Raw genomic sequence first — 111,789 nt, forward strand, 5'->3', positions numbered from 1 at the left:
CCTTCAGCATTTTCGCCAACATGGCCGTACGCACTCCTGCTCACTCGAAGTGATCATCGCTCACCAGGTTTCCGGTTTGGTTAATGAGGGCTTTGGGACTATGCGTTCCCACGCCGCGGCGTCGCCTTCGCGCCTGCGCCTTGTTCTTGAAGCGAGCCCCTTGAAACTCTTCCTCTATCAGACCCGTTCGGGCGTCTTCGCCCTGGCGACCCTGTGTTGCATCCTTTGGGGCAGCGCCTATCCGGCGATCAAGAACGGCTATGCCCTGCTGCATATCGCGCCGAGCGACATCGCCAGCCAGATGCTGTTCGCGGGCTGGCGCTTCGCCCTGGCGGGTCTGATCCTGCTGCTGGTCGCCGCGGCGATGAAAAGGCCGCTCCTGGCGCTGAGCGATCGGCAGGTGGGCCAGGTCGCTCTGCTGGGCCTGACCCAGACCGCAATCCAATATGTCTTCTTCTATATCGGCCTGGCCCACGCCAGCGGCGTGAAGTCGTCGATCATGAACGCCACCGGCGTCTTCTTCAGCGTGGTTCTGGCCCACTTCATCTATGCGAATGATCGGCTCAGCACGCGCAAGGCGCTGGGCTGCCTGATCGGGTTCATGGGCGTGGTGGTGGTCAACCTCGGCGGCGGCGCCCTGGGTTTCGACTTCAGCCTGCTGGGCGAAGGCTTCGTCATCATCGCCGCCTTCGTCCTGGCGGCGGCCTCCATCTACGGCAAGCGCCTCTCGGCGGACATGGATCCCATGGTCATGACCGGTTGGCAGCTCTCTGTCGGCGGCGTGATCCTGATCGCGATTGGCATGGTTGGCGGGGGTCAGATGGAGGGGCTGGACCTCCGCTCCGGCGGCCTGCTGCTCTATATGGCCTTGCTCTCCTCGGTAGCCTTCTCCGTCTGGAGTCTGCTGCTGAAGCATAATCCCGTGGGAATGATCGCAGCCTTCAACTTCCTCATCCCGGTCTTCGGGGTCGCGTTGTCGGCCATCTTCCTGGGCGAATCCCTGCTGCGCTGGAGCTATCTCGCGGCCTTGGCTCTGGTCTGTGCGGGGATCTGGCTCGTGACGCGGCCATCGGCTCCTGGCAAGGCCTGATGCCCAGGCTAGACTCGCCTGCGCTTTATGCTTGGGCGATGGCGAACTTGCCGCTATGCACGCCTCCGCGCGTTGTCTCGACTCGCGCCAAATGAGGAAGTGTGGCCGAGTGGTTTAAGGCACTGGTCTTGAAAACCAGCGACGGTGAGAGCCGTCCGTGGGTTCGAATCCCACCGCTTCCGCCACCGCCGTCCTTACGTTCTGCCGGCGAGATACGGCGCTTGAGGATCGCACGGTCCGCCGAGACCTAGAGGAATCCTGCAAGTTTCCGCAGACCCGCGTTCAGCCGGGGTTCATGGCGCGGACATCAGATTGGCGCTCAAGCCGCCAGTCTTGGCGTGCGAGGAAGAAGACCATGAAACGTTCCCTGATGGTGTTCACGGCCATCGCCAGCTTCGCTCTCCCCGCGCTCGCCCCAGTCGCCACATTGGCCCAGGAGCGGCAGGTTCAGGCTGAAGATTCGTCGCGCGCCCAGCGTCGTGCCGAGCGTCCCCAGTCCCGGTCGGACAATCCGCGCCCCGAACGTCCTCAGCGGTCCGGAGAGGAAGGTCGCACCGGCGGTCAGGCGCGCCCGGATAGGCCCAATCGTCCGGATCGCCCGAGCGATCAGGGAAGACCTGATACGCGCCCGGACCGCCCGAACCGCCCCGACCGAACCAACGATCAATGGCCGAACCGTCCGGATCAAAGGGGGCCCGACCGTCCTGGAACGCCGGATCGCCCAAACCGACCGGATCGTCCCGAACAACCCAACCGCCCCGACCGTCCGGATTGGAACCGACCTGATCGCCCTGGCTCGCAACAGCCGGGTCGTCCCAACCGCCCGGACTGGAACAGGCCGGATCGGCCCAACCGTCCCGATCAGCCCAATCGCCCTAACAGGCCCGACCGGCCGAACTGGAACAACGATCGGGACTATCGCGACTTCCACAACCGTTGGAACCGCGACCAGTGGCGGCGTGACTGGAACAGGAACCATCGCAGCGACTGGTGGCGCAACGACAACCGCTTCCGGGGCTGGAACGGCGTGCGGCTCGGCTTCTATTTCGCGCCGGGCTACGGCTACTACAGCGTGCCGCGCAGCTATTGGAACCGGCAGTACTATGTCGGCCAATACCTGCCGGACATCTTCTGGCGCTATCAGGTCAATGACTGGCGGACCTACGGCCTCGGCTACCCGCCTCCCGGGACGCGCTGGGTCTATGTCGACAACTCGATCTACCTGATCGACGAGTACGACGGCTACATCATCGAAGTCGTCCGCGACGCCTGGAACTGGTAGCCTCGCTCGAAACGAAAAAGGCCCCGGAGAGCGATCTCCGGGGCCTTCCTTTAGAGCATCTGACTTTCAATCAGAGGGTCTTACAACCCGAGCTTGGCCTTCAAGATATCATTCACAGCGGCGGGGTTGGCCTTGCCGCCGGTGGCCTTCATGACCTGACCGACGAACCAGCCGAGGGCTTGCGGCTTCTCGGCCACGGCAGCGGCCTTGTCCGGGTTGGCGGCGATGATGTCATCGACGGCCTTTTCGATGGCGCCGGTATCGGTCACCTGCTTCAGGCCGTGTTTCTCGACCACCTCGGCGGGGCTGCCTTCACCGTTCCAGACGTAGTCGAAGACCTCCTTGGCGATCTTGGACGAGATGACGTTGGTCTCGATCAGTTCGACCAACTGGGCGACGTGCGCCGCCGGCAGCGGGTTCTCGCTGAAGTCCTTGCCGTCCGCAGCCAGACGCGCCGAGACCTCGTTGGTGACCCAGTTGGACACCAGCTTGGCGTCACGGCCCTTGGCGGCGGCCTCGAAATAGTCGGCCTTGGCCTGTTCCGAGATCAGCACCACTGCGTCGTATTGCGACAGACCGTAGTCAGCCATCAGGCGACGACGCTTCTCGTCCGGCAGTTCCGGCAGGTTGGCCTTGATCTCGTCGATCCAGGCCTGCTCGATTTCCAGCGGCAGCAGGTCGGGGTCGGGGAAGTAGCGATAGTCCATCGCCTCTTCCTTGGAACGCATCGAACGCGTCTCGCCCGCCGTCGGATCATACAGGCGGGTTTCCTGAACGATCGAACCGCCGTCCTCGAGAATCTCGATCTGGCGGCGCGCTTCGTAATTGATAGCCTGGCTGATGAAGCGGAAGCTGTTGACGTTCTTGATCTCGCAGCGCGTTCCCAGGAAGCCGAAATCGCCGGTCTCCTTGAACTTGGCGTAGTTGCCGGCGCGGCAGACCGAGACGTTTACGTCAGCGCGCAGGTTGCCCTTCTCCATGTCGCCGTCGCAGGTGCCCAGATAGATCAGGATGGTCCGGATCTTCTTGACGTAGGCGACCGCCTGTTCCGGCGAGCGGATGTCGGGGCGCGAGACGATCTCCATCAGCGCCGTGCCGGCCCGGTTCAGGTCGACGTAGGATTCCGTCGGCGACAGGTCATGGATCAGCTTGCCCGCGTCCTGTTCCAAGTGCAGGCGCTCGATGCCGACGTTGAAGAAGCTGCCGTCCTCGGCCTCAACCTCGACCACGCCCTCGCCCACGATCGGGTGATACAGCTGGCTAATCTGATAACCGGTCGGCAGGTCGGGATAGAAGTAGTTCTTTCGGTCGAACTGGCTCTTCAGATTGATCTGCGCCTTCAGCCCCAGGCCCGACTTCACCGCCTGCTCGACGCAGTGCTTGTTCAGGGTCGGCAGCATGCCGGGGAAGCCGGCGTCGACCAGCGACACCTGCTCGTTCGGACCGGCGCCGAAGCCCACGGCCGCGCCCGAGAACAGCTTGGCGTTCGACGCCACCTGGGCGTGGATTTCCAGCCCCATGACGATTTCCCAGTCGCCCGTGCGACCTTTGATCACTGTTTTGTTCTCAGACATGCTCACCACCACTTGGCCGGTTTGGCGACGAAACCGGCGGAGTCTTCCAGTGCGGCCGCGACCTGGAAGACGGTCGCTTCATCAAGCGCCTTGCCGATGACCTGAAGGCCCAGCGGCAGACCGTCGGTGCTCAGACCTGCGGGCACCGAGATGCCCGGCAGACCGGCCAGGTTGGTCGTCACCGTGAAGACGTCGTTCAAATACATAGTCAGCGGGTCGATCTGCTTGTCGCCCAGCTTGAACGCCGCCGTCGGGGTCGACGGGGTCAGAATGGCGTCCACCTTGCCCCAGACGTTGTCGAAGTCCTCGGCGATGCGACGACGCACCTTCAGCGCCTTGACGTAGTAGGCGTCGTAGAAGCCGGCCGACAGCACATAGGTGCCGATGGTCAGGCGGCGCTGAACCTCCTTGCCGAAGCCCTCGGCGCGCGAGGCGGCGTAGAGGTCGTCCAGCGACGAGAAGTCTTCGGCGCGGTGGCCGAAGCGCATGCCGTCATAGCGGGCCAGGTTCGACGAGGCCTCAGCCGGGGCCACGATATAGTAGGCCGGCAGGGCGTATTTAGTGTGCGGCAGGCTGATCTCGACGATCTCGCAGCCCGCGGCCTTGAGCCAGGCCACGCCCTGCTCCCACAGCGCCTTGATCTCTTCGGACATGCCGTCGATCAGGTATTCCGCCGGAACGCCGATGCGCAGACCCTTGACGGACTGGCCCACCGACTGGGTCCAGTCCGGCGTCGGGATGTCGAGGCTGGTCGAGTCCTTGGCGTCGAACGAGCACATGGACTTCAGCAGGATGGCGGCGTCCGTCACCGTCTTGGTGATCGGGCCGGCCTGATCCAGCGAGGAGGCGAAGGCCACCATGCCGAAGCGGCTGGCGCGGCCATAGGTGGGCTTGATGCCGACCGTGCCGGTGAAGGCGGCGGGCTGACGGATCGAACCGCCGGTATCCGAGGCCGTCGCGGCCAGACACAGATCAGAGGCCACAGCCGAGGCCGAACCGCCCGACGAGCCGCCCGGCGTCAGCTCAGCGTCCGAACCCTTGGCCTTCCACGGATTCTTCACCGGGCCGAATGCCGAGGTCTCGTTGGCCGAGCCCATGGCGAACTCATCCATGTTGAGCTTGCCCAGCATGACCGCGCCTTCGCGCCACAGATTGGCGGTGACGGTGGATTCATAGGGCGGCACGAAGCCGCGCAGCATGTTGGAGCCCGCCGTCGTCTGCACGCCCTCGGTGCAGAACAGGTCCTTGATGCCCAGCGGCGCGCCTTCCAGGTCGCCGCCCTCGCCCCTTGCCAGCCTGGCGTCAGAGGCGCGCGCCTGTTCCAGCGCCTTGTCCGCCGTCACTTCGACATAGGCGTTCAGGCTCGGGTTGGAGGCCTCGATGTTGGTCAGGAAGGCGCGGGTCAGTTCTTCCGACGAGAAGGTCTTGGCCTTCAGGCCATCGACGGCGTCTTTAAGGGTAAGTTTGGTCAGATCGCTCATGACTTAATCCACGACCTTGGGCACGACGAAGAAGCCGTCGGCCGACTTCGGGGCGTTCGACAGGACCGCATCCACCTTGGCGCCGTCGGTGACGACGTCCTCGCGCAGGCGCAGGGGCTGGGCGACGTTCGAGGTCATCGGCTCGAAACCCTGCACGTCGACCTCGTTCAGCTGCTCGATCCAGTTCAGGATGCCGTTCAGCTCCTGGGCCAGCGGCTCCAGGCGGTCCTCGGGGGTCTTGATGCGGGCGAGGTGGGCGACACGCCTCACCGTCGCGGCGTCGATAGCCATGGAAATCTCCGAAATTCATCCAGTCGGGGCGCAAGGGAGTCGCCCAGACTGACTCCTGTCGTGGGTTAACCGCCCGATGCGGCTTCGACAAGCGTTCCGCATTGCAATATGGGACGTGCGTGCCCGTATTCGACCTTACAGACCTGCCCGCCGCCTGCCCGCCTGACACCGCCTGGCTAGGGCTGGATCTGGGCGAGAACACCATCGGTGTGGCCGTGTCCGACACCAGCCGCATGATCGCCAGCCCTTTGCAGCTGATCCGCAAGACCAAATTCACCCAGGACGCCGAGCAGCTGATCAAGCTGATGAACGGTCGAAACGTCTCGGCCCTGATCATCGGCCTGCCGCTGAACATGGACGGGACCGAGGGTCCGCGCGCCCAGTCCTGCCGCGCCTTCGCCCGCAATCTGGAGCGCATCCGCCCGGTCAACGTCGCCTTCCAGGACGAGCGCCTGTCGACCACGGCGGTCGAACGCTTCCTGATCGACGAACTGGACCTGACGCGCAAGCGCCGCGCCGATGTCGTGGACCGCACCGCCGCCGCCTGGATTCTGCAGGGCGCGCTGGACCGTCTGCGCGGCTGACCTTCCCCTCGCGAAGAGTCGGGCTTATAGCGGCGTCTCGATGACCCATGCCGCTTCCGTCACCGAAACCATCGAGGAACGGCTGTCGCCCTTCCCCCGTGATCACTTCCTCGCCGCCGGCGATCTGAACCCGCCCGCCGCCCTGGCGCTGTTGGATCTCGCCGACGCCTTCGTCGACTTCAATCGACAGTCGGCGAAGGGGATCGACCTCATGCGCGGCCAGACGGTCGTGAACCTCTTCTTCGAGAACTCGACCCGCACCAGCTCGTCGTTCGAGATCGCCGCCAAGCGTCTGGGCGCCGACGTGGTGACCATGCCGGTCTCGGCCTCCTCGGTCGCCAAGGGCGAGACCCTGATCGACACGGCGGTGACGCTGAACGCGATGAAGCCGGAAATCCTGGTGGTCCGCCATTCGTCCTCGGGCGCCGTGGACCTGCTGTCGCAAAAGGTCGGCTGCGCGGTCGTCAACGCCGGCGATGGTCGTCATGAACACCCGACGCAAGCCCTTCTGGACCTGCTGAGCCTGCGCCGCGCCTTCGGCGACGTCGGCGGGCTGATCGTGGCCATCTGTGGCGACATAGCCCACAGCCGCGTGGCCCGCTCCAACGTCGCCCTGCTGTCGATGATGGGGGCGCGCGTGCGCTTGATCGGCCCGCCGACTCTGGTGCCCGGCGACGCCGACCGCTGGGGCTGCGAGGTCTTCCACGACATGAAGGAAGGTCTGGCGGGCTGTGACGTCGTCATGATGCTGCGTCTTCAGCTGGAGCGCATGACGGGCGCCCTGATCCCCTCGACCCGCGAGTATTTCCGCTTCTGGGGGCTGGACCGCGAGAAGCTGGCATGGGCCGCGCCGAACGCGAAAGTCATGCACCCAGGCCCGATGAACCGCGGCGTGGAAATCGATTCCGACGTGGCCGACGACCTCAGAGTCTCCCTGATCCAGGATCAGGTCGAGATGGGCGTCGCCGCCCGCATGGCCGTTCTGGCCGCCCTCGCCCATCGCCGCGCCGGAGCCGCCGCATGACCGCCGCTCCCAATACGCTGGCCATCGTCAACGCCCGCCTGCTGGACCCGGCCAGCGACTACGACGGCCCCGGCGCGGTCCTGATCCAGGACGGTCGCATCGTCGAGGTCGTTCACGGCCAGGCCACCCAGCGCCCCGAAGGCGTGACCGTCATCGACGCGCAAGGCCGCTGCCTCGCGCCCGGTCTGATCGACATCCGGGTCAAGACCGGCGAACCCGGCAACGAGCCCAAGGAAACCCTGAAGTCCGCCAGCCTGTCGGCGGCGGCGGGCGGCGTCACCACCATCGTGGTCCAGCCCGACACCGACCCCGCGATCGACGATCCCGCCCTGATCGACCACATCCAGCGGCGCGGGGCGGCGCTTGATCTGGTCAACGTCCGGGCTGCGGGCGCGGCGACGCAAGGGCGCGACGGGCAGCGCATGGCTGAGATCGGCCTGATGCACGAAGCGGGCGCCCTCTATTTCACCGACGGCGACCGGGTCATCGTCAACACCCGCACCCTGCAACGGGTGATGAGCTACGCCGCCGCCTTCAACGCCCTGATCGCCTGCCGTCCGGCCGAGCCCTGGCTGTCGGAAGGCGCCGTCGCCACCTCAGGCGAACTGGCGACGCGCCTCGGCCTGTCCGGCGCGCCCGCCATCGCCGAGCGCATCCAGTTGGAGCGCGATCTGGCCCTGGTTGAACAGACCGGCGCCCGCTTCCTGGTCGATCAGATTTCGACCGAAGGCGCGCTGCAGACCCTGGCCCGCGCCCGCGCTCGGGGGCTTGAGGTTTCGGCCTCGGTGTCGATCAACCACCTCTGCTTCAACGAGATCGACATCGGCGACTACCGGACCTTCTACCGGCTGGACCCGCCGCTGCGGGCCGAGAACGACCGACAAGCCTTGGTCGAGGCGGTCCGCGAGGGCCTGATCGACGCCATAACCTCGGCCCATGCGCCCGAGCCCGCCGAGAACAAACGTCGCCCCTTCGCCGAGGCCGCGCCCGGCGCCGTGGGGCTGGAGACCCTGCTGCCCGCCGCCCTGATGCTGCACCACGAACACGGCCTGGACCTGCTGGACGTTCTGCGCCCGCTGACCCAAGGCCCCGCCGGTCTGCTGGGTCTGGACGCCGGTGTGCTGGCGCAAGGCGCGCCCGCCGACCTCGTCCTGTTCGACGCCGGCGCTCCGGTCGTGGTCGATGCGGCCACACTGCGTTCGAAATCGAAGAATTCGCCCTTCGACGGTCGTCGCCTGCAAGGGAAGGTCTTGCTCACGGTTGTCGGTGGACGCATCGTCCACGACGCACGCTAAACGGGAGCGAATCACTTTGCAGGATCTGGCGGGGCCGGCGCTCCTTACGCTCGGGCTTGTAGCTATCGGCGGATACCTGCTCGGTTCAATTCCGTTCGGGGTCATCCTGACCCGCGCCGCAGGCGCCGGAGACGTGCGCAACATCGGCTCGGGCAATATCGGCGCGACCAATGTTCTGCGCACCGGCCGCAAGGATCTGGCCATCGCCACGCTTGTGCTGGACGCAGGCAAGGGCGCGGTCGCCCTGCTGATCGCCCGCTATCTGTTCGGTGAAGCCGCGGGCGCAATCGCCGGCGGCGCGGCCTTCATGGGCCACCTCTTCCCCGTTTGGCTGGGCTTCAAGGGCGGCAAGGGGGTCGCGACCTTCTTCGGCCTGATCCTGGCCGCCTGCTGGCCTCTGGGCCTGCTGGCGGCGGCGACCTGGCTGATCGTGGCCTTCGCCCTGCGCTATTCCTCGCTGGCGGCCTTGGTTGCGGCGGCGCTGACACCCCTCTACGCCCTGCTGCCTCTGACGATGCTGGGCCTGCCTGCCCCCGCGCCCATCCTGATCCTGGCGATCTTCACCGCCGTGCTCATCTATATCCGCCACCATGAGAACATCGCCCGGCTGCTGAAAGGTGCCGAGCCCAAGATCGGAGCCAAGAAGGCTTGACCCCGCTGTCCGACGCCGAGCGTTTCGCCCGGCTTCGGCTGGCCCGCACCGACCGCGTCGGTCCCGTGGCCTTTTCCCAACTGCTGCAGAGGTTCGGCTCGGCCGTCCGCGCGGTCGAGGCCCTGCCGGATCTGGTGCGGCGCAGCGGCCGCGACGGCTACGCACTGCCCTCTATCGAGCGTGTCGAGGCCGAGCTGGCGGCCGGTGACCGTGCCGGCGCGCGACTGATCCTGTTGGGCGATGCCGACTATCCCGACATGCTGGCTGCGGTCGATCCGCCCCCGCCCCTGTTGTGGACGCGCGGCGACGTCGGCCTGTTGTCGCGCCCCAGCGTCGGGGTCGTCGGCGCCCGTATCGCCTCGGCGGGCGGCCAGCGCATCGCGCGCGGCCTGTCACAGCAACTGGGCGAAGCCGGCCATGTCGTCGTGTCGGGTCTGGCGCGCGGCATCGACGCGGCGGCGCATCTGGGCGCACTGCCGACCGGTACGGTAGCGGTCCTCGGCGGCGGCGTGGACGACATCTACCCGTCCGAGAACGCCGACCTTTATCGCCAGATTGTTGAGCAAGGCTGCATCGTCTCGGAAAGCCCCGTCGGGGCCCGCGCCCAGGCCCGCGACTTTCCCCGCCGCAACCGCATCATATCGGGCCTGTCGCGCGGGGTGATCGTGGTCGAGGCTGAAATCCGCTCTGGCTCGCTGATCACCGCCCGCCTCGCCAATGAACAGGGACGCGACGTCTTCGCCGTTCCGGGATCGCCGCTGGACCCGCGCTCAAAAGGCCCAAACGAACTGCTGCGTCAGGGCGCCATCATCTGCGAGGGGCTGGAGGATGTCGAACGCGCCTTCACCACCCTGCGGACCCTGCGCGAGCCCCCAGTCGATTCGCCCTTCGACGGCGCGCCGGACGTTCTGGACGACGCCCTGATCGAACAGGTCGCCGCCCTTCTGTCTCCTACGCCGACCCCACGCGACGAACTGGCGCGGGCGCTGAACCTGCCGATCGGACTTGTCGCCGCCGCCCTGCTGGAATTGAACCTGGCCGGTCGAGCAACGCTTCTACCCAGCGGGCTAGCCTCCAACTGATCGAGCTACTTGGTCGGGCTGGACGCCATGGTCGATGCGGCTTCCAGCGCGCCGGCCAAGGCCTCATCGCCGTCCCATCGGGCCATTCTGGCCAGTTCCCGCGCCATGGAGGTGACGTATTCCCGCACGGGATAGTCGGCAAGGTCGGGCGTCGGACCCATGGTCCTCGAAGCATCTTGCTGCAGCGGCACCCCAACACCTTGGCTCGACATCGTCTCGCTCCCGATTGCAGACAAAGGCAATAAACAACTTTGGGTAGATGAACAAGCTGCACTAAACGCCTTCAGGTAGTTCCTGAAATCCATGCGATTGACTTCCCTCGCGACGCCAACCACGTTCGCGCCCCGATTTCCCCGATAGAGCGCCATGAATCTCGTCATCGTCGAGAGCCCCGCCAAGGCCAAGACCATCAATAAATACCTGGGCTCCGGCTACGAGGTGCTGGCTTCCTACGGCCATATCCGCGACCTGCCGTCCAAGGACGGCTCCGTCCTGCCTGACGAAGATTTCGCCATGCAGTGGGAGGTCGACGCCAAGGCCTCCAAGCGCCTGTCCGAGATCGCCGAGGCCGCCAAGCGCGCCGACCGCGTCATTCTCGCGACCGACCCCGACCGTGAGGGAGAGGCGATCAGCTGGCACGTTCTGGAGGTCCTGAACAAGAAGAAGGCGCTGAAGGACACCGAGGTCCAGCGCGTCACCTTCAACGCCATCACCAAGGCCGCCGTGCTGGAAGCCATGGCCAATCCGCGTCAGCTGGATATGGAGCTGGTCGAGGCTTATCTGGCCCGCCGCGCGCTGGATTATCTGGTGGGCTTCAATCTGTCGCCCGTCCTGTGGCGCAAGCTGCCGGGCGCCCGTTCGGCCGGTCGAGTGCAGTCGGTAGCCCTGCGCATCGTCGTCGATCGCGAGATGGAGATCGAAAAGTTCAAGGCTCAGGAATACTGGTCGGTCGAGGCCGATCTGGTCGCCGACAGCCCGCCCTTCACCACCCGCCTGGTCAAACACGCAGGCAAGCGCATTCAGCGCCTCGACATCCCGACCGAGGAAATGGCCTTCGCCGCTCGCGACGCCATCAAGGCCGGCGACTTCACCATCAAGTCAGTCGAGAAGAAGCCCGCCAAGCGTTCGCCCGCCCCGCCCTTCACCACCTCGACCCTGCAGCAGGAGGCCGCGCGCAAGCTGGGCTTCACCGCCCAGCGCACCATGCAGGCGGCGCAGAAGCTGTATGAGGGCATCGACGACACCGGCGGCCTGATCACCTACATGCGTACCGACGGCCTCTATGTGACGCCGGAGGGCATAGCCCAGGCGCGCGAGGTCATCGGCGACCGCTTTGGCCCCGCCTATGTCCCGGCCGAGCCGCGCTACTACAAGACCAAGGCCAAGAACGCCCAGGAAGCGCACGAAGCCATCCGGCCGACCAACATCGCGCGCCACCCGGAATCCCTGCGCCTCGAAGGCGACCTGCAGCGCCTCTACGAGCTGATCTGGAAGCGCATGGTCGCCTCGCAGATGGAGAGCGCGCGTCTGGACCGCACCACGGTTGAGATCGAGACGCCCGACGGCCAGACCGGCCTCCGCGCCACCGGCCAGGTCGTGGTCTTCGACGGCTTCATCGCCGCCTACGAAGAAGGCCGCGACGAGAAGCAGAAGGGGGCTGAGGACGAAGACGACGACGGCGGTCGCCTGCCCGCGCTGAAGGAAGGCGCCAAGGCCAAGGTTGAAGCCGTCCGCACCGACCAGCATTTCACCGAGCCGCCGCCGCGCTTCTCGGAAGCCACCCTGGTCAAGAAGCTGGAAGAGCTGGGCATCGGCCGCCCCTCGACCTACGCCTCGATCCTCACGACCCTGCGCGACCGCGAATACGTCCGCATGGACAAAAACCGCTTCTATCCCGAGGACAAAGGACGGCTGGTCACGGCCTTCCTGGAGCAGTTCTTCACGCGCTGGGTCGAGTACGACTTCACCGCGGCGCTGGAGACCCAACTGGACGAGGTCTCGGCCGGCGATCTGGACTGGAAGGCGCTGCTGCGCAGCTTCTGGACCGACTTCCACGCCGCAACGCAAGCCGCCGGCGAACTGCGCACCACGGCCATTCTGGATCACCTGAACGACGCCCTCGGCGCCCACATCTTCCCGGACAAGGGGGATGGCTCGGATCCGCGCGAATGCCCCCTGTGCCATCAAGGCCAGCTCAGCCTGAAGACCAGCCGCTTCGGCGCCTTCATCGGCTGCTCGCGCTATCCCGACTGCAAGTACACCCGCCCCGTGGCGTCGCCTGATGGCGCCGAAGGCGGCGCGGACGGCGGCGACCGCGAACTGGGCGTCGATCCGGCGACCGGCCAGCCGGTGCAGCTCAAGATCGGCCGCTTCGGCCCCTACGTTGAAACCACGCCGCCGGGCGAGGAGAAGCCCAAGCGCTCGTCCCTGCCCAAGGGCTGGAGCCCCGCGTCCCTGACGCTGGATCAGGCCCTGCGTCTGCTGGCCCTGCCGCGGGAAGTCGGTCCTCACCCCGAGGACGGCAAGATGATCACGGCGGGTCTGGGTCGTTATGGCCCGTTCGTCCTGCACGCCGGCACCTACGCTAATGTGTCTGACATCGATGAGGTGTTCGAGGTCGGCATCAACCGCGCCGTCGCCCTGCTGGCTGAAAAGCGCGCCGGTCGTCCTGGTCGCGGCTCAGCCACGGCGCCGCTCAAGGAACTGGGCGCTCATCCGGACGATGAAGCCCCCGTTCAGGTCATGGCCGGCCGCTTCGGTCCCTACGTCAAATGGGGCAAGGTCAACGCCACGCTGCCCAAGGGCATGACGCCCGAAGATGTGACGCTGGAAGCCGCCCTGCCTCTGCTGGCCGCCAAGGCCGGCGCAGCGCCGAAGAAGAAGGCGGCTGCGGCCAAGAAGCCCGCCGCCAAAAAGGCCCCGGCCAAGGCCGCCGGCGAGAAGAAACCCGCGGCGGCGAAAAAGCCTGCGGCCAAGAAGCCGGCCGCCAAGAAAGCCGCCGCTAAAAAGACCGCTCCGGCCGAGTAAGGTCGCCATGTCCTCCCGGTTCGCTCAGCGGATCGGGAGGGTTTAGCGCCCCGCCACCAGTTCGTTGCGAACCCTGCGGCCCAGCGGATCACGTCCGGGCCAGGTCTGCCCCACAGACGCCTCGACCATGGCCGTACAGAACCGCGAAAGCAGCATCCGCGGTCGGATGCCGTTCAGGCAGACTCGTTCGCCTTCGACAGCCCAGCGCGCGGTCAGGCGCCGACCGTCGGAAAACACGGCCCTGTAGCTGCCGTCGCGGTCAAACCAGTGCTTTACCCAACTTCCATCCGGATAGTGGGAGATCACGGTGTTTCCAAAAGCTGATTCCATCTCCGCCTGAGCCGGCAGCGCCGTCGCGCAACAAGCGGCCAAGGCGAACGCAAGCGTTTTCATACGCATACGACAGAGCCTCCCTTCCCCTTGGCGACATTACAGGGCTGTAAGACTTTGCCAACCGCCCGGTTCCCGAACGGAAATACTTGACTGAGGCGTAGGGGTTTCCATATACCGCCGCAGGCTCGGAATTGGACTGGCGATGCGCGCCGCCCACTCGCCCACGAGGGGCGGTTCCGTAAGTCGAAGACGTTACGACGTTTCCTCCGTCCTCAAGGTTTCATGACAGAATTCACCAAGCTGGGCCTCTCGGCCACGACCCTGCAAGCGGTCGCTGATACGGGCTACACCGAAGCGACCCCAATTCAGGCCTCCGCCATCCCGGTGGCCCTGGCCGGCCGCGACGTCCTGGGCATCGCCCAGACCGGCACCGGCAAGACCGCCGCCTTCACCCTGCCGATGATCGACCGCCTCGGCTCGGGCCGCGCCCGCGCCCGCATGCCGCGCGCCCTGGTCCTTGCCCCGACCCGCGAACTGGCCGATCAGGTCGCCGAGAACTTCGCCAAATACGCCAAGGGCACCAAGCTGAGTTGGGCCCTGCTGATCGGCGGCGTGTCCATGGGCGACCAGGTCGCCCTGCTGAACAAGGGCGTCGACGTCCTGATCGCGACGCCGGGCCGTCTGCTGGACCTGTTCGAACGCGGCAAGATCCTGCTGACCGGCGTCGAGATGATGGTCATCGACGAAGCTGACCGCATGCTCGACATGGGCTTTATCCCCGACATCGAGCGCATCTTCAAGCTGACGCCGCCGCGTCGCCAGACCCTGTTCTTCTCGGCCACCATGCCGCCCGAGATCACGCGCCTGACCACGCAGTTCCTCAAGGATCCGACCCGGATCGAGGCCTCGCGTCCGGCCATGACCGCCGATACCATCACCCAGTATCTGGTCCGCATCCCGACCAGCGACCCCAAGGCCAAGCGCACCGCTCTGCGCGCCCTGATCGAACGGTCAGAGGTCAAGAACGGCATCGTCTTCTGCAACCGCAAGTCGGAAGTCGATATCGTCGCCAAATCGCTGAAGACTCATGGCTTCGACGCCGCGCCGATCCACGGCGACCTGGATCAGTCGCTGCGGATGAAGACTCTGGCCGACTTCCGCGCCGGCGACCTGAAGATCCTGGTGGCCTCGGACGTCGCCGCGCGCGGTCTGGATATCCCGGACGTCAGCCACGTCTTCAACTACGACGTCTCGCACCACGCCGACGACTATGTGCACCGCATCGGCCGCACCGGTCGTGCGGGCCGCAAGGGCGAAGCCTTCATGATCGTCACGCCCTCCGACGACAAGTCGTTGGACAAGGTGCTGAAGCTCATCAAGAAAGCCCCGGAAGAGATGTCGCTGGACGACATCGACTTCGCCTCTATCAAGGACCGCCCGCGCAGCGACGACTCCAAGGGCCGTGGCCGTGGCCGCAGTGACCGCCCGCGCCCGATCCCCAAGAGCGACAACGTCGCGTCGATGGAGCCCATCGCCCGCGCCGCTCCCAAGGCAGAAGAAACCCTCGAGGAAGCCCCCCGTCGTTCGCGCAGCCGCCGCTCCGCCAAGCCCGTCACGACTTCGGAAGCTGCGGACGCCGTCGTCGACACGACAGCGCAAGCGACGCCTGCAACCAAGCCCGCCTCTCAACGCCGTGATCGCGCTCCTGAACCGCGCGAACCGCGTAAGTCCGAGCAGGCCAAGGAACAGCCGCTTCGCGCCGCCAGCGGCGGTTTCGGCGACGACATCCCTGCATTCCTGCGTCGTCCGGTCGTCTTTCAGGATTAAAGCAGAGGCATTCTGGCCCTCGGTTTAACTGGTCATTACGGATCGGCGTTCTAGTGTCCGCCAACTAAGAATTGGGGCGCGAGAATCAGAATGACGGCGCAGGTCGAAACCGCCCTTCGGGGACCGGAGGCATATGAGCTGGCGCACCGCATCGTCGACGCCATGCAACAGGCCTCCGTCTGGCCGACGCCGCTGAATTTCGAGCTCTGGCTGCACTATGTCAGCGACCCCGAAGGTCCATTGGGCCGGGAACTCGACCGCCTGCTGGCCGGTGACGCGCCGTTCACCGACGCGACGGCTGAAATGCTGGCTGCGGAATTCCTTCCGCGCGGCCGCCTCTCCGAGGAAATCCGCGATGTCGGGGCTGTCCTGAACCGCGAACTCGCTGCGGTGGCCGAGGCCATCGACAACGCCCGCAAGACCCAGACTGCCTATGGCGAGACGCTCAGTTCTGCGTCGGCGAAGATGCAGGACGCGGGCGGAGCGACGGATCTCTCCGCCATCGTCAGCACCCTTTCCAGCGCGACGCGCAAGGTCCAACGCCACACCTCCGCGCTTGAGAAGCGGCTGGAATCGTCGAACCGCGAAGTGGTTCGTTTGCGCGAACACCTGGAGCAGGTCCGTCGCGACGCCATGACCGACGCCCTGACCAATCTGGCCAACCGCAAGACGTTCGATGAACAGTTGGCGCGCCTCTGCGATGAGGCCGAGGCCGAAGGCAAGGGCTTGACGCTGGCGATCGTCGATATCGACCACTTCAAGCGCTTCAACGACACCTGGGGTCACCAGACCGGCGATCAGGTGCTGCGTTACGTCGCCAGTGTCCTGGGCCGGATCGCACGCAATCCTCGTATCGCCGCCCGATACGGTGGCGAGGAATTCGCGGTCATCTTCCCCGGCGAGACGCCCGGCGCCGTGGAAGCCGCCCTCAACGCGGTTCGCGAAGAAATCGGTTCGCGTTCTTTGCGCCGCCGATCAACCAACGACGACCTCGGCGCCGTGACCATCTCCGTCGGTTTCGCCGAGCGTGGTTCCGGCGAGACGGCTCTGGGTCTGCTTGAGCGCGCCGATGCCGCGCTCTACGCCTCCAAGCGCGGCGGTCGGAACTGCGTCACCAACGCCGAGCTCATGGAGAAGGCCGCCGCTTAAACGGTTGCCGAACCGCCCCGGGCCCGTGTCATATCGACCGGATGAGAAGCTTCACCTTCAATCTCGCCTATTGGGCCCTCTCGATCGGCTATGGTCTGACCGCAGCCTTCGCAGCCTTGGCGCCAGGTCGGCGTGCGACCACCTGGGTCATCCGCCGCTATGTGCGTCGCATGGTGCAGGCCATGGCCCTGTTCGCCGGCATTCACCTGAAGGTTCGCGGCAAGGAGCGTCTGCCGCAAGGCGCCTTCATCATCGCCTCCAAGCACCAGAGCTGGGGCGACGGCTTCGCCACCTATGATCAGTTCGACGACTTGGCCTTCGTCACCGGCGACCACCTCGAGAAATTTCCGCTGCTGGGTACGGTGCTGAGAAAACTCGGCGCCATCGTCGTCAACAGCTGCGGCGGCCACACTGCCCGCGCCGCACTCAAGGAACGCGCCGCCGACGCCCATCGTGAAGGCCGCAAGATCCTGATCTATCCTGAAGGCCACCTGGCCAAGGTCGGCGAGAAGTATCGCTACCGTTCGGGTGTCTGGCACATGTATCGCGACTTCGACATGCCGGTCGTGCCGCTGGCGACCAACCTCGGCCTGTTCTGGCCCCAGGAAGAAGCACGCAAGACACCGGGTACCGCCACGCTGGAATTCCTGGCGCCCATTCCAACCGGCCTGCCCAAGGATGAGTTCCTGGCCAGGCTGGAAGCGGCGATTGAAGGCAAGACCGCTGAACTGATCGCCGAGGCCACCGGCCAGCCGATCACCGCGGCGGTTCAGGTCGCCACGCCCAGCGAAGCCGCCACGCTCGCGACACCTGCGGCGGCCTAAGCCGCCGGGATCACCGCCCCGTCGTACTTCTTGGCGATGAAGTCCTTGACCGCCTGGCTGCGCAGCGCCGTCGCCAGGGCCTGAACGCGCGGGTCGTTCTGGTTGTCCGGGCGGGCCACCAGATAGTTCACATAGGGGCTGTCGGCCCCCTCCAGCGACAGGGCGTCGGTCTTGGGCTTCAATCCGGCGTCCAGGGCGTAGTTGGTGTTGATCACCGCCGCATCGACCTGGGGCAGGATGCGCGGGATGGTGGCGGCCTCGACCTCCTGGAACTTCAGCCCCTTGGGATTGGTCGCGATGTCACGAACGGTCTGCAGCGGATTGGTCGGATCGCGCAGGGTGATCAGGCCGGCGCCCTGCAACAGCAGCAGCGAGCGCCCGGTGTTCGAGGCGTCGTTCGGCAGCACCACCTGCGCCCCGTTCGGGATCGCCGCCAGCGTCGCATGCTTCTTGGAATAGATGCCCAGAGGCTCGACGTGGACGCCGACCACAGTGACTAGATCGGCGCCGCGCGCGATGTTGAACTCGTCCAGATAGGGCTTGGTCTGGAAGTAGTTCACATCCAACCGCTTTTCAGACAGTTGCACGTTCGGCTGAACGTAGTCGTTGAAGACCTTGATCTCGATCGGCACGCCCTCGGCGGCCAGGATCGGCTTCACGACCTCAAGGATTTCAGCGTGCGGCACGGCGGTCGCGCCGACCAGCAGAGGCGCGCCCTCACCTCCCGCCTTCTTGTCCGCGCCCTGACCGCAGGCGGTGAGCGTCAGGACAGCGACGGCGGACAGCAGCAGTGAACGGCGGATCATGGGGTAGGCTTTCGAAAAATCAGCGGTGCGAGACCTTAGCGACCAGACGGTCGCCGATCATCTGCAGAATTTGTACGAGGATCAGCAGCAGAACTACGGTCACCACCATGACGTCGGTCTGGAACCGCTGATAGCCGAAGCGCACGGCCAGATCGCCCAGTCCGCCCGCCCCCACCACGCCCGCCATGGCGGTGTAGCTGACCAGGGCGATGGCCGTGACCGTGGCCCCGGCGATGATGCCCGGCATGGCCTCGGGCAGCAGGGCCCGCGTAACGATCTGGAAGGTCGAACCGCCCATGGCCTGGGTCGCCTCGACCACGCCCTTGTCCACTTCGCGCAAGGCCGTCTCGACCAGTCGCGCATAGAAGGGCGCGGCGCCCACGACCAGCGGCGGAATGGCCCCGGCCACGCCCAGCGAGGTGCCGACCAGCAGCACTGTCACCGGCAGCATGACGATCAGCAGGATGATGAAGGGCACCGAGCGCAGCACGTTGACGATCAGCGACAGCCCGGCGTTCAGCACAGGATTGGCCGCCAGCCGACCCTTGCCCGACAGATAGAGCAGCACGCCCAGCGGCACGCCCAAAATGACGGTCAGCACCAGCGACCCGCCCAGCATCAGCAGGGTGTCGATGGTCGCGCGGCCGATCTCGGTCCAGTCTACGTTCTCGAACATCAGGCTGCCTCTACCGTAACGCCGCGCGCGGTCAGTTGCGCTACGGCCGCCTCGGCGTCGCCGCCGGTAAAGGCCACAACCAGCTGGCCATAGGGCTCGCCCCGGATACGGCTGATCCGCCCCGACAGAATGGAATAGTCCACGCCCACGGTCCGCGCGACGCGGCTCAGCTCGGGCTCATAGGTCGAGCCGCCGCGGAAGGTCAGCTTGGCCATCCGCGCGCCGACCGGCACGACCGAGGCGTCGAACGCCTCCTCGCCCTCGGCCAGCATGGCGCGGGTCACGGCGTGCTGCGGGTGCAGGAAGACGTCGGCCGTCGCGCCCTGCTCCACGATCCTGCCGTCCTTCAACACCGCCACCCGGTCGCAGACGCGGCGTACCACCTCCATCTGGTGGGTGATCAGGACGATGGTCAGGCCGAGGTCGCGGTTCAGCCCGTCCAGCAGGGTCAGGATGTCCTCGGTCGTTTCCGGGTCCAGGGCACTGGTCGCTTCGTCGCACAGCAGGACGCTGGGACCGCAGGCCAGGGCGCGGGCGATGCCGACGCGCTGCTTTTGACCGCCTGACAGCTGGGCCGGATGCTTCTTCGCGTGCTCCGCCAGACCCAGTTGCTCCAGCAACTGCGCCGTCAGCGCCTTCACCTCGGCCGCGGGCCGTCCTTCCAGCCGCAGGGGGAAGGCGACATTGTCCTCAATGGTCTTGGCGTTCAGCAGGTTGAAATGCTGGAAGATCATGCCGATGCGACGCCGCGCGGCGCGCAGCTCGGCGGGCTTCAGTGCGGTGATTTCCTGATCATCGACAAAGATGCGGCCCTCGTCGGGCGTCTCCAGCCGGTTGATGGCGCGGATCAGGGTCGACTTGCCGGCGCCCGAACGCCCGACCACGCCGAACACCTCGCCGCGCCCGATGGTCAGGTCGACGGCATCCAGCGCCGTGCGCTCGCCCGCCGCGCTGCGATAGCGCCGGGTCACCCCTTCCAGTCGGATCATGTCAGTCGGCGTCCAGAGCGGCGGCGGGGATGATGGTCACGCTCTCGCCGCAGCCGCAGGCGTCGGTCTCGTTCGGATTGCGGAAAACGAACTTGGACGCCAGCTTGGTCGTCTCGTAATCGATCTCGGAGCCGATCAGGAACAGCACGGCCTTGGGCTCGATCAGGATGGTGACGCCCTTGTCCTCGACCACCTCGTCCAGCGGTTCGATCTGCTCGGCATAGGCGAAGGTATATTCCTGCCCCGCGCAGCCGCCGTTCTTCACGCCGACGCGCAGGCCGACGTAGTCCTTTTCCGCATTGGCCATGATTTCGCGCACGCGCGTGGCGGCGGCGTCGGTCAGGATCACGGCCTTGGGCCGGGGGCGGCGCGGTCGGGCGGCGGTCTGAAGCTCGGTCATCGCTGCGTCCTCAGAACATGTTCAGGGCCAGCTTGGCCTCGTCGCTCATCTTGGAGGAGTCCCACGGCGGGTCGAACACCAGATTGGCGCGGGCGCTGCGTACCCCCTCGACCTTCATCACCGCCGCCTCGACCCAGCCCGGCATCTCGCCGGCCACGGGGCAACCCGGCGCCGTCAGCGTCATCTCGACCAGAACGTCGCGATCGTCGGACACGTCGACCTTGTAGATCAGGCCCAGCTCATAGATGTCGACCGGGATTTCCGGGTCGTACACCGTCTTCAGCGCCTCGATCAGGTCGTCGGTCAGCTTGTCCAACTCGGCCTGCGGCAGGGCGCTTTTCTGCGGCTCGTTCCAGCTGGCGGCGAAGGCGTCGCTATCGCTGATGGCGGTTTCGGTCCTGGTGTCGTCCATACTCGTCACACGAAGAAGTTCCGCGCCTTGATCAGCGCATCCACGAAGGCGTCTGTATCCTCCACGGTGTTATATAGGGCGAAGGAGGCGCGCGTGCTCGAGGTCACGCCCAGTCTTTTCGCCAGCGGTTCGGCGCAGTGCAGACCGGCCCGCACGGCGACGCCGTATCGGTCCATGATCTGGGCCACGTCATGGGCGTGCGCGCCTTCGACCGAGAAGGTTAGCAGCGCGCCCTTCCCTTCGGCCTCGCCCAGCACCCGTAGCCAGCCGGCGTCGGCCAGCCGTGCGCGGGCGTGATCATAGAGCGCCATCTCGTGCGCGGCCACGGCCTGGCGATCAAAGCCCGACAGCCATTCCAGCGCCGCGCCCAGACCAATGGCCTCCAGGATCGGCGGCGTGCCGGCTTCGAAGCGATGCGGCGGCGCCGCATAGGTGATGCGGTCCTTCTCGACCGTCTGGATCATCTCGCCCCCGCCCTGATAGGGGGGCAGGCTCTCCAGAGCCTCGGTCGTGCCATAGAGGGCGCCGACACCGGTCGGGCCATACAGCTTGTGGCCGGTGATGACGTACCAGTCGCAGCCGACGGCCTGAACGTCCGGCGTGGCGTGGACCGCGCCCTGACAGCCGTCGATCAGCACCCGTGCGCCTGCCGCATGGGCCAGGCGGGTGATCTCGGTGATCGGGTTGATGGTCCCCAGGACGTTCGACATGTGGGTGACGGCCACGACCTTGGTCCGCGGCCCCAGCAGTGCGGCGAAGGCTTCCATGTCCAGCGAGCCGTCGTTCTTGATCGGCGCCCATTTCAGCACCGCGCCCTTGCGCTCGCGCAGCAGGTGCCATGGCACGATGTTGGAGTGGTGCTCCATCTCGCTGACGATGATCTCGTCGCCGGGTTCAATGCTCAGGCCGACGCCGTTGGCGACCAGATTGATCGCCTCGGTCCCGCCCTTGGTCCAGACGATGTTCTCGCCCGAGGGCGCGTTCAGGAAGCGGGCGACGATCTCGCGCGCCGCCTCGAACGCCTCGGTCGCCTCGTTCGACAGGGTGTGCAGGCCGCGATGAACGTTGGCATAGCTGCCCTCCATCGACGCCACCAGGGCGTCGATCACCGCGCGCGGCTTCTGCGCCGAAGCGGCGTTGTCCAGATAGACCAGAGGCTTGCCGTTCACCTGTCGCGACAGGATCGGGAACTGCGCCCGCGCGGCGTAGGGATCAAAACTGTTCACAGGCGAGCCGTCAGCCATGCGCGCACAACCTCCTTGGCGGCCTCGTCCTCGATCCGATCCACGACCTCGAACAGGAAGGCCTGGACCAGCAGGGCGCGGGCCTCGTCGGCCGGAATGCCGCGCTGCTGCATGTAGAAGAGCGCGCTCTCGTCCAGCGTCCCGACCGTATTGCCGTGCGCGCACTGCACGTCGTCGGCATAGATGATGAGCTCGGGCTTGGCGTCGATCTCGCCGCGCTCGGATGCGATCAGGGCGTTGTGGGCCATGCGGGCGTCGGTGCCGTCGGCCCCGCGCTCGACGATGATCTTGCCCTGAAACACACCGCGCGCCGTGTCGTGGACGACGCCCTTGGTCAGTTGGCTGGTCGTGCCGTTCGCGGCCAGATGATCGACCACGCTTGTCAGGTCGGCGTGGCGCGAACCCTTGAGCAAATAGAGACCGTCCAGACGCGCATCGGCGCCGTCGGCCCCGTGGCTCAGTTGCGTCTCGATGCGCTGCAGCTTGGCGCCGGTCGTGACGATGGTCTGGCGATAGCGACCGCCGGCCTCCAGCCGCACCTCGGCGTTGGTCACCGAAATGGCGTCCTCGGGCTCCTCGATCAGGACGACGCGCGTGACCTCGGCGTCGCGGGCGACGTCGATCTCGACCTTGTTGTGGGCGACATAGGCCGAGCCCTTGCCCTCGTGCGTCTCCAGCAGCAGCAACCGCGCGCCGGTCCGGGCCGCGATGCGCGCCCCCGCCGTGTGGCCGGTGCCGACCGCGTCCGACAGGAAGCGCAGACGCAGGGTCTGCACGCCCGAGGCGATGAAGTCGGTGACGCCGACCGGACGGCCATTGGCGAAGACGATGGCCTCGCCGCCCAGGTCGTAAAACGGCCCAGGCGCGCCGACCAGCGCCGTGCCCGACGGTTCAGGTGCTTCGCGAAGCCAACGCTTCAGGTCGCTGTATTTCCACGCTTCCGTGCGCCGCGAGGGAAAGGTCTCGGCGTTCGTCAGGTCGATTTGCGGCGCCGCGCTCATGCCGCGGTCGGCAGGAACTTGTCGTATCCTTCCGCCTCTAGCTTCAGCGCCAGTTCAGGCCCGCCCGAGGCGACGATGCGGCCGGCGGCCAGCACGTGCACCTTGTCCGGTTTGATGTAATCCAGCAGGCGCTGATAATGGGTGATGACCAGCATGGACCGGTCGGCGCGACGCAGGGCGTTCACCCCTTCCGACACGATGCGCAGGGCGTCGATGTCGAGGCCGGAGTCCGTCTCGTCCAAGATCAGCAGCGACGGCTCCAGCAGGGCCATCTGCAGGATCTCCATCCGCTTCTTCTCGCCGCCGGAGAAGCCGACGTTCAGCGGCCGCTTCAGCATGTCGAAGTCCATCTTCAACGCCTGCGACGCCGCCTTGACCTGCTTCAGGAAGGCGGGGGCTGAGACCTCTTCCTCGCCGCGCGCGCGCTTCTGGGCGTTCAGCGCCGTGCGGATGAAGGTCATGGCCGGCACGCCGGGGATCTCCATCGGATACTGGAAGGACAGGAAGACGCCCGCCGCCGCGCGCTCGGCCGGGTCCAGGCCCAGCAGGTCCTGACCATTCCACGAGGCGGAACCGTCCGTGACCTCATAGCCGGGACGCCCCGACAGGCTGTAGCCCAGGGTCGACTTGCCGGCCCCGTTCGGCCCCATGACGGCATGGACTTCGCCCGCCGGCACTTCGAGCGTCAGGCCCTTGAGGATCGGCTTGTCAGCGACCGAGACGTGGAGGTTGTTGATGGAAAGCATGATCAGTGGGAAGCCTTCATGTGCGGGGCATCACCAGCCTCGCAAAGATAACGGATTTGATGCGGTGCCAGAACTACATTGGCGTTCATCCACCTATGACCGGGATGGTCTATCTCAAGCCAGAGAAGCTCCGGATCGCCGTCAGCGGCCCCAACGATCACAAGCTTGGTTCCCGGTTGAAGCGAGATGGGTTCGAGTTGATCGTCGAAATGCTGGAGCACCAACTCGACCGGCGTGACCACGGAGTACATGCGAACCGGCTTGCCATCCGCATCTTCGCTGGCCCCGTCAAACCACATCGGCTTGAAAACGCGCCGGGCGAAGTCTTCTATGGTGCTCACCCCACGCTCCCCTCAAGGCTGATCGCCACCAGCTTCTGCGCCTCGACGGCGAATTCCATCGGCAGCTTCTGCATGACGTCGCGGACAAAGCCGTTGACCAGCAGGGCCACCGCCTCTTCCTCCGAAAGGCCGCGCTGCTGGGCGTAGAAGAGCTGGTCTGCCGACAGGCGGGTCGTCGTCGCCTCGTGCTCCAACTGGGCCGAGCCGTTGCGAGCCTCGATATAGGGAATGGTGTGCGAGCCGCACTCCTTGCCGATCAACAGGCTGTCGCACTGGGTGAAGTTACGCACGCCCGTGGCCTTGGGATGCACCGAGACCAGACCGCGATAGGTCGAGTCCGACTTGCCCGCCGACACCGCCTTGGCGATGATCCGCGACTTCGAGTTCTTGCCCAGGTGGATCATCTTGGTGCCGGTGTCGGCCTGCTGATGTCCATTGGTGATGGCGATGGAATAGAATTCGCCCGAGCTTTCCTCGCCCTTCAGGATGCAGGACGGGTATTTCCAGGTGACGGCCGAGCCGGTCTCGACCTGGGTCCAGCTGACCTTCGAGCGGTCGCCGCGGCAGTCGGCGCGCTTGGTCACGAAGTTGTAGATGCCGCCCTTACCCTCGGCGTCGCCGGGGTACCAATTCTGAACCGTCGAGTATTTCACTTCGGCGTCGTCCAGGGCCACAATCTCCACGACCGCCGCGTGCAACTGGTTCTCGTCGCGCATCGGCGCGGTGCAGCCTTCCAGATAGGAAACGTAGCTGCCCTTGTCGGCGATGATCAGGGTCCGCTCGAACTGGCCGGTCTGGCTGGCGTTGATGCGGAAATAGGTCGACAGCTCCATCGGGCATTTCACGCCCGGCGGGATGTAGACGAACGACCCATCCGAAAAGACCGCGCTGTTCAGGGCTGCAAAGTAGTTGTCCGACACCGGCACGACCGATCCCAGATATTGCCGAACCAGATCAGGATATTCGCGCAAGGCCTCGGAAATCGGCATGAAAATCACGCCGACCTTGGCCAGTTCCTCCTTGAAGGTGGTCACGACCGAGACGCTGTCAAACACGGCGTCCACGGCGACCTTGGGTGCGCCCTGCACGCCCGCCAGGACCTCCTGCTCCTTCAGCGGGATGCCCAGCTTCTTGTAGACCTCCAGAATCTCGGGATCGACCTCGTCCAGCGACTTCGGTCCCTCCTTCTGTTTCGGCGCGGCGTAGTAGTAGAGGTCCTGATAGTCGACGGGCTCGTATTTCACCGCCGCCCAGGTCGGCTCATCCATCGCCAGCCAGCGCTCATAGGCGGCCAGACGCCATTCCAGCATCCATTCCGGCTCGCCCTTCTTCTCGGAGATGAACCGGACGATGTCGGCGCTCAGGCCCTTCGGCGCGAACTCCTGCTCGATGTCCGAAGTGAAGCCGTGCGCATACTTCTCCAGCGCGGCGACAGCTTCGACGGTTTCCTTAACAGCAGCCATGACTTACGCGACTTCCTTCACGCGCTCAGACAGGCGCGCTTGATGCTTGTTCCAGGCCGTGACCCAGGCCTCGGCGAACCGGTCCCAGTCGCCCTGCGTCGTGCCCCAGCCGCCGGAGACGCGCACGCCCCCAGTCGCCAGAGAATCCAGGCCCATGGCGCTGATCGTCTTGGACGGCTTGACCTTGCCCGACGAACAGGCCGAGCCGGCCGAGACCATGACCCCGACCAGATCGAGCGTGATCAACTGCTGCGGGCTGTCCCAGCCCTCGACCGCCATGAAGAGGGTGTTGGGCAGGCGGGGAACCGCGCCGCCGATGATGGTGGCGCCCGCCGCCTTGACCTTGGCTTCCGCCGTATCGCGCCAAACCACATGCGCCATCGCTTGGTCCAGATCGCGGGCCGCGCAATCGGCGGCGGCGCCGAAGCCGGTGATGCCCGGCACGTTCTCGGTCCCGGCGCGCAGGCCGCGCTCCTGACCCGCGCCATGCAGGATACGCACGGCGGCGACGCCTTCCTTGAGCACCAGAGCGCCCACGCCCTGCGGCCCGCCCAGCTTGTGCGCCGACAGGGTCAGGCTGTCCGCGTCCAGCGTCCGCATATCGACCGGAATCTTGCCCGCCGACTGGATGGCGTCGACGTGCAGCCAGGCTCCCGCCACGCGGACCAGAGCCGCCGCCTCGGCGATGGGCTGGATCACGCCGCTTTCATTGTTCGCGTGATGGATGGCGACCACGGCGCGGCCCGGACGCGCCAGCGCCCCGGCCAGCCAGGCCAGATCGACCACGCCGTTTTCGTCGATCGGCAGGACCTCGACCGGTGCGCCTGTCGCCGTCGCCGCCTCGGCCACGCAAGGATGTTCGGTCGCGCCGACGATCAACCGCTCGCAGCCCGCCGCCAGAGCGCTGACAATGGCCTGGGCGTTGGATTCCGTGCCGCCGGACGAGAAAACCACGGCGGTCGGATCAGCCCCCACCAGCTCCGCCACCTGCGCCCGCGCTGTCTCGACGCGCGCCCGCGCCCGGCGTCCGGCGGCGTGAACTGCCGACGGATTGCCGTTGTCGGCCAGGGCCTTGGCCATGATTTCCAGCACTTCGGGACGGACCAGACCCGAAGCGTTGTAGTCCAGATAGACGCTCATGCCGCCACCTCCATGCCGGCGCCGGCCGGCACGCCCAGGCGCGCTGGACCCGTGCGGTGCTGTATGACGTCCTCCAGACTGACGCTGGCGAGATAGCGATGAATTTCCTGGCCCAGGTCTTCCCACAGGTGGTGGGTGATGCAGCGCTCGCCCTTGATCATGCAGCCCTTGGGCGACCCGGCGCCGACGCAGCGCGTGGCGCGAATGGGCTCGTCGACGGCCAGAACGATCTCGGCCACGGCGGTCTCGCAGGCCTCGCGCGCCAGGCGATAGCCGCCGCCGGGACCGCGCACGCTCTTGACCAGCCCGCTTTTGCGCAGGCGTGCGAACAACTGCTCCAGATAGCTGAGAGAGATTTCCTGGCGCGTCGCGATCTCGGCCAGGGACACCGCGCGATCCGCGCCGTTCTTAGCCAGATCAGCCATCGCCATTACGGCGTATCGTCCCTTTGTCGACAGTCGCATGGAATGCCCTCAAAAATTTCACGCTTTTCGGGGCTCATGTGCTAGAACCCGCGCCCTCGCAGACAAGTGCGCCACGCCGAGCGGACTTAGAAAGTCCTACTGCGTTGGTCAAGTATTGTCCGCCCGCGAAACGACAGTTGAAGACAGGATTCCGCTGATCCATGCCTGAAGTCATTCTTCCCGGCGCCTCGGGCCGTATCGAAGGCCGCTATTCGCCCGGCAAGCGCCCCAATGCGCCGATCGCCCTCATCCTGCACCCGCACCCCAAGGCGGGCGGGCATATGAACAACCCGGTGGCGGTGACCCTGCACCAGTTGTTCGTGCAGCGCGGCTTCGCCACCCTACGCTACAACTCGCGCGGCGTCGGCAAGTCGCAGGGTGAGTTCGACAGCGGCATCGGCGAACTGGCCGACGCGGCCACGGCCCTGGACTGGCTGCAGGCCAACAACCCCGCCGCAACGCAAACCTGGGTCGCCGGCTATCAGTTCGGCGCCTACATCGGCATGCAACTGCTGATGCGCCGGCCCGAGACGGACGGCTTCATCTCGGTGTCGCCACCCTCGAACATGTACGACTTCAGCTTCCTGGCCCCCTGCCCGGCGTCGGGCCTGTTCCTGCACGGCACCGCCGACACCGTGGTGCCGCCGGTCGAGGTCGAGCGCGTGGTCAACAAGCTGCGCACCCAGAAGGGCATCGTCATCGACTACGAACTGGAAGAAGGCGCGAGCCACTTCTGGCAGGACCATATCGACGCCGTCGATCGCCGCGTCGGCGCCTATCTGGACAAGCGACTGGCCGAGAACCCGGCCTGATCGGACTTCATGTGTCGACCCGGGTTTCGGCCCGGGTCTTCCACATCGACCACAGGATACCCGCGGCCAGGATGGCGGCCGTCACGCCGAGCGAGATCGCCGGCGGAAATTTCTCCAGTCCCATCAGCGGCGCGGCGATGACCTTCCCCCCGATGAAGACCAGCAGGATCGCCAGCGCCTGCTTGAGGTAGGCGAAGCGGTGGATCACCGCCGCCAGCGCGAAGTACAACGCCCTCAGCCCCAGAATGGCGAAGATGTTGGACGTGTAGACGATGTAGGGGTCCGTCGTGATGGCGAAGATCGCCGGCACCGAGTCCACAGCGAAGATCACGTCCGCAAACTCGATGGTCACCAGGGCCAGGAACAGCGGCGTGGCGTGCCAGATCATCCGCCCGGCGGAGTTCTTCTCATGTACGAAGAACCGCGAGCCGTGCAGCTGATCCGTCACTGGCATGTGACGCCTCAGCCAATTTACCAGACCTTGCCCGGTGGCTGCTTCCTCGGTGGGGCTGGTGGCCATCATCCTCCCGCCGGTGAAGATCAGGAAGCCGGCGAAAACAAAGAGCACCCACTCGTAGCGACTGATCAGAGCCGCCCCTGCCGCGATCATCACCGCTCTCAGCACGATGACGCCCAGCACGCCCCAGAACAGGACGCGGTGCTGATGCAGGCGCGGGATGCCGAAGGCGCTGAAAATCATGGCGATGACAAAGACATTGTCCATCGCCAGGCTCTTTTCGATGGCGTAGCCGGTCAGATAGTCCAGCCCGCTGTCCGTCCCCAGCCGCACCCAGACCCAGATCCCGAACAGCAGGGCGACCGCAATATAGAAAGCCGAGAGCAACAGGCTCTCCCGCACGCCGATCTCGTGCGCCTTGCGATGCAGGACGCCCAGATCGAAGGCCAGCAGGGCGACCACGACCACCAGAAAGCCCGCCCACATCCAGGCGGGCTTGCCCATCCATTCGACCGTCAGGAACTCCATCACCACCTCTGGACCGTTCACACCGCCGACGCCCCGAACAGACGACCGGCGCGGCCCGACATCACGACCATCATCTCCCACAGGGTCGCCAGAGGGGCCCGGTCCGCTGACAAGGCAACGCGGAAATGGCGAGGTCGTTCAGCCGCCCGGCTGCGACCTAGTGTTCCCCTTCCGCCGCAGCGACCGCCGCCGGACGGTGAGCGCGCACGCACCAAACGACGCTTATCGCCATCAGGATCATGGCCACGATCTCGATAATGGTCGGTCCACGCCCCTCCCACAGGAAGCCGTAGAGGAAGGCGAACAGGGTCTCGGACACGATCATCTGGCCCAGCATGGTCAGCGGCAGAAGACGGCTGGCCTGATTCCAGAAGGCGTTGCCGATGATGGAGGCGAAGACGGCGACGCTCAAGCTGACGCCGAGGAAGCGCACCCAGGCCTCGCCGGACCAGACGCCCATGGTCAGAACCGCCGGAACGGCCAGCAGCAGGGCGAACCCGCCCGTCACCACCCCGGTCAGCAGCGACCAGTCATGCGGCGAGACTTCCGGCAGTCGCCCCATCCAGCGGCTATTGCCGACCGCAAAGGCCGACCAGGACAGCAGGGCGGCTAGAGCACAGACCAGACCGATCAGTGTCTGAACCCCGTCATGGCCCGCGTTGCCGGTCTGGCTCAGAGATTCCCAGCCGATCAGACCGACCGCCAGCGCCGCGACCGCGATGGGCGGCGCCACACGCGCCAGCGGCGGCGAATCCTTGTCATTCAGCCCCCACAAAGCGACCACGACCGGCACCATGCCGACGATCAGGGCTGAGGCCCCGACGCCTGTGAAATGGACGCTGACCACCAGGAAGACGAAATAGATGATGTTGCCGGCTAGGCTCAGCCAGGCCAGCGCCCGCCACGCCTTCCAGTCCAGCGCGGCGGTCACCCGCCGCCAGCGCGGCGCGATCAGCAGGGCCGCGATCAGGCCATAGGCGAGATAGCGCCCCGCCGTCAGCATCATGGGCGAGGCTTGGGGCGCCACCTTGGGCGCCAGGAAGACCAGCCCCCACAGGGCGCCGGCCGCCATGCCGCTGGCGACGCCCCAGACGCGCCGGGACTGCATCAGGCTCACTGGTCGCCCGGCTCCACGATGCGGCCGCCGGTCATCGGTTCAGCCACGCCGGTTGTGCCGGGGAAGCTGATCGGCAGGCGCAGCAGGCAGCGAGCGGCGAGGAAGGCGAAGGCTTCGGCCTCGATCGAGTCCCCACGCCAACCCTCGTCCTCGGCGGTCGTGACCGGCACGCCCGCCCGTTCGCGGATCGCCGCCAGCAGGACTGGATTATGCCGCCCGCCGCCGCAGGCCACGACCTTGGTCGGCCGTTCAGAGCAGCGCGCCACGCCGAGCGCCGCGGCCTCTGCGGCAAAGGCCGTCAGCGTCGCCGCCGCGTCTTCCAGCGACAGGCCTGCGACGGGGTCCAGCGAGAAATCGAACCGGTCCAGCGACTTCGGCCCCGTCGCCGCGAAATAGGGATGGGCCAGATAGGCGTCCAGCACAGCTTGATCGACCGTTCCCGCCGCCGCCAGCCTGCCGCCTTCATCCATGCGCTTCTTGCCGCGCGACTGGACCAGCAGATCTACCATGCCGTTGGCCGGGCCGGTGTCGAAGGCTTCCAGCTCGCCGTCGGCGCGGACCAGGGTGATGTTGCCGACCCCGCCCAGGTTCAGCACGGCGACCGGCCCGCTCAGACCCGCCTTCTTCACCAGGGCCGCGTGATAGACCGGGGCCAGCGGCGCCCCCTGCCCGCCCGCCGCCACATCGGCGCTGCGGAAATCATAGGCGGTGCGCACGCCCAGGCCCTCGGCCACGCTGAGGGCGTCGATCAACTGCACCGTGCGGCCCGGCAGTTCCGGCGTCGGCGCCTCGTGCAGAACCGTCTGGCCATGCACACCGACCAGGTCCAGCGAACTAGCCTTGACCCCGTTCACCGCCATGAAGCCGAGCGCCGCCGCCAGATGGGCGTCGGCCACCGCCATGCGGGCGTCTTCAAAGCTGTCGGGCTCTTCTTCGTCACGCTCCCAGTCCAGGGCGTCCTCGATGGCGTCCTCGACGATGGCGCGCGTTTCCGTGTCCAGCTTCATCTCGCCGGCCGGGCCGAAGCTGATGATGTTTTCGCCGTCGGTTTCGATCACCGCCATGTCCACGGCGTCGAGCGAGGTGCCGGTCATGAAACCGAGCACGCGGAGGGTCTTTGTCGAGGAGGAGGTCGTCATGGCGGGTTGACTGCCACGTCACGCACGCCGTAGCTAGCGCCCATGATCGCCGTCCGCGCCATTTCCGGCCTGTATTACCGTTCGCTGAGCTAGCGAGCGGCCGCGATCTCGTGCCGCCTTCGCTGGCGGTGCGACTTCCCGAAAGGAAGACGGCCGCCGGCATCCCTGCTACGGAGCCGTCCATGACCGACCAAGCCTTCAAGTCCGACTTCCTCAAGACCCTGCAATCGCGCGGCTACATCCACCAGGTGACCCACCCGGTGGAGCTGGACGAGGCCGCCTCGAACGGGATCGTGACGGCCTATATCGGCTTCGACGCCACGGCGCCGTCGCTGCACGTCGGCAGCCTGATCCAGATCATGATGCTGCGCCGCCTGCAGCAGGCCGGACACAAGCCCGTCGTCCTGATGGGCGGCGGCACCACCAAGGTCGGCGACCCGACCGGCAAGGACGCCTCGCGCCCGCAACTGACCGACGAGACGATCCAGGCCAACATCGCCTCGATCAAGACCGTGTTCGAGAAGTTCCTGACCTTTGGCGACGGCCCGTCCGACGCCGTCATGGTCGACAACGACGAATGGCTGTCGAAGTTCGGCTACGTCGAGTTCCTGCGCGACTACGGCACGCATTTCACGGTCAACCGGATGCTGAGCTTCGACTCAGTCAAGCTTCGCCTTGAGCGCGAGCAGCCGATGACCTTCCTCGAGTTCAACTACATGCTGATGCAGTCGGTGGACTTCCTGGAGCTGAATCGCTCGCTGAACGTGACGCTGCAGATGGGCGGCTCGGACCAGTGGGGCAACATCACCTCGGGCGTCGATCTGGTGCGTCGCGTGGACCAGAAATCCTCCTTCGGCCTGACCACGCCGCTGCTGACCACGGCCTCGGGCGGCAAGATGGGCAAGACGGCCCAGGGCGCCATCTGGCTGAACGCCGAGCAACTCGGCCCCTACGACTACTGGCAGTTCTGGCGCAACGCCGAGGACGCCGACGTCGGTCGCTTCATGCGCCTGTTCACCGACCTGCCGCTGGACCAGATCGCGCTTTACGAGGCCATGGAAGGCGCCGGCATCAACGAGGCCAAGAAGGCCCTGGCCGACGCCGCCACCTCCATGCTGCACGGCTCGGAAGCCGCCCAGGCCGCCCGCGCCGCTGCTGAGGCCGCCTTCGAGAAGGGCCAGCTCTCGGCCGACCTGCCGACGGTCGAACTGCCGAAGGATGAGGTGATCGGCGCCATGATCGCCGCCGTCGTGACCAAGGCCGGTCTGACCGCGTCCAACGGCGAGGCGCGTCGCCTGGCCCAGGGCGGCGGCTTGCGGCTGAACGATGAAGCCATCGCCGATGGCGCGCGGCTGATCGAAGACGCCGACGTCAACGCCGATGGCGTGCTGAAGCTGGCAGCCGGCAAGAAGAAGATCGTGCTGGTCAAGCCGGTCTAAGGAGCAAAGAGGATGACCGACATAACCGAAGGCCAGGCCGCCCCCGCGTTCGATCTCGCCACCGATGGCTGCGGCCGCGTCACGCTGGACGGGCTGAAAGGCCAGTCGGTCGTCCTCTACTTCTATCCCAAGGCCGACACACCCGGCTGCACGACGGAAGGCCTGGACTTCTCGGCTCTGGCCGAACAATTCGCGGCGGTGAACGCCGTTGTCATCGGCGTCTCGCGGGATGCGGTGAAGAAGCTGGACCGCTTCAAGGCCAAGCATGACCTCAAGGTTGCGCTGGCCTCCGACGAGGACGGCGTGGTCTGCGAGGCCTATGGCACGTGGATCATGAAGAAGCTCTATGGCCGGGAATACATGGGCGTCGAACGCGCCACCTTCCTGATCGACGGCGCGGGCGTGGTTCGCCGCGTCTGGCGCAGCGTCAAGGTCAAGGGCCACGCGGAGCAGGTGCTGGAAGCGGCCCAGAAACTCTGATCGACGGAATGCGCTGAGGCCAAGCTTGCCTCTCTCGCCGACCTGATCCTAACTGCCCGCCAAGGGGCTACAGTAGGATTAGGCCGGCCTTGCTGGCGAGATGCGGAGCGCACCATGTTCAACAAGAGCAAACCCTTCGACAACGGCCCGTCCAGCGGCTTGGGCATCCCGCCCGCGCCTGAGCCGACGCCCGCCGCCACGCCCTCGCCAGCCGCTGCGCCGCGCGCGCCTGAGCCTTCGCGCCCAGCGGCTTCGCGCTCGTCCAGCCTGTCGACCCTGTCGGCTGGCGTGAAATACGAGGGCAATATCTCGGGCGCCGGCGAGCTTCAGGTCGACGGCTCGCTGAAGGGCGACATCCGCGTCGTGCGCGTGACCATCGGCGAAGGCGGCTCGGTCGAGGGCACTGTCCACGCTGATATTCTGGAAGTGCGCGGTCGCGTCTCGGGCGCCATTGTCGCCAAGCAGGTCAAGCTGTTCGCTACCGCTCGCATCGAGGGCGACATCACCCAGGAGCAGCTTTCGATCGAGCAAGGCGCCTGGTTCCAGGGTCGCTGCACCCAGGCCAAGCGCGACACGCCGGGCGCCAATATGCTGGATGCGCCGACGCCGGTTGAAAAGCCCGCCGCCGCCAACGCCAAGACGGACAAGGTCGAGGCCAAGCCCGCCGCCTGATCCGGCGCTACGCGCAAGTGAAAAGGGGCGGCCTGCCGGCCGCCCCTTTTTAGTTCCCGTCGCGGGTCTCGCCGACTCGGGCCGCCAGGGCTGCGCCCATGAACTGGTCCAGATCGCCGTCCAGAACCCCCTGCGTGTCCGAGGTCTCGACCTCGGTGCGCAGGTCCTTGACCATCTGATAGGGCTGTAGGACGTAGGATCGGATCTGGTGACCCCAGCCGATGTCGGTCTTGGCGTCAGCCAGGGCCTGGGCGGCCGCCTCACGCTTCTGCAGTTCCAGCTCGTACAGGCGGGCGCGCAGCATCTTCCACGCCATGTCGCGGTTCTGGTGCTGAGAACGTCCGGCCTGACAAGCCACGACGGTATTGGTCGGAACGTGGGTCAGGCGAACGGCCGAGTCCGTCTTGTTGATGTGCTGACCGCCGGCGCCGGACGCGCGATAGGTATCGGTGCGCACGTCGGACGGGTTGATGTCGATCTCGATGGTGTCGTCCACGACCGGCGACACGCCGATCGAGGCGAAGCTGGTGTGCCGCTTGGCTGCCGCGTCATAGGGGCTGATGCGGACCAGACGGTGCACGCCCGACTCCGACTTCAGCCAGCCATAGGCGTTGGGGCCCTCGATCAGGACGGTGGCCGACTTGACCCCGGCCTGTTCGCCCTCTTCATGGGCCTCGATCGTGACCTCATAGCCGTGGGCCTTGGCCCAGCGCGTGTACATGCGCAGCAGCATGCCCGCCCAGTCGTTGGACTCCGTGCCGCCGGCGCCGGAGTTCACTTCCAGATAGGCGTCGTTGCCGTCGGCCTCGCCGGACAGCAGGGCTTCCAGCTCGGCGCGGGCGGCGCGATCCTTGACGCCGCGCAGTTGTTCACGGGCGTCTTCGAGGGTGGCTTCATCGCCTTCCTCATCGGCCATATCGGCCAGCATGACGCCTTCTTCCAGATCAGTCTCCAGCGCACGGACGCTGTTGATCTGGGCTTCCAGACGCGAGCGATCGCGGCTGACAGCCTGAGCCTGTTCCGGGTTGTCCCACAGGGTCGGATCCTCGACCCGTGCATTCAGCTCATCGAGCTTTCTTAGAGCGACATCCCAGTCAAAGTCGCCTCCTGAGCAGAGCGACGCTCTGCTCGATGTCGGCCTTCATGGCCTCGACATCCGGTCTCATCGCAAACTCCTGCGAACGAACGCCTTCCCTCAAGCAGGGCCGCATCGCGTGCGGACCGATGGGGAAAGCAACGAAATAAACGGCGCGCCTGCGGACAGGCGCGCCGGTTGGTGGGTCTAACTAGAGCCTCAGTAGAGTCCGCTCAAGTCCTCTGCCGGCTGCTTCTTCGGCGGCGGGGGCGCGACGGCTGCGGGCGGCGGCGTCGCCGGGGCTTGCGCAGCCTCCTGTTCGCGGCGGATCACGTCGTAATAGTTCTGCGGTCCGACCGGCTGAACGGGGCGCGGCGCCTCTTCGCGAATCTGACGCTCGGTGCCGGGACGGAAGGCTTCCTCAATGCCGTTGACCGTGCGGAAGACGGCGTTCTTGGGTCGGACGAAGGGCCGCGCCGGCCGTTCCTTCAGGGCGACCTGCATGAAGTCGGTGAAGATCGGCACGGCGGTCGCCGCCCCGGCCTCGCCGCCGCCCAGCGAGCGGTTGTCGTCGAAGCCGACGAAGACGCCGACCACGATGTCGCTGGAGAAGCCGACGAACCAGGCCGAACGATATTCGTTGGTGGTGCCGGTCTTGCCGCCGACCCAGGGACCCAGTCCGCGCGCGCTGGCGCCAGTACCGCGCTGGATGACGCCTTCCAGCATGGAGCTGACCTGATAGGCGGTGATCGGGTCGATGACCTGCGTCCCGCGATCAGGCAGGCGCGGCGATTCCTGGCCGCTAAAGCCGCGGCTGCAGTCGCGGCACTGACGACGGTCGGCCCGGTGAATGGTCTGACCGTTCCGATCCTGCACCATTTCGATCAGATAGGGATCGACCCGGCGACCGCCATTGACGAAGGCGGCGTAGGCGGCGGTGATGCGATAGGGCGTCGTCTCCCCCGCCCCCAGCGACATCGCCAGGTTCGGCGACATATCATCGACCACGCCCATCTTCTTGGACAGGTCGACGATGTTCTTCATGCCGACCGCCTGGGCCAGGCGCACGGTCATCACGTTGCGCGACAGCTCCAGACCGCGACGCAGGGTCTGCGGGCCATAATACTGACGGCTATAGTTCTCGGGCGTCCAGCGGCCGCCGTTGGCGCCGCCGGGGAAGCTGATCGGCGCATCCAGGACGATCGAGGCCGGCGTGAAGTCCCCCTCCAGCGCCGCCGCATAGACAAAGGGCTTGTAGGCCGATCCCGGCTGACGACGGGCCTGGGTCGCGCGGTTGAAGCTGGACAATGCGTAGGAATAGCCCCCGACCATAGCCAGGACGCGACCGGACTGGGGCTCGATGGCCACCAGGGCGCCGTTCACCGCCGGCACCTGCTTCAGGGCGAACTGGCCGCCGCGCGGTTCGACGAAGATCAGATCGCCGCGCTTTAACGGTCTATTGGCGTTGGCCCAGGCGGCGTCGGAAACGATCAGCGAGCCCGTTCGGTCGTCCTTCGCCGTGCGGACGCGAACATTGTTGCCGACGACGTTTTCGACAGCGGCGGCCTGCCAAGTGCGGCGCTCGGGCGGCGTGTTCTTCTTCAGCGCCTCGGCCTGCCAGCCTTCGGCGAAGTCGGTCGTGCCCCAAGCGCCGCGCCAGCCATGACGACGGTCATAATTCTCGAGCCCATTCATCAAGGCTTCGCGTGCGGCGGACTGCAGCTGCGGGTCCAGCGTCGTGCGCATGTAGTAGCCGCCGCGGTTGACCTCTTCCTGCCCGAACAGACCGATGGCGCGGCGGCGGGCTTCCTCGACGAAGAAGTCTGCGTCGGCGTATTCGGCGCGGCGTGGTGCGGCGCGGGTATTCAGCGGACGGGCCAGGGCGGCGACCAGCTCCTCCTGGGTCAGCCACCTGTTGTCGGCCATCTCGCCCAGAACCCAGTCGCGCCGGCCCTTGGCGGCCTCAGGGTGGCGTTTCGGATTATAGTTGTTCGGACCTTTGGGCAGGGCCGCAAGGAAGGCCGCCTCGTCCGGCGTCAGCTGATTCAGCGACTTGCCGAAATAGTTATAGGCGGCCGAAGCCACACCATAGGAGCGATAACCGAGATAGATTTCGTTCAGGTACAGTTCGAGGATCTGTTCCTTGGTCAGCGTCGCTTCCAGGCGGCTGGAGAGGATGGCTTCTTTCAGCTTGCGGTTCAGGCTGGATTCGTTGGTCAGCAGGACGTTCTTGGCCACCTGCTGGGTGATGGTCGAACCGCCTTCAAGCCGCCGCCCAGACAGGACGTTGAAGACATTCTTGAACATGGCCCGGCCGATGCCGGACACGTCGATGCCGCCGTGCTGGAAGAAGTGGCTGTCTTCGGCCGCCAGGAAGGCATGGATCACCTGTTCCGGCACCTGTTCATAGGTGACGTAGATGCGCCGCTCGTCCGAGAACTCGCCGATCAGGGTGCCGTCGCCGGCGAAGACGCGCGTCGCTGTCGCCGGACGGTAATCCGCCAGTTCCGACGCATCGGGCATGTCGTGAAGGACCCAGGCCGCATAGATGGCCACGACCAGCCCGGCCACGGCTATGCCCGCCAGCAAGGCGACGCCCGCCATCACGAACCAGCGTTCGGCTATCTTCACCGTGAACTCCGCAAGACGCGCCCCAGGAATTGTCGTTTATCGCGCGTCGGCCGCGCCGCAAAGCGGAACCGCAAACTCAGCCCTTGTCGCGCAGCAGGCGAGCCTTGTCGCGCTGCCAGTCGCGTTCGGCCGAGGCTTCGCGCTTGTCATGCAGCTTCTTGCCCTTGGCCAGGGCGATCTCGAGCTTGGCCTTGCCCTTTTCGTTCAGATACAGGCGCACCGGAATGATGGTCCGCCCATCGCGCTGAACGGCGCCAATCAGCTTGTCGATCTGCTTGCGGTGCAGCAGCAGCTTCCGGTGGCGGCGCGGCTCGTGGTTGAACCGGTTGGCTTGCTTGTAGGGCGGAATGTCCGAGTTGATCAGAACGATCTCGCGCCCCTCCACCGCTGCATAGCTTTCAGCGATATTGGCCCGACCGTCGCGCAGCGCCTTGATCTCGGTGCCCAGCAGCTGGATCCCGGCCTCGATGTAATCCTCAAGGAAGTAGTCGAAGCGCGCGCGCCGGTTCTCGGCGATCACCTTCTTGGGCGCATCAGCAGCCATCAGGCGACTCCGGCCTCCGCCATGGCTCGATCAATGACGGGCTTCACGGCGTCACGGGTCAGGGACAGCGGCAGGCGGACCTCTTCGCTGCACAGGCCCAGCTTGGCCAGGGCGTACTTGGCCGGGGACGGCGAATTATCGAGGAACAACCCTTTGTGCAGGTCGATCAGACGGTCCTGCCAGGCCCGCGCCATGGCGAAGTCGCCGGCCGCGACCGCGTCATACATGGCCACCATGGCTTCCGGCGCGACGTTGGACGTAACCGAGATCACGCCCACGCCGCCGCTCGCGGCATAGCCCAGCCACGTGGTGTCATCGCCGCTGATCAGGTCGAACGGCCCATCGATATGGCGGCGCATCCAGCTGACCCGCGATATGTCGCCTGTGGCGTCCTTGATGCCGACGATGTTCGGATTTTTCGCCAGATGAGCGACCGCCTCGTTGGACAGATCGACGCCACAACGGCTGGGCACGTTGTACAGGACCATGGGGATCTGCACGGCGTCGGAGATCGCCTCGAAGTGGGCGATCATGCCTTCCTGTGAAGGCTTGTTGTAATAGGGCGTCACCACCAGGGTCGCGTCAGCGCCGACCTCCTTGGCGCAAGCCGACAGCTCGATGGCCTCATGGGTGGCGTTCGATCCAGCGCCGGCGATCACGCGCACGCGACCGGCCGCGATCTGGACGCACTGCTCGATGACACGCTTGTGCTCGTCCATCCTCAGGGTAGCGCTCTCGCCGGTCGTTCCGACCGGGACGACGCCGTGGACGCCAGCGGCGATCTGACGTTCCAGGAGTTTTTCAAAAGCCCCTTCGTCCACGTTTCCGTCACGAAGAGGTGTGATCAAGGCGGTGATCACGCCCTTGAACAAGGGGGCGGTCATTGAAACAAGTTACCTGCGCGGTGTTTCGGGCGGCGGCGTGCCGCCCTTTTGAAGAGGCAGGGAGCGTAGGTTGCTCGCCGCTCGGCCGCAACCAGTGATGAATGAGGATCAGACATCTGATGATCGCGACGACCGTGGCCGCCGCTTTGGCGATTCTGACTCCGCCAACCCAGGACGTGCTGAACAGCACGCCAGCGCCTTACGCCTCCAGCCAGAATGGCGTCATCAGCGGCCAGGACATGGCCTTGTTCCAGCAAGGCCTGGCCTCGGCTCGCGCCCGCGACGTGATCGGCACGCAGTCGATCATGAGCCGCATTTCCGATCCCACGGCGAAGAAGCTGGTCGAATGGGCTCTGGTCGACACCTCGGATAAGCAGCTTTCCTACACCGACCTGGCCCGGGCCCAGACCGACCTCGCCAACTGGCCGCGGGGTGATTCGCGGCGGGCCGCGGGCGAACGCGCGCTGAACCTGGCCAACGCCTCGCCCGACGCGGTCATCGCCTTCTTCAACGGCTCCGAGCCCACGACCGCCGAGGGCGCCATCGCCCTGGCTGGCGCACTGGAGCAAAAGGGGCAGCGCCGAGAAGCCCAGGCCTTGATCCGCGACTGGTGGCGCAATCGCTCCTTCGAGGAAGCGCAACAATCCGTCATCGCCAACCGCTGGGGCGGATGGTTCAATACCGACGACCACGTCGCGCGCCTGAACATGCTGTTGCTTGGCCCGCACGGGCCGGCGACCCGCGCCATGACCGCCATGGTGCCCTCCGACCGCCAGGCCGTCGCCAGCGCCGCCATGGCCTTGCGCACCGCCTATTCGCCCGACGCCCTCGTCGCGGGCCTCAGCCCCGCCGTCGCCAACGACCCGGCCGTGGTGCTGGAGCGCGTCCGCCTGCTGCGCTCGGCTGGTCGTCAGTCCGAGGCCTTCCCACTCCTGTCCGCCCTGCCGGCCGCGCCCTCGCACAAGGAAGGCCAGGACACGCTGTGGAGCGAGCGCCGCAACTACTTCCTGGACGCTCTTCAACAGGGCAATGCCCGCGCCGCTTACGCCGCCATGAACGGCCACGGCTTCCCGTCAGGCGAGCGCAAGGTGGACGCCGAGTTCTTCGCCGGCTGGGTCGCCCTGACCAAGCTGAACGATCCGGCCGCCGCCGCCCAGCATTTCGAGATTCTGCGCAACAGTTCCTCAACCCCGATCACCCAGGGCCGCGCGCTCTACTGGCTGGGCCGCGCCGCCGAGGCCCGCGGCGACCGCGCGGGCGCGCAAGCCTGGTACAAGGCGGGCGCCGAGCACTGGCAGACCTTCTACGGCCAACTCGCCGCTGAAAAGGCGGGGATCACCACCCTGACCCTGCCGGGCGAGCCCGCCCCGACGCCCGAGGACGTCAACCGCTTCGAGGGCAATGAGGTCGTGCGCGCCACCCGCATCCTGGGCGCGGCGGGCGAAAAGACCCTGCTGCGGGTCTTCGCCTATCACCTCGACGACACCCTTCCCTCGCCCTACGACCTGACCCAGTTGTTCGACCTGATGCAGGGTTACGGCGACCAGTTCGGCTCCATGATGGTCGGTCGCGCCGCCAGCCAGCGCGGCTTCGTCATGCCCGAGCGCATGTATCCCGTTCGAATGCCGCCCCAGACCTCGGGCGCCGCGCCGCTGGAGTTTACCCTGGCCATCACCCGTCAGGAATCCAGCTTCGACCCCCTGGCCCGCTCGCACGCCGACGCGCGCGGCATGATGCAGCTTCTGCCGGCCACCGGTCAGGGCGTCGCCCGTCGTATGGGCATCGGCTACTCGGCGGAACAACTGTGGGACCCCGACGCCAACATGCGCCTAGGCAGCTATCACCTCGGCGAGCTGATCAACAACTTCGGCGGTTCGCCGCTTCTGGCCACGGTCGGCTACAACGCCGGTCCCGCCCGCCCACCGCAGTGGGTGGCCCGTTGCGGCGACCCGCGCAGCAATCAGGTCGACCCCATCGACTTCATCGAATGCGCTCCCTTCACCGAGACGCGCAACTACATGATGCGGGTGATGGAGAACATGCAGGTCTATCGCGCCCGCCTGAACGGCGGTTCCGCCCCGCTGACGCCCTCCGCCGACCTGGCGCGCGGCACGCCGCCCAATAGCGGCCCGCGCGCTTACCAGCCTTAAGCCAAGCGACGGGCCGCCAGCAGCGGCCCGTCCGGCGCCCCGATCCAGACCCCGTCCAGATGGAAGGCCGCACGCAGCACCGCTGGCGACAGCGCCTCGACCGGCGCCGCATCCGCGACCACCCGTCCCGCCTCCAGCACCACCACGCGATCCGCGATCCGCGCCGCCAGCGTCAGGTCGTGCAGGCTGACCAGCACCCCTCCGCCCGCATCGGCCCGCGCCCGCAGACGCTCCAGCACCAGAAGCTGAGCATCGGGATCCAGCCCGGCGATCGGCTCGTCGGCCAGCAGCAGCGGCGCCTGAACCACCAGGGCCCGAGCCAGCAGGACTTGCGCCCGCTCGCCGCCCGACATCTCAGCCACTCCGCGTTCGGCCAGATGCCCAGCCCCGATTTCGTCCAGCGCCGCGCGCGCCCGTTCGAGCGCCGCATCCCCCGACAGGAAAGGCGCGCCCAGCGCCGCCACCTCAAGGGCCGGCAGATTCCAGGCGATATGCCGTTCCTGCGGCAGATAGGCCGCCCGCGCCGCGCGCTCCCGCTCGGATAGCCGGCGCACATCTTCACCGCCCAGCTTGGCCACGCCGGCTTGCAAGGGCGTCAGGCCCAGGCCCGCCCGAATGGCGCTGGACTTGCCCGCCCCGTTCGGGCCGCACAGGGCCACCAGTTCGCCTGCCGCCACCGACAGGCTGACCCCGTTCAGCACCGTCGCCGCACCCATGCGCGCAACAACGCCGTCCAGTTCCAGCAAGGCGCTCACAGCCGCCACTCCCGCGCCGCGCGCCATGCGATCAGGGCGAACAGCGGGGCCCCGACCAGGGCCGTGAACACGCCCAGCTTCAGTTCCTGATCCGTCGGCGTCAGCCGCGCCGCCAGATCAGCCAGCACCAGCATCAGTCCGCCCGTCAGAGCCGAGGGCAGCAGCAGCCGTCCCGGATCGCCGCGCACGGCCGCCCGCACCAGATGCGGCGCCGCGAGACCGACGAAACCGATCACCCCGGCGACGGCCACCGCCGCCCCCGCCGCGACCGCCGAGGCGATCAGGGCCAGAACCCGCATTCGCCCCATCGACAGGCCCGACGCCCGCGCCGCCTCCTCGCCGAGCGTCAGCATCCGCAGCCCCGGCAAGGCCCCCGCCGCAAAGACGGCGGCCACAGCCAGCGCCGGCGCCACCCAGGCCACGTCGATCCAGCTGCGGTTCTGCACCGAGCCCAGCAGCCAGTTCATCACCTCGGCCGAGGCGATCGGCGACGGCGACAGGTTGAAGATCAGAGCCGTCAGGGCGCCCGCAAAACTCGACAGCGCCACCCCGAACAGGATCAGCGCCTCAGGCGCTCGCACCCTGGCGGCGATGGCGACCAGCAGCAGCCCCGCCAGCGCCGCGCCGATCAGGGCCGCGCCCTCGACCAGTCCGGGAATGGCCGCCGCCCCCAGCACGATGGCCCCCGCCGCGCCCAGCGCCGCCGTGGCCGACACGCCCAGCACGCCCGGGTCCGCCAACGGGTTCCGCAGCAGGCCTTGCAGCACCGCCCCCGCCAGTCCCAGCGCCGCCCCGACCATCAGGGCGCAGACCGCGCGCGGGGCCCGCACCTGCCACAGCACCTCGCCCGGCCCCGACGCAGGGTCGGCCAGGGCCTGCCCATACTGAGCGGCCGACAGCGTCGTCTCTCCCAGCAACACCGCCCCGACCAATGCCAGCAGGGCGGCCGCCGACAATCCTAGGTTCAGGCCCAAATGTCTGTTCATCGCGCGGCCTCCGCCAGCAAAGCCGCCGCGTCAGCCGCGAACCAGGCGGGGCAGCTCAGCGTCGCGGCCGGCAAATCAGCCACCGTTCGTCCCTTGGCCGCGCGCGCCACCACTGGATGCCGTCCCGGTCCACGCCAGTCCGCCCGCCATTGCTGGAAGAAGCCCCGCACGAACAGGACCGGCGGGCTCAGGGCGATCTTCTCGATCCCCAGCGGCTGATAGCCCGATCCGGTCACGCCGTTGCGGAACCCCGCCGCCTTCAAGATGGCGTCGATCAGCGACCCCGATCCGGTGGTATAGCCGCCGGGCGTGACATAGACGGCCTCTCGGCCCCGCCCCGCGCCCGCCGCCTGGACCAGTCGCCGATCCATTTGGGCGATCAGGGCCGCACCGCGCGCTTCCTGTCCCAAGCCGTGCGAGACAACCTTCAGGTTTTCGCGAACGCCGTCCATGTCGGTCGCGTCATTGATGGCCAGCACACGCGTCCCGCGCTTTTCCAGAGCCGCCAGAAGGCGCGGCTCGCCGCCCCAGTAGCGGACCACCGCGTCGGGCTGAAAGCCTATGGCCGCCTCCAGCGTCGGGCGAACCCGAGGCCGCCCGCGCGCCGCCTGCCGCATCCATGAATCCGGGTCATCCGCCCGCGACGACAGGGCCAGCTCAGCCTCGGGCGCCAGGGCCAGAACATACTGATCCGCGCACTGGTCCAGCGACAGCACCCGCAACGGCCGCGCCTCCGCGACACCGGGCAGCAACATCACCAGTCCCATGAGGACGGCGCGCGTCTGAATCACGATTGGAGCAGCCCCGCGAACAGAGCGTCCATCTGGACGCGGACCAGTTCATCGCGATCCACCCAATCAAAATAGGGCTTGGTGATCATAAGGGAAACAATGCCGTGCCCGCTGGCCCAGATCACCTGGGCGATGGCGCGGGGATCGCCCTTCATTCGCCCGGTGGCCACCGCCTCCTCCACCACAGACGTAAAGGACCGAAACAGTTCGAAGCCCGTCTCCTGCGCCACCGTCTCGGCGCCCTCGCGCGCCTCAACCGGCCGAGTGAGATAGGTCAGGCGGTAGGCGTTCGGGTTGTCGAAGCCGAAGCGCACATATCCTTCGATCATCCTCCGTAACCGAACATCGGCAGGCGCCGGTTCCGCCGTGATCCCTTCATGGGTCGCGATCAGAGTCTCGAAGGCGCCGCGACAAATTTCGTGCAGGATCGCGGCCTTGTCAGGGAAGTGCATGTAGAGCGCCGTCGATGACAAACCGACCTCATCCGCGATCTTGCGGATAGTCGCCCCCTCATAACCATGCTCGACAAAAATGCGCTCCGCCGCAGCCAGGATTTCCGCGCGTCGCGCATAGCCTTCACCCTTGGGCTTGCGCGCTGATCGGGGCGTGGGGAGCAATGAACCGGGCAATCCAGACTCCATGGCTAGGATCCCCGCTTGAATAGCTGGAATGGCTGAGTCCGCCAATCGCTTGCACTCAAAGAACAATGATCTTAACAAATTCGCATTTGCAGCGGGTCGGGGGACTTCGCCCATGCGCAACAGACAAGTTCAAGGAAAAGCCAACCATACGGCATGCGCCGCGCGGACCACAGTAACGCGCGCTCAACTCATTGTTTTTTCGGGGTCGATCGCAGGGTTAGTCGCCAGCTTATTCCTGTCACCCTACATCGCGCCCCTGATCCTGACCGCCATACAACTCGGCTTTCTGAGCGTCGCCGGATGGCGGCTCATGACATTGCTGACACGGCTTCCCTCGAGCCCCCAGCATCCTGCTCCTGCCATTTGGCCTCGGTATACAATCATCGCGGCTCTCTATGACGAAGCGGCCGTCTTGCCCCAACTGGTCGAGCGTCTTGGCCGGATAGACTACCCCGAAGACCGTCTTGAGGGTTTCCTTGCTCTGGAGGCCGACGACAGCGTCACTATCGCCGCTGCCTTGGCGACCGAGCGCCCAGATTGGTTGAAGGTGCTGATCGTTCCGCCAGGCTCGCCGAACACAAAGCCCCGCGCGTTGAACTTCGCCCTGTCAGTCGCAAGCGGCGATCTGGTGACAATCTATGACGCCGAGGACGACCCGGACCCTCTCCAGCTTCGAGAGGCCGCCGCTCGTTTCGCGGTCGAAGAAAAGGACCTGGTATGTCTTCAGGCGCCGCTACGCATTCAGCGACGCGACAAACGTAACAGCGCATCGCCCTTCCTGGATGTACAGTTCGCAGCGGAGTACGCCGCGCTTTTTGAGGTGACCCTGCCAGCCATGGCGGCCTTGGGCCTGCCGTTTCCGCTTGGAGGGACCAGCAATCATTTCCGCGCCTCAGCTCTTCGCGCTCTCGGCGGTTGGGATGCCTGGAACGTGACGGAAGACGCCGACCTCGGTTTCCGTATCTGGCGTTCCGGAGGACGCATGGGGATGCTGGAGCGTCCGACATATGAAACGCCGCCCGGCGCCTTGCGGCTCTGGTTGCCCCAACGTACGCGCTGGCTAAAGGGACATCTGCAGACACTGGCGGTTCATACTCGCAGCCTGGGCGGAATGGGATGGCGTGGCTGGTCCGCCCTGGGCCTGACCCTTGGCGCAGGCTGCGCCTCTGCCGCCATCCATGCCGCTTCTTTCGCATGGATCGGCGTCGTGGCGCTGGCGTCGATTGTCAGCGGCCAGCTTCCGCCTGCACCTCCATTGGGAATGAGCGTGCTGATAGCCGGTGTGGCGACAGCATGGCTGGCCAAGCTGACGGGAGCGCGCCGCGCCGGCGTTCGCTACGGATTAAGGGAAATGGCCGCGTCGCCTGCCTACTGGTGCCTGCTCAGTCTGGCGTTCGTTCATGCAGCCTTTCGGCTCGTTACTGAACCTCACCGATGGGACAAAACTCCCCACTCTCCCGACGTCGCGCCCCTCGAAGACATCAATGACGCCGTGGGTGCTGGACGAGCAGCCGCCTGAGCGCCTATCAGCCGCACATGGCTCCCGTTCTCTCCTCCACGCCCGAAACCCTCGTCACGCGAGGCTGGTCGGACTACGCCCTGATCGACAGCGGCGACGGTCGCAAGCTGGAGCGGTATGGCCGCTACACCGTCGTTCGCCCCGAGCCTCAGTGTTTCTGGAAGGCCCACCACGAAACCGCCTTCGAGCAGGCCAACGCCATGTTCGACCCGCAGCAGGAGGAAGAGGATTCCGGCCGCTGGCGCTTCGACCAGCACGGCCCGATCGACGCCTTTCCCCTGAAATGGCGCGACGTGCGTTTCATGGGGCGCTTCACCCCCTTCCGCCACCTGGCCTTCTTCCCCGAGCAGGCAGCCAACTGGGATTGGCTGGACGCGCGCGTTCGCACCCTGCAGCAACCCAGGATCCTGAACCTGTTCGGCTACACCGGCGTGGCCAGCCTGGCCTGTTCGGCGGCGGGCGCCCACGTCACGCACGTCGATGCTTCCAAGAAGTCGGTCGCCTATGCCCGTGAGAACGCCGAGCTGTCGGGTCTGTCCGACCGACCGATCCGCTGGATCGTCGAGGACGCCCGCAAGTTCGTGGCGCGCGAGGTCCGTCGCGGTTCGAAGTACGACGGCATCATCTTGGACCCGCCGAAATACGGACGCGGCGCCAATGGCGAGGTCTGGCGCCTGTTCGAGGACATGCCGGATCTGCTGAAGGACTGCGCGGCCCTGCTATCCGACGACGCCTCTTTCCTGCTGCTGAACGCCTATGCGGCGCGGATTTCCGGCCTGTCGCTGGCCCACATTATGGCTGAGGCGACCCATGATCGCGGCGGGCGCATCGACTGGGGTGAACTAGCCCTGTCCGAGGACGGCAAGGACGCCCGCGCCATCGGCCTCAGCTTCTTCGCGCGCTGGAGCGCCTGACATGGTCGAGCGCGTCATCACCTCCCTGACCAACGACACCATCAAGTCGGTCCGCGCCCTGCACATGCGCAAGGAACGCGACCTGAGCGGCCGCTTCCTGGCCGAGGGCCTGAAATTCATCGGCGAAGCCCTGGATCAGGGCCGCGCTCCGGTCATGCTGCTGGTCGGCGACGAAGCTCGCCCTCACCCCCTGCTGGATCGCGCCAAGGCCGAGACGGTCAGGGCCGGCGGTCAGATCATAGTCGTCACCCACGCCATCCTCGAAAAGATCAGCCGTCGCGACAATCCTCAGACCGTGCTGGGCGTGTTCGAGCAGGTCTATACGCCGCTGGACGCCATCCAGCCCGAGGCCAAACCCTGCTGGGTGGCGCTGGAGCAGGTGCGCGATCCGGGCAACCTCGGCACCATCATCCGCACGGCGGATTCCGCCGGCTGCGGCGGGGTCATCCTGATCGGCGACTGTGTCGACCCCTTCTCGGTCGAGGCCGTGCGCGCCACCATGGGCTCGGTCTTCGCCGTCTCCATCAGCAAGGCGACGCGTGGGGAATTCCTGGCCTGGCGCGCCAAGTGGCCGGGCAGCGTCATCGGCACCCGTCTGGACGCGAAGCATGGCTACCGCGACAGCCCCGTGCGGCATCCGGCCCTGATCATGATGGGCAACGAACAGGCCGGGCTGACCGATGAACTGGCCGCCGCCTGTGACCTGAACGTCAAGATCCCCATGCGAGGCCGGGCGGACAGCCTGAACCTGGCCATCGCCACCGGCATCATGGTCTATGCCGTGACCGACGCGGCCTACGGCACAGACATCTAGTCTCTGGCTACGCCTCGCCGTCCGTCTTGATCTGATTCATGCCCAGCAGGGCCAAGATGGTCAGGACGGCGGCGACAGCCAGATAGGCGCCCACAGCCTGCAAGCCGTAATGTCCGGCCAGCCAGGTCGCCGCGAACGGCGCCAGCGAGGCGCCGAGAATCCCTGCCAGATTGAAGGTCATCGACGCCCCGGTATAACGCACCGCCGTCGGGAAGGGCCGCGCCAAGGCCGCGCCCAGCGGGCCATAGGTGCAGCCCATCAGGCTGAAGCCGATGATGAAGAAGGCCACCACTCCGGCCAGCCCGCCGCTGCCGAACAGCGGCGCCAGCACCAGGCCGAACAGGGCGATGGCGATGGACGTCGCCAGCAGGGTCCGCCCCTGCCCCCAGCGATCCGCCGCCAGCGCCGCCAGCGGGATGAAAAGACCGAAGAAGCAAACGCCCAGCAACTGGATCGGCAGGAACTGCTCGCGGGTATAGCCCATGGCCGTCGTGCCCCAGCCCAGGGCGAAGACGGTCATCAGGTAAAACAGGACAAAGGTCGCCATCCCCGCCAGCGTTCCGGTCAGCAGGGCGAACTTGTGCCGCGCCAGCAGGGTCAGGATCGGCGTCTCGACCCGCTCGGCCTTGTCGATGGTCTTCTTGAACTCGGGCGTTTCGGTGATGCGCAGCCGAACCCACAGGCCGACGAAGACCAGCAGTGAGCTGGCGATGAAGGGAATGCGCCAGCCCCAGCTCAGGAATTGCTCATTCGGCAGAGTCGCCGTCAGGATGATGAAGCTCAGGGTCGACAGAATAAAGCCGATCGGCGCGCCCAGCTGCGGGAACATGCCGTACCAGGCCTTCTTGCCCGGCGGCGCGTTCTCGGTGGCCAGCAGCACCGCGCCGCCCCACTCGCCGCCCAGACCCAGGCCCTGACCGAACCGGCACAGGGCCAGCAGCAGGGGGGCGACCACGCCGACCGAATGCCAGGTCGGCAGCAGGCCGATCGCCACCGTCGACAGCCCCATCGTCATCAGGGCCGCGACCAGCGTCGCCTTGCGCCCCACCTTGTCGCCGAAATGGCCAAAGACGACCGCCCCGACCGGCCGCGCGAAGAAGGCGATGGAGAAGGTGGCGAAGGACGACAGCATGGCCGTCGTCGCGTCCTCCCCGGGGAAGAAGAGGGCCGGAAACACCAGCACCGCCGCCGTCGCGTAGATGTAGAAGTCAAAGAACTCGATCGTGGTGCCGATGAGGCTGGCGAACAGAATTCTCCGTTTGGAGGCGGTAGGCGGTGAGAGTGCAGCGTCGGCCACGCGAAATCCTTGCATTGCTGCAAGGTCATTGCGCCGCGCCGCAACACCCCGTCAAGCCAGTCAGGTTCCGCGCGGCTTGGCTCGGCTGGTCGCCTCGGCGTTGGCGGGGTCTTCCGGCCAGGGGTGGCGCGGATAGCGACCGCGCATCTCGCTGCGCACCGCCGCCCATGAGCCGCTCCAGAAGCCCGGCAGGTCCTTGGTCACCTGCACCGGCCGCCGCGCCGGGGACAGCAAGGATAGCGTCAGCGGCACGCGCCCGCCGCCGACCGTGGGATGCGCCTTCACTCCGAACAGTTCCTGAACCCGGATTTCGACGCGCGGCCCGCCCTCGGCGGCGTAGTCGATGCTGGCCGACCCCAGCGGCGTGGTCAGGCGCGGCGGGGCCAGGTCGTCCAGCTTGCGCTGCAAGTCCCAGGGGATCAGCCCCCGCAGGGCCTCGGCCAGCTTGCCGTCGCCGATGTCGCCCAGCGACCGCGCCCCGTCCAGCAGCGGCCACAGCCAGTCTTCGCGCTGGGCCAGCAGGCCCTCGGCCGACATATCCGGCCAGGTCGAATCCAGCCCATGCAGGAAGGCCAGTCGCGCCCGCAGCGCCGCGGCCTGCTCGCCCCAGTTCAGCGCCGACAACCCGCCCGCCTCGACCTCGGACTTCAGCGCCGCCGTCATGGTCGCCCGGTCCGGCGCGCCGATGACCTTTTCGTCCAGCACCAGGGCGCCGATCCGGCGAATCCGCCGGATCACCGGCTTACCCGAAGGCTCACGCGCCAAGCGGTCCTCGACCTCGATCCGGTGCGCCAGATCGGCCTCCAGCGTCGCCGCATCCAGCGCCGCCGCCAGACGGATACGGTCGCGTGCGTCGCCGCCGCCCAGTTCCGCCGCCGCCAGCCAAGGCTCGCGCGCCATATGCTCGGTCGGATCAAGGAAGGCCCCGCGCCCGGAGGCCAGCAGCACCTCGCCCGGCTTGCCCCGCGCCCGCGCGATCCGCTCGGGGAAGGCCTCGGCCAACAGCAGGCCCGCGTCCGCCTGGCCGCCTGCACCGCCGCCCGCCGCCCGGGCCCAGCGTTCAGCCAGCTTCATCGCGTCACGGGCGCGCGGCGAGCGATCCCGCTCCAGCCCCTTCAAGCGATCGTGCAGATCAACGGCGTTGCCGCCCAGACCCGGCTCGCTCAGCACCGCCGCGATCTTGGCCCCGCTCAGGGCGTCGTCCTGATCCGAGGCCACAGCCACCATGTGCGCCAGTCGCGGCGGCAGGGGGATGCGCGTCAGCCGCCGCCCATGCGCCGTCAGATCGCCCCTGGCGTCCAGCGCCCCCAGCCGGGTCAGCACCTTCCGCGCCTCGGCCAGCGCCCCGGCGGGCGGCGGGTCCAGCAGGGCCAATCCCTCGACCGACTTCGCGCCCCAACGCGCCAGGTCCAATGCAAAGGCGGTCAGGTCGGCTTCCTGAATCTCGGGCCGCTGATGCGGGATCAGACCCCGCGTCTGTTCCTCGTCCCACAGGCGATAGCAGACGCCCGGCTCGACACGGCCGGCTCGACCGCGCCTCTGCTCCGCCGACGACCGACTGACCTTGACCGTCGCCAATCTGGTCAGGCCGCTGGACGGCTCAAACCGCGGCACGCGCGACAGGCCGCCGTCGATCACCACCCGCACGCCTTCGATGGTCAGGCTGGTCTCGGCCACCGAGGTCGCCAGCACTACCTTCCGCCGTCCGGGCGGCGCCGGCTCGATGGCGCGGTCCTGCTCGCCCTTGTCCAGTGCGCCATAGAGGGCGACCACATCCACCGACGGATCGCGCAGCCGCTCATTCAAACGCTGAACCGTGCGGTGGATCTCGCCCTGCCCCGGCAGGAAGACCAACACCGACCCGCTCTGATCGCCCAGCGCCTGTATGACCGCCCGCGCCACGGCGTCCTCGAATCGGTCGGCGGCGTTTCGGCCCAGATAGAGGGTCTCGACCGGGAACATCCGCCCCTCGGCCTCAATCACCGGCGCGCCGTCGAGCAGTTTCGACACCCCCGCGATATCCAGCGTGGCCGACATGACCAGCAGCCGCAGGTCGTCGCGCAGCACCGACTGGCTCTCGCGCGCCAGGGCCAGTCCCAGATCGGCGTCCAGACTCCGTTCGTGGAATTCGTCGAACAGGACGGCGCCGACGCCTTCCAGCGCCGGGTCGTCGAGAATCATCCGCGTGAAGACGCCCTCGGTGATGACCTCGATCCGCGTTTCGGGGCCGACGCGGCTCTGCAGCCGGGTGCGGTAGCCGACGGTTTCGCCCGCCTTCTGACCCAGGCTCGCCGCCATCCGGTCGGCCGCCGCCCGCGCCGCCAGACGACGCGGTTCCAGAACCAGCACCTTGCCCTCGCCAAGCCATGCCTGATCCAGCAAGGCCAAGGGCACGACCGTAGTCTTGCCCGCCCCAGGCGGGGCGGCCAGGACGACCGCATTGGTCGCGGCCAAGGCCGCTTTCAGCGGCTCCAGTACGGCGTGAATCGGCAGCATCAGATGGGCTCTAGCCGCAACAGCACTGTTCACGAAAGCGTCGTCGTCGCTTCATCCAACCGAAACCGCGTTGCGCGCGGCTCTTCGGATGGTTAGCGTCCGCCCCCAAGAAGACGACCCGGGAGGGGTCGTTGCGTAATTGGGGGCGCGACTTCATGTCCGCAGACGGCGTAAAGCCAGCCGGCAACCGGCTATTTCTTAAAAAATCCATTGCCCAGATCCAGAAGGAAGCCGCCAAGAGCGAGCTGAAACGGACCCTGGGTCCGTTGAATCTGATGAGCCTGGGCATCGGCGCCATCATCGGCGCCGGCATCTTCGTGCTGACGGGTCAGGTGGCCTCGGCCAACGCCGGCCCGGCCATCATGCTGTCCTTCGTGGTCGCCGGCTTCGCCTGCGCCCTGGCGGGCCTTTGCTATGCCGAACTGGCTTCGACCATGCCGGTGTCCGGCTCGGCCTATACCTATGCCTACGGCACTCTGGGCGAGGTCTTCGCCTGGATCATGGGCTGGCTGCTGGTGCTGGAATACGGCGTCGCGGCCTCGACCGTCGCGGTCGGCTGGTCCGGCTATGTCGTGTCGATCATGAACGACTTCGGCCTCAGCGCCAGTCTGTTCCCGACAATCCAATATGCGGGCGGCGAAGGGCCCCAGTGGGCCACCCCCCTGGTCCAACTGGTCCAGAACGCCGGCGCGACCTCCTTCCCGATGACCGGCACCTTCAACCTGGTGGCGGCTGTCGGCATCGCCGCCGTGTGCGGCCTGCTGGTGCTGGGCGTGTCGGAATCGGCGAACATCAACAACGCCATCGTGGTCATCAAGATCATCGTCCTGCTGACCTTCATCGCCGTCGGCATCCAGTACATCAACCCGGACAACTGGGTCCCCTTCATCCCCGAGCCCACCGGCCAGGCCGGTCAGTTCGGCGTCGGCGGCATCTTCCGCGGCGCGGCCATCATCTTCTTCGCCTATGTGGGCTTTGAGGCGGTTTCGACCGCCGCCGCCGAAGCCAAGAACCCGTCCAAGGACGTGCCGATCGGGATCCTGGGCGCTCTGTTCGTCTGCACCCTGATCTACATGGCGGTGGCCGCCGTCATGACCGGCGTGGTGCCCTATCTGGAGCTGGCGTCGCCGGCTCCGATCGCCGTCGCCATCGACCGCATGGGTCTGGAGTGGGCCAATGTTCCGCTGGCGGCCTCGCCCAGCGGTCAGCTGAACCTGATCGCCTTCCTGATCAAGATCGGCGCCATCACCGGTCTGTCCTCGGTCATGCTGGTGCTCTGCTACGGCCAGACGCGCGTCTTCTACACCATGGCCCGCGACGGCCTGCTGCCGAAGTCCTTCGCCAAGGTCCATCCCAAGTTCCGCACGCCGTGGATCGGCACGATCGTCCTGGGCATCCTGATCGCCATCGCGGCGGCCTTCCTGCCCATCTCGATCCTGGGCGACCTGGTGTCGCTGGGCACCGCGACGGCCTTCGCCATCGTCTGCCTGTCGGTGATCGTCCTGCGCGTGAAGCACCCCGAGATGGAGCGTCCGTTCAAGGTGCCGGGCGGCATCTTCACCGCGGTTCTGGGCATCCTGGCCTGCCTCTTCCTGGCCAGCCAGAACCTGATCCCGATGTTCCAGCACGCCGCCGAGGACAACCCTCTGCCGCTGATGCTGCTCGGCGGTTACGCCGTCATCGGTGCGGTCATCTACGCCGCCTACGGCTTCTGGCACTCCAAGCTGGCCAAGGGCATCGACATCACCGAGGACGCCACGCTGGAAACGGCTGTGGAGGCCCTCGGCCACGGCGTCGACAACAAGAAGGACTGATCCCTTCGGGACAACCTTCATGGCCTCAAGCTGCGTAAGCGTGATAGGCTCAAAAAGAGAAAGGCCCCGGAGAAATCCGGGGCCTTTTTCCTATCCGGACTAACCTTGTCAGTTGCCCAATCCGCTGCCCTCGCCTACAGGCATTCGCCTACCTATGCGGATGTGGCGGAACTGGTAGACGCACCAGATTTAGGTTCTGGCGCCGAGAGGCGTGGAGGTTCGAGTCCTCTCATCCGCACCACGGGCTTCAGCCGGGATAGAGCTCGGCCAGCACCGGCGGGATCAGGTCCGGCAAGTCCTCGGCGATCAGCCCCGGCCCGAAACGATGCGCTGCATCCGCGTGCATCCAGACCGCCGCACAGGCCGCGTCGAAGCTGTCCATATGCTGGGCCAGCAGCCCGCCGATCATTCCGGCCAGAACGTCGCCGCTCCCCGCCGTCGCCAGCCAGGGAGCCCCGTTGCCGTTGACCACGCAGCGTCCGTCCGGCGCGGCGATCACGGTGGCGCTTCCCTTAAGCACCAGGACGCATCCCGCCCGCCTGGCGGCCTCCTGCGCGGCCGACGCGCGTCCCTCGGCCAACAGTTCCGGAAACAGACGCTCGAACTCGCCCTCGTGCGGGGTCAGGACGTCATCGCGATCCAGACTGGCGAACAGATCGCCCGGCCGGTCACGGAACAGGGTCAGGGCGTCGGCGTCGATCACCAGGGCCGCTCCCGTCCGCGCCAGCGCCGCCACATTGGCCGCCGTCGCCTCGGTCAGTCCCGCCGCCGGGCCGATCACCACGGCGTCCATCGGCTCGGCCAGCGCCGCCAGTTGATCGCCCGACACGAAGCTGGCCAGCATGACCGCCTCCAGCGCAGGCGCCAGCACCGGCGCAGCCTCGGGCGGACAGAAGACCTTCACCAGTCCCGCTCCGATTCTCAGCCCCGCGCGCGCCGCCAGCCTTGCAGCGCCCGTCGAATAAGCCCCGCCGGACACCACGCCGAGGCGCCCGCGCGCATGCTTGTGCGCCTCGGCGCCGGGCCAGGGCAGTCGGCTTTGCCATGTCGTGGGGTCGTTGATCGGGTTCATGATCGAATTCCGTTCACGGATGGCCTCTACGCACGAAAATTGCTTGCCTTATTGTGCGATGCAATGTCCCTTTACCCCCCGAGCGTCGGACCAACCAAGGGAGCCGGCTCGGGACTCGCCATGAAGAAGATTGAAGCCGTCATCAAGCCATTCAAGCTGGATGAAGTGAAAGACGCTCTCCAGGATATCGGAGTGCAGGGCATGACCGTGCTGGAGGCCAAGGGATATGGCCGCCAGAAAGGCCATTCCGAGCTTTATCGCGGCGCCGAGTACGTCATCGACTTCCTGCCCAAGATCAAGATCGAGGTCGTCGTGGCCGATGATCTGGCTCCGGCCGTGATTGACGCCATCCAGACCGCAGCCCGCACCGGCAAGATCGGCGACGGAAAGATCTTTGTTTCCTCGCTCGAGGACGTGATCCGCATCCGCACCGGCGAAACCGGCGCCCAGGCTATCTGACCCACCACCACGGCCGTCCCGCAAGGGCGGCCGCTTTTCGTTTCTCCTCCCCGAACTGACAGGACTTCGAGAATGAGCGCCGCCCAAAAGATCCTTCAAGAGATCAAGGAAAAAGACGTCCAGTACGTCGACATCCGTTTCACCGATACGCGCGGCCGCCTGCAGCACGTGACCTTCGATATCGACATGGTCGACGAAGATTTCCTGGAAGAAGGCACCATGTTCGACGGCTCGTCGATCGCGGGCTGGAAGGCCATCAACGAGTCCGACATGCTGCTCAAGCCGGACCTGTCGCGCGCCTACATCGACCCCTTCTACCAGCAGACGACGCTGTTCCTGTTCTGCGATGTCCTGAGCCCCGACACGGGCGAGCCCTACAACCGCGACAGCCGCTCGATGGCCAAGAAGGCCCTGGCCTATGTCCAGTCGTCGGGCGTGGGCGACGTGGTCTATTTCGGCCCGGAAGCCGAGTTCTTCATCTTCGACGACGTGCGCTGGAACACCGCCCCGCACAACACCGGCTACAGCTTCGACTCGATCGAACTGCCGTCCAACACCGGCGCTGAATACGCCGAGGGCAACCTGGGCCACCGTCCCGGTCACAAGGGCGGATACTTCCCGGTCAACCCGGTCGACTCCGCCCAGGACCTGCGCGGCGAGATGCTGGGCGTGATGAAGGACCTGGGCATGGACCCGGAGAAGCATCACCACGAGGTCGCCCCGGCGCAGCACGAACTGGGCCTGAAGTTCAGCGACCTGCTGACCATGGCCGACCGTCTGCAGCTCTACAAATACGTGATCCACAACGTGGCCGCGGCCTACGGCAAGTCGGCGACCTTCATGGCCAAGCCCATGTTCGCCGACAACGGCTCGGGCATGCACGTCCACATGTCGATCTGGAAGGACGGCAAGCCCCAGTTCGCCGGCGACAAGTACGCCGGGCTGTCGCAGGAATGTCTGTGGTACATCGGCGGCATCATCAAGCACGCCAAGGCCATCAACGCCTTCGCCAACTCGACCACCAACTCCTACAAGCGTCTGGTGCCCGGCTATGAAGCCCCGGTGAAACTGGCCTATTCGGCCAGCAACCGTTCGGCCTCGATCCGCATCCCGCACGTCTCCTCGCCCAAGGCCAAGCGTCTGGAAGCCCGCTTCCCCGACCCGATGGGCAACCCCTACCTGACCTTCGTGGCCCTGCTGATGGCGGGCCTGGACGGCATCGAGAACCGCATCGATCCGGGCGCGGCCGCCGACAAGAACCTCTACGACCTGCCGCCGGAAGAGCGCGGCTCGATCCCCGAGGTCGCCGGTTCGCTGAAGGAAGCTCTGGAAGCCCTCGACGCCGACCGCGCCTTCCTCAAGAAGGGCGGCGTCATGGATGACGACTTCATCGACAGCTACATCGCGCTGAAGTCGGAAGAAGTCGCCCGTCTGCAGCTGCACCCGCACCCGGTCGAGTTCGACATGTACTACAGCTGCTGATCTCCGGATCAGTCTGACGGTCAAGGCGCCGGACGGAAACGTTCGGCGCCTTTTTCATGGGCCGGAACGGCCGGGAACATCCTTCGCTGTGCGTGGTTGCCTCTCCCGAAGGAGAAGCCCGCCATGCCCGACAAACACGCCGACACCGACCGCTGGGGCGGCCCTGGCGCCAGCCATGAGAACCGGAACAAGGCTCGCCCCGATCCCTTGGTGAAAGACGCCGACGCCCCCGACCATCTGTCTCCGCGTAGCCAGATCTCAGGCGGAGGAGGCGAAGGCGACGTCCACAAGGGCCATTCCGCCAAGGCCAAGCACGAGAAGCGATCGACGTCACAAGAAAAGCGGCACGAACGGGACGGTCGACACTAGCCGATCTCGGCATCTCAATCGTGAAAACGGTCGGGCTACGTCGGCCAGAACGAACCAGCCAGCAGACCAGCCCAGATCAACGTCTTCTAGCAGATGGTCAGGCGGCGGCTTCGTCCGCGTCCGCCTTCTTGCGGCGCAGTTCAATGATGCGGACGCACCAGATCGAGACCTCGTAGAGGAGCACCATGGGCACGGCCAGCATCAGCTGGCTGATAGGGTCCGGCGGCGTGACCACGGCTGCGACCACGACCACGGCCACGATGGCGTAGCGACGGCCCTTGGCCATGACATGCGAACTGATGAGGCCCGCCAGTCCCAGCAGGGTCATGACGACCGGCAACTGGAAGCAAAGGCCGAAGGCCAGGATCAGAGCCGTCACCAGGTTCAGATAGTCCGACACCTTGGGCAACAGCTCGGCCGCAACGCCGTCGCCGATGATCTGCTGGCTCAGCGAGAACCACATGACGAACGGCAGCATGACATAATAGACCAGCGCCGCTCCCAGCAGAAACAGCACCGGCGCCGCGATCAGGAAGGGCAGGAAGGCGCCCTTCTCATTGCGATAAAGCCCCGGTGCGACGAAGCGGTACAATTGCCAGGCCAGAACCGGGAAGGCCACGATGACGGCGCCCAGACCGGCCAGCTTCATCTTGGTGAACAGGATTTCCAGCGGCGCCGTGTAAATCAGCTTGACGCTCTGGTGGTCCACATCGGGCACCGGGATCAGCCGCGCCGTCCCGAGGATCAGGTCGAACGGCGACACATGGCCGTGCGCCCCCACCGTCTGGTGAAAGGCGGCGGACACCACATAGGGCTGGACCAGAAAGAGGTAGAGCTTCTCGGAGAAGGCGAAGCAGCCGATGAAGGCGATCGCAAAGGCGACGACGCAGATCAACAGCCGCCCGCGCAGCTCGATCAGGTGATCCATCAGGGGCGCGCGCGAGGCCTCGATCTCGGCCTCGTCCCGGTCGAACGACGTCATTGATCGACCTTCTTCTTACGCACCGACTTGGGCTTGGATGCAACAGCCTCAGCCGCGACCGGCTTGGCCTTTGCAGTCTTGGCGGCGGTCTTGGCCGGGGCGCGCGCCGCCTTCGGCTTTGCAGCCGCCTTTATCTTGGGTTCAGCGACGATGGCCTCCGCAACCGGCTCAACCGCAGGCTGGAACTCGTCCGGCCACTCATCCACGCCGGTGGCGACAGGCGTCGCCAAAGCGGGCGCTGCCAGAGCCGGCGTATCGAGCGGCGCCTCCAGATCCTTGCGGATATCCTTGAAGGCCGCCTCGGCCTCGGCGCCGAGCGGGTGCATGCCCTGCCCCGACCGCAGCGCCTCGACCTCCTTGCGCAGGTCATCCAGCTCGGACTGGCGAGCCATTTCGTCGAAACTGGCGCGGAATTCGTTGGCCATGCCGCGCGCCTTGGCGACGAACTGACCGACCTTGCGCATCAGCATCGGCAAATCCTTGGGCCCCACGACAAGCAGGGCCACCAGACCGATGACAAGGATTTCGAACCCGCCGATTCCGGGGCCAAGACCACCCATGATTCAGCGTCTTTCTGCGACCGGCTTAGCGGTTCAGTTCTTCTTTTTCAGCCTCGGTGCGCGGCAGCGAGCTGACGCCTTCCTTCGGGCCCTTGGAATCAGTGTCGTCCTTCAGGCCGTCCTTGAAGGCGCGAATGCCCTTGGCGGCGTCGCCCATGATGCCGGACAGCTTGCCGCGTCCGCCGAAAAGGACCAGCACGACAACAACGACGATGGCCCAGTGCCAGATGCTCATGGAGCCCATGGCGTTACCTCCTCAAAGGGACCACGAACGCGGTCCCGTCCGACTGATTGTTGTGTGTCATATAGGCTGACTGATGGCGGCGCGCCAAGGGACGCTGTAGGCATCCCGCCATGAGTTTCGTCGATCACGTCATCATTCACACCGACGGCGCCTGCAAGGGCAATCCCGGTCCCGGCGGCTGGGGCGCCATTTTGCAGACCGGCGGCGGTCACGAGAAGGAATTGTGGGGCGGCGAGCCCAACACGACGAACAACCGCATGGAGTTGATGGCCGCCATCGCCGCGCTCGAGGCCCTGAAACGCCCCTGCCGCGTCGACCTGCACACCGACAGCAAATACGTCATGCAGGGCATCACCGAGTGGATCCGGGGCTGGAAGGCCCGCGGCTGGAAGACCGCTGACAAGAAGCCGGTCAAGAACGACGACCTGTGGCGCCGCCTGGACGAGGCCCGCAGCCGCCACGAGGTCAAATGGCACTGGGTCAAGGGTCACGCCGGCCACGTCCTGAATGAACGGGCCGACGCCCTGGCGAATCGCGGCGTCGACGAGATGCGACGCCGCTAAGCCTCAGACGGGGCGCACCCGCAGGCGCGGACCATCGACCGATTCGACCACCACGCTTTCGCCGGCCAGGGGCGCCGCGCCCTCGATTTCGGCCGGCCATTCGGCCCCCGAGACGAAGACCCGGCCGCGCCCCTCGACAAAGGCCTCGACGACCCGCGCCCGTTCACCGACCAAACGCAGGTCCCGGTCGTTGATGTCGGGCTCGTCGACGGGGTTCACCCGCTTGATCAGACGGCGCGACAGGACCGTCGAGGCCACGGTCAGGGCGGCGAATATCCCGATCTCGACCGGCAGGCCCAGATTGGGCGCCAGGGCTGAGATCAGCGCCACGATCCCGGCAGAGACCGCAGGCCACAGCAGCCACTCGGTCGAGGCCGCCGCCTCGATGGCCAGCAGGACCACGCCCACCGCCAACCACAGCCAGAAAGGCTGGGCGGCGTAGAGGTTCAGAATCCAGTCCATGCCCTACTCCGTGGTCGGCACGGCGCCGCCGGGGCGTCGCGGCGCGGGGCGCGCCGGCGCAGCGGGCGCCGGGGCAGGACGAGCGACCGCACGCGTCTCCGTGCGGACATGTTGCTGTTCCTTGGCCAGACCGACCAGTTCGCCCAGACCGGCGATAGTGCCGACCAGACCACCCATCTCGGCGGGGACGATGACCGTCTTCTGCTGCGGACTGCGAGCCAGTTCGGCGAAGGCTTCGACGTACTTCTGGGCCACGAAGTAGTTGATGGCGTTGACGTCGCCACGTGCGATGGCTTCCGACACCATGGCCGTCGCCTTGGCCTCGGCCTCGGCTTCACGCTCGCGGGCCTCGGCGTCGCGGAAGGCGGCTTCGCGGCGGCCCTCGGCCTCCAGGATCGCCGCCTGCTTGGCGCCCTCGGCGCGGGCGATGGCGGCCTGCTTCTCGCCGTCCGCCTCGGTGATGACGGCGCGGCGTTCGCGTTCGGCCTTCATCTGACGCGCCATGGCGTTGGTGATGTCGGTCGGCGGGGTCAGGTCCTTGATCTCGATGCGGTTGGCCTTGACGCCCCACGGCTCGGTCGCGGCGTCGATGACGTGCAGCAGGCGGGTGTTGATGGCGTCGCGCTGTGACAGCACCTCATCCAGCTCCATCGAGCCGACCACGGTCCGCAGATTGGTCATGCAGAGCTGGGCGATAGCGTAAGGCAGATCATCGACGCGATAGGCGGCGCGGGCTGCGTCCATCACCTGGATGAAGACGATGCCGTCCACCTTCACCATGGCGTTGTCCTTGGTGATGACCTCCTGGGTCGGGACGTCCAGCACCTGCTCCATCATGTTCATCCGCTTGCCGATGCGCTCGACGAACGGGGTCAGGATGCTGATGCCCGGCTTCAGCGTCTTGGTGTATTTGCCGAAGCGTTCCACCGTGAATTCACGGCCTTGCGGCACGATCTTGATGACGCTGAACAGGAAGATGATCGCGAAGGCCGCGAACATCACAAAGAAGATAATCGAGAAATCCATAAGCCCCTCCGGTTAGGAGACGAGCTTAACGGTCGCCCGGGCCCGACGCCACAGAATCCGGTTCAGCCAGGATGACAAGGCCGTCAGCGCGACGATCCGTCGCCATGGCGTGGGCCTCACGAAGGATGCGTCGCGTCTCGGACCAGTCGACACGCTGCAGCGCCTCCTCCAGCGGGAAGAAGGCCGCCTCGGCCGCGTCATCGCCCGCCACCGGCTGGCCGCAGGTCCAGACTGCGGCGTAGTCGATCAGCACATAATGCCGCCCCGCCTCAGGAAACAGGCCGTCCACCACGTCGATCAGGCCGATCAGTTCAGCCTCGACGCCGGTCTCCTCAAGCAGTTCGCGCAAAGCCGCGTCGGCCAGCCGTTCACCCGGCTCGATTCGCCCTCCCGGCAGACTCCATTCCCCCTGACGCGGCGGCGTGCCGCGACGGATCAGCAGGACTTCGTCGCCCTTGAGGCAGACCACGCCGACGGCCGGGGTCGGAATCATGTTTTCTCCGCAAACTGAGCCCTTGAAGGCAGGGTTTTGCGCTTCCACCACGCCGCGCCTTTTGCCACAAGGCGGATATGACCCTCCCCACGCCCGCCGCCCTCGAAGAGCTGAAATCCGCCCTGGCCGGTGCCTGGACCCAGGACGCCGAAGACATGGCGCCCTGGCTGACCGAATGGCGCGGGCGTTGGACGGGCGAGACGCCCATCCTGCTGCAGCCACGCACGACCGAGGAAGTGGCCAAGGCCGTCGAGGTCTGCGCCCGCCACGGCGTCTCCGTCGTGACCCAGGGCGGCGGCACCGGCCTGGTCGGCGGCCAGATCCCGTTCGGCGAAGTCCTTTTGTCCACTCGCAAGCTGCGGACCGTGCGCGACGTGACGCCGCTGGACGACGCCATGACGCTGGAGGCCGGCGTGACCTTGCTGGAGGCCCAGCAACTGGCCAAGGAGAAGGACCGCTTCTTCCCCCTCAGTCTGGCGGCGGAAGGCTCGGCCACCATCGGCGGCGTCATCTCGACCAACGCCGGCGGCACGGCCGTCCTGCGCTACGGCATGATGCGCGATCTGGTGCTGGGGATCGAAGCCGTCATGCCTGACGGTCAGGTGTTCAACGGACTGAAGCGCCTGCGCAAGGACAACACCGGCTATGACCTGAAGCAGTTGTTCATCGGCGCCGAGGGCACCTTGGGCGTCGTCACAGCGGCGACGCTGAAGCTCTTCCCCATCATGCGCAGCCGCGCCACGGCCATTGTCGGCCTGGACAGCCACCACGCCGCCGTCGCCCTGCTGGCCCGCGCCAAGGCCGAGACCGGCGGCGGGGTCGAGGCCTTTGAGCTGATGAAGCGTCTCGGCATGGCTCTGGTGCTCAAGAACATTCCCGACACGCGCGAGCCGCTGGAGAGCACGCCCCCTTGGTACGTCCTGATCGAACTGACCTCGGGCGAGCCGGGCGGCGCCGATTCGGCCATGGAGCGCCTGCTGACCGGCGCCTTCGAGGAGGGTCTGATCAACGACGCCGCCATCGCCCAGAACGACGCTCAGAAGGCCGCCTTCTGGCGTCTGCGCGAGGAACACTCGGCGGCCCTCAAGCCCGAGGGCGGCGGCTGGAAGCACGACGTCTCGGTGCCGGTGTCCCAGATCGCCGACTTCATCGACGAGGCCACGGCGGCGGTCAAGAAATTCCACCCCGGCTGCCGCGTCTCGGTCTTCGGCCACGTCGGCGACGGCAACCTTCACTATGATGTGATCCCCGGCGTCGGCGAAGACGTGCCCGCCTTCATCGCCCGCTGGATGGAAGGCTCCGAAGTCGTCCACGACGTCGTCGCCCGCTACAACGGCTCCATCTCGGCGGAACACGGCCTGGGCCGCCTGAAAACCGACGAGGCGCGCCGCTACAAGTCGCCTCTGGAGATCGCCACCATGCGGGCGATCCGCCAGGCCATCGACCCGCAGCGGATCATGAACCCGGCCGTCCTCTTCTAGGTCATATGACCGGATGTGACGCCGCCGACAGTTCAAATCGTCACGGAAGCGGCCTATGAGGCCCGCTTCCCGATGCTTCGGAGCCTGTGTCGCCTTGCTGATCGTCCTGTCCCCGGCCAAACGGCTGGACTTCACGCCCCCCGCCGTCGACGTACCTGCGACCCCGCGTCGCTGCGCCGATGAAACCGCGGAACTGGCGAAAGTCACGAAGAAGCTGAGCCGCGCCGATCTGCGCCGCCTGATGTCGATCTCGGACGCCCTGGCCGACCTGAACTACGAGCGCTTCCAGTCCTTCGACAACGAGACCGCCGAAGGCGCGCTACAAGCCGTCTTCGCCTTCGCTGGCGACGTCTATGACGGGCTGGACGCGCGCTCTCTGGCCCCGGCTGATCTGACCTGGGCGCAAGACCATCTGCGCATCCTGTCGGGCTTCTACGGCCTGCTGCGCCCGCTGGACGCCATCCAGCCCTATCGGCTGGAGATGGGCACACGCCTGAAGACCCCGCGCGGCGCCAACCTGTACGACTTCTGGGGCGAGCGCATCTCGCTTCGCCTGAACGAAGACGCAGCCCCCCTGCCCGACCGGACTCTGGTGAACCTGGCCAGCCAGGAATATTTCGGCGCCGTCGACGCCAAGGCGCTGAAGCTGCCGCTCGTCACGCCCCACTTCAAGGAGCGCAAGGACGGAGAGGCCCGCATCATCTCCTTCTTCGCCAAGAAGGCGCGCGGCGCCATGGCCCGCTACGCTATCGAGAACCGCATTGAGAAGGCGGAGGATCTCAAGGCCTTCGACCGCGACGGCTATCGCTTCGACAAGACGCTTTCGACCAACGCGGACTGGATATTCATCAGAGAAGGAAATTCCTGATCGCCAGATTGAACGACTGCGGTTAGGCTGCGTTGCAGCAAACTAATCCACGGGTTCTCTCTGCATGTTCGCCATGAACGATCTCAAGGGCCAGGTCGCCGTCGTCTCCGGCTCGACCTCCGGCATCGGCCTTGCGCTGGCGCGCGCCGTCGCCCAATGCGGCGGCGACGTGGTGCTGAACGGCCTGGGTGATCCGACGGTCATAGAGCAGACCCGCGCTAATCTGGAGGCCGAGACGGGCGTTCGCGTCCTCTACCACCCCGCTGACATGACCCAGCCGGATCAGATCGCCGACATGGTCGCCACGGCGCATCGCGAACTGGGCCGCCTGGACATCCTGGTCAACAACGCCGGCATCCAGCACGTCGAGGCCGTCGAGAACTTCCCCGCCGATGCGTGGGAGAAGATCATTTCGATCAACCTGTCCTCGACCTTCTACGCCACCAAGGCGGCGATCCCGATCATGAAGGCCCAGGGGCGCGGCCGCATCGTCAACATCGCCTCGGCCCACGGCCTGGTCGCCAGCCCGTTCAAATCGGCCTATGTCGCCGCCAAGCACGGCGTGATCGGCTTCACCAAGACGGTGGCCCTGGAACTGGCCCAGCAGAACATCACCTGCAACGCCATCTGCCCTGGCTTCGTCGAGACCCCCATCGTCGCCAAACAGATCGAGGATCAGGCCCGCACGCGCGGCATGACGCCCGAGGACGTGATGAAGAACGTCATCCTCGGCTCGCAGCCGACCAAGCGCTTTGTCACGACCGACGAACTGGCGGGCATCTTCCTCTATCTGGTGTCCGACCTGGGCGCTTCGGCCAACGGCTCGCACTATTCCGTCGATGGCGGCTGGACCGCTCAATAGCGATCTGAACCTGGGGCGGATGATGGCCAAGTCGAAATCCCGCCCCGCCCGTCGCCCCATCTGCCTCGCGCTGCAAGGCGGCGGCTCGCACGGTGCCTTCCAGTGGGGCGTGCTGGATCGACTGCTGGAAGCGGACTTCCTCGACATCCGCGCCGTCACCGCCGCCTCCGCAGGGGCGATGAATGCGGCGGCCCTGATCACCGGACTGGAACAGGGCGGCGCCGAGGGCGCCCGCGTCGCCCTCGACAGGCTGTGGCGTGAGGTCAATCAGTCCGGCGGCCGAAACGTCTTCGGCGACAGCGCCATCTGGTCCAAGGCCCTGACGCCAGGCTGGCTGAAGGACAGCCCGATGTGGAAGGCAGGCGAGACGCTCGCCATGTCCATGAGCCCCTACGCCTTCAACCCCTTCAACCTGAACCCGTTGAAGCGCGTGCTGGAGACCGCCGTCGATTTCGACGCCGTTCGGGCCTCCCAAATCCAGTTGATCGTCTCGACCACGGCGGTGCGCGCCGGGCGCTCGCGTCTGTTCCGCTCGGCCGAGATCACCCCTGACGTTCTGCTGGCCTCGGCCTGTCTGCCCCACCTCTTCCACGCGGTCGAGATCGAGGGCGAGCCCTATTGGGACGGCGGCTATCTGGCCAATCCGGCGCTGTGGCCGCTGTTCTACGCCGACACGCCTGACGACATCCTGCTGCTGCCGCTCAACCCCTTCGTGCGCGACGAGGCCCCGCGAGAGGCGGGCGAGATCATGGATCGGCTGAACGAAATCCTGTTCAACGCGCCCCTAGTCGCCGAACTGCGCGCAGTCGCCTTCGTGCAGGACCTGATCGCCGAGGGCAAACTCAGCCGTACCGAGGATCGCCATCGCGCCGTCCGCATGCACGCGATCGAAGCCGACGACTGGCTGGGCAGTCTGTCGCTATCGACCAAGTTCGACACGGAATGGAGCTTCCTCAACGACCTGAAGTCGCGCGGGCGTCAGGCGGCTGAGCAATGGCTGAAAACCTGCGCGGCCCAGGTTGGCGAGGCCTCCAGCGTCGATCTGAAAGCCCGTTTCCTCTAGCCGACAAAGCCCGCCGCGCGGCGCAGTCGGTCGTTGATGGCCTCGCCCAACCCCTTGTGAGGGACCGGCGAGACGGCGATGCCGACCGGCCTGGTGCGGTCCGCCTCTCGCAGCAGGCGGAACAGATTGGCCGCCGCCTCGCGAAGGTCGCCGGTCGCGCTCAGGCTCCAGCGCGGTTCTCCGACGCCAGGGCCGAAGCCCAGCAGGATTTCACCTTCGTTCACCGCCTCGGCCTCGATCCGCACGGGGGCATCTGGGGCGTAGTGCAGGGCCAGGCGACCGGGTGAGCGATGCCCCTGCCCGTCTTCTTCCGCCAGCGGCCCGACTACGGCCTCGATCTCCTCGCGCGTCACCGATCCGGGACGCAGCAAGGCCACCCGACCGTCCAGCACTGAAACGACCGTGCTTTCCACCCCTACAGCGCAGGGGCCGCCGTCCACGGCGGCCCCAACCGACTGGCCGGTCTCCTCCAGCGCATCATCAAAAGTTGTCGGACTGGGACGGCCCGAGCGGTTGGCCGAGGGCGCCACCACGGCCCCGCTGAAGGCCGCGATCACGGCGCGCGCGCGCGGATGACCCGGCACACGCACGGCGACGCTGTCCAGTCCGGCGCGGGCCAGATCACAGACCCGCTCGCGGTCGCGCACCGGCGCCACAATGGTCAACGGGCCAGGCCAGAACGCCTCGGCCAGCGCCCTCGCTCGCTCGTCAAAGACAGCGATCATCTCGGCGTCCAGGGCGTTGGCGACGTGGGCGATCAAGGGGTTGAAGCGCGGTCTTCCCTTGGCCTCGAAGATGCGCGCCACCGCCTGCGGGTTCGAGGCGTCGGCCGCCAGCCCATACACCGTCTCGGTCGGCAACATGACCAGCCGTCCGGTCTTCAGCGCCTCGGCGGCGATCTCGGGGGTGTCGCCCTTCATGGCCGGCGCGGGATCAGGGGGATCATGCGGTGCAGCACATTGTCCCGATTGATGAACTGGTGCTTCAGCGCGCCGACAACGTGCAGGGCGATCAGCAGATAGAGCAGCTTGGCCACCGCCCCGTGAGCGTCCATGAACTGGCCCGCCGCCTCGCGTCCGCCGCCGACCGGCAGCAGGGGCCACTGGAACAGGCCGAACCAGCTGATGTCACGCCCCGCCGCCGACGACGCCAGCCATCCGGTCAGCGGCATGGCCAGCAGCACGACGTAGAAGGCGATCTGGGTCGTCCGCGCCAGAATCCGCTCCCATTGCGGCATCTCGACCGGAAGTGCGATCAGCGGATTGGCCAGCCGCCAGCCGATTCGGCCCAAGGTCAGGACAAGGATGGTCAGGCCGACCGCCTTGTGGACCTGCAAGAATTCGCGCGACAACGGCCCCTCGGTCGCGTCGTGAGCCATGATCAGCAGCACTTGGGCGACCACAGCCAGAGCGATGACCCAGTGCAGGATCAGCGACACGGTAGAGTAGCGATTGCGAGGTTCGGCCAAGGGTCTTTCCTTCCGCGACGGCACTAGGCCACAGAGTGGCGGAACCTCGACCAAAGTCCAAGCGCCCTTGCATCCTCGACGCCTCGGGCGTCAGAAGCAGTTTGAAGATTCTGGAGACCGCCATGAGCTACCGCGCCCCCGTCCGTGACCTCGCCTTCGCCCTGGAAGCCGTCGCCGGCATTGATCAGGTCGCCGCCACCGGCGCGTTTGCCGACTACGACGCCGACGTCATGGGCGCGGTGCTGGAGGCCGCCGGTCAGTTCTCGGAACAGGTGCTGGCCCCGCTGAACCGTCCCGGCGACCTGGCCGGCGCCAAGTACGCCAATGGCGCCGTCACCGCCGCCCCCGGCTTCGCCGACGCCTATCGCCAGTTCGCCGAGGGCGGCTGGACTGGCCTGACCGCCTCGGTAGAGGCCGGCGGCCAGGCACTGCCCAAGGCGCTGGAGCTGGCGGCCTATGAAACCGTCCACGCCGCCAACATGGCGTTCGGCCTTTGCCCCATGCTGTCGCTGGCCTCCATCGAGGCGCTGGAAGCCGTGGGCGCCGAGCATCAGAAGGCCACCTACCTGCCCAAGCTGGTCTCGGGCGAATGGACCGGCGCCATGGTGCTGACCGAGCCGCACGCCGGTTCGGATCTGGGCGCCCTGACCACCACGGCCACGCCGAACGGCGACGGGACCTATGCCCTGAACGGCCAGAAGATCTTCATCACCTGGGGCGACCACGACGCCACGGACAACATCGTCCATCTGGTGCTGGCCCGCCTGCCCGACGCCCCCGCCGGCCCCAAGGGCATCAGCCTGTTCCTGACGCCCAAGTTCGCGGTCAACGCCGACGGCTCGCTGGGCGAACGCAACGCCTTCCACCCGGTCGGCGTCGAGCACAAGCTGGGCATCCACGCCTCGCCCACCTGCGTCATGGCCTATGAAGGCGCCCGCGCCGAACTGGTCGGCCGCCCTAACGAGGGCTTGGCCCACATGTTCGTGATGATGAACGCCGCCCGCCTGGCCGTGGGCGTCGAGGGCGTCGGCGTGGCCGAGCGCGCCTATCAGCACGCCCTGGCCTATGCTCTGGAGCGCCGTCAGGGCCGCAGCATCTGGACCGGCGAAAAGAACGCCCCGATCTTCGACCACCCCGACGTGCGCCGCACCCTGGGCGTCATGAAGGCCAAGATCGCAGCCGCCCGCGCCATCTGCCTGTCCACCGGCGTCGCCGCCGACCTGGCCAAACACGCCGCCACCGAGGCCGAGCGCAAGCTGTGGAAGGGCCGCGAAGACCTGTTCACCCCCATCGCCAAGGCCTGGTCCACCGACGTCGGCTGCGAAGTCGCCTCGCTGGGCGTTCAGGTCCACGGCGGCATGGGCTTCATTGAGGAAACCGGCGCGGCCCAATACTACCGCGACGCCCGCATCACCCCGATCTACGAGGGCACCAACGGCATCCAGGCCATGGACCTGGTCGGCCGCAAGCTGTCGATGGACGGCGGCGACTCGGCCAAGGCCCTGATCGAGGACATGAAGGCCACCTTGGCCCAGATCGATCGCCTCTACACCGGCAAGCCCGTCGAGCGCTTCGCCACGGCCATTGAGGCCGTCGAGGACGCCACCCTGTGGCTGCTGGACCGCAAGGCCGCCGCAGACGGCGCCGCCGACGTTCTGGCCGGCGCAGACGCCTATCTGAAGCTGATGGGCGACGTGGTCGGCGGCTGGATGCTGGCCAAGGGCGCCCTGGCCGCCAAGGCCCGCCTCGACGCCGGCGCCGGCGATCCGGTCTGGCTGCAAGGCAAGCTGGACCTCTACGAACTCTACGCCGCCAACGTGCTCGGCCACGTCTCCAGCCGCCTGGCCGCTGTCGGTCAGGGCGGCGAACTGCTGCAAGGCCTGAGCGTAGAAGCTCTGGCGGGCTAACGCTCACCGTCACCCCGGAAGGCGCGCAGCGCCTATCCGGGGCCGCTGGAAGCGCCGGTGCCTGAAGCGGTCCCGGCTTTCCGCTGCGCTACGGCGCGACAGGCGCATCCAGCAGCGCGATCGCCTCGCGCACGTATTGGGCATGAGCGACGACGCCCAGTTCCAGGCCCTCGCCGCCGCCCTGAACCTCCTGCACCAGCACCCCGGCGATATAGGGATGGTCGGGCGTCGGCGAGCCGGGCAGGCGATCGACCGCGGGGGTCCAGAAGACCGGCCCGCCCGAGTTGCCTTGCGACACCGCGAAATCCAGCAGGAAGATCGGGAAGTGCCGAATCGGCGTCAGCGGCCAGGAACTGATCCGGCCCAGGCGCAGGATCGGGAAGCCCGCCTTGTTCGCCGACAGGCCGTGCGGATAGCCGAGCGCCATCAACTCGTCCCCCGGCCCGACGCGCCAACGGTCGAAAGTCGTGTCGTCCGCCAGCCAGCCCATCGGGATGGCGGCGCGGGCGAAGGCGTCGGGGGCGGTGATCTCCATGACCGCCACGTCACGCTCGGGGTGCTGGGTCCACAACGGCGTTCCGTCGGAGTCGCGGATCGTCAGGTTCGCCGGCGAGAACTTCCAGGCGCCGTCCGCCTCGGCGGTGCGCCAGCCGACGCGCGCCTCGCCGTTCGGCATCACGTTGAAGACATGCGCCGCCGTCACCAAAACGACCCGAGGCGTGCCGTCAGACCGAGGCGCGGAAATCAGGAAGCCGGTGCCGACCTTGCGCGAACTTTCGTTCAGCGGCTGATCCAATTGCACCGTAGCGTTGATCATGCCGACGGTCAGGTCCCACGGGACGGGAGCGACGGCTGCGGGCGGTGCGGGCGGAACGTCCTGAGTGATCATTCCGCCATTTGACGCGGCCGGTTCACAGGCACAAGGTCCGCCCGAACCTTAGGGGGAGCCCGCTTCATGAATCGCCGCGAACTGATCGCCTCGACCGCCGCCGTCGGCCTCGCCGCCGCCTCCCCTGCACTCGCCCGTTCGACTACCGGAGCTTCGATGTCCCTGCCCCAACCCCCCGTCGCCAAAAAGGTCCCCGTCCGTATCGAGCAACTGGGTCGCGTCCGCACCGACGACTATCAGTGGATGAAGGACGACAACTGGCAGGCCGTGCTGCGCGACCCGTCGCTGATCAAGGCCGACGTCAAGGAGCACCTGACCGCCGAGAACGCCTATCGCGAGGCCATGATGGCCTCGACCCTGCCGCTGCAGGCCGCGATGTTCGAAGAGATGAAGGGCCGCATCAAGGAGGACGACAGCTCCGTCCCCGCCGCCGACGGCGCCTGGGAATACTACACCGAATACCGGACCGGCGAGCAGCACCCGCGCTATATGCGGGTCGAACGCCAGGGGACCTGGATGGTCGATGGCCAGCCCGTGACCAAGAACTTCATCAAGGCCCCGACGCCTCAGCTCCTGCTGGACTGCAACGCCCTGGCTGAAGGCAAGGCCTACTCGGAAGTCTCGGCTGTCGAGCACAGCCCCGACCACGCCCTGTTCGCCTATGCCGAGGACGCGCAAGGCTCCGAGGTCTTCAAGATCTACGTCAAGGACCTGGCGACCGGCGAGGTCCTGCCCAACCCCATCGAATCGGCGACCGAAAACTTCACCTTCTCACCGGACAGCCAGTGGATCTTCTGGACCAACCGCGACGACAACGGACGACCGGACAAGATCTTCCGTCGCCCCGCGCGCGGCGGCGAGACCACCCTGGTCTATGAGGAAACCGACGACGGCATGTTCCAGAGCGTCGGCCGCACCTCCGACGACGCCTTCATCGTCATCGGCATCGGCAATCAGGAAACCTCGGAAGGCCGCATCATTCCGGGCGCGACTCCGACGGCGACGCCCGTGGTGGTCGAGCCGCGCCATACCGGCCGCCTCTACGATCTGGACCACTGGGGCGACCGCTGGGTGATCCGCACCAACGCCGACGACGCCATCGACTTCAAGGTGGTCGAGGCCCCGACCGCGACGCCGGCCAAGGCGAACTGGAAGGACCTGATTCCGCACACGCCGGGCCGCTTCATCGAAGGCGTCGCTCTGGTGAAGGACTATCTGGGCCGTCAGGAACGCGCCGACGCCAATACGAAGATTGTCATTCGCGATCGCGCCGGCGCCGAGCATGAAATCGCCGTGGACGAGCCCGCCTACGCCCTGTCGCTGGGCGGGGCGTCGGAGTTCGACACCACGGTCATGCGCTACGGCTACAACTCGCCGTCCACGCCGACCTCGACCTATGACTACGACCTGAAGACGCGCGAACGGACCCTGCGCAAGGTTCAGGAAGTGCCGTCGGGCCACAACCCGGCCGACTATGTGGTCGAGCGGCTGAACGCCCCGGCCTCCGACGGTGAATTGGTTCCGGTGACGGTGCTGCGCCGAAAGGACACGCCGGTCGACGGAACGGCGCCCCTGCTGCTCTACGGCTACGGCTCCTACGGCATCCCCATGGCGGCCAGCTTCTCGACGAACCGGCTGTCGTTGGTGGATCGTGGGTTCATCTACGCCATCGCCCATATCCGCGGCGGGTCGGACAAGGGCTGGAACTGGTTCCTGACGGCCCGACGCTTCACCAAGAAGAACACCTTCACCGATTTTATCGCCGCCGCCGACCACCTGATCGCGCGGAACTACACCAAGGCCGGAAACATCGTGGCCGAGGGTCGCTCGGCGGGCGGCCTGCTGATAGGGGCCGTGACCAACATGCGGCCCGAGTTGTGGGCGGGCGTGATCGGCGGCGTGCCCTTCGTCGATGTCATCAACACCATGAGCGACACCAGCCTGCCGCTGACGCCGCCGGAATGGCCCGAATGGGGCAACCCGATCGAGGACGCCGCAGCTTACGATTACATGCTCAGCTACAGCCCCTACGACCAGATCGAGGCCAAGCCCTATCCGGCCTTGCTGGCGACCGGCGGCCTGTCCGACCCGCGCGTGACCTACTGGGAGCCCGAGAAATGGGTGGCCAAGCTGCGTCCGGCCTCGACCTCGGGCAAGCCGGTGCTGCTGAAGATCAACATGGAGGCGGGCCACTTCGCCTCGTCGGGCCGCTTCGACTATCTCAAGGACATCGCCCACGACTACGCCTTCGCCGTCTGGGCCGTCGAAAAGGGCTGGGAAAAGGCGTGATCATCCGGCCTTTCACGGAAGCCGATCTGGCGGCCGTCACGGCCATCTACGCCGACAGCGTGCTGAAGGGCACGGGGACGTTCGAGCTGGACGTCCCCTCGGAGGAGGACATGCGAGCGCGCCTGGCCGCGCCCGCTTCGCTCGGCCTGCCGGTGCTGACCGCCGAAATCGACGGTCAGGTCGCGGGCTACGCCTACGCCGGGCCCTACCGCCTGCGCGCCGCCTATCGCTTCCTGGTCGAGGACTCGATCTATGTGGCCGAGGCGTTTCGCGGGCGGGGCGTCGGCAAGGCCTTGCTCGACGCCCTGCTGAGCACCTGCACGGCCCTGGGGATGCGTCAGATGGTGGCGGTGATCGGCGACAGCGCCAACGCCGGCTCCATCGCCCTGCACGCCGCAGCCGGCTTTGAGCACGTCGGCGTGTTCCACGCCGCCGGATGGAAGTTCGACGCCTGGCGTGACGTGGTCTTCATGCAGAAGGCGCTGGGCCGGGGTGCTGAGGCCGCACCGGATGCCGCGGGGCTGGATTGCGGCCGCTAACAGCTGAATTCTCAGCCCAATTCGACGACATCCTCACATTGCGCTTGACCGGATCATGAGTCGCCCTTATCCCGCCTTTCTCCTCCTCGCGGAGGAAACGCGGGTGTAGCTCAGTTGGTTAGAGTGCCGGCCTGTCACGCCGGAGGTCGCGGGTTCGAGCCCCGTCACTCGCGCCATTCCTTTCAGCGAAGGGAATGGCGCACACCGCTCCCCAGATACCTTCCTATTCTGTTTAATCGCCAAGCTTGCTCGGGTTGTCTGCGCGCGCTTTTTCCTCATGTCGTGCGCTCCTCGCTTGACCGGAACGTGAGTCGCCCTTATTCGCCCCTACTCCTCCTCGCGGAGGAAACGCGGGTGTAGCTCAGTTGGTTAGAGTGCCGGCCTGTCACGCCGGAGGTCGCGGGTTCGAGCCCCGTCACTCGCGCCATTCCTTTCAGCGAAGGGAATGGCGCACACCGCCCTCTGCCGGGCCTCGTCTCTTCAATCGAAATACAAGCGCCCTGCTCATCGCAGGTTTCGTGCTGTCGCTGCGGCGCTAATTCAGCGGCGCGACCTCTTGCGGCAAGACGAACTCCGACCGACCGCTCAGTTCGCCGTAGAGCATCGACAGATCTTCAAAGACGCGGTTCCAGGCGAACTGCTCGACAGTCTTGACCCGCGCCGCATGGCCGAGGGCCTCTACGTCCCGCGCGAACAGAGCCTCGATGGCCTCGGCATAGTCAGCGGGATCTGCCGAACGCGCCAATTGCCCCACGCTCATATCCACCGTCTCAGCCACGCCGCCGGCGTTGACGCCGACGACGGGGCGTCCGCAGGCCATGGCCTCAAGCACGATCAGACCGAAAGGCTCCTTGTCATTGGCGTGAACGAAAGCGTCGCAGCTGGCGATGATCCGCGCCACAGCCTTAGGGTCCTTCTCATAGGGTAGAGAAATCACCCGGTCCTCAGGCGGCATGCCGGCGCCGGCGCCCACCAGCACTAGGTGATAGGGCGCGCCCAGGCGCTGGACTGCGTCGATCAGGACATCAACGTTTTTTTCCTTGGCGGGACGCCCAGCGAAGCACAACAGGCGAGCGTCTGCGCCCAGACCCAATTTCTTCAACAGCCAGTCGCGATCGCGACGATCAGGCCGGAAAGTGTCGATCTCGACCCCCAGAGGCCGAATCACAATGCCCCCGACTCCCGCCTCCTCCAGCCGTCGCGCGATGAAGCGGCTAGGCGATACGACTCGATCGAACTGCGAAAACAGCTTGGCCCAGCGTTTCTCGACCGGCTTCTTCGCCCACTCGCCGAAGTGCAGCGCGGCGAGTCCGGCAGGATCGGAATGGCAGAAGCCGACAACCGGGCAACCGGCGCGTTGCCCGGCCTCGAGCGCGCCCTGCCCCGGCGTGTAAGGGTCGCCCGCTTCGATCACCGCAGGATTCATGGACGCCACCCAGGCTCCCCAGCGACGCACGGAACTGGGCCAGCGATATCCATCCCCAAAAGGCAGCTTCGCCGCATGCAGTTGAACGATTCCGTCTGCGCCGGCGCGATGCTTGGCGCCAGGCACGACCAAAGTGTGCGCCACCGACGGCCGATTTGCCTCTAGCCAGGCCTTCTTTGACAACAGATATCGCTTCACTCCCCCTGAACGGGGCGCAAACAGCATGGTGGTGTCCACAAGACGGGGCCGAGGATCCGACGTCGACGCCTTCAAGACGCGCAGCGTCTCAGCGACTTCTTCGTCCAGGCCAGGGAACAGGCGTAGTTCGCTTTCCTGAACATCGATGTCGGTCACGCTCATGGAGGCGACCTTTCCGGAACTCAACGCCGCAACGCGACCGGTTCTGCTTTGGATGCGACGCGCGCGTTTGGAACTCACCATGAATCGGCCCTAGCGCCGGAAACTGCTCCGCTCAAGCATCCATTTCAGCCAGCCTGTCCGCGCGGCCATGAAACGTGAATTTTCATCCCCCGTTCAGCTTGGGCGCTCTACCCATGGCCTTGCATTCGCCTCAAATTCGAGAAACTTGGGGCATGGTGTCGTCGAGCCTGTTAAACGGGCGTTCGGCGTCCTTGCGCGTGTGTCCTCGAGGGGTTTCTAACTAATGCGTATTCTACTCGCGACCGCAGTGGCGATCGCCCCCCTGATGGTTGCTGCCGGCGCCCACGCCGAGGAAGTGATCTCGACCGCACGCACCACGCCGATCACGACCTCCAAGGCGACGGCGGCCGGAACGCCCGACAGCATTCGCTTGGCCAGCGGCGGTTCGATCGCGGTCACCAGCGGCGCAGCCGTGACCATTGATTCGAGCCACGGCGTCGATCTGGACAGCGGCTCGTCGATCACGATGGCCAAGGCCGCGGACGGCGCAACCGGCATCCTGGCCCAGGGCGGTACGACCGGTCCGATCACCATCGGCGGCTCAATCTCGATTTCGGACGACATCGACGAATACAAGGACACCGATAAGGACGGCGACCCGGACGGTCCTTTCGCCTCAGGCAACAACCGCTATGGCCTGCGTGTTACGGGCCCCGCTCCCAAGACCGGAGACATTCTGGTCGAGACCTCGGGCTCTATCCTCGTCGAAGGCAACAACTCGTACGGCGTTTCCATCGAAGCGCCGCTGATCGGCAATCTCACCAACTTCGGCACCATCTCGGTCACCGGCGACAATACGCGCGGCGTCAGCGTGACGGGGCCCGTCACCGGCAATGTGAACATCCTGGGCTCCGTGACAGCCCGTGGCGAGAACGCCGTCGGCGTGGCCGTTGACGGCCCCGTCGATGGACGTCTCAACATTCAAGGGACCGTAACCTCCACCGGCTACCGTTACACCACGCGCCCCCAGAGCAAGCCCACGACCGGTACGGTGCCGGCTGAAGTCCTGTTCCTCGAGAACCTCGACGCCGACGACCTTCTGCAGGGCGGACCGGCCGTCAGCATATCGGCCAGCGCCACTAAGGGCGTCCTCTTCGACGTGGGCCCCAGCTATGGCGCCGCCGGCATCGAGGGCGACGATGACGGCGACGGCGTGAAGAACGGCGATGAGGACGACGACGGCGACGGCGTTAAGAACCGCGAGGACACGGATCGCGACGGCGACGGCTTGCTCGACGCCAACGAGGGCGCCGCCAAGATCACGTCGTACGGCGCCGCACCGGCTGTCGTTGTGGGATCCGCGAACAATGCAGTGACGCTCGGCGTGGCCGGGACCGGCAACAACGCCTACGGCTTCGTCAATCGCGGCGAGATCTTCGGCATCGGCGTCTATGACGACGTCGCCGCCACGGCGGTCCAGTTCGGCGTCGCGGGCGGTCAGACGGTCTCCATTGAGGGCGGCGTTCGTAACGAAGGCTCGATCGCGGTTCTGGCGAACGAGGCTGACGCCACCGCCATCCGTTTCGCCGCCGGCGCGACGACGCCGACCATGGTCAACACCGGCACCATCAGCGCGGCCTCCGCCACTACGAACGCGGATCAGGTCACCGCCATCAAGATTGAAGCCGGCGCCAACGTCACCTCACTCAACAATGACGGCACGATCGCGGCCACGGCAGGCGGCGGCAAGGCCAATACGACCGCAATCGCGGATCTCAGCGGCAGCCTGACCTCCATCACCAACACCCGGTCCATCCAGGCCAATGTTTCGGCTAACGCCGACGGCAGCCCCATCACCGGCAAGGCGACGGCCATTGACGTCAGCGCCAACACTTCGGGCGTCACCTTCACCCAGAAAGGCATTGCTGGAACCGCCACGACCTCCGATCCCGACACCGACGGCGACGGCGTGACGGATTCGCGAGAGCCCACCACCTTCGGCGACATCAAGCTTGGCTCAGGCGCAGATCTCCTGGACATCCAGAATGGCCTGGTTCAGGGCGATATCTCGTTCGGCGCCGGGGCTGACCGCCTGTCGATCTCCGGCGGAGCTATCGTCCGCGGAGCCATCACCAACTCCGACGGGCAACTGGATATCGACATTTCCAAGGGCACGCTCGACGCTCGTCAGAGCGGCGTGACGACCATCAGCAACCTGAATATCGGCGCCGACGGCGACCTGATCGTCGCCCTTGATCCCGCCAATGGCGCAAGCAGCGGCTTCAAGGTTGATGGCGTCGCCAATATCGCCAACGGCGCGGGGCTGGGCGTTCGCTTCAACTCCCTGCTTCAAGATCCGACGCGTTTCACCATCATCGACGCCAACACGCTGAATGTTGGAACCATTGACGGCGATGCGGTGCAGGCCAACTCGCCCTACGCCTTCGTGGTCAAGGCCGGTGCTGACCTGGCGGCCGGCGACATCTATATCGATGCGCGTCGCCGCACAGCGGAAGAAGCTGGCATGATCGACGTCGAGGCTGCGGCCTATGACTCGATCTATGGCGCGCTGGGCCAGAACGAAGCGATTCGCAACGCCATCCTGAACCAGACGGGCCGGGACGGCTTCTTCGACATCTATGAGCAGATGCTGCCCGATCACTCCGGCGGCCCCCTGCTCTCCCTGGCCAGCGGCGTCGATGCCGTCACCCGCGCCCTGACCGGCCGCAACGCTTCGGCTGCGCCGGGCGAGACCAGCGCCTGGGTCCAGGAAATCAACTTCTACGCCGACAAGGACAAGACCGACTCCTACGGCTTCCGTTCGGAAGGCTTCGGCGTCGCCGGCGGCGTCGAGCGCGGCACCAATATGGGCGCGATCGGCCTCACGGCAGCTTTCACGTCTTCCGACCTGGAAGATCCTGAAGCGGCGGCGGAAGAGGTCCTGTCGGCCAACCTGCTCGAGCTGGGCCTCTATTGGCGCGCTCAAGGTCAGTACTGGACAACCTGGGCGCGTGCAGCGGGCGGCTACGCCTCGTTCAACGCGACCCGCAAGCTGGTCGCCGACGGCATCAACCTGAAGAACGAGTCCGACTGGCACGGCTTCACTCTGGCCGCTGCGGGCGGGGCCTCGTATGAACGCAACTTCGGTCGGCTGAACATCCGCCCCGAAATCTACGGCGAGTACTTCTCGCTGAGCGAAGACGCTCGCACTGAAAAGGGCGGTGGCGACGGCTTCGACCTCGAGATTGACGAACGCGACGGCCATATGTTCTCTGGCGTCGCCGCCGTGAACATTGGGTACGGCTTCGGCAAGGACGGCTGGATCCGCCCCGAAATCCGGGCTGGCTGGCGTCAGAACTTCTCGGTCGATGCAGGCTCGACCATCGCCCGCTTCGCCTCCGGCGGCGACGCCTTCACGCTCGACCCCGCCAGCATCGAGGGCGGCGGCCCCTTCCTGGGCTTCCGCCTCAACGTCGGCAACGATTTGGGCATGCTCTCCATCACCGGCGACGCCGAACTGCTCGAAGACTACGTCCGCTACACCCTGCTGCTGCGAGCCAGCTTCAAGTTCTGATCGGCTCCCGATCACGGACTGCAAAAAGGCCGCCGGGCGAACCCGGCGGCCTTTTTCGTGATGCGACAGCGACGCGGTTCGATCAGCCGCGCTGACGGAGCCATGCCATGAAGAGGTTCAAAAAGACTCCGCCCGACGCCATCCGAACGCGACGAGCGTGGCGGCCCTTCCCGCGATAGACCTCAAAGCCGGCTCGACCGATCGACATGCAAGCCTCCTGACGCATGATTCCGCGCGCCATTGTGCCCCAAGGGGCCTCGGAAGACACCAGCTCATCGTCAAGGACTGGAGCGAGCCTCCGTCCCCTGCGCGCTTCCGCCGGGCGCCCTACGTCGAAGCGGCCGTCTCTTCGGCGAGCCGGCCATCCAGCCCCAGACTGAAGCGCTTCAGTTGAACGACATCGAACGGCTTGGCCAAGATGGTCGAGACCCGCATCAAGGCCGCCTCCGCCCTGTCCGCCGTCAAGGTCATGACAATGAAGCCTTTGGCCGACTGGTCGCAGAAGACGACCTCGTCGTTAGCCTGCATGAGCGCCGCCCCTAGCGGGAAGCCGCCGATGGCGTCGCCGATCGAGGGGCTGGAGACAGCGCTGGTTCCGAATTCGATCGCGCGACGGGCGCCGCTCGCATCCTTCAGCTCATTGACCCAGAAGGCGTGGCTGTCGCCTGCCAGGACGATGGGCTGGACCCCCGCCTCGGCAAAGGCGGCGTAGAGGCGCTCGCGTCCCGCCGGATAGCCGTCCCAGGCGTCCAGATTGAACGGCAGCCCCATCTTGAACAGGAAAAGGGCTTGCTCGAACTGCTCGCGGAAGGCCTCGGGCACGCGCGCCATCAGGCCCTCGATCTGATCCGGCGTCATGGTGCGCGATACGTCGGGGCCGGCCACGCGGGCGGTCACGACCTGGTTGCCGAGCACCTGCCACGGACGGCCGGCCGCCTTGGACGCCGCCAGTTCGCGCGTCAGCCAGGCGCGTTGCTCCGGGCCCATCAGATCACGCTCCGGGTCATTGAGCCTGGCTCGGAAAGCATCGAGGTCCAGCACGGCTTCGCCGTCAGGGCCCTCCTTGGCGGTCAGATCCTTGCTGTAATCCAGGGCCTCGGTTCGACCCGTCAGCCGCGTCTCAACCATCATCAGGCTGGCCACATCACCGAAGTGGAAGCTGCGATAGATGGCCTCCTTCAGCGCCCCCGGCGCCGCTTCGCGGATCGGCATCCACTCATAGTAGGCCTTGAGCGCCGCCGCCTTGCGAACCGCGAAGTCGCCTTCGGTCTCAGGCTGGTGATTCTCGGCGCCGTGCAGCCAGGCGTCATTGGCTGTCTCATGGTCATCCCAGACGCAGATGAAGGGGACGCGTGCGTGGGCGGCCTGCAGGTCGGCGTCGGTCTTGTACTGGGCGTGACGGCTCCGATAGTCGGCCAGGGTCACAATCTCGTGGCGCGGCTCTGGGATGCGGTTCAGCGCGGCGCCCGTGACCATGCCATAGGCGTCGGCCTCGGACCCATATTCGTAGATGTAGTCGCCCAGATGGACCACGGCGTCCAGCCACGGCAGGGCGGCGATGGCTTCATAGGCGTTGAACAGGCCGCCCGGATAGAGCTGGCACGACACGACCGCCAGATTGACCGGCGTCACGCCCTCGGCCGCCAGGGTGCGGGTGCGGCCGATCGGCGAACGCGTTTCGCCGACGGCGAAATCATAGCGATAGTCCCGGCCGGGACGCAGACCCGCGGCATCGATCTTGACCGTGTAGTCGCGCTCAGGACCGGTCTCGAACCGGCCTGAAGCCGCTACGGCTTCACCATCCAGAACGCGCCAAGTCACGGAGATCGGGCCGTTGAAGCCCTCCCCCGGCGTCACGCGCGTCCACAGGATCACCCGGTCCGTCCCGGGATCGCCTGAGGCGACGCCGTGAGCGAAAGCGACCGAATCCGCCTCCGCCATTGCGGGCGTCGCGCCGATGGCCGCTCCAGCCCCGAACAGGCCCAGAAGGCCGCGACGGTTCATGGTCATGCGCCTGGCCCTCAGTAGCGAACGGTGAAGCCCACGCCGTAGCTGGCGGGGCGTCCGGCGATGAAGGTCGGCAGGCCGAGCGCATCGCCCGTATTGCCCGCGTCCTTGATGTATTCCTCGTCCAGCAGGTTCTCGCCGAAGGCCTCGACGCCCCAGTTTCCGGACGCCGAGGCGTAGCGGACCCGCAGGTTCAGCAAGCCATAGCTGTCCTGATATTCGTCCTGGACCAGGTCGGCGACGAAGTTCTGGGTCTGCAAGGCCGGGATGTCGTTGTTGTCGTCGAAGAAGACCTTGGACTGCCAGGTCCAGGTCGGCTGGACCTCGACCACGCCGCCCGCGACCGGCAGACGCCAGATCGCGCCGATCGAGGCCATGTTGTCCGGCGACAGGCGGAAATGGTTGCCGTCATAGAGGCCCGCTTCAAAGCGCGAGTGGTTGTAGCCGTAGGTGCCGAACAGATCGACGTTCTCGGCGGCGGCCCAGAAGACCTGCCCCTCGAAGCCATAGGCGCTGGCCTCGCCCGCATTGGTGGTGATGAAGCGGGTGCCTTCCTGGACCGTGGTCTGGAAGTTGTCATAGGCGTAGTGGAAGACCGCGCCGTCCAGACGCAGGCGACCGTCCATCAGCGCCGCCTTGGCGCCGATTTCGAAGCTGTCGACCGTCTCAGCCTCGATGACCTTGAAGGTCGGCGCGCCCAGCGGAGCGGAAGGGCCGCTGACGCTCAGAACCTCAGGGCGACGGCCCCGCGCGTAGTTGGCGTAGAGGCTGGCCTCGTCCGACAGGGCGTAACGGGCGGTCAGACGCCAGGTGAAGCCGTCGTCATCATGGTCGCCGTAGACGAAGTCGCCGTTGTTGGCGGTCGGCTGGGCCGTCAGGCCAAAGAGCGGCAGGGCCGAGGCCGGCAGGTTGACTGCATTGGGATTGGCCAGACCGCCCAGCAGGGCCGGAACCTGGGCTGCCGGGACCGCGCCCTGCAGCACCGCCAGCAGACCGCCGGCGATGGACCGGCCGTTGGCGACCGAGCTGGCGTAGCCCGTGGTCTTGTCATCGCGGGTGTAGCGAACCCCGCCCGCGAACTCGAGCCGGTCCGTGGCCTTGAACGTCAGATCAGCGAACAGGTCCCAGGAGGTCAGATCGGCGCTGTTGATCGGGATCTCGATGTGCGCCGACTTCAGGTTCGCCGCGATCGGCGCGGCCAGGGCCCCGGCGCCCAGGGGCGTCAGCGTCGCCTGCAGGAACTGGCGCGCCACGGTCGGATAGGCCGAAACAGGCAGGGTGTTGCGGCCCACCGCCGTCGGTGATCCGTCCAGCAGTCCGGCCAGTTGGGCCAGGGCGATGCGCTCGTCGAACTGGGTCGGCGTGCGCTGATAACCCTCCTCGCGGAACCAGCCGGCGCCGACGAAGCCCGACAGGCGCCCGCCATTGTCCCAGTTCAGTCGGAACTCCTGGCTCCATTGCTCGCCATAGGCCTCCTCCGCCGCCGTCAGCAGCGGCAGCGACAAACCGTCAGCGTCGAAGGTCTCGTAGGAGTCGAACTGGCGATAGGCCGTGGTCGAGTTCAGCGACAGCGACGGCGTCAGCGTCCACTTCACCAGACCCGTCACGCCCCACACCTTGCGGTCCAGGCCCAGGCTCTTTCCGCCGTCGAAGGCGGCGCCCGGCGTCAGTGCCGCGCCGTCCCACGGCGCCCGCCCGCCCAGAACAGCGCCCGTCGTCGGGTCGGCCGGATCATAGGCGATGGACTTGAACGAGGTGCCGGTGGCGGCGTCGGTCTGATAGTTGGCGATCAGGTCGGCGCGCAGCGTGTCCGTCGGCTCCCAGGCACCCGACAGGCGGAAGGCCTTGGTTTCGATGCCGTTGTAGTCTTCCCCGCCCAGCAGGTTCTCGACCGAACCGTCGCGGGTCTTCATCCGCGTGGCCAGACGCAGGGCCGCATCCTCGCCTACCGGCGCGTTCACGAAACCCTCGACCGAGCGGTAGCCGTAGTCGCCGATCTCGGCGCGCATCTCGGCGTCGAACTGCCCCGGACGGGCGCGGTTCTGCACCAGATTGACCGCCCCGATCAAGGCGCCGCGACCATAGAGGGTCGATTGCGGTCCCTTGGCGATCTCGACCCGCTCCAGATCGAACAACTCGACATAGGAACCGCGCGACTTGGAGATCGACACCCCGTCCTGGAACACCGAAACGCGCGGCTCGGCCGTGGCCGCGCCCGAGTCCGAGGTGATGCCCCGCATGACGAAGCCCGGATTGTTCGGCGACTGGTTCTGCACCAGGAAACCGGGCACGAAGGCCGACAGCTGTTCGAACTCCTGCACGCCCAGGTTCTCAAGGAACTGGCCGCTATAGGCCGTCAGGGCGAAAGGAACCTCGATCGGGTCCTGAGCACGCAGCTGGGCGGTGACGATGACGTCGTCCACTGTCGAGACATGGTCCTGGGCCACGCTCTGGGCCTGGGCCGCGCCGCCCGCCATCAGACCCAGCATCGCCGCGCCCGTCAGCAGGCCAGCCTTGTTCGCCACGGATTTCAACATCGCATCCCCCTTGAAGGTCCGGGAGGCGTAGTGGGCGTCGGTGTCGCACCCACGACGCCTCCGCAAATCCACAGTGAAGCTGGCGCTTCAAATCAGCGACCAACACTCCGGATGCGAAACAGTTTTAAAGAGACAAGGGAGGCGCCGCTCGTCGACGCCTCCCCTGCCGTCAATGTAGACAAGCGACGCTAGTGGTCACTGCTCGTGGCCCAGCCGAGGTCGGACCGGATCAGGCCAACTCCGCTTCTTTCCAAGCCATCCTGAGGTCTTCGACGAGTGTCGCATAGGCGCGGCGACGCGCTTCAGGATCGGGCGCACGCAAGACAAAGGCGGGATGGAGCGTCAGCAGAACGCGCGCGCCATCCGAGGTTTCAATCACGACGCCCCGCTCCGACAGGATGGAGGGCTTTCGTCCCAGGACCGCCAGGCCCGCGGTCGCGCCCATGGCGAGGATGAGCCGCGGTTTGACGAGTCTTCGTTCCTGATCGAGCCACCAACGGCAGGCCTGGACCTCGCCCGCGCCGGGCGTCTTGTGCAGGCGGCGCTTGCCGCGCGGCTCATGCTTGAAGTGCTTGACCGCATTGGTCAGGTAGACCCCTGCGCGATGGACGCCCGCTTCAGCCAGGGCGGCGTCGAGAACCTGACCTGCTGGCCCGACGAAGGGTTGTCCCGCCAGGTCTTCATGATCGCCGGGCTGCTCGCCCACGATCATCAGACGCGCCTCGCGCGCTCCCTGCCCGCAAACGCCCTGGGTCGCATCCCGCCAGAGGGGGCAGCGACGGCAGTTCTGCACGCCTCGCTCCAGGTCCGCCGGTTCCAAGGCGACAAGCTCATCGGTCGCCGTCCGATCCACGGTCGGCGGGCGAAGGCGCCGGAACTTCTCATTGGGAAGGGGCGAGGGTTCGGAGACCATGACCTCGGTGCGGGTCGCGGCCGAGGCCACCAGTCCGGGAATCAGAGACGCCTCGGGCAGGTTCTTCCAGTACCGCTTCGGCATCTCCGACTGCATCATGCGCGTGCGCAGACGTGCCGGATTAAAGGTCGAGGCATAGTAGGTGCGCCAGAAATCCTCGACCTCGTCGTCCTGCGGCGCCTCCTCCTGTCGTCCCGGAGGGCCAAGGACGAGACCGTCCCCATCCCAGTGAGCGGTCCCGTCCGGCGTGAGAATGGTCCACCGCATCGTGCTGTAGCGTCGCGCGAAGAAGGGGGCGGTCTTCTCCAGAACGCGATGCGCCGGCTCAAACCAGGCGACCCAGCGCTCGCCTTGCGCATCGCTTGTCTCACGAAAACGAACGAAGGCCTTCATCTTGTGGCTGGCGCGGCGCACGTTCTTCACACGCTCGGCCGCTGCGGCGACATCCGGATCAGACGCCACCCGCATCAGATCGGGTTCGTCCCGCAGCCGCCACAGCAAGCGGTACATCAGGTCGAACCGATCCGGCGCGCGATGCAGGATCAGGTCGCCTGCCGTTTCCATGAAGGCTCGAGGAACGACGAAGGCGTCGTCCACGGCTATCGCGCTCGCCTCCCCGTCAGCGTCGAAAAGCCCGCCCTGGAAAGAACCGGCCGTGACAAAGCGGACGCTGGCGGGCTCGACCCCGTCCATGCGCAGCCGGCGAGCGACCGCCTTCCATCCGGCGAAATCCGTCTCGTTCTCCAGCCTGGCGGTGCGCATCAGAACAGGCTCAACTGTTCCGGTGCGCGGCTGGGGGCCAGTCGGGCGCGAAGATCAGCCGCGTCCGTCAATCCTCCGGGTGTCCAGTCCAGGGCGACGATCCAGGGGCGCACCTTGTCTATGGAACGCGTCAGACGCGCCACGTCCTCCAGGCGCAGGGTGCGATAGCGCCGGACAGACAGGATGCGATCCACCGCCTTCACCCCCAGCCCCGGAACGCGCAACAGATCTTCGCGGGCCGCCAGATTGACATCCGTCGGGAAGACGTCGCGCCGCTTCAACGCCCAGGCCAGCTTGGGATCGACCGCCAGATCCAGCATGCCGTCCGACGCCCCCTCCCCGATCTCGGGCGCGGTGAAGCCGTAGAAGCGCATCAGCCAGTCCGCCTGATAGAGGCGATGCTCGCGCATGAGCGGGGGTTTCGACAGCGGCAGGATGCTGGAGCTGTCGGGAATGGGGCTGAAGGCCGAATAATAGACCCGGCGCAGGCGGTAACCGCCATAGAGAGAGGCGCTGCGGTCCAGGATTTCCGTGTCCGGCGCGCCGTCCGCCCCGACGATCAGTTGGGTCGACTGGCCCGCGGGCGCAAAAGCCGGGGGGCGGGCCCGGTCCCTCTTTCCGGGCCTGGCCGCTTCCAGCCTCAGCCTGACCCGCCCCATGGTCTTGCGGATCAGGCGGGCGTCCTTTTCGGGAGCCAACCGCCCCAGGGCCTCGTCGCGCGGCAGCTCGATGTTGGCCGACAGACGGTCGGCGTAGCGCCCCGCCAAAGCCACCAGCCGTTCGTCCGCCTCGGGGATCAGCTTGAGGTGGATATAGCCTCGAAAGTCGTGATCCTCGCGCAGGCGGCGTGCAACCTCGACCAGCTGCTCCATCGTGTAATCCCCCGAGCGAACGACGCCGGACGAGAGGAACAGTCCCTCGATGTAGTTGCGCTTGTAGAAGGCCAGCGTCAGGTCGACCACCTCGTCGACCGTGAACCGCGCCCGCTCGACGTTCGAGGACGACCGATTGATGCAGTAGACGCAATCGTAGATGCAGAAGTTGGTCAGCAGTATCTTCAGCAGGCTGACGCAGCGCCCGTCCGGCGTATAGGCGTGGCAGATGCCCATGCCCTCCGTCGAACCTACGCCCTTGCCCCCGAGGGAGTTGCGCCTGGGGGCGCCGGAGGATGCGCACGAGGCGTCATACTTGGCCGCGTCAGACAGGATGGAGAGCTTTCGTCGAAGTTCGATACGCGCCATTTGTTCATGATACGTTCCTTTCTCGACAAGGTACAGCGTGACCGTAAAGCATGGGTCAGAAGGCCAATGGAGCCGTCTGCCAGAGACGCCGATCCCGGCGACCAAAGCCCTTGTCAGACCCGCGCCGCTCTCACCCTGGGCGACAAGCCCTACCGCGTGTTCGAAGTCTGAAGCGGCCGAGGCCCGCAGGCGGATCACCGCATGCGCTTGCCCTTCAAGACATGTCGATATATGATTCATGTGCGAAACATATATTCAGGATCCCCCATGGGCATCGTCAATATCGAAGACGAACTGCACGAGCAGTTGCGCCGGGCCAGCAAGGCCTCCTGTCGCTCCATCAACGCCCAGGCCGCCTTCTGGATCAGGATCGGCATGCTGGGCGAGTTGAACCCCGGCCTGTCCTTTCAGGAACTGGCCGCGCGCGAACTCAAGGCGGCCGGCGTCTGCGCCGACCTGGCCGGCTCTGCCGTCGCATGACCAAGACCCCTGCCGAGATCGAACTGATGGCCGAGGCCGGACGGCTGCTGGCTTCGGTCTTCACCTATCTGGACGGCCTGACGCTGGCAGGCATGAGCACCCTGCAGATCGATAGCCTGGTCGAGACCTTCATCGTCGATGAACTGAAAGCTCGACCTGCCAGCAAGGGCCAGTACGGCTACGGCTTCGTGCTCAACAGTTCGCGCAACCAGGTCGTCTGCCACGGCGTGCCGTCCGCCGACGAGATCCTGTGCGACGGCGACATTATCAATCTGGACATCACCCTGGAGAAGGACGGCTTCATCGCCGATTCCAGCAAGACCTATCTCATCGGCGAGGTGGCCCGCCCCGCCCGACGCCTGGTCCAGACCACCTATGAGGCCATGTGGAAGGGGATCCGCACCGTCCGTCCCGGCGCCACGCTGGGAGATATCGGCCACGCCATCGAGCGGCACGCGACGAAGAACGGCTATTCCATCGTGCGTGACTTCTGCGGCCACGGCATAGGCCGCGAGATGCACGAAGCGCCCCAGGTCCTGCATTTCGGCAAGCCCGGAACCGGCATGAGGCTGCGCGAAGGCATGGTCTTCACCATCGAGCCCATGCTCAACCAGGGCCGCCGCACCGTGGAGACCCTGGACGACGGATGGACCGTCGTCACCGCCGACGGCAAGCTCTCCGCCCAGTTCGAACACACCGTCGCCGTCACCCGCGACGGCGTCCGGGTCCTGACCCTTCGACCGGACGAAGCGCGGCACGCCGCCTAGATCAGGCGGGCTTTTGGTCAGCCGATCCCGGCCCCGCCGGTCACGCCCCAGACCTCTCCGGTGACGAAGCTGGCTTCCTGGGAGGCCAGCAGGACATAGACCGGAGCGATCTCCACGGGCTGCCCCGGCCGGCCGAAGGCGCTGTGGGCCCCGAACTGCTCAACCTTCTCCTGAGGCTGACCGCCGCTGGGCTGCAGCACCGTCCAGAAGGGTCCCGGCGCGACGGCGTTCACCCGCACGCCCTTCTCGATCATCTGCTTGGCCAGGGCCTTGGTGTAGGCGACGATCCCGGCCTTGGTGGTCGCATAATCCAACAGGATGTCCGACGGCTCATAGGCCTGGATCGAGGCGGTGGTGATGATGGCCGCGCCCGGCGGCAGATGAGGCGCTGCGGCCTGACAAATCCAGTGCAAGGCGTAGAGATTGGTCTTCATCGTGGCGTCGAAATCCGCCGTCGAAACCTCTGATATATCCTCGCGGTACTGCTGGTGGCCGGCGTTGACGACCAGGATGTCCAGGCCGCCGAACGCCTCGACGACGCGGGCCGTCATGGTCCTGTTCCACGCTTCGTCACTGACGTCGCCGGCCAGGGCCAGGGCCTTCACCCCGGCCTTCTCGATCAGGGCGACCACCTCTGCGGCGTCCGCCTCCTCGGACGGCAGGTAGCCGATGGCCACGTCCGCACCTTCTCGGGCAAACGCGATCGCCGTCGCCCGCCCGATGCCGGAATCACCGCCCGTGATCAGGGCCCGGCGCCCTTTCAGACGGCCATGTCCGACATAGCTGTCCTCTCCGTGGTCGGGTCGCGGGATCATCCGGCCCGCCAGGCCGGGTTCAGCCTGGGGCTGACGGGGAAAGGGCGGTCGGGGATACTGGTTGCGCGGATCCTGCATGGCGAGACGATCGGACATGGCTCTTCCTCGTTTTGGCGCCTGTCCCGGCCAGGGGCGGCGCAGGGGACGCCGATCTAATGTCCTCGTCCCTCGCGACGTTCCACCCGGCCGCCGACCCGACCCTCGCAACGCTGGCGAGCCCGCCGCGTTCTCCCTTGCCGCCCCACGGCGCGCTTGCCGCCGCCGGGCGACGGCCTTCACCTGGAGACGCCCGAAGCGCATGCCCTCGCCCAATCAAGGTTTCGCCTCGGTCCTCCAGCCCACCCCCGCCGGCCTGTGGTGCCCGGGAGGCGACTTCTACATTGACCCGCCGCGCCCGGTGGACCGGGCCGTGATCACCCATGGTCATGCGGATCATGCCCGCGCGGGACACGGCGCCGTCCTGGCCACGGTCGAGACCCTGGCCATCATGGGCGAGCGCTATGGCGCGGACTTCGCCGGGCGCACCCAGGCTCTGGCCTATGGCGAGCGGCTCAAGGTCGGCGGCGTTGAGATCTCGCTGGCCCCGGCCGGACATGTTCTGGGCTCGGCCCAGGCGACCGTCCGTCAGGGCGGCCTGACCGTCACCGCCTCGGGCGACTACAAGCGCCGTCGCGATCCCACCTGCGCCGCCTTCGAGCCCGTGCCGAGCGACGTCTTCATCACCGAGGCGACGTTCGGCCTGCCGGTCTTTCGCCACCCTCCCGACACCCAGGAGATCGGAAGGCTGCTGCGCTCGGTCCAGCAGTTCCCGGAGCGGGCCCATCTGGTCGGCGCCTACGCCCTGGGCAAGGCGCAGCGCGTCATCCGTCTGCTGCGCGAGGCGGGCTATGACGAGACCATCTATGTCCACGGCGCCCTGGAAAGGCTGAACCGGCTGTACGAGCATTTCGGCGTCGATCTGGGACCGCTGGCCCCGGCCACGGGATCAAAGGCCGACTTCGCCGGGCGCATCGTCGTCGCTCCGCCCTCCGCCATCGCCGACCGCTGGAGCCGACGTTTCCCCGATCCTGTCACGGCCTTCGCCTCGGGCTGGATGAGCGTCCGGGCGCGGGTACGCCAGCGCGGCGTAGAACTGCCGCTGATCCTCTCCGACCACGCCGACTGGGACGAGCTGACCGCCACCCTGACCGAACTGTCGCCGCAGGAAATCTGGATCACCCACGGCCGTGACGACGCCCTGCGCCGCTGGGCTGAACTGCAGGGGCTGAAGGCCCGCGCCCTGCATCTGGTCGGCTATGAAGACGAGGACGACGACTGATGCGCGCCTTCGCCGCCCTGCTCGACAGGCTGTCCTTCACAGCCTCGCGCAACGCCAAGCTGCGGCTGATCCGCGACCACCTGGCCGACGCCCCCGATCCCGACCGGGGCTGGGCGCTGGCCGCCCTGACGGGCGCCCTCTCCTTCGCCGCCGCCAAGCCGGCTGTAATTCGTCAGGTCGTCGAGGGGCGGGTCGATCCCGAACTCTTCCGCCTGTCCTACGACTATGTCGGCGACCTGGCGGAGACCGTCGCCCTGATCTGGCCGGCCCGTCACGGCGCCAACCGCGAGCCGGAACTGTCCGAGGTGATCGACACCCTGAACGCCGCCAAACGGGTCGAGGTTCAGGCCCTGCTGGAAGCCTGGCTGGACGCCCTTGACGCCGACGGGCGCTGGGCCCTGCTGAAGCTGGTGACCGGGGGCTTGCGCGTCGGCGTCTCGGCGCGACTGGCCTGGCAGGCGGCGGCGGACTTCGGCGGGGTCGAGGTCGCTGACATACAGGAGGTCTGGCACGCCCAGCCCCCGCCCTATGCCGACCTTCTGGCCTGGCTGGACGGCAGGACCGAGCGCCCCTCGGCCATGGCGCACGGTCGCTTTCGTCCGGTCATGCTGGCCCAGCCGATCGACGAAGCCGTCGACCTGCCCAGGCTGGAGCCCGGCGAATACGCCGCCGAATGGAAGTGGGACGGCATCCGCGTTCAGGCGGTCAGCGAAAGGGGCGTCAAACGCCTCTACAGCCGCACCGGCGAAGACGTGTCCGGAGCCTTTCCCGATGTCGTGGCCGCCCTGGCCTACGAGGGGGTCATCGACGGCGAGCTTCTGGTGCTGCGCGAGGGTCGGGTCGCGCCCTTCTGCGACCTGCAGCAAAGGCTGAACCGCAAGACGGCGGACGCCAAGCTGATGATCAGCCACCCGGCGGGCGTGCGCGCCTACGACCTTCTGGCCGCCGACGGGGAAGACCTGCGCGCCCTGCCCTTCGCCGAGCGCCGCAAGCGCCTGGAAGGTTTCGTCGCCCAGATCAGCTCTGACCGCATCGACCTGTCGCCCCTCGTGCCCTTCCGGACCTGGGAAGACCTGGCGGCCCGTCGCGCCGAACCGCCGCCGGGCGATCCGCAGTCGGCGGAGGGGCTGATGCTGAAGCGGCTCGACAGCGTCTATGAAGCCGGCCGCCCCAGAGGGCCCTGGTTCAAGTGGAAGCGCGATCCGCGTCTGATCGATGCCGTCCTGATGTACGCCCAGCGCGGTCACGGCAAGCGCTCCAGCTTCTACTCCGACTACACCTTCGGGGTCTGGACCCAGGACGCCGACGGCGTCCATGTGCTCACCCCCGTCGGCAAGGCCTATTTCGGCTTCACCGACGAAGAGCTGAAACAGCTCGACAGGTTCGTGCGCGAGCACACGGTCGAGCGTTTCGGCCCCGTCCGCTCCGTCACGGCGACGCGCGAGTTCGGGCTGGTGCTCGAGGTCGCCTTCGAGGGCCTGCAAAGGTCCAAACGCCACAAGTCCGGCGTGGCCATGAGATTTCCCCGCATCAGCCGCATCCGCTGGGACAAGCCGGCCAGGGAGGCGGACGAGCTGCATACGCTGGAAGCCATGCTCGGTGCGCCCTCGCCCGCACCCTGACTTCGGCTAGCGGCTGTCCCTGTGTCGGGGATTGGGCTCGCCTGAGCCCGGATCCGTCCGAGTTTCGGTCGATAGCCCGGAGGCTTTGGAACCTCTGGGTTCGGTCGCCGGCCGCGGCGGCTGTCCGGCCCGGTCCGGCGGGCGCAGATTCTCATTTTCGGCCTCGCGACCGGTGCGTTCGGCCGGTTTGTCCGGTTGAGTCATCAGGCGTCTCCTAGGTAGGCGAAGAGGACAAAGGAACCAGGGATCACGCCGACTTGCCCGTGTGCTCCGGCTTGCCCTTGCGTGGGGTTGAAGCCATTTCCGCCAACTCCTTGCGGGTCATGCTTTCCTCCATGGACTTCGAGGCGCCCCGAAGCTTGCTTTTCGGCGCATCGCCCCGTTTTGCGGCCAGGGCGGCCCCAGCCGCCTTCTGCTGGGCTGCGGATTTGGCGGGCATGTCGAAAACTCCCTGATATCGGATCATTGCCGGATCGAGCGAAAGGCCGGTCAGACGCCTTCGTTCAACCCGCCCCCGAAACCCGGGTTCCTCAGGGACTGCGCTGACGCGAGATCGCGGTCGCGCCACGGCCGCCTAACGCCCGAAGAGTCCTGTACCGAACAGAAGGCCGCGAGCCGCCGCGCGACCTCGATCAATCCGGTGCGTTTGGCCGTCCCTAGCCCTTCCGTTCAAAGCGCCATTTCATCAGCAAGACGCCGCTGGCCATGACAAGGGCGCAGCCGTTGGCGAGCGTCACGGGCCATGCCTCGGTCAGGAGACCGTAACACACCCATAGAATGAAGCAGCTCACGGTCAGGGCGTAGGTCTTGAGCGAGACGCTGGAGGCGTCGCGCTCCTTCCAGATCTTGTAGATCTGGGGCGCGAAACTGCTGACGGAGCACAGGGCGGCGGCGACACCCACCACATCGGCCATGGAGATCATAGGTCAGTCCCGAACTCGACCGGTCCGGCCGCAGTGATCTGGCCTAACGCCGCGGACGCCCGCGGGCTCCCTGTCAGGGACGATAGAGGTCCGCGTCCGGGTCAGTCTCGCCCCTCACCCAGGCCGCCACGATCTGGCTGGCGATCACTGAGGAGGTGATGCCGTTGCCCCCAAAGCCCATGACGCTCCAGGCATGGGCCATTCCGGGGACCGGCGCGATATGGGGCAGGCCGGTGGCGCTCTCGCCGAAGGCTCCGGCCCAGGCGTAGTCGACCTCCAGCACGACCTCGGGAAGCAGGTGTTTAAGCTTGGCCAGGATGCGCGCTGTCTTGCGTTTCAGCAGCGCTTGGCTGGCGTGGGCGGTAGGCGAATCCTCATCCTCGCCGCCGACGATCAATCGCCCGTCATTGCTCGTGCGCATGTAGAGGTAGGGGTCTGATCCCTCCCAGACGAGGGTGTCTCGCAGCCAGGCTGGACCGGAGAATCCCGGCTTTGACGCGAGCGCCCAGGTCGAGACCACCCGGCAGTCAGGCGCAGTCACGCCCTTGGGACGTTCGTAACCGCAACAGAAGACCACCGCTGAAGCCCGTACAGCGAAACCGGCGCTGGTCAGCAGGGTCACCCCGTCCGGATCCGACACGGCTTCGATCACATCCACCGGTGAGAAGAGCCTTGCGCCCCGGGCCTGGGCGCGCCTCAGAAGTCCTGCGGTCAGTTGAGCAGGATCGGCGCTGGCCGATCCGCCGCTGAGGATAGCGCCGGTTCGGTCGATCCCGAACCGATCAAGAACCTCCACCGCCGGCAGAAAACGGCTCTCCAACCCGGCGTCGGCCCTCGCTGCGGCCTCGCTTTCGAGGGCTCTGCGGCCATAGGCGTCACCGGCAAGATAGAGGGCGTCGCGATCACGGTAGCCGCAACGGATACCCTCCTGGACGATGATCTGTTTCAGGTCGTCGACCGCGCGCCGCGAGCGCAGATAGGCCCGCTGCGCCTTCGGTCGGCCTATGCGTCGCGCAAGCGCCTCCAGTGGAAGATCGATCTCCCATTGCAGGAGCGCTGTCGAGGCGATGGTCGATCCCGTCAGGGGCGCCCTGCGATCAAGGACGGCCAGCCTGTGGTCGCGCGATAGCTCATGCGCCATAAGGGCGCCGCTGATCCCGGAGCCGACGACGGCGACATCAACCGAAACGGCCTGCTTCAGAGGACGAACCGACGTCCCTGTAAACGGGCTGTCGGCCCAAATAGATCGACCGCTCCTCAGGTCGCGTTTCTGGGTCAGCCTCGCCATTCAACCCCCGACATGCACAGCCTGCGCCTCCGCTTCGGGGAACGCGCGCTCCTGTCGAGGGTTGCTCAAACCATGGCCAAGCCTCACCGGATCACGACGTCTCCCATGGATCCGACACGCCAGCTTCCTGCAACCTTTCGCGACTGGTTCGTGGATCGCGGCTGGACGCTGCGCCCCCATCAGCGGGACATGATCGAGAAAGCGAAAGCCGGCGCCGATGTCCTGCTCGTGGCGCCGACAGGCGGCGGCAAGACCCTCGCCGGCTTCTTGCCCAGCCTGCTACAGCTGGCCGAACGGGGCCCGCGCAAAGGCCGCAAGACCCTTCATACGCTCTACATCTCCCCCCTCAAGGCCCTGGCGGTCGATGTCGAACGGAACCTCCTGACCCCGGTCAGGGAAATGGATCTCCCCATCCTCGTGGAGTCGCGCACGGGCGACACCGGCCAGGCCCGGCGCCAGCGTCAGAGGACATTCCCCCCGGACATTCTGCTGACCACGCCCGAACAGCTGGCCCTGTTCTGCGCCTGGAAGGGCGCGCGCGACTATTTCCAGGATCTGGAATGCGTGATCATCGATGAAATCCACGCCATCCACGGATCCAAACGAGGGGACCTGCTGTCGTTGGGGCTGGCGCGGCTGAGGACTTTTGCGCCTGGCGTCCGCTGCGTCGGTCTGTCGGCGACCGTGGACGATCCGGCTCGCGTCAGACGCTGGCTGTCGGACCGAGGCGACGACATCGTCCTTGGCCAGGCTGGCGCGCCGCCCCGGCTCGAGGTTCTGCTCTCGCAGAACCGGGTCCCCTGGGCCGGTCACACCGCCCGGCACGCCATGGCGGAGGTCTACGAGACCCTAAAGACGGCGCGCACGACCCTGGTCTTCGTCAACACCCGCTGGCAGGCCGAATTCGCCTTCCAGGAGCTATGGCGGCTCAATGACGACAACCTGCCGATCGCTCTGCATCACGGCAGCCTTTCAGCCGAGCAACGCCGCAAGGTCGAGGCGGCGATGTCGCGCCATGAACTGAGAGCGGTGGTCTGCACCTCGACGCTGGATCTGGGCATCGACTGGGGCGCCGTTGATCTGGTCATCCAGCTTGCGGCGCCCAAGGGCGCCTCGCGGCTGGTGCAAAGGATCGGACGCGCCAACCACAGGCTGGACGAGGCCTCCCGCGCTATCCTGGTTCCCGCCAGCCGGTTCGAGATGCTGGAGTGCCAGGCGGCGGCGGAGGCGGTGGCCGAAAACGCCCTCGACGGCGATCCGCCCCGGATCGGAGCGAGAGACGTCCTCGCGCAGCACATCATGGGCTGCGCCTGTTCGGAGCCCTTCGACCTTGCTGACCTCTATGAGGAGGTGCGCCGGGCCGCGCCCTATGCGGGACTTTCCTGGGAGGCCTTCGAGCAGGTCGTCGATTTCGTGTCGACAGGCGGCTATGCGCTCAGAAGCTATGATCGCTTCCGAAGGATCATACGCAATTCCGATGGCCGCTGGCGCGTCCTCAATGAGGAGACTGCGCGACGGCACCGGATGAATGTCGGCGTCATCGTCACGGCGCAGACCCTCAACATCCGGCTTGCGGGCCGACGCGGCGTCGGGCGCAAGATCGGCCAGGCCGAGGAGTGGTATTTCGAACAGCTGACCCCGGGCGACAGCTTCCTCTTCGCCGGGGAGATCTGGCGTTTCGAGGGGGTTCGGGCGACGGACGCGATCGTCACCCGCTCGGACGAGAAACAGCCCAAGGTTCCCAGCTGGGGCGGCTCCAGGTTTGCGCTTTCCACCTTCCTGGCCAAGCGTGTCCGGCGGATGATCAGCGACCAGGCGTCATGGTCCCGGCTGCCGCCCGACGTCTGCGAATGGTTGTTCGCCCAGCAGTCGCATTCCAGCCTGCCCGGTGAGGATGATCTCCTGGTCGAGACCTTCACCCGGGGCAAACGTCACTACATGGTCTGCTATCCGTTCGAGGGCCGGCTGGCCCACGCCACCCTGGCCATGCTGGTGACCCGCCGACTGGACCGGGCCGGGGTCGGGCCGATCGGCTACCTCGCCAACGACTATGCGCTTTGCGTCTGGTCCCTGCGGCCGATGGACAGCCTCGATTTCGACGCCCTGTTCCAGCAGGACATGCTGGGGGACGATCTTGAAGCCTGGCTGGATGAGAGTTTCATGGTGAGACGCGCCTTCAAGGAATGTGCGCTGATCAGCGGCCTGATCGAGCGCCGCATCCCCGGCCATGAGAAGAACGGACGGCAGGTCACCTTCTCCGCCGATCTGATCTACGACACCCTGCGCCGACACGATCCGGACCATCTGCTCCTGTCCTGCGCGCGCGAGGATGCGGCGCGCGGACTTCTCGATCTGGCGCGCCTGGGGGAGTTTCTCACCCGCATCTCGGGCCGGATCAGGGTTGAGCGGCTCCAGCATGTTTCCCCCTTCGCCGTGCCCCTGCTGATGGAGATCGGCAAGGAGCGTGCGCCTGGAACCACCGCCGCAGACATGATGCTGGAGGACGCCGCCCTGATTGACGAGGCCATGTCTTGACCGTCTCAAGCCTGGCGGACGACGGCGCCTTCGCAACGCGCCTGGCCGGAACCGATGTGGTGTTTCGCGTGTCCGGCGCCCTCTGGTTGCCGGCGGAGCGCACCCTGGTGGTCGCCGACCTTCATCTCGAAAAGGGATCCGCCTACGCCGCCCGCGGACAGCTCCTTCCGCCCTACGACACGCGCGAAACCCTGAACCGCCTGGAGCGCGAGGTGGCGACCCTCGCCCCCCGAACCGTCGTCCTGCTTGGCGACACCCTCCACGACCGTGGAGCGCCGACACGTCTCGTCTCGGACGAGCGCACACGCCTCAGGGCCCTGGCGGAAAGGGTCAGGCTGATCTGGGTCGTCGGCAATCACGACCCCGAAGGCGCAGGCGACCTGGGCGGCGAAACAGCGGACCTGTTCGAGGTCGCGGGTCTTTCGCTTCGCCACGAACCCACGCCCGGGCCCGTGGAGGCCGAGGTCGCGGGACACCTACATCCCTGCGCACGCGTAAAGGGCCCCGCAGGCTCGGTTCGCCGCCCCTGCTTTGCTTCGGACGGGAGCCGCCTGATCCTGCCGGCCTTCGGCGCCTATGCCGGCGGGCTCAACCTGCGCGATCCCGCCTTCTCCGGGCTTTTTCGCCTTCCGCCCACAGGCTACCTCCTGGCGCGGCGCGTTGCGGCGGTCTCCTTTGAGAAGATGCGACCCGATCAGAGGTCGCTGCCCGGCTGACCGCCTCCCCGACGTCACGCGGCGACGCCCCCCTAGATTACCGTCAGGCCTTGAGGCGGATCTTCTTCTCTACCTCGGCGGCCGCCTTCTCTTCCTGCTTGCGCCTGTTGAAGACGGTGCGCATGAAGCGGCGATCCGCAAGGCTCAACACCTCTTCAGCGGCGACAAACTGCTCCTGCTCCTCCTCGCGGATGTGATGCAGGTATTCTTCGCGCAGGGCGGCGAAACGGCGGATCCATCCAGGCGACGCCATGTCTCGCGCGGCCAGATCCGCCAGGAGATCATCGATTTCCTTGTGTTCGGCGACGGCGTGGCGGGCGAAGTCCGTCGTGGCCGGGTTCCGCAGCACGCTGGACCAGAGCGCCTGCTCTTCTGCGGCGGCATGCGCCTTCAGTTCATGAACCAGTTCAACAAAGAGGCGCTCGCGATCAGGAGACTTCCCCTTCGTCTCCTCAAGCATGGCCAGGAGCGCGCGATGGCGATCGTGGTCCTCGACCAGCCGACCGAAGATGTCGGGATCCCCCCTGAATTTGGTGGCGGGGGTGCTGCCGATCCGCGCGGCGAGGTCAGGCGCTACAACCCGCGCCTTGGCTACGGCGTCAGCCTTCGCCTGCCGGGGGGCCACAGGCTGCAACCGCTTTTCCGCCCGCGGTTCCTTTCCACCGGCTTTCGCCCGTGGCTCGCTTCCCAAGACCAATTTCCGCATACCCTGCTCCTGACTGGAGCCGCCGCCCCGGAGGTCGACAAGCTCTACATTCGCAGTACGAACCTTTCGGCGATCAGCCGGTTCCCGAGTGTCCGAAAGCCGGCAGAGTCTGCCTAGGCGACAACCGGGAACCAGACCGTGAACCGGCTCCCCGCCCCCGCCCCGGCGCTCTCCAGTTCAACGGCGCCCTCATGCATTTCGACCAGTTGGCGAACCAGGGCGAGGCCTATGCCCAGGCCTTCACGCGACCTGTCATCCGGCCCTTTGGACTGCGTGAAGAGGTCGAAGACCCGGACCTGCATATCCTGAGGCACGCCGACTCCATTATCGGCGACATCAATCCGCACGCGGTCCTCGACCCGGTTGGCCGACACCTCGATCCGCCCCTCCGACGGCGTGTACTTAGCCGCATTGGTCAGCAGGTTGCTCACCACCTGGGACAGGCGGGTGAAGTCGCCGTCGAGCCAGATCGGCGCACCCGGGACGTACACCGTCAGGTCATGGCGCCCGGCATCGATCTTGGGGCGACTGGTGTCCACCGCCGAGTCGATGATGCTCTGCACGGTCACCCGCTCACGCTGAAGCGAGATCTTGCCCTGGTCTATGCGGGCGACGTCCAGCAGATCCTCGATCAGCCGCGCCAAATGGTGGGCCTGGACCTCCATTCGGGTGTGGATCTGAGCGCTCTTTTTCGGATCCTGCTGCCGCTCGAGCAACTGAAGCCCTGCCCGGAAGGCCATGACGGGATTGCGCAGCTCGTGTCCGAGCATGGCGATGAAGTCGTTCTTGCGCCGGTCCGCGGCGCTGAGGGCCGCCGCATAGGCCTTGAGCTCGTCCCGATGCGACAGAATCTCCTGTCTCTGGCGGTAGAGCTCGATGAAGACGTTCGCCTTGCTCTTCAGGATGTCCGTTTCGACCGGCTTCTGGATGAAGTCCACCGCTCCGGCCTCGTAGCCCCTGAAGCGTCGCTGCTGATCGGCGCTGCCGGCGGTGACGAAAATGATCGGAACGTGACGCGCATTGGCGTTGCCGCGCATGAACTCCGCGAGCTGGAACCCGTCCATCCCCGGCATCTGGACATCGACCAGGGCAAGGGCGACGTCATGAACCAGCAGGAGCTCCAGCGCCTCGTCGCCGGACCTGGCCTTGAGACAGACCACGCCGTCGCGCTTCAGCAGGGCCTCCAGGGCCAGGAGGTTCTCCTCGAGATCGTCGACGAGAAGGAGATGGATCGGCTTGTCAGGGCGCGTCATGCTTGGCCTAGACCTTTCAGAACTTCGAGAATGCGCGCGAGCGGCATCACTTGTGCGACCGGACAGGCGCGCAGTGCGGCCTCCGGCATGGGGCGGGCATGGGCGGAGGCCGGGTCTTCGACCAAGGTCAGACCGCCGGCGGCGGCGACCGCCTTCAGCCCCGCCGCCCCGTCTTCGTTGGCCCCCGTCAGAACCAGACCGACCAGACCGGCTCCGTAGGCGTCCGCGGCGCTTTCGAAGAGGACGTCGATGGAAGGCCGGGAGTAGTTGACCAGCTCGTCGGACGAGAGGGCCAGAGCGCCGTCGGCCTCGACCAGGAGGTGATAGTCGGAAGGGGCGAAGTAGACCACGCCTGGCTCCACGGGTTCCTTGTCCTCGGCCTCCTTCACCGTGAGCGCGCATTTGGACGCAAACAGGGGCGCCAGCACATTGCTGCGGTCGGCCGGCACGTGCAGGACCACCAGGATCGGCAGGGCGAAGTCGGCGGGAAGCGACGGCAGGATGGCGAGCAGCGCCTGCACGCCCCCGGCCGAGGCGCCGATCACGACAGCGCGGGCGGGATGGGGGTTCATGGCTCGCGCCTGCGATAGATCTTCTCTTCCGGCACGAAGTCGGCAAAGGCGCCGGCGTGCCGCGAGAAGCGCAAGCTCTCCTTGGAACCGATGCCCAGGAAGCCGTTGCGAGCCAGGGAATCCTTGAATAGGCCGACGGCGCGGTCCTGTAGCGGACGATCAAAGTAGATCATCACATTGCGGCAGGAGATCAGCTGCATCTCGCCGAAGACCGCGTCCGATACCAGGCTATGGTCCGAGAAGACGACATTGGTCCGCAGGGACTTGTCGAAGACCGCTCGCCCGTAGTCGGCGGTGTAGTAGTCCGACAGCGAGGTTCGACCGCCCGACTTCTGGTGGTTTTCGGTGAATTTGCGGATGCGATCCAGAGAATAGACCCCCGCCTCCGCCGCCCGCAGCGCATCGGGATTGATGTCCGTGGCGTAGAACATCGTCCGTTCGAAAAGACCTTCCTCCCGAAACAGGATGGCGAGCGAATAGACCTCTTCGCCGGCGCTGCATCCCGCGATCCACACCTTCAGGGACGGATAGGTCCGCAGGTGCGGCAGCACTTGTTCGCGCAGGGCCCGGAAATAGGCCGGGTCCCGGAACATCTCGCTGACCTGGACCGTCAGGAAACCCAGCAGGCGCGGCAGCATCTCCGGATCATGCAGAACCCGCTCCTGCAGAGCCGTCAGGCTTGGCAGGCCGAAATGGGTGCGCGCCTGGAGCAGGCGGCGCTTGATCGACGCCCGTGCATAGTGACGGAAGTCGTAATGGTAGCGCTGGAACAGGGCCTCCAGCAGCAGCTGGATTTCTATGTCCTCCACCTCATGGGGGGCGACCGGACTCAACGGGGCATCCAGACGCGCACGAGAGAGAGCAGCTTGTCCACGTCCAGAGGCTTGGCCATGTAGTCATTCGCCCCCGCCGCGATGCAGCGCTCCTGATCGTCGGGCATGGCCTTGGCCGTCAGCATCAGAACAGGCAGGTCGCGCCAGCGCGGATCCTTCCGCAGTTCGCGCGTGGCGGTCAGGCCGTCCATGACGGGCATCATGACGTCCATCAGGACCAGATCGATCCCCTGCTCGGCATCTTCAGCAGACCGCTCCAGGCGCTCGATCGCCTCCTTGCCGTTGCGCGCGATCTCGATGCGGGCGCCGCGCGGCTCCAGAACATTGGTCAGGGAGTAGATGTTGCGCACATCGTCCTCGACAATGAGGATCCTTCGCCCTTCCAGCACAGCGTCGCGATGGCGGGCCTTGCGGATCATCTTCTGCTGCTCAGGGGGCAGCTCCGAGACCACCTGGTGAAGGAAGAGGGAAACCTCGTCGAGGAGCCGTTCAGGCGACTTGGCGCCCTTGATGATGATGGAGTTGGAATAGCGACGAAGCTGCTGTTCGTGTTCAGGCGACAGATCGCGGCCGGTGTAGACGATGACCGGCGGATAGCCCTGCCCGCCCTCGCGGCTGAGGGTCTCCAGAAGGGAGAAGCCGGACGCGTCCGGCAGGGTCAGGTCGAGGACCATGCAGTCAAAGGTCTGGCTATTGAGTTGCTCCAGGCACTCCGCGGCCGTGCCGACGCCCACCGTCTCGACATCACCCGATTCCAGCAGCTTGCTGACCGCTTCGCGCTGAACCACGTCGTCCTCGACGATAAGGACGCGCCGCACGGTTCGCGTGAGCTTCTCCTCGAGCGATCGCAGCACCTCGGCGAGCGCCTCGCGCCCCACTGGCTTCACCACATAGCCGACGGCCCCCAGCGAAAGGGCGGTCTGGCTGTGATCGTCTGCGGAGACGACATGGATGGGAATGTGGCGGGTGTCGTCGTCGCGCTTGAGCACGTCGAGCACGGTGAGGCCGGACTGGTCCGGCAGGCCGATGTCCAGCACGACGGCGTTGGGTCGATAGCGCTTGGCGAGCTTGAGAGCCTCCTGGGCCGTGCCCGCCAGAATGCACTGGAATCCCAGCTCCCGTGACAGGTCCCGGACAATGGCGGCGAAACGATCGTCGTCCTCGACGACCAGAAGCAGGCGACGTGTCCCGGCCAGATGATCACGATCATCGTCCAGGGCCCGGGCGAGTGTCGCCGCTTCCGCCGCACGAGGCGCTGGCCCCCGGACCGCCGGGACCGGAGCCTTTGCGCCGGAGGGCGCTTCTCGCGGCGCCACACGCGAGGCGTCATAGGTCCGAGGAAGGATCAGGGTAAAGACGCTGCCTTCGCCGGCCCGGCTTTCCAGACCAATGCGACCGCCGAGCAGACGCGCGAGTTCGCGCGAGATGGACAGGCCCAGGCCGGTCCCGCCGTAGCGGCGGCTGATGGTGCCGTCGGCCTGCTGGAAGGCTTCGAATACGCTGTTCTGCTGCTCCGGGGCGATGCCGATGCCCGTATCCGAGACCGCGAAGGCCACCCCGTCCGGTCCGGCGTCCGTGACCGAAAGCGTCACCTTGCCCTTCTCGGTGAACTTGAAGGCGTTCGACAGAAGGTTCTTCAGAATCTGCTCAAGCCTTTGGCGATCCGTCTCAACCCCGTCGTCGCCCGATCCCAGGTCGATCTCGAAGGCGAGGCCCCGATCTTCGGCCACCGGCTGGAACATCTGGCGGATATCATCGCCGAGGCGCTGCAGGGACACCGCCTCCGGACGCGCCTGGATATGACCGGCCTCGATCTTCGACAGGTCGAGAATGTCATTGATCAGGGTCAGCAGGTCATTGCCAGAAGACTGGATGGTGCGCGCGTATTTGACCTGGTCTTCCGACAGGGTCTCGTCGGGATTGTCGGCCAGGAGCTTCGACAGGATCAGCAGCGAATTGAGCGGGGTGCGCAGCTCATGGGACATGTTGGCGAGGAAGTCGGACTTGTACTGGCTGGCCTGCTCCAGCTCCCGGGCCTTGAGCTCCAGGGCGGCCGATCCACGCTCCAGATCATCGCGCTGGGTTTCCAGCACCTGGGCCTGTTCTTCGAGCTGGCTGTTGGTCTGTTCCAGTTCAGCCTGCTGCTGTTCCAGACGCACCTGGGATTCCTTGAGGGCCCGCCCCTGCTCCTCCAGCTCCTCATTGGAGACCCGTAGCTCTTCGCTCTGGACCTGGAGTTCTTCGGACTGCCGCTGGGTCTCTTCCAGCATGTCCTGCAATCGGGCCCGGTAGCGTGCCGATCTCAATCCCGTGCCGATCAGCGGCGCGGCTTCCTCCAGGAGCGCAAGGAGACGCTCGTCAGGAAGACGAAGGAAACCCAGTTCGAGAACAGCGTTGATCTCGCCGTCAGCGCGGCCCGGGGCGATGACGAGGTGCCGCGGCTTGGAGCGTCCCAGCGCCGAGCCGATCGTCAGATAGTTCTCCGGCACCTCGGGCACCGTCAGGGCGCGCCCTTCGGCGGCGACCTGCCCCAACAGGCCCTCGCGCGGGCCGAAACGCTCCGGGACAGGCGCGTCGGCGGGAACGCCAAGCGCCGCGACACGCCGGAACACGCCGCCCTCGCCCTTGAAGAGGGCGGCGGCCTGAACATCGGCGTAACGCGCCAGATAGGCCAGAATGCTTTCCGCCAGCTGTTCCACGGATTGATCGCCCATCATGGCGTCCGCCAGCCCGACCTGACCCTTGTGAATCCACTCCTGGCGGGCCTTCTGACGGGCGCTGCGCCGGATAAGGGCGTAGACGCCCAAGGTCAGGGCCGCGCCCAGGAGCCCGGACAGGACGCCGCTGACCAGGGCTGTGCGATAGGCGGCGTCCATCTCCTGGAGGCGTGCGAGGCGGAGCTTCTGCTCCTCCTGCCTCATCAGATTCACCTCGCTCCGGATGGCGTCCATCTCCGCCTTGCCGCGATCCGTGCTCATCCTGGACACGGCGGCCTGCAGACCCTCGCTGCGACGCGCCTGGATGGTGGCGTCCAGCTCGGTCATCTTGGCTTCGACATGTCTGCGGACCTGGCTCAGGTGGGCCTGCTGCACCGGGTTGTCACGGGTCAGGCGCGCCACCTCCTCCAGACGGCGTTCCACGGCGGCCGCGGCCATGTCGTAGGGTTGAAGGTAGAGGGGGTTGCCCGTCAGCAGATAGCCGCGCTGGCCTGTCTCGGCGTCCTGGACTGTCGACAGGAGGTCGTCGACGGCGACGATCACCTGATGGGTGTGAATGATCTGCTGATTATTCGCCCTCAGCACCTGGACGTTGAGCCAGGCCACGCCGCTTGTCGCCAGAAAGAAGGCCAGGACCAGGGCCAGTCCTGCTCCGGACCAGGCTTCAGTCTTCGAGCCCGCGGGCGGGCGACGGAACAACATCATCAGCAGTCTGACCTCGGGTGAGCGACGGGAGCCTCCTTGCCTAGAGGGCGGAGCGCTCAACGCAATAACCTGTGCTGGTTTTTCTCGGCGGGGTCGAGGCCATCGGTCTCACCGCCTGAGCGGCGTGCGCCGGCAAAGCAATCAGCTCAGGGCGTGAACTGGATCGTGCGGGCGAACTGATAATCCTTGGGGCCCGGCTCGACCTCGGCGTCACGCATCAGGGCGATGGCCGCTTCGCCGAAGCCGAGACCAGGGTGGGTCTCGCCCAGGACGCGGCAATCCTCGACCCGCCCGGCGGCCCGCGCGGTGCACTCCAGGGTCACCGCTACAGTCAGAAGCGGGGCCGGCGCGTCATGCTGAGCGGCCACGGCTTTTTCACCCTTCGGGAGACGGTCGATCTTCGGCGACGCATCCAGCAGGATGGCCGCGGTCAAGGCCAGGATCATCATTGCAACACCCTCCGCTTCTTTAACCAGGCGGGTCGCGATCTGTTCCAACGGCCCGGCCATTGGTGAGGTCCAAGCGCAGGTCCGAGCCGCAGCGCGAGCTGGCGTTTACAGCAGTCGCCCCTCGTCATCGCCATCCCCCCCCGCCTTGATTGTCTTCATAATCTTCCTGTTCCTGGGCTTCACGGCTGCGAAGAAGGTCACCTGACGGAAAGCCCGGCCGTAGATGGTGCAAACTCCTGATCTCATCGGGGACCGGCGGCCAGGCTCGTCCGCGAAGCCTCCCCGTCCGCCGCCTCACAGCGGACGGGTACGGAGAGCCGACATGTGCATGAGGCCGGAGGGTTCTGCTATCGAGCCCGGACCTCCAGTGCCGCGCGCCAAGTCGCGCGAAACCAACCTATGTGAAGAACAAAAACGCCGAAGCCATGCTGTTGGTCTAAGGCCATGAAGAATCAGTCGGAAACCCATCTCGAAACTCGGCACACCGCGTCGCTTGAGCGGATGCTGTCCAGTTTCGGGCCGCTCGGCGCCGACGACATCGCCTACATCCGGGACTGCTTCACCGGCGCGCTTCAGACCCATGCGGCGGGAACGCCGGTCATCCTGGCTCCGGAGCGAAATGAAGCCAGACTGGTCTTCAAGGGCTGGGCCGCGCGCGGCGCCATGCTGGAGGACGGACGTCGTCAGATCGTGGGCCTCAATCTCCCCGGCGAGATGATTGTCGCATCGGGTGCCGTCGACACCGACATGCTGGTCTGGGCCCTGACGGACGTCGTGACAATCGACGGCACCGCCTTCTGGACCGGTATGTCCGAGTTGCGCACACAGAGCGCGCCGTTGCTGGAGGCCTGGAGGCATTACCGCACGGCCGAACGCCTGCGCATGGCGCGCCAGGTGATAAGGCTTGGTCGGCTTAGCGCCTACGAACGCACAGCCCATCTCCTGCTGGAACTCCACGAACGCCAGGCGCGTCTGGGTCCCGTCGTGGCGGGAGTGCTCCATCTTCCTCTGACCCAGGATATTCTCGCCGACATCCTGGGCCTCAGCGCGGTGCACATGAACCGAACCCTGCAGCAACTCAGGCGCAACGCCCTGGTCGACTACCGAGCCGGGCGGGCGGTGCTTCAGAACCTCACGAGCCTGGCCCAGGCCGCCAACCTGAGCGCCGACTGCGGACCAAGCCTCTGATGGCGGGCTAGAGACCCTCTCATCTGCCGGAGGCAGGGTTAACCCATGTTGTTTGATCTTGCTCGGAGCAGGATCAGAGTGCGCCCTTGCCGAGGAGGCCGGTCATGCCTCGACCTGAAGAACTGTGGCGGCGTCTCGTCGCCTTCTTGCTAGGCCGGACGCCCGACATGCGGACGTCCCGACGCCTGCACCATCCCCATTGGCCCCGACGCACCGGGCGTCACTGAGGAACGCGGTCGGGGGGACCTCTCGCCGTGCCGCCTTAGACAGGCTCAGACCGGATCGCGCCCCAGGCGCAGATAGGTCGGATCGAACTCCGCCACCCGCACCAGCCGGTCCCAGTCCAGGATCCTGATGTTGCGCCCCCTCCATTCGACAAGGCCGTCGGCGCGGAGCTGGGCCACGGACCTGTTGACGTGGACGGCCGAGAGGCCAAGCACGTCGGCGAGTATGGCCTGGCTGAGAGGCAGCACCATCCGATGTCCCTCCGCCCGGCCCACGGAGGCCAGACGAAGATAGACCTCGCACAGGAAGTGGGCGAACCGAGCGAAAGCGGTGCGTCGCCCCAAACCCGCCAGCCATTGGCGGTGCACGGCGGCGTCGATGAGGGTTTCCAACCACAGAAGGCGCGTCAGGTGGGGTTGGGTCTGGGAAATGAAGCGCAGGGCCTCGTGGGGGCAATAGCCCACCTTGCAGTCCGTCAGACAGATCACGCCATGATCCATCGGACTCATCAGCAGGCTATGGAGGTCGACGAAGTCGCCCGGGACGTTGAGTTCCGTGATCTGGCGGGCGCCGTTCATCAGCACGACATATCGCGCCGCGAAGCCTTCGAGCAGAAGCGTGCTGCGGGACGGGCGATCATATTGTTCGACGATGTTGTCGCCGGCCTTCAGGGTGACAGGCGGCGCGACCACGTCCGCCAGAACGGCCTTTTCCTCGTCAGAGATGAAATCTCGACGCGACAGCTTGTCGATCAGGGGACTGATCAGGATGACCTCCAGAGTCCGCACCGCCCACTGCGGCAACGCTTGCAAAACCATCCAGCCCTCGCCCGGTTCCTCCGCTGCAGGCCGCGCCGCCTCCACTGTTCAACCGACGCCGAAGCGGCGCCTTACCCGGGCCAGGCGGTGAACCCGTCCCCGGGCCGAGACGATCCCGGTTCACCAGGGTCGCAGGCGTGCGCGTTTAACCGGCCCCTGGGTCTCCTAACCCATGTAAGTGGCGACCGCCCCGCCATGGGCCACACTCCCCCTCTTAGGAGTGCGACATGCAGACTAGGACCGGCCTGACAGCCATGGCCTCTTCCCCTCGCTCTCGTCTTGAGGTTCAGGATCACCCGGTATTCCAGGCCCTGCCCGCTGACGCCCAGGCCCGGATAGAGGCCTGTGCTCGCGGGGCGTCGGTGGCGGCCGGCGAGGTCCTCCCGAACGACGGCGGGCTCTATTTCATTCTCTCCGGCGTGGTCGGCCTCTTCCCGGGCGGCGGCCGCATTTGCGTGGCGGCGGTGACAGCCGGGTCCGTCCACGGCTGGGACCAGGCTCTTGAGCCGGGGGCCCGTCGCCCGGAGGCGCGAGCCTTGATCGACACCGTCGTCTGCCGTGTCGCCGCCGCTCCACTCGTAGAAGCCATGGGCCGGGAATGGCTGACCCGTCTCGTGGCGCGTCATGCGACCGCCCGTCTTGACGCCCTGGCGACGGAGGCGGCGTGCAACGCCTCGCACCTGGTGCCTGAAAGGCTGGCCAAATGGCTGGTTCGCCTTCACTGCGGCGGAAACGGCGCGCCGCTCCTTCTCACCCAGGCGGATTTCGGCGGAATGCTTGGGGTCCAGAGAACGAGCGTCAACGCCGCCGCCGCCCGTCTTCAGAGTCAGGACCTCGTGCGTTTCGGGCGAGGAAGGGTCCAGGTGCTCAACCTCGACGGCCTGCGTCAGGCCTCATGCGGTTGCGGCGAAGCTGTCGCGCCGGCCTCTGCGGCCTCCCGGCCGGCGGTAAGGAGGCCAGACCTCGATGCGGAAGCCGTCTCCTGGTCGCCTGCGCATCCCGGTTCACCGTCTCGCGACCTCTCCGCGTCGAAAGGCATGGTCGCCTTGGCTCCATTGGCGCGCATCGGCTAGGGGCGGACCAAAAGCGGCGCGCCAGCCCCAACCCGGCTCAGCGTCCCCAGACCTCGCCCCCTTGAAGGCCCTTGCTCGACGCCCCGCGATCTTCGCCCCGGAGCGAAAGACGTCAGGCCGTGGCTGTGCACAGCCCCGGGCGGGCCGCCGCGCGCGCCTTCATTCGAGTCCGCAACTGCTCGCGGATGGTCCAGCCCTGCAGATGCATGAGATCGGTGATCGTGTAGCCCTCGCGGGCCAGGGCTTCATGGAGATCGGAGATCTTGATGCAGGCGCGGTTCTCGTCGGCGATCTGAAAGGCGCGCTCGATGACATGGATCTGGTTCATGCTTCCTCCGTATCCAGAGAGAGCGAAAGCCGAGCGCTACGGTTCCCGGAGCTGATCACGCAGGCCCGCAAGGTCAGGTCCTGGTCCTTTGGAACCCTACGGCGTTGCGGGCGCCCGGCCTCGAAACCGAAAAGGAGCGCGATTTGAACCTTCGCCCCGTGCTTATTGACTTGGTCGCTGGCCTGTCCGGCGCGAGGTCGTAAACCCGCCCCCCGCCTGAACAGGTCAGGGATCAGGCCAGGGTGCGAACGCCTGGCTCCCGCGCCCACTGACGTGTGCGAGCCGGCGGCAGAAAGTCCCCCGCCTTGGCCGCAGACAGGTCGATGACCCCTTCATCGGGCTTGATCCCGGCCCGGTCCAGAAGGGGCGCGGCCTGTCGCGTATGGCCGATGGCCTTGAGATGACCGAAGGCGTCCCTGAGGAAGTCCACCGCCGCGCCCTCCTTCAGAAGCTGGGCGCATCCGTCCTCCGACAGGATGACGGCCACGGCGTCGAACAGGACAGACGGGCTCCCCGCCAACTGGCCGTCAGCAGGCAGGACGGACCCGTCCCCCAGTTTCGCCCCGCCGATCTTGGGCGCGACGATGAAGATCGCGCCGCCGTCGTCTTCCACCGCCTTGCGGACAGCCGCAGCGATTGCGGCGTCAGAGCCGTCAGCGACCAGGATCGAGACCTTGCGGCCCTTCAGGCTGTCCGGATATTTGCCGACGATCCTGAGGGCCGGCGAGGCTTCAAGGTCGATGGGCGTCGCGGCTGGCTTGGACGCCTTGGGCAGAGGCACGCTCATGCCGTCCGCCACGCGCTTGGCCAGACTCTCGTCGACATTGCGGAGATTGGCCAGGACGCGCGCTCGGACGTGGTCCAGCGTCACCTTGGACAGTTCGAAAACGAGGGCGCTGGCCAGGTGGGCCTGTTCGATCTCCGTCTGCGACCGGAAGAAGAGCCGAGCCTGGCTGTAGTGGTCGGCGAAACTCTCGGCGCGCAGCCTGACCTTCTCGCCCTCCATCGGCACGGCGGCGGTGCGGAAGCCGCCTCTCGGGTCCTCGCGCGGCCCGCCCTCCTCTCCCGCCTCGGCCAGACTGTTGGGTTCGTAGTTGGCGCGCCCCTTGAAGACCTGGGTCTGCATATGGCCGTCGCGCTGGAAGTTCTGGAAGGGACAGCCCTTGGCCTGGTTGATCGGGATTTGATGGAAGTTGACGGTCCCCAGCCGCGATAGCTGGGTATCCTGATAGGAGAAGAGCCGCCCCTGCAGCAGGGGGTCCTCCGAGAAGTCGAGGCCTGGCACGATGTTGGTGGGCAGGAAGGCCGCCTGCTCGGTCTCAGCGAAGAAGTTGTCGGGGTTCCGGTTCAGCACCATGCGGCCGATGACCCGCAAAGGATGATCCTCTTCCGGGATCAGCTTGGTCGCGTCCAGAATATCGAAAGGCAGGGCGTCGGCCTCGGCCTGGTTCAGGAGCTGGACGGCGAACTCCCACTCAGGGAAGTCGCCCTGATCGATGGCTTCGAACAGATCGCGGCGATGATAGTCCGGGTCGGCCCCGGCGATCTTGACTGCCTCGTCCCAGCAGGTGGACTGGGTCCCCAGCCTGGGGCGCCAGTGGAACTTGACGAAGGTCGCCTCCCCCTTTGAGTTGATCAGCCGGAAGGTGTTGACGCCGAAGCCCTCGATCATGCGCAGCGACCGCGGAATGGCGCGGTCGGACATGGCCCACATCACCATATGGGTGCTCTCGGGCATCAGGCCGATAAAGTCCCAGAAGGTGTCATGGGCGCTGGCCGCCTGAGGATAGCCGCGGTCCGCCTCCATCTTCACGGCATGGATCAGGTCAGGGAACTTGATCGCGTCCTGGATGAAGAAGACGGGGATGTTGTTACCGACCAGGTCCCAGTTGCCCTCGGGCGTATAGAATTTGACGGCAAAGCCTCGGACGTCGCGCGGCGTATCCACCGAGCCCGCGCCTCCGGCGACCGTCGAGAAGCGCGTGAAGACCTCGGTCTTTTTTCCGACCTCGGTGAGGATTTTGGCCGTTGTGTAGTCTTCCAGACTCTCGGTGAGTTCGAAAAAGCCATGGGCGGCCGATCCGCGTGCATGGACGATCCGTTCCGGAATACGCTCATGGTCGAAGTGCTGGATCTTCTCGCGCAGCACGAAGTCCTCGAGCAGGGTCGAACCTCGGGGTCCAAGCTTCAGTGAGTTCTGGTCGTCGCTGACCGGCGCGCCGTGGTTGGTCGTAAGGCGCGCTTCAGGCGCTGAAGCGGTCTGGTGGAGTTCGCCGCCCTCACCGGGGCGGGCGTCTGCAGCGGGCGACTTGGGCATGGGGTTTCCTTCGGTCAGGTTGTCCAACGACAGGGTGATGCTGGCGATAGCGGGCGCGCCTAGGCGGGTGCGCCGCATAGCGGCGCTTTCGGGGGGCGAAACCGGTCGCCTGCAGACTCCTCTTCCAGGGAGCGTGCAAAGACCTAACGTCCTTCCCTCAGGTCCCTATGTCTGGAAGACGACATGGCGCTCCCTCAAGCAGGGACGCCCAACCCGACGATCCGCCCCATCTCTAAATATGCGACGGTTTGTCAGCCCAGATTGACGTCCGCTACGCCGCCAGCGTCAGGCGTGCTCTTGGTCAGGTTCGCCTTGAGTATCTGGTAACCGAAGCCGAGCACACCCGCGTCCGAAACCCAAACCCGCCCGTCATCGCCATCAAAGCGTATGAGCGTCAGATGCGGATCGGCCTTTCCATCGGGATACCAGGCCGCAACGACCGGGTTCCAGAATCGGTCGATGCGCTCGCGATCCAGATCGATCGCCAGCCTCCCGTGAATACAGGCCTGAAGCTTCTCGTCCTTGGCCTGGTAGCAGAACATTCCCATCTGACCGCCGGCGGCGACATCTCGCGCGAAATCCGTGTCGTTGCGCGTGAAGAACCAGATCGTCCCAGTTTCGGGCTCGCCAAATCCAGTCATCGGCTGGTGATGATACCCCGGTCGTTCGATCCCCAGCATGCCCGTGTTGGACCGCTCGAGGCTTTTCCAAAACGCCGTCTCCGCCTCGGCTGGAGTCAGATGATCACTCATGAAACGTCTCCTTTTGTCAGCGATCAACCGATCGGCCGGAAACAGGTTCCTGAGCACACAAGGCGGCACAGCGGCCTCGGCTCGGCGCCGCCTGCGTCCCACCATGACCATCGCGCGGTCTCCACCGTCTTCGCCTGTGCAAACGACGCCTTTCAGCATGGTTTGCTTTTGCGCAGCGCCAAGGCCCGACGGTCGCCAAGGGAACGGATAAGAGCGCGATGTTCGATGAAGGCGCCGACACGCCTGGGCCTTACTCTAGGTGTCCTCCCCCGTGGAGCCAGGCGCCCGTCGTCGTAACCTTCATCGCGATTGGGCGTGATTGACTGGCCCTGCTCCGTCTTATGGCGACGACGGCGATGGCGGTGAACAGAACACAGAGACCGAAGAGCACGAAGTTCATCCCGTCTTATGCGTCCCCCAGCCAGCGACGACCGTCGGCGAGGAGCGCGGCAGGTGCGCAGTTCTCATCCCAAGGCAACGATGCCTTGGGCGAGGACGCCAAGGCTAACCAGAGTGAAGATGGCGGTAGCGCAAATCATGAGGATCAGCAGCTTGCATCCAGAACGCTTCATCGACACTCCCGGAGCCTTGCGAAACGCGCAAAGGGGTTGGGGAGACCTGTCCCACCGCCGAGCCTGGAAAACCGACCCGAGCCTTCACGACGGCGGACTGAAACACGGAAGAGGAATATGGCGACCAACATAGGTTAGGACGCACAGGCATTATTCAGTGTAGCCATGATGCATTGCAGGCCGAGATCATCCGCGCGCCTGCGACTGGAAGAGATCGGTAGCGCACGCCGCAAACTCCCGCCTTTTGGTCTGAGAGATTTGCCATGGTCTACTTCTGCTTGATCGAAACCGGTGGCCCGACCGCCTCGCACCTCGAGGTCCTGGAGGCCGAATGCGCCCAGGCCGCCACAAGGGAAGCCGAACGGTTGATGGCGCGGCACGCCAGCGCCGTCATGGTGCATGTGATCCACGGTGAAGAAACCGTGGCCTCGATCCCTGCAGCAATCGCCACGGCTGGGTTCGACGGGGCCGATGGATCAGGCTCGGGCGTCTAGTCGACGCCCCAACAACCCTTCATGCGAAAATACTATCAAGCGCTGATCGCTTGGGGTCCGAACAGACCTCGAGGGGCCAGAACCATTTCCGGACATTTCAGCGAAATCCGCAGAAATCGCCTCCCTATTACCCCTCGCCCCAAATTGATCCGAATTCGGAACATTTGACGCAACCAGAAATAAAGCAACTCGCTGTATTTTATAGAAAATAATGGTAGGCGGCGACGGGTTCGAACCGCCGACCCTCTCGGTGTAAACGAGATGCTCTGACCAGCTGAGCTAGCCGCCCTCATGACGTGTGCGTCAGGCGCGCTTAATGCCCGTGTCCACTCAGCCGTTCAAGGCGCTTTTCAATCCTTCCCCAACCCGGAAGCGGGCGGTGCGCGACGCCGGGCGGGCGATGGCCTCGCCGGTCTGCGGGTTGCGGGCGGTTCCGGCCTTGCGCTCGACGGCGATGAAGCTGCCGAAACCAACCAGGCGCACGTCGCGGCCCTTGGTCAGAGAAGCGGTCACATTGTCGGTGAAGGCTTCCAACGCCAGCTTGGCCTGGTCGCGGCTGATGCCCGCCGCTTCGGCCATGACGCCGATCAGCTCGGTCTTGTTCATTGGTTCTGCTCCCCAGCAAAATTCCCCGGGGCGCACTTAAGGCCTTCCTGACGCCGAGGTCAAAAGCAACGCGGCCCGGGTTGCCCCGGGCCGCGCGCTGTCGATCAGATTGTCGTCGGACCTAGTGGCTGACGGCGGCGCCGTCCGGCGTCGACGGAGCCTGCGGCGCGGGCAGCAGCGGCTCGGCCGCCTCGTCCCACTCCACCGGCGTCAGCGTGCCGGTCAGGGCCCACTTCAGCGCCTCGTCGGCGGTCGAGATCGGCACGATCTCCAGCGCCGACTTCACATTGGCCGGCACGTCCTCGAGGTCCTTCTCGTTCTCCTGAGGGATCAGCACCGTCTTCACGCCGGAGCGCAGCGCCGCCAGCAGCTTCTCCTTCAGGCCGCCGATGGCGGTGACCCGGCCGCGCAGGGTGATCTCGCCGGTCATGGCGATGTCCTTACGGATCGGGATGCCGGTCAGGACCGAGACCATGGCCACGGTCATGGCCACGCCGGCCGAGGGGCCGTCCTTGGGCGTGGCGCCGTCCGGCACGTGGACGTGGATGTCGGTCTTCTCGAACACTGGCGGCTTCACGCCGAAGCTGAGAGCGCGGCTCCGGACGTAGGAGGCGGCCGCGGAGATCGACTCCTTCATCACCTCCTT

103 protein-coding genes and 5 tRNA genes (2 of these 108 only partly in view) are annotated in these 111,789 nt (G+C 66.4%); 45 read left to right on the forward strand and 63 right to left on the reverse strand.

Annotation, left to right across the window (positions count from 1 at the left end; all coding sequences use genetic code 11):
• Nucleotides 1–22: the 5' end (the start) of a septal ring lytic transglycosylase RlpA family protein gene (locus tag ACFYLW_RS05830; RefSeq protein WP_292082790.1), read on the reverse strand. It extends 800 nt beyond the left edge of the window; only the first 22 of its 822 coding nucleotides appear in the window; the start codon lies at nt 20–22; its stop codon lies beyond the left edge, outside the window.
• A 138-nt stretch (nt 23–160) separates the two neighbouring features.
• Between ACFYLW_RS05830 and ACFYLW_RS05835 the strand changes: the two genes are divergently transcribed.
• The 3 genes from ACFYLW_RS05835 (at nt 161) to ACFYLW_RS05845 (ending at nt 2,372) form a co-directional block, all read left to right on the forward strand.
• Nucleotides 161–1,090, forward strand: coding sequence for a DMT family transporter (locus ACFYLW_RS05835; protein ID WP_312062669.1), 930 nt, complete (start codon nt 161–163; stop codon nt 1,088–1,090).
• Nucleotides 1,091–1,185: 95 nt separating this feature from the next.
• Nucleotides 1,186–1,275, forward strand: a tRNA-Ser gene (locus ACFYLW_RS05840).
• 170 nt (nt 1,276–1,445) lie between these two features.
• Nucleotides 1,446–2,372 (forward strand): RcnB family protein, encoded by a 927-nt coding sequence (locus ACFYLW_RS05845; protein ID WP_312062671.1) that lies wholly within the window; start codon nt 1,446–1,448, stop codon nt 2,370–2,372.
• A gap of 80 nt (nt 2,373–2,452) precedes the next feature.
• On the opposite strand, the gene gatB is transcribed toward ACFYLW_RS05845, so the two are convergent.
• Genes gatB through gatC form a run of 3 tightly spaced genes read right to left on the reverse strand, consistent with a single transcriptional unit; the run spans nt 2,453 to nt 5,718 of the window.
• Nucleotides 2,453–3,946: an Asp-tRNA(Asn)/Glu-tRNA(Gln) amidotransferase subunit GatB gene (gatB, locus tag ACFYLW_RS05850; protein ID WP_312062672.1), complete on the reverse strand. Its 1,494-nt coding sequence runs from the start codon at nt 3,944–3,946 to the stop codon at nt 2,453–2,455.
• A 2-nt stretch (nt 3,947–3,948) separates the two neighbouring features.
• Nucleotides 3,949–5,427 (reverse strand): Asp-tRNA(Asn)/Glu-tRNA(Gln) amidotransferase subunit GatA, encoded by a 1,479-nt coding sequence (gene gatA / locus ACFYLW_RS05855; RefSeq protein WP_312062674.1) that lies wholly within the window; start codon nt 5,425–5,427, stop codon nt 3,949–3,951.
• 3 nt (nt 5,428–5,430) lie between these two features.
• Entirely contained in the window at nt 5,431–5,718 is a 288-nt protein-coding gene (gene gatC, locus ACFYLW_RS05860) for an Asp-tRNA(Asn)/Glu-tRNA(Gln) amidotransferase subunit GatC (RefSeq protein WP_312062676.1), read from the reverse strand.
• Between the two features lie 119 nt (nt 5,719–5,837).
• On the opposite strand from gatC, the gene ruvX reads away from it, so the two are divergent.
• The 5 genes from ruvX to dprA are packed head-to-tail and all read left to right on the forward strand — an operon-like array spanning nt 5,838 to nt 10,355.
• Nucleotides 5,838–6,302, forward strand: a complete 465-nt coding sequence (gene ruvX, locus ACFYLW_RS05865; protein ID WP_292082796.1) for a Holliday junction resolvase RuvX — start codon at nt 5,838–5,840, stop codon at nt 6,300–6,302.
• A 40-nt stretch (nt 6,303–6,342) separates the two neighbouring features.
• Complete coding sequence (locus tag ACFYLW_RS05870) at nt 6,343–7,326, forward strand: aspartate carbamoyltransferase catalytic subunit (protein WP_312062679.1); 984 nt, start codon at nt 6,343–6,345, stop codon at nt 7,324–7,326.
• Nucleotides 7,323–8,621, forward strand: a complete 1,299-nt coding sequence (pyrC, locus tag ACFYLW_RS05875) for a dihydroorotase (RefSeq protein WP_312062681.1) — start codon at nt 7,323–7,325, stop codon at nt 8,619–8,621. The genes ACFYLW_RS05870 and pyrC overlap by 4 nt, the downstream gene beginning before the upstream one ends.
• 16 nt (nt 8,622–8,637) lie before the next feature.
• Nucleotides 8,638–9,273, forward strand: coding sequence for a glycerol-3-phosphate 1-O-acyltransferase PlsY (gene plsY / locus ACFYLW_RS05880; protein WP_312062682.1), 636 nt, complete (start codon nt 8,638–8,640; stop codon nt 9,271–9,273).
• Complete coding sequence (gene dprA, locus ACFYLW_RS05885) at nt 9,270–10,355, forward strand: DNA-processing protein DprA (protein ID WP_312062683.1); 1,086 nt, start codon at nt 9,270–9,272, stop codon at nt 10,353–10,355. Before plsY ends, dprA begins: the two co-directional genes overlap by 4 nt.
• Nucleotides 10,356–10,360: 5 nt before the next feature.
• Here the strand turns inward: dprA and ACFYLW_RS05890 are convergent, their stop codons facing one another.
• Nucleotides 10,361–10,516, reverse strand: a complete 156-nt coding sequence (locus tag ACFYLW_RS05890; protein ID WP_312062684.1) for a hypothetical protein — start codon at nt 10,514–10,516, stop codon at nt 10,361–10,363.
• Nucleotides 10,517–10,721: 205 nt separating this feature from the next.
• Between ACFYLW_RS05890 and topA the strand changes: the two genes are divergently transcribed.
• The gene (gene topA, locus ACFYLW_RS05895; RefSeq protein WP_312062686.1) at nt 10,722–13,382 is read left to right on the forward strand and encodes a type I DNA topoisomerase; all 2,661 of its coding nucleotides are present in this window, start codon (nt 10,722–10,724) and stop codon (nt 13,380–13,382) included.
• A 42-nt stretch (nt 13,383–13,424) separates the two neighbouring features.
• Here topA and ACFYLW_RS05900 read toward each other — a convergent pair whose 3' ends face one another.
• The gene (locus ACFYLW_RS05900) at nt 13,425–13,781 is read right to left on the reverse strand and encodes a hypothetical protein (protein ID WP_312062688.1); all 357 of its coding nucleotides are present in this window, start codon (nt 13,779–13,781) and stop codon (nt 13,425–13,427) included.
• A gap of 216 nt (nt 13,782–13,997) precedes the next feature.
• Here ACFYLW_RS05900 and ACFYLW_RS05905 point away from each other — a divergent pair, with 216 nt between their 5' ends.
• The 3 genes from ACFYLW_RS05905 to ACFYLW_RS05915 all read left to right on the forward strand — a co-directional run bounded on the left by ACFYLW_RS05905 (nt 13,998) and on the right by ACFYLW_RS05915 (nt 17,515).
• Nucleotides 13,998–15,542: a DEAD/DEAH box helicase gene (locus ACFYLW_RS05905; RefSeq protein WP_312062690.1), complete on the forward strand. Its 1,545-nt coding sequence runs from the start codon at nt 13,998–14,000 to the stop codon at nt 15,540–15,542.
• 90 nt (nt 15,543–15,632) lie between these two features.
• On the forward strand, nt 15,633–16,691 hold the full coding sequence (locus tag ACFYLW_RS05910) for a GGDEF domain-containing protein (RefSeq protein WP_292082805.1): 1,059 nt from the start codon (nt 15,633–15,635) through the stop codon (nt 16,689–16,691).
• 41 nt (nt 16,692–16,732) lie between these two features.
• Nucleotides 16,733–17,515 carry a 1-acyl-sn-glycerol-3-phosphate acyltransferase gene (locus ACFYLW_RS05915; RefSeq protein ID WP_292082806.1) on the forward strand — a complete coding sequence of 261 codons (783 nt, stop codon included), beginning with the start codon at nt 16,733–16,735 and terminating at the stop codon, nt 17,513–17,515.
• On the opposite strand, the gene ACFYLW_RS05920 is transcribed toward ACFYLW_RS05915, so the two are convergent.
• From ACFYLW_RS05920 to ACFYLW_RS05975, 12 genes are read right to left on the reverse strand one after another with little or no spacing between them, the layout of a single operon-like run.
• Nucleotides 17,512–18,321 carry a MetQ/NlpA family ABC transporter substrate-binding protein gene (locus ACFYLW_RS05920; protein ID WP_312062693.1) on the reverse strand — a complete coding sequence of 270 codons (810 nt, stop codon included), beginning with the start codon at nt 18,319–18,321 and terminating at the stop codon, nt 17,512–17,514. The genes ACFYLW_RS05915 and ACFYLW_RS05920 overlap by 4 nt on opposite strands.
• Nucleotides 18,322–18,340: 19 nt before the next feature.
• Nucleotides 18,341–18,997: a methionine ABC transporter permease gene (locus ACFYLW_RS05925; RefSeq protein WP_312062695.1), complete on the reverse strand. Its 657-nt coding sequence runs from the start codon at nt 18,995–18,997 to the stop codon at nt 18,341–18,343.
• Nucleotides 18,997–19,986: a methionine ABC transporter ATP-binding protein gene (locus tag ACFYLW_RS05930; protein WP_312062697.1), complete on the reverse strand. Its 990-nt coding sequence runs from the start codon at nt 19,984–19,986 to the stop codon at nt 18,997–18,999. Before ACFYLW_RS05930 ends, ACFYLW_RS05925 begins: the two co-directional genes overlap by 1 nt.
• A gap of 1 nt (nt 19,987) precedes the next feature.
• Nucleotides 19,988–20,386 (reverse strand): iron-sulfur cluster assembly accessory protein, encoded by a 399-nt coding sequence (locus ACFYLW_RS05935; RefSeq protein WP_312062699.1) that lies wholly within the window; start codon nt 20,384–20,386, stop codon nt 19,988–19,990.
• Nucleotides 20,387–20,396: 10 nt separating this feature from the next.
• Entirely contained in the window at nt 20,397–20,798 is a 402-nt protein-coding gene (locus ACFYLW_RS05940) for an SUF system Fe-S cluster assembly protein (RefSeq protein WP_312062700.1), read from the reverse strand.
• Between the two features lie 5 nt (nt 20,799–20,803).
• Entirely contained in the window at nt 20,804–22,042 is a 1,239-nt protein-coding gene (locus tag ACFYLW_RS05945) for a cysteine desulfurase (RefSeq protein WP_312062702.1), read from the reverse strand.
• A complete protein-coding gene (gene sufD, locus ACFYLW_RS05950) occupies nt 22,021–23,043 on the reverse strand; it encodes a Fe-S cluster assembly protein SufD (RefSeq protein ID WP_312062704.1) in 1,023 nt (340 codons plus the stop codon). Before sufD ends, ACFYLW_RS05945 begins: the two co-directional genes overlap by 22 nt.
• A complete protein-coding gene (gene sufC / locus ACFYLW_RS05955; protein ID WP_312062706.1) occupies nt 23,040–23,789 on the reverse strand; it encodes a Fe-S cluster assembly ATPase SufC in 750 nt (249 codons plus the stop codon). Before sufC ends, sufD begins: the two co-directional genes overlap by 4 nt.
• Before the next feature lie 2 nt (nt 23,790–23,791).
• Complete coding sequence (locus ACFYLW_RS05960) at nt 23,792–24,130, reverse strand: hypothetical protein (RefSeq protein ID WP_312062708.1); 339 nt, start codon at nt 24,128–24,130, stop codon at nt 23,792–23,794.
• Nucleotides 24,127–25,593 (reverse strand): Fe-S cluster assembly protein SufB, encoded by a 1,467-nt coding sequence (sufB, locus tag ACFYLW_RS05965; RefSeq protein WP_313472728.1) that lies wholly within the window; start codon nt 25,591–25,593, stop codon nt 24,127–24,129. The genes ACFYLW_RS05960 and sufB overlap by 4 nt, the downstream gene beginning before the upstream one ends.
• Nucleotides 25,594–25,596: 3 nt before the next feature.
• Nucleotides 25,597–26,733, reverse strand: a complete 1,137-nt coding sequence (locus ACFYLW_RS05970) for a cysteine desulfurase family protein (RefSeq protein WP_312062712.1) — start codon at nt 26,731–26,733, stop codon at nt 25,597–25,599.
• Nucleotides 26,730–27,197, reverse strand: coding sequence for an Rrf2 family transcriptional regulator (locus tag ACFYLW_RS05975; protein WP_312062714.1), 468 nt, complete (start codon nt 27,195–27,197; stop codon nt 26,730–26,732). Before ACFYLW_RS05975 ends, ACFYLW_RS05970 begins: the two co-directional genes overlap by 4 nt.
• 161 nt (nt 27,198–27,358) lie before the next feature.
• Between ACFYLW_RS05975 and ACFYLW_RS05980 the strand changes: the two genes are divergently transcribed.
• A complete protein-coding gene (locus ACFYLW_RS05980) occupies nt 27,359–28,009 on the forward strand; it encodes an alpha/beta hydrolase (protein WP_292082821.1) in 651 nt (216 codons plus the stop codon).
• 7 nt (nt 28,010–28,016) lie between these two features.
• On the opposite strand, the gene ACFYLW_RS05985 is transcribed toward ACFYLW_RS05980, so the two are convergent.
• The 3 genes from ACFYLW_RS05985 to ACFYLW_RS05995 form a co-directional block, all read right to left on the reverse strand.
• A complete protein-coding gene (locus ACFYLW_RS05985) occupies nt 28,017–28,994 on the reverse strand; it encodes a TerC family protein (RefSeq protein ID WP_312062752.1) in 978 nt (325 codons plus the stop codon).
• A gap of 157 nt (nt 28,995–29,151) precedes the next feature.
• On the reverse strand, nt 29,152–30,102 hold the full coding sequence (locus ACFYLW_RS05990; protein ID WP_312062717.1) for a DMT family transporter: 951 nt from the start codon (nt 30,100–30,102) through the stop codon (nt 29,152–29,154).
• 5 nt (nt 30,103–30,107) lie between these two features.
• Nucleotides 30,108–31,250: an anhydro-N-acetylmuramic acid kinase gene (locus tag ACFYLW_RS05995; protein ID WP_312062718.1), complete on the reverse strand. Its 1,143-nt coding sequence runs from the start codon at nt 31,248–31,250 to the stop codon at nt 30,108–30,110.
• 182 nt (nt 31,251–31,432) lie between these two features.
• On the opposite strand from ACFYLW_RS05995, the gene tyrS reads away from it, so the two are divergent.
• The 3 genes from tyrS (at nt 31,433) to ACFYLW_RS06010 (ending at nt 33,841) form a co-directional block, all read left to right on the forward strand.
• On the forward strand, nt 31,433–32,689 hold the full coding sequence (gene tyrS, locus ACFYLW_RS06000) for a tyrosine--tRNA ligase (protein ID WP_312062719.1): 1,257 nt from the start codon (nt 31,433–31,435) through the stop codon (nt 32,687–32,689).
• A gap of 12 nt (nt 32,690–32,701) precedes the next feature.
• Nucleotides 32,702–33,169 carry a peroxiredoxin gene (locus ACFYLW_RS06005; RefSeq protein ID WP_312062721.1) on the forward strand — a complete coding sequence of 156 codons (468 nt, stop codon included), beginning with the start codon at nt 32,702–32,704 and terminating at the stop codon, nt 33,167–33,169.
• A gap of 114 nt (nt 33,170–33,283) precedes the next feature.
• The gene (locus ACFYLW_RS06010; RefSeq protein WP_292082826.1) at nt 33,284–33,841 is read left to right on the forward strand and encodes a polymer-forming cytoskeletal protein; all 558 of its coding nucleotides are present in this window, start codon (nt 33,284–33,286) and stop codon (nt 33,839–33,841) included.
• 49 nt (nt 33,842–33,890) lie between these two features.
• Here the strand turns inward: ACFYLW_RS06010 and prfB are convergent.
• The 4 genes from prfB to dapA all read right to left on the reverse strand — a co-directional run bounded on the left by prfB (nt 33,891) and on the right by dapA (nt 38,975).
• Nucleotides 33,891–35,007 (reverse strand): peptide chain release factor 2 gene (gene prfB / locus ACFYLW_RS06015; RefSeq protein WP_292082827.1). Its coding sequence is split into 2 segments (ribosomal slippage): nt 33,891–34,937 and nt 34,939–35,007, totalling 1,116 coding nucleotides; the frame shifts between segments, so codons are not numbered across the junction.
• A 128-nt stretch (nt 35,008–35,135) separates the two neighbouring features.
• Nucleotides 35,136–37,520, reverse strand: a complete 2,385-nt coding sequence (locus ACFYLW_RS06020) for a penicillin-binding protein 1A (RefSeq protein WP_312062754.1) — start codon at nt 37,518–37,520, stop codon at nt 35,136–35,138.
• A gap of 103 nt (nt 37,521–37,623) precedes the next feature.
• Entirely contained in the window at nt 37,624–38,091 is a 468-nt protein-coding gene (smpB, locus tag ACFYLW_RS06025; protein ID WP_105563368.1) for an SsrA-binding protein SmpB, read from the reverse strand.
• On the reverse strand, nt 38,091–38,975 hold the full coding sequence (dapA, locus tag ACFYLW_RS06030; protein WP_312062725.1) for a 4-hydroxy-tetrahydrodipicolinate synthase: 885 nt from the start codon (nt 38,973–38,975) through the stop codon (nt 38,091–38,093). The genes smpB and dapA overlap by 1 nt, the downstream gene beginning before the upstream one ends.
• A gap of 119 nt (nt 38,976–39,094) precedes the next feature.
• Here dapA and ACFYLW_RS06035 point away from each other — a divergent pair, with 119 nt between their 5' ends.
• Nucleotides 39,095–41,125 carry a lytic transglycosylase domain-containing protein gene (locus ACFYLW_RS06035; RefSeq protein WP_312062727.1) on the forward strand — a complete coding sequence of 677 codons (2,031 nt, stop codon included), beginning with the start codon at nt 39,095–39,097 and terminating at the stop codon, nt 41,123–41,125.
• Here the strand turns inward: ACFYLW_RS06035 and ACFYLW_RS06040 are convergent.
• Genes ACFYLW_RS06040 through ACFYLW_RS06055 form a run of 4 tightly spaced genes read right to left on the reverse strand, consistent with a single transcriptional unit; the run spans nt 41,122 to nt 44,343 of the window.
• A complete protein-coding gene (locus ACFYLW_RS06040) occupies nt 41,122–41,880 on the reverse strand; it encodes an ABC transporter ATP-binding protein (protein ID WP_312062729.1) in 759 nt (252 codons plus the stop codon). The genes ACFYLW_RS06035 and ACFYLW_RS06040 overlap by 4 nt on opposite strands.
• On the reverse strand, nt 41,877–42,866 hold the full coding sequence (locus ACFYLW_RS06045; protein ID WP_312062731.1) for an iron ABC transporter permease: 990 nt from the start codon (nt 42,864–42,866) through the stop codon (nt 41,877–41,879). The genes ACFYLW_RS06040 and ACFYLW_RS06045 overlap by 4 nt, the downstream gene beginning before the upstream one ends.
• Nucleotides 42,863–43,621: an ABC transporter substrate-binding protein gene (locus tag ACFYLW_RS06050; RefSeq protein ID WP_312062733.1), complete on the reverse strand. Its 759-nt coding sequence runs from the start codon at nt 43,619–43,621 to the stop codon at nt 42,863–42,865. The genes ACFYLW_RS06045 and ACFYLW_RS06050 overlap by 4 nt, the downstream gene beginning before the upstream one ends.
• Nucleotides 43,622–43,653: 32 nt before the next feature.
• Entirely contained in the window at nt 43,654–44,343 is a 690-nt protein-coding gene (locus ACFYLW_RS06055) for a TetR/AcrR family transcriptional regulator (RefSeq protein ID WP_312062735.1), read from the reverse strand.
• Nucleotides 44,344–44,410: 67 nt separating this feature from the next.
• Between ACFYLW_RS06055 and ACFYLW_RS06060 the strand changes: the two genes are divergently transcribed.
• Genes ACFYLW_RS06060 through ACFYLW_RS06070 form a run of 3 tightly spaced genes read left to right on the forward strand, consistent with a single transcriptional unit; the run spans nt 44,411 to nt 47,545 of the window.
• Entirely contained in the window at nt 44,411–45,817 is a 1,407-nt protein-coding gene (locus ACFYLW_RS06060; protein WP_312062736.1) for a glycosyltransferase family 2 protein, read from the forward strand.
• A 17-nt stretch (nt 45,818–45,834) separates the two neighbouring features.
• Nucleotides 45,835–46,731 (forward strand): class I SAM-dependent methyltransferase, encoded by an 897-nt coding sequence (locus ACFYLW_RS06065; protein ID WP_312062738.1) that lies wholly within the window; start codon nt 45,835–45,837, stop codon nt 46,729–46,731.
• Nucleotide 46,732: 1 nt separating this feature from the next.
• Nucleotides 46,733–47,545, forward strand: a complete 813-nt coding sequence (locus ACFYLW_RS06070; RefSeq protein WP_312062739.1) for an RNA methyltransferase — start codon at nt 46,733–46,735, stop codon at nt 47,543–47,545.
• Nucleotides 47,546–47,552: 7 nt separating this feature from the next.
• Here the strand turns inward: ACFYLW_RS06070 and ACFYLW_RS06075 are convergent, their stop codons facing one another.
• Both ACFYLW_RS06075 and hrpB read right to left on the reverse strand, forming a co-directional pair.
• Nucleotides 47,553–48,842, reverse strand: a complete 1,290-nt coding sequence (locus ACFYLW_RS06075) for an MFS transporter (protein ID WP_312062740.1) — start codon at nt 48,840–48,842, stop codon at nt 47,553–47,555.
• A gap of 60 nt (nt 48,843–48,902) precedes the next feature.
• Nucleotides 48,903–51,338, reverse strand: coding sequence for an ATP-dependent helicase HrpB (gene hrpB / locus ACFYLW_RS06080; protein WP_312062742.1), 2,436 nt, complete (start codon nt 51,336–51,338; stop codon nt 48,903–48,905).
• A 155-nt stretch (nt 51,339–51,493) separates the two neighbouring features.
• Here hrpB and ACFYLW_RS06085 point away from each other — a divergent pair, with 155 nt between their 5' ends.
• Together ACFYLW_RS06085 and ACFYLW_RS06090 are read left to right on the forward strand one after the other, a co-directional pair.
• On the forward strand, nt 51,494–53,152 hold the full coding sequence (locus ACFYLW_RS06085) for an amino acid permease (protein ID WP_292082841.1): 1,659 nt from the start codon (nt 51,494–51,496) through the stop codon (nt 53,150–53,152).
• Nucleotides 53,153–53,308: 156 nt separating this feature from the next.
• Nucleotides 53,309–53,393 (forward strand) — tRNA-Leu (locus tag ACFYLW_RS06090).
• Between the two features lie 6 nt (nt 53,394–53,399).
• On the opposite strand, the gene ACFYLW_RS06095 is transcribed toward ACFYLW_RS06090, so the two are convergent.
• Entirely contained in the window at nt 53,400–54,224 is an 825-nt protein-coding gene (locus ACFYLW_RS06095; RefSeq protein WP_312062744.1) for an NAD(P)H-hydrate dehydratase, read from the reverse strand.
• 120 nt (nt 54,225–54,344) lie between these two features.
• On the opposite strand from ACFYLW_RS06095, the gene ACFYLW_RS06100 reads away from it, so the two are divergent.
• From ACFYLW_RS06100 to ACFYLW_RS06110, 3 genes are all read left to right on the forward strand, one after another.
• Nucleotides 54,345–54,683 (forward strand): P-II family nitrogen regulator, encoded by a 339-nt coding sequence (locus ACFYLW_RS06100; RefSeq protein ID WP_292082843.1) that lies wholly within the window; start codon nt 54,345–54,347, stop codon nt 54,681–54,683.
• Between the two features lie 72 nt (nt 54,684–54,755).
• On the forward strand, nt 54,756–56,165 hold the full coding sequence (gene glnA / locus ACFYLW_RS06105) for a type I glutamate--ammonia ligase (RefSeq protein ID WP_292082845.1): 1,410 nt from the start codon (nt 54,756–54,758) through the stop codon (nt 56,163–56,165).
• Between the two features lie 123 nt (nt 56,166–56,288).
• Nucleotides 56,289–56,534 (forward strand): hypothetical protein, encoded by a 246-nt coding sequence (locus ACFYLW_RS06110; protein WP_312062745.1) that lies wholly within the window; start codon nt 56,289–56,291, stop codon nt 56,532–56,534.
• Nucleotides 56,535–56,631: 97 nt separating this feature from the next.
• On the opposite strand, the gene tatC is transcribed toward ACFYLW_RS06110, so the two are convergent.
• From tatC to ACFYLW_RS06125, 3 genes are read right to left on the reverse strand one after another with little or no spacing between them, the layout of a single operon-like run.
• Nucleotides 56,632–57,516, reverse strand: coding sequence for a twin-arginine translocase subunit TatC (gene tatC, locus ACFYLW_RS06115; protein ID WP_312062746.1), 885 nt, complete (start codon nt 57,514–57,516; stop codon nt 56,632–56,634).
• Entirely contained in the window at nt 57,513–58,076 is a 564-nt protein-coding gene (gene tatB / locus ACFYLW_RS06120; RefSeq protein ID WP_312062748.1) for a Sec-independent protein translocase protein TatB, read from the reverse strand. The genes tatC and tatB overlap by 4 nt, the downstream gene beginning before the upstream one ends.
• 25 nt (nt 58,077–58,101) lie before the next feature.
• Nucleotides 58,102–58,320, reverse strand: a complete 219-nt coding sequence (locus tag ACFYLW_RS06125) for a twin-arginine translocase TatA/TatE family subunit (RefSeq protein ID WP_292082851.1) — start codon at nt 58,318–58,320, stop codon at nt 58,102–58,104.
• Between the two features lie 110 nt (nt 58,321–58,430).
• Between ACFYLW_RS06125 and rnhA the strand changes: the two genes are divergently transcribed.
• Nucleotides 58,431–58,883 carry a ribonuclease HI gene (gene rnhA, locus ACFYLW_RS06130; RefSeq protein WP_312062749.1) on the forward strand — a complete coding sequence of 151 codons (453 nt, stop codon included), beginning with the start codon at nt 58,431–58,433 and terminating at the stop codon, nt 58,881–58,883.
• Nucleotides 58,884–58,886: 3 nt separating this feature from the next.
• On the opposite strand, the gene ACFYLW_RS06135 is transcribed toward rnhA, so the two are convergent.
• From ACFYLW_RS06135 to ACFYLW_RS06145, 3 genes are read right to left on the reverse strand one after another with little or no spacing between them, the layout of a single operon-like run.
• Nucleotides 58,887–59,345, reverse strand: a complete 459-nt coding sequence (locus tag ACFYLW_RS06135; protein ID WP_312062750.1) for an NfeD family protein — start codon at nt 59,343–59,345, stop codon at nt 58,887–58,889.
• A gap of 3 nt (nt 59,346–59,348) precedes the next feature.
• The gene (locus tag ACFYLW_RS06140; RefSeq protein WP_292082854.1) at nt 59,349–60,371 is read right to left on the reverse strand and encodes an SPFH domain-containing protein; all 1,023 of its coding nucleotides are present in this window, start codon (nt 60,369–60,371) and stop codon (nt 59,349–59,351) included.
• A gap of 25 nt (nt 60,372–60,396) precedes the next feature.
• Nucleotides 60,397–60,864, reverse strand: a complete 468-nt coding sequence (locus tag ACFYLW_RS06145; RefSeq protein ID WP_312061968.1) for an NUDIX hydrolase — start codon at nt 60,862–60,864, stop codon at nt 60,397–60,399.
• Nucleotides 60,865–60,941: 77 nt separating this feature from the next.
• Between ACFYLW_RS06145 and ACFYLW_RS06150 the strand changes: the two genes are divergently transcribed.
• The 4 genes from ACFYLW_RS06150 to ACFYLW_RS06165 all read left to right on the forward strand — a co-directional run bounded on the left by ACFYLW_RS06150 (nt 60,942) and on the right by ACFYLW_RS06165 (nt 65,138).
• Complete coding sequence (locus tag ACFYLW_RS06150) at nt 60,942–62,345, forward strand: FAD-binding oxidoreductase (RefSeq protein ID WP_312061967.1); 1,404 nt, start codon at nt 60,942–60,944, stop codon at nt 62,343–62,345.
• A 94-nt stretch (nt 62,346–62,439) separates the two neighbouring features.
• Complete coding sequence (gene yaaA, locus ACFYLW_RS06155) at nt 62,440–63,213, forward strand: peroxide stress protein YaaA (protein ID WP_312061965.1); 774 nt, start codon at nt 62,440–62,442, stop codon at nt 63,211–63,213.
• A 64-nt stretch (nt 63,214–63,277) separates the two neighbouring features.
• A complete protein-coding gene (locus ACFYLW_RS06160) occupies nt 63,278–64,075 on the forward strand; it encodes a 3-hydroxybutyrate dehydrogenase (RefSeq protein ID WP_292082860.1) in 798 nt (265 codons plus the stop codon).
• A 19-nt stretch (nt 64,076–64,094) separates the two neighbouring features.
• Nucleotides 64,095–65,138 carry a patatin-like phospholipase family protein gene (locus tag ACFYLW_RS06165; protein WP_292083368.1) on the forward strand — a complete coding sequence of 348 codons (1,044 nt, stop codon included), beginning with the start codon at nt 64,095–64,097 and terminating at the stop codon, nt 65,136–65,138.
• On the opposite strand, the gene ACFYLW_RS06170 is transcribed toward ACFYLW_RS06165, so the two are convergent.
• Both ACFYLW_RS06170 and ACFYLW_RS06175 read right to left on the reverse strand, forming a co-directional pair.
• Nucleotides 65,135–66,058 carry an L-threonylcarbamoyladenylate synthase gene (locus tag ACFYLW_RS06170; RefSeq protein WP_312061962.1) on the reverse strand — a complete coding sequence of 308 codons (924 nt, stop codon included), beginning with the start codon at nt 66,056–66,058 and terminating at the stop codon, nt 65,135–65,137. The genes ACFYLW_RS06165 and ACFYLW_RS06170 overlap by 4 nt on opposite strands.
• Nucleotides 66,055–66,606 (reverse strand): cytochrome b, encoded by a 552-nt coding sequence (locus tag ACFYLW_RS06175; RefSeq protein ID WP_312061960.1) that lies wholly within the window; start codon nt 66,604–66,606, stop codon nt 66,055–66,057. Before ACFYLW_RS06175 ends, ACFYLW_RS06170 begins: the two co-directional genes overlap by 4 nt.
• A 122-nt stretch (nt 66,607–66,728) precedes the next feature.
• Here ACFYLW_RS06175 and ACFYLW_RS06180 point away from each other — a divergent pair, with 122 nt between their 5' ends.
• Nucleotides 66,729–68,513, forward strand: a complete 1,785-nt coding sequence (locus ACFYLW_RS06180) for an acyl-CoA dehydrogenase (RefSeq protein ID WP_312061958.1) — start codon at nt 66,729–66,731, stop codon at nt 68,511–68,513.
• 88 nt (nt 68,514–68,601) lie between these two features.
• On the opposite strand, the gene ACFYLW_RS06185 is transcribed toward ACFYLW_RS06180, so the two are convergent.
• Entirely contained in the window at nt 68,602–69,402 is an 801-nt protein-coding gene (locus ACFYLW_RS06185) for a serine protease (RefSeq protein WP_312061956.1), read from the reverse strand.
• A 66-nt stretch (nt 69,403–69,468) separates the two neighbouring features.
• On the opposite strand from ACFYLW_RS06185, the gene ACFYLW_RS06190 reads away from it, so the two are divergent.
• The 4 genes from ACFYLW_RS06190 (at nt 69,469) to ACFYLW_RS06205 (ending at nt 72,657) form a co-directional block, all read left to right on the forward strand.
• Complete coding sequence (locus ACFYLW_RS06190) at nt 69,469–71,691, forward strand: S9 family peptidase (RefSeq protein WP_312061954.1); 2,223 nt, start codon at nt 69,469–69,471, stop codon at nt 71,689–71,691.
• Nucleotides 71,688–72,230, forward strand: coding sequence for an N-acetyltransferase family protein (locus tag ACFYLW_RS06195; protein ID WP_312061953.1), 543 nt, complete (start codon nt 71,688–71,690; stop codon nt 72,228–72,230). Before ACFYLW_RS06190 ends, ACFYLW_RS06195 begins: the two co-directional genes overlap by 4 nt.
• A gap of 99 nt (nt 72,231–72,329) precedes the next feature.
• A tRNA-Asp gene (locus ACFYLW_RS06200) sits at nt 72,330–72,406 on the forward strand.
• 174 nt (nt 72,407–72,580) lie between these two features.
• Nucleotides 72,581–72,657, forward strand: a tRNA-Asp gene (locus ACFYLW_RS06205).
• A gap of 108 nt (nt 72,658–72,765) precedes the next feature.
• Here the strand turns inward: ACFYLW_RS06205 and ACFYLW_RS06210 are convergent.
• Nucleotides 72,766–74,016 carry a glycosyltransferase gene (locus tag ACFYLW_RS06210; RefSeq protein ID WP_312061952.1) on the reverse strand — a complete coding sequence of 417 codons (1,251 nt, stop codon included), beginning with the start codon at nt 74,014–74,016 and terminating at the stop codon, nt 72,766–72,768.
• 304 nt (nt 74,017–74,320) lie between these two features.
• Between ACFYLW_RS06210 and ACFYLW_RS06215 the strand changes: the two genes are divergently transcribed.
• On the forward strand, nt 74,321–77,611 hold the full coding sequence (locus ACFYLW_RS06215) for an autotransporter domain-containing protein (protein ID WP_312061951.1): 3,291 nt from the start codon (nt 74,321–74,323) through the stop codon (nt 77,609–77,611).
• Between the two features lie 327 nt (nt 77,612–77,938).
• On the opposite strand, the gene ACFYLW_RS06220 is transcribed toward ACFYLW_RS06215, so the two are convergent.
• The 4 genes from ACFYLW_RS06220 to ACFYLW_RS06235 form a co-directional block, all read right to left on the reverse strand.
• The gene (locus ACFYLW_RS06220; RefSeq protein ID WP_313472007.1) at nt 77,939–79,621 is read right to left on the reverse strand and encodes an alkaline phosphatase D family protein; all 1,683 of its coding nucleotides are present in this window, start codon (nt 79,619–79,621) and stop codon (nt 77,939–77,941) included.
• 11 nt (nt 79,622–79,632) lie between these two features.
• On the reverse strand, nt 79,633–82,155 hold the full coding sequence (locus tag ACFYLW_RS06225) for a TonB-dependent receptor domain-containing protein (protein WP_312061949.1): 2,523 nt from the start codon (nt 82,153–82,155) through the stop codon (nt 79,633–79,635).
• A gap of 229 nt (nt 82,156–82,384) precedes the next feature.
• Nucleotides 82,385–83,830, reverse strand: coding sequence for a UdgX family uracil-DNA binding protein (locus ACFYLW_RS06230; protein ID WP_312061947.1), 1,446 nt, complete (start codon nt 83,828–83,830; stop codon nt 82,385–82,387).
• Complete coding sequence (locus ACFYLW_RS06235) at nt 83,830–85,071, reverse strand: putative DNA modification/repair radical SAM protein (RefSeq protein ID WP_312061946.1); 1,242 nt, start codon at nt 85,069–85,071, stop codon at nt 83,830–83,832. The genes ACFYLW_RS06230 and ACFYLW_RS06235 overlap by 1 nt, the downstream gene beginning before the upstream one ends.
• Before the next feature lie 267 nt (nt 85,072–85,338).
• On the opposite strand from ACFYLW_RS06235, the gene ACFYLW_RS06240 reads away from it, so the two are divergent.
• Nucleotides 85,339–85,551, forward strand: coding sequence for a ParD-like family protein (locus tag ACFYLW_RS06240; protein WP_292082875.1), 213 nt, complete (start codon nt 85,339–85,341; stop codon nt 85,549–85,551).
• Nucleotides 85,548–86,318: a type I methionyl aminopeptidase gene (map, locus tag ACFYLW_RS06245; RefSeq protein ID WP_312061945.1), complete on the forward strand. Its 771-nt coding sequence runs from the start codon at nt 85,548–85,550 to the stop codon at nt 86,316–86,318. Before ACFYLW_RS06240 ends, map begins: the two co-directional genes overlap by 4 nt.
• Before the next feature lie 17 nt (nt 86,319–86,335).
• On the opposite strand, the gene ACFYLW_RS06250 is transcribed toward map, so the two are convergent.
• Complete coding sequence (locus ACFYLW_RS06250) at nt 86,336–87,229, reverse strand: SDR family oxidoreductase (RefSeq protein ID WP_312061943.1); 894 nt, start codon at nt 87,227–87,229, stop codon at nt 86,336–86,338.
• Between the two features lie 202 nt (nt 87,230–87,431).
• Here ACFYLW_RS06250 and ACFYLW_RS06255 point away from each other — a divergent pair, with 202 nt between their 5' ends.
• Entirely contained in the window at nt 87,432–88,451 is a 1,020-nt protein-coding gene (locus ACFYLW_RS06255; protein WP_312061942.1) for a ligase-associated DNA damage response exonuclease, read from the forward strand.
• A complete protein-coding gene (locus ACFYLW_RS06260; protein WP_312061941.1) occupies nt 88,451–90,073 on the forward strand; it encodes a cisplatin damage response ATP-dependent DNA ligase in 1,623 nt (540 codons plus the stop codon). The genes ACFYLW_RS06255 and ACFYLW_RS06260 overlap by 1 nt, the downstream gene beginning before the upstream one ends.
• Before the next feature lie 247 nt (nt 90,074–90,320).
• Here ACFYLW_RS06260 and ACFYLW_RS06265 read toward each other — a convergent pair whose 3' ends face one another.
• From ACFYLW_RS06265 to ACFYLW_RS06275, 3 genes are all read right to left on the reverse strand, one after another.
• On the reverse strand, nt 90,321–90,512 hold the full coding sequence (locus tag ACFYLW_RS06265; RefSeq protein ID WP_312061940.1) for a DUF3008 family protein: 192 nt from the start codon (nt 90,510–90,512) through the stop codon (nt 90,321–90,323).
• Nucleotides 90,513–90,729: 217 nt separating this feature from the next.
• Nucleotides 90,730–90,996: a SemiSWEET family sugar transporter gene (locus ACFYLW_RS06270; RefSeq protein WP_390182925.1), complete on the reverse strand. Its 267-nt coding sequence runs from the start codon at nt 90,994–90,996 to the stop codon at nt 90,730–90,732.
• 73 nt (nt 90,997–91,069) lie between these two features.
• Nucleotides 91,070–92,284, reverse strand: a complete 1,215-nt coding sequence (locus ACFYLW_RS06275; protein WP_313472006.1) for an FAD-dependent oxidoreductase — start codon at nt 92,282–92,284, stop codon at nt 91,070–91,072.
• Nucleotides 92,285–92,389: 105 nt separating this feature from the next.
• Between ACFYLW_RS06275 and ACFYLW_RS06280 the strand changes: the two genes are divergently transcribed.
• Nucleotides 92,390–94,819 (forward strand): ligase-associated DNA damage response DEXH box helicase, encoded by a 2,430-nt coding sequence (locus ACFYLW_RS06280; RefSeq protein WP_312061937.1) that lies wholly within the window; start codon nt 92,390–92,392, stop codon nt 94,817–94,819.
• On the forward strand, nt 94,816–95,535 hold the full coding sequence (gene pdeM / locus ACFYLW_RS06285) for a ligase-associated DNA damage response endonuclease PdeM (RefSeq protein ID WP_312061936.1): 720 nt from the start codon (nt 94,816–94,818) through the stop codon (nt 95,533–95,535). Before ACFYLW_RS06280 ends, pdeM begins: the two co-directional genes overlap by 4 nt.
• Before the next feature lie 43 nt (nt 95,536–95,578).
• On the opposite strand, the gene ACFYLW_RS06290 is transcribed toward pdeM, so the two are convergent.
• From ACFYLW_RS06290 to ACFYLW_RS06315, 6 genes are all read right to left on the reverse strand, one after another.
• Complete coding sequence (locus ACFYLW_RS06290; protein ID WP_312061935.1) at nt 95,579–96,241, reverse strand: hemerythrin domain-containing protein; 663 nt, start codon at nt 96,239–96,241, stop codon at nt 95,579–95,581.
• Nucleotides 96,242–96,354: 113 nt separating this feature from the next.
• Nucleotides 96,355–97,494, reverse strand: coding sequence for a hybrid sensor histidine kinase/response regulator (locus ACFYLW_RS06295; RefSeq protein WP_312061933.1), 1,140 nt, complete (start codon nt 97,492–97,494; stop codon nt 96,355–96,357).
• Nucleotides 97,491–98,066: a chemotaxis protein CheB gene (locus ACFYLW_RS06300; protein ID WP_312061932.1), complete on the reverse strand. Its 576-nt coding sequence runs from the start codon at nt 98,064–98,066 to the stop codon at nt 97,491–97,493. Before ACFYLW_RS06300 ends, ACFYLW_RS06295 begins: the two co-directional genes overlap by 4 nt.
• Nucleotides 98,063–98,899 carry a CheR family methyltransferase gene (locus ACFYLW_RS06305; RefSeq protein ID WP_312061930.1) on the reverse strand — a complete coding sequence of 279 codons (837 nt, stop codon included), beginning with the start codon at nt 98,897–98,899 and terminating at the stop codon, nt 98,063–98,065. Before ACFYLW_RS06305 ends, ACFYLW_RS06300 begins: the two co-directional genes overlap by 4 nt.
• Entirely contained in the window at nt 98,896–102,321 is a 3,426-nt protein-coding gene (locus tag ACFYLW_RS06310; protein WP_312061929.1) for a response regulator, read from the reverse strand. The genes ACFYLW_RS06305 and ACFYLW_RS06310 overlap by 4 nt, the downstream gene beginning before the upstream one ends.
• 146 nt (nt 102,322–102,467) lie before the next feature.
• Nucleotides 102,468–102,770, reverse strand: coding sequence for a TonB family protein (locus tag ACFYLW_RS06315; protein ID WP_312061928.1), 303 nt, complete (start codon nt 102,768–102,770; stop codon nt 102,468–102,470).
• A 444-nt stretch (nt 102,771–103,214) separates the two neighbouring features.
• On the opposite strand from ACFYLW_RS06315, the gene ACFYLW_RS06320 reads away from it, so the two are divergent.
• Nucleotides 103,215–103,958, forward strand: a complete 744-nt coding sequence (locus ACFYLW_RS06320) for a Crp/Fnr family transcriptional regulator (RefSeq protein WP_292082891.1) — start codon at nt 103,215–103,217, stop codon at nt 103,956–103,958.
• A 272-nt stretch (nt 103,959–104,230) separates the two neighbouring features.
• On the opposite strand, the gene ACFYLW_RS06325 is transcribed toward ACFYLW_RS06320, so the two are convergent.
• Nucleotides 104,231–105,001 (reverse strand): Crp/Fnr family transcriptional regulator, encoded by a 771-nt coding sequence (locus ACFYLW_RS06325; protein ID WP_312061926.1) that lies wholly within the window; start codon nt 104,999–105,001, stop codon nt 104,231–104,233.
• Nucleotides 105,002–105,228: 227 nt separating this feature from the next.
• Between ACFYLW_RS06325 and ACFYLW_RS06330 the strand changes: the two genes are divergently transcribed.
• Nucleotides 105,229–106,074, forward strand: a complete 846-nt coding sequence (locus ACFYLW_RS06330) for a Crp/Fnr family transcriptional regulator (protein ID WP_390182927.1) — start codon at nt 105,229–105,231, stop codon at nt 106,072–106,074.
• 112 nt (nt 106,075–106,186) lie between these two features.
• Here ACFYLW_RS06330 and ACFYLW_RS06335 read toward each other — a convergent pair whose 3' ends face one another.
• The 3 genes from ACFYLW_RS06335 to ACFYLW_RS06345 form a co-directional block, all read right to left on the reverse strand.
• A complete protein-coding gene (locus ACFYLW_RS06335) occupies nt 106,187–106,402 on the reverse strand; it encodes a hypothetical protein (protein ID WP_312061923.1) in 216 nt (71 codons plus the stop codon).
• Between the two features lie 232 nt (nt 106,403–106,634).
• Nucleotides 106,635–108,719 carry a catalase gene (locus tag ACFYLW_RS06340; protein WP_312061972.1) on the reverse strand — a complete coding sequence of 695 codons (2,085 nt, stop codon included), beginning with the start codon at nt 108,717–108,719 and terminating at the stop codon, nt 106,635–106,637.
• 251 nt (nt 108,720–108,970) lie between these two features.
• Nucleotides 108,971–109,471 carry a pyridoxamine 5'-phosphate oxidase family protein gene (locus ACFYLW_RS06345; protein WP_312061922.1) on the reverse strand — a complete coding sequence of 167 codons (501 nt, stop codon included), beginning with the start codon at nt 109,469–109,471 and terminating at the stop codon, nt 108,971–108,973.
• Between the two features lie 835 nt (nt 109,472–110,306).
• Here ACFYLW_RS06345 and ACFYLW_RS06350 point away from each other — a divergent pair.
• Nucleotides 110,307–110,537 (forward strand): hypothetical protein, encoded by a 231-nt coding sequence (locus ACFYLW_RS06350; protein WP_312061920.1) that lies wholly within the window; start codon nt 110,307–110,309, stop codon nt 110,535–110,537.
• A 212-nt stretch (nt 110,538–110,749) separates the two neighbouring features.
• Here the strand turns inward: ACFYLW_RS06350 and ACFYLW_RS06355 are convergent.
• The 3 genes from ACFYLW_RS06355 to lon all read right to left on the reverse strand — a co-directional run.
• Nucleotides 110,750–110,826 (reverse strand) — tRNA-Val (locus tag ACFYLW_RS06355).
• Between the two features lie 41 nt (nt 110,827–110,867).
• On the reverse strand, nt 110,868–111,143 hold the full coding sequence (locus ACFYLW_RS06360) for an HU family DNA-binding protein (RefSeq protein ID WP_312061919.1): 276 nt from the start codon (nt 111,141–111,143) through the stop codon (nt 110,868–110,870).
• 121 nt (nt 111,144–111,264) lie between these two features.
• Nucleotides 111,265–111,789, reverse strand: partial view of an endopeptidase La gene (gene lon / locus ACFYLW_RS06365; protein ID WP_292082899.1) — the final stretch only. The gene runs 1,875 nt beyond the window's last position; 525 of the gene's 2,400 nt are visible here — the last part of the coding sequence; its start codon lies off the right edge, out of view — the gene reads right to left on this strand; its stop codon occupies nt 111,265–111,267.

This window comes from Brevundimonas sp. NPDC007368 (assembly GCF_042869015.1).
Taxonomy (GTDB): domain Bacteria; phylum Pseudomonadota; class Alphaproteobacteria; order Caulobacterales; family Caulobacteraceae; genus Brevundimonas.

Coding starts and splice junctions, on each gene's coding strand:
- ACFYLW_RS05910 (WP_292082805.1), top strand. CDS start 15,633: ATGACGGCGCAGGTCGAAACCGCCCTTCGGGGACCGGAGGCATATGAG.
- gatB (WP_312062672.1), bottom strand. CDS start 3,946: ATGTCTGAGAACAAAACAGTGATCAAAGGTCGCACGGGCGACTGGGAA.
- ACFYLW_RS06060 (WP_312062736.1), top strand. CDS start 44,411: ATGCGCAACAGACAAGTTCAAGGAAAAGCCAACCATACGGCATGCGCC.
- ACFYLW_RS06160 (WP_292082860.1), top strand. CDS start 63,278: ATGTTCGCCATGAACGATCTCAAGGGCCAGGTCGCCGTCGTCTCCGGC.
- ACFYLW_RS06165 (WP_292083368.1), top strand. CDS start 64,095: ATGATGGCCAAGTCGAAATCCCGCCCCGCCCGTCGCCCCATCTGCCTC.
- ACFYLW_RS06150 (WP_312061967.1), top strand. CDS start 60,942: ATGACCCTCCCCACGCCCGCCGCCCTCGAAGAGCTGAAATCCGCCCTG.
- ACFYLW_RS05975 (WP_312062714.1), bottom strand. CDS start 27,197: ATGCGACTGTCGACAAAGGGACGATACGCCGTAATGGCGATGGCTGAT.
- ACFYLW_RS06225 (WP_312061949.1), bottom strand. CDS start 82,155: ATGTTGAAATCCGTGGCGAACAAGGCTGGCCTGCTGACGGGCGCGGCG.
- ACFYLW_RS06140 (WP_292082854.1), bottom strand. CDS start 60,371: ATGGATTTCTCGATTATCTTCTTTGTGATGTTCGCGGCCTTCGCGATC.
- ACFYLW_RS05970 (WP_312062712.1), bottom strand. CDS start 26,733: ATGAGCGTCTATCTGGACTACAACGCTTCGGGTCTGGTCCGTCCCGAA.
- ACFYLW_RS06345 (WP_312061922.1), bottom strand. CDS start 109,471: ATGAGTGATCATCTGACTCCAGCCGAGGCGGAGACGGCGTTTTGGAAA.
- ACFYLW_RS05905 (WP_312062690.1), top strand. CDS start 13,998: ATGACAGAATTCACCAAGCTGGGCCTCTCGGCCACGACCCTGCAAGCG.
- smpB (WP_105563368.1), bottom strand. CDS start 38,091: ATGGCTGCTGATGCGCCCAAGAAGGTGATCGCCGAGAACCGGCGCGCG.
- ACFYLW_RS06215 (WP_312061951.1), top strand. CDS start 74,321: ATGCGTATTCTACTCGCGACCGCAGTGGCGATCGCCCCCCTGATGGTT.
- pyrC (WP_312062681.1), top strand. CDS start 7,323: ATGACCGCCGCTCCCAATACGCTGGCCATCGTCAACGCCCGCCTGCTG.
- ACFYLW_RS05925 (WP_312062695.1), bottom strand. CDS start 18,997: ATGTTCGAGAACGTAGACTGGACCGAGATCGGCCGCGCGACCATCGAC.
- ACFYLW_RS06330 (WP_390182927.1), top strand. CDS start 105,229: ATGCAGACTAGGACCGGCCTGACAGCCATGGCCTCTTCCCCTCGCTCT.
- ACFYLW_RS05980 (WP_292082821.1), top strand. CDS start 27,359: ATGCCTGAAGTCATTCTTCCCGGCGCCTCGGGCCGTATCGAAGGCCGC.
- ACFYLW_RS05945 (WP_312062702.1), bottom strand. CDS start 22,042: ATGGCTGACGGCTCGCCTGTGAACAGTTTTGATCCCTACGCCGCGCGG.
- ACFYLW_RS06005 (WP_312062721.1), top strand. CDS start 32,702: ATGACCGACATAACCGAAGGCCAGGCCGCCCCCGCGTTCGATCTCGCC.
- ACFYLW_RS06210 (WP_312061952.1), bottom strand. CDS start 74,016: ATGAGCGTGACCGACATCGATGTTCAGGAAAGCGAACTACGCCTGTTC.
- ACFYLW_RS06295 (WP_312061933.1), bottom strand. CDS start 97,494: ATGACGCGCCCTGACAAGCCGATCCATCTCCTTCTCGTCGACGATCTC.
- ACFYLW_RS06110 (WP_312062745.1), top strand. CDS start 56,289: ATGCCCGACAAACACGCCGACACCGACCGCTGGGGCGGCCCTGGCGCC.
- ACFYLW_RS06270 (WP_390182925.1), bottom strand. CDS start 90,996: ATGATCTCCATGGCCGATGTGGTGGGTGTCGCCGCCGCCCTGTGCTCC.
- ACFYLW_RS06125 (WP_292082851.1), bottom strand. CDS start 58,320: ATGGGCTCCATGAGCATCTGGCACTGGGCCATCGTCGTTGTTGTCGTG.
- ACFYLW_RS06280 (WP_312061937.1), top strand. CDS start 92,390: ATGGATCCGACACGCCAGCTTCCTGCAACCTTTCGCGACTGGTTCGTG.
- ACFYLW_RS06240 (WP_292082875.1), top strand. CDS start 85,339: ATGGGCATCGTCAATATCGAAGACGAACTGCACGAGCAGTTGCGCCGG.
- ACFYLW_RS06085 (WP_292082841.1), top strand. CDS start 51,494: ATGTCCGCAGACGGCGTAAAGCCAGCCGGCAACCGGCTATTTCTTAAA.
- ACFYLW_RS05985 (WP_312062752.1), bottom strand. CDS start 28,994: ATGGAGTTCCTGACGGTCGAATGGATGGGCAAGCCCGCCTGGATGTGG.
- sufC (WP_312062706.1), bottom strand. CDS start 23,789: ATGCTTTCCATCAACAACCTCCACGTCTCGGTCGCTGACAAGCCGATC.
- ACFYLW_RS05915 (WP_292082806.1), top strand. CDS start 16,733: ATGAGAAGCTTCACCTTCAATCTCGCCTATTGGGCCCTCTCGATCGGC.
- ACFYLW_RS05890 (WP_312062684.1), bottom strand. CDS start 10,516: ATGGGTCCGACGCCCGACCTTGCCGACTATCCCGTGCGGGAATACGTC.
- ACFYLW_RS06360 (WP_312061919.1), bottom strand. CDS start 111,143: ATGAACAAGACCGAGCTGATCGGCGTCATGGCCGAAGCGGCGGGCATC.
- ACFYLW_RS06170 (WP_312061962.1), bottom strand. CDS start 66,058: ATGAAGGGCGACACCCCCGAGATCGCCGCCGAGGCGCTGAAGACCGGA.
- ACFYLW_RS06275 (WP_313472006.1), bottom strand. CDS start 92,284: ATGGCGAGGCTGACCCAGAAACGCGACCTGAGGAGCGGTCGATCTATT.
- ACFYLW_RS06315 (WP_312061928.1), bottom strand. CDS start 102,770: ATGATGATCCTGGCCTTGACCGCGGCCATCCTGCTGGATGCGTCGCCG.
- ACFYLW_RS06335 (WP_312061923.1), bottom strand. CDS start 106,402: ATGAACCAGATCCATGTCATCGAGCGCGCCTTTCAGATCGCCGACGAG.
- ACFYLW_RS06255 (WP_312061942.1), top strand. CDS start 87,432: ATGCCCTCGCCCAATCAAGGTTTCGCCTCGGTCCTCCAGCCCACCCCC.
- rnhA (WP_312062749.1), top strand. CDS start 58,431: ATGAGTTTCGTCGATCACGTCATCATTCACACCGACGGCGCCTGCAAG.
- ACFYLW_RS06020 (WP_312062754.1), bottom strand. CDS start 37,520: ATGGCGGGCGTCGCCTTGCTGGCGGGCATAGCCGTGGCCGGGCTGGTC.
- ACFYLW_RS05900 (WP_312062688.1), bottom strand. CDS start 13,781: ATGCGTATGAAAACGCTTGCGTTCGCCTTGGCCGCTTGTTGCGCGACG.
- ACFYLW_RS06235 (WP_312061946.1), bottom strand. CDS start 85,071: ATGGCGCGTATCGAACTTCGACGAAAGCTCTCCATCCTGTCTGACGCG.
- sufB (WP_313472728.1), bottom strand. CDS start 25,593: ATGGCTGCTGTTAAGGAAACCGTCGAAGCTGTCGCCGCGCTGGAGAAG.
- map (WP_312061945.1), top strand. CDS start 85,548: ATGACCAAGACCCCTGCCGAGATCGAACTGATGGCCGAGGCCGGACGG.
- ACFYLW_RS06095 (WP_312062744.1), bottom strand. CDS start 54,224: ATGAACCCGATCAACGACCCCACGACATGGCAAAGCCGACTGCCCTGG.
- ACFYLW_RS06290 (WP_312061935.1), bottom strand. CDS start 96,241: ATGCGGAAATTGGTCTTGGGAAGCGAGCCACGGGCGAAAGCCGGTGGA.
- ACFYLW_RS06325 (WP_312061926.1), bottom strand. CDS start 105,001: ATGGTTTTGCAAGCGTTGCCGCAGTGGGCGGTGCGGACTCTGGAGGTC.
- ACFYLW_RS06180 (WP_312061958.1), top strand. CDS start 66,729: ATGAGCTACCGCGCCCCCGTCCGTGACCTCGCCTTCGCCCTGGAAGCC.
- ACFYLW_RS05845 (WP_312062671.1), top strand. CDS start 1,446: ATGAAACGTTCCCTGATGGTGTTCACGGCCATCGCCAGCTTCGCTCTC.
- glnA (WP_292082845.1), top strand. CDS start 54,756: ATGAGCGCCGCCCAAAAGATCCTTCAAGAGATCAAGGAAAAAGACGTC.
- ACFYLW_RS06265 (WP_312061940.1), bottom strand. CDS start 90,512: ATGCCCGCCAAATCCGCAGCCCAGCAGAAGGCGGCTGGGGCCGCCCTG.
- ACFYLW_RS06070 (WP_312062739.1), top strand. CDS start 46,733: ATGGTCGAGCGCGTCATCACCTCCCTGACCAACGACACCATCAAGTCG.
- ACFYLW_RS06035 (WP_312062727.1), top strand. CDS start 39,095: ATGATCGCGACGACCGTGGCCGCCGCTTTGGCGATTCTGACTCCGCCA.
- ACFYLW_RS06050 (WP_312062733.1), bottom strand. CDS start 43,621: ATGTTGCTGCCCGGTGTCGCGGAGGCGCGGCCGTTGCGGGTGCTGTCG.
- ACFYLW_RS06100 (WP_292082843.1), top strand. CDS start 54,345: ATGAAGAAGATTGAAGCCGTCATCAAGCCATTCAAGCTGGATGAAGTG.
- ACFYLW_RS05930 (WP_312062697.1), bottom strand. CDS start 19,986: ATGATCCGACTGGAAGGGGTGACCCGGCGCTATCGCAGCGCGGCGGGC.
- ACFYLW_RS06260 (WP_312061941.1), top strand. CDS start 88,451: ATGCGCGCCTTCGCCGCCCTGCTCGACAGGCTGTCCTTCACAGCCTCG.
- ACFYLW_RS06045 (WP_312062731.1), bottom strand. CDS start 42,866: ATGAACAGACATTTGGGCCTGAACCTAGGATTGTCGGCGGCCGCCCTG.
- ACFYLW_RS06230 (WP_312061947.1), bottom strand. CDS start 83,830: ATGCGCACCGCCAGGCTGGAGAACGAGACGGATTTCGCCGGATGGAAG.
- sufD (WP_312062704.1), bottom strand. CDS start 23,043: ATGAGCGCGGCGCCGCAAATCGACCTGACGAACGCCGAGACCTTTCCC.
- ACFYLW_RS05990 (WP_312062717.1), bottom strand. CDS start 30,102: ATGCAGTCCCGGCGCGTCTGGGGCGTCGCCAGCGGCATGGCGGCCGGC.
- ACFYLW_RS05940 (WP_312062700.1), bottom strand. CDS start 20,798: ATGGACGACACCAGGACCGAAACCGCCATCAGCGATAGCGACGCCTTC.
- hrpB (WP_312062742.1), bottom strand. CDS start 51,338: ATGCTGCCGATTCACGCCGTACTGGAGCCGCTGAAAGCGGCCTTGGCC.
- ACFYLW_RS06220 (WP_313472007.1), bottom strand. CDS start 79,621: ATGACCATGAACCGTCGCGGCCTTCTGGGCCTGTTCGGGGCTGGAGCG.
- ACFYLW_RS05995 (WP_312062718.1), bottom strand. CDS start 31,250: ATGACGACCTCCTCCTCGACAAAGACCCTCCGCGTGCTCGGTTTCATG.
- ACFYLW_RS06310 (WP_312061929.1), bottom strand. CDS start 102,321: ATGATGTTGTTCCGTCGCCCGCCCGCGGGCTCGAAGACTGAAGCCTGG.
- ACFYLW_RS06185 (WP_312061956.1), bottom strand. CDS start 69,402: ATGATCACTCAGGACGTTCCGCCCGCACCGCCCGCAGCCGTCGCTCCC.
- ACFYLW_RS06065 (WP_312062738.1), top strand. CDS start 45,835: ATGGCTCCCGTTCTCTCCTCCACGCCCGAAACCCTCGTCACGCGAGGC.
- tatB (WP_312062748.1), bottom strand. CDS start 58,076: ATGGGTGGTCTTGGCCCCGGAATCGGCGGGTTCGAAATCCTTGTCATC.
- dapA (WP_312062725.1), bottom strand. CDS start 38,975: ATGACCGCCCCCTTGTTCAAGGGCGTGATCACCGCCTTGATCACACCT.
- ACFYLW_RS06340 (WP_312061972.1), bottom strand. CDS start 108,719: ATGCCCAAGTCGCCCGCTGCAGACGCCCGCCCCGGTGAGGGCGGCGAA.
- gatC (WP_312062676.1), bottom strand. CDS start 5,718: ATGGCTATCGACGCCGCGACGGTGAGGCGTGTCGCCCACCTCGCCCGC.
- ACFYLW_RS06250 (WP_312061943.1), bottom strand. CDS start 87,229: ATGTCCGATCGTCTCGCCATGCAGGATCCGCGCAACCAGTATCCCCGA.
- tatC (WP_312062746.1), bottom strand. CDS start 57,516: ATGACGTCGTTCGACCGGGACGAGGCCGAGATCGAGGCCTCGCGCGCG.
- ACFYLW_RS06320 (WP_292082891.1), top strand. CDS start 103,215: ATGAAGAATCAGTCGGAAACCCATCTCGAAACTCGGCACACCGCGTCG.
- ACFYLW_RS05920 (WP_312062693.1), bottom strand. CDS start 18,321: ATGATCCGCCGTTCACTGCTGCTGTCCGCCGTCGCTGTCCTGACGCTC.
- ACFYLW_RS06010 (WP_292082826.1), top strand. CDS start 33,284: ATGTTCAACAAGAGCAAACCCTTCGACAACGGCCCGTCCAGCGGCTTG.
- topA (WP_312062686.1), top strand. CDS start 10,722: ATGAATCTCGTCATCGTCGAGAGCCCCGCCAAGGCCAAGACCATCAAT.
- ACFYLW_RS06190 (WP_312061954.1), top strand. CDS start 69,469: ATGAATCGCCGCGAACTGATCGCCTCGACCGCCGCCGTCGGCCTCGCC.
- tyrS (WP_312062719.1), top strand. CDS start 31,433: ATGACCGACCAAGCCTTCAAGTCCGACTTCCTCAAGACCCTGCAATCG.
- ACFYLW_RS06350 (WP_312061920.1), top strand. CDS start 110,307: ATGGTCTACTTCTGCTTGATCGAAACCGGTGGCCCGACCGCCTCGCAC.
- ACFYLW_RS05870 (WP_312062679.1), top strand. CDS start 6,343: ATGACCCATGCCGCTTCCGTCACCGAAACCATCGAGGAACGGCTGTCG.
- ACFYLW_RS05935 (WP_312062699.1), bottom strand. CDS start 20,386: ATGACCGAGCTTCAGACCGCCGCCCGACCGCGCCGCCCCCGGCCCAAG.
- ACFYLW_RS06300 (WP_312061932.1), bottom strand. CDS start 98,066: ATGAACCCCCATCCCGCCCGCGCTGTCGTGATCGGCGCCTCGGCCGGG.
- ACFYLW_RS06145 (WP_312061968.1), bottom strand. CDS start 60,864: ATGATTCCGACCCCGGCCGTCGGCGTGGTCTGCCTCAAGGGCGACGAA.
- gatA (WP_312062674.1), bottom strand. CDS start 5,427: ATGAGCGATCTGACCAAACTTACCCTTAAAGACGCCGTCGATGGCCTG.
- ACFYLW_RS06135 (WP_312062750.1), bottom strand. CDS start 59,345: ATGGACTGGATTCTGAACCTCTACGCCGCCCAGCCTTTCTGGCTGTGG.